The sequence below is a fragment of the Streptomyces sp. NPDC101237 genome (genome assembly GCF_044767465.1).
Classification (GTDB): Bacteria; Actinomycetota; Actinomycetes; order Streptomycetales; family Streptomycetaceae; genus Streptomyces; species Streptomyces gramineus.
The window spans coordinates 1-111101 of record NZ_JBIWNY010000007.1; the positions used below are offsets into that span (position 1 = coordinate 1).

General features: G+C 73.4%; 104 protein-coding genes, 2 pseudogenes and 1 riboswitch. Of the genes and pseudogenes, 56 read left to right on the forward strand and 50 right to left on the reverse strand.

Annotated elements, in window-relative coordinates; all coding sequences use genetic code 11:
• Positions 1-125 precede the first annotated feature (125 nt).
• Both ACIRQ9_RS13020 and ACIRQ9_RS13025 read right to left on the reverse strand, forming a co-directional pair.
• Positions 126-1367, reverse strand: a complete 1242-nt coding sequence (locus tag ACIRQ9_RS13020; protein ID WP_404170954.1) for an RICIN domain-containing protein — start codon at positions 1365-1367, stop codon at positions 126-128.
• 125 nt (positions 1368-1492) lie between these two features.
• Positions 1493-2107 (reverse strand): VanZ family protein, encoded by a 615-nt coding sequence (locus ACIRQ9_RS13025; protein WP_404171732.1) that lies wholly within the window; start codon positions 2105-2107, stop codon positions 1493-1495.
• 323 nt (positions 2108-2430) lie between these two features.
• Between ACIRQ9_RS13025 and ACIRQ9_RS13030 the strand changes: the two genes are divergently transcribed.
• Genes ACIRQ9_RS13030 through ACIRQ9_RS13055 form a run of 6 tightly spaced genes read left to right on the forward strand, consistent with a single transcriptional unit; the run spans position 2431 to position 6155 of the window.
• Positions 2431-2613, forward strand: coding sequence for a hypothetical protein (locus ACIRQ9_RS13030; protein ID WP_404170957.1), 183 nt, complete (start codon positions 2431-2433; stop codon positions 2611-2613).
• Positions 2610-3062, forward strand: a complete 453-nt coding sequence (locus tag ACIRQ9_RS13035; protein WP_404170960.1) for a monovalent cation/H+ antiporter complex subunit F — start codon at positions 2610-2612, stop codon at positions 3060-3062. Before ACIRQ9_RS13030 ends, ACIRQ9_RS13035 begins: the two co-directional genes overlap by 4 nt.
• Positions 3055-3309, forward strand: a complete 255-nt coding sequence (locus tag ACIRQ9_RS13040) for a hydrogenase subunit MbhD domain-containing protein (RefSeq protein WP_404170963.1) — start codon at positions 3055-3057, stop codon at positions 3307-3309. The genes ACIRQ9_RS13035 and ACIRQ9_RS13040 overlap by 8 nt, the downstream gene beginning before the upstream one ends.
• Positions 3306-4046, forward strand: coding sequence for a hydrogen gas-evolving membrane-bound hydrogenase subunit E (gene mbhE / locus ACIRQ9_RS13045; protein ID WP_404170966.1), 741 nt, complete (start codon positions 3306-3308; stop codon positions 4044-4046). The genes ACIRQ9_RS13040 and mbhE overlap by 4 nt, the downstream gene beginning before the upstream one ends.
• A gap of 10 nt (positions 4047-4056) precedes the next feature.
• On the forward strand, positions 4057-4404 hold the full coding sequence (locus tag ACIRQ9_RS13050) for a sodium:proton antiporter (protein WP_404171735.1): 348 nt from the start codon (positions 4057-4059) through the stop codon (positions 4402-4404).
• A complete protein-coding gene (locus ACIRQ9_RS13055) occupies positions 4404-6155 on the forward strand; it encodes a complex I subunit 5 family protein (protein ID WP_404170969.1) in 1752 nt (583 codons plus the stop codon). The genes ACIRQ9_RS13050 and ACIRQ9_RS13055 overlap by 1 nt, the downstream gene beginning before the upstream one ends.
• A 14-nt stretch (positions 6156-6169) precedes the next feature.
• On the opposite strand, the gene ACIRQ9_RS13060 is transcribed toward ACIRQ9_RS13055, so the two are convergent.
• Positions 6170-6802, reverse strand: a complete 633-nt coding sequence (locus ACIRQ9_RS13060) for a DUF4230 domain-containing protein (RefSeq protein ID WP_351327699.1) — start codon at positions 6800-6802, stop codon at positions 6170-6172.
• A gap of 214 nt (positions 6803-7016) precedes the next feature.
• Between ACIRQ9_RS13060 and ACIRQ9_RS13065 the strand changes: the two genes are divergently transcribed.
• Positions 7017-8207, forward strand: coding sequence for a cytochrome P450 (locus tag ACIRQ9_RS13065; protein ID WP_404170972.1), 1191 nt, complete (start codon positions 7017-7019; stop codon positions 8205-8207).
• On the opposite strand, the gene ACIRQ9_RS13070 is transcribed toward ACIRQ9_RS13065, so the two are convergent.
• Positions 8134-9036 carry a helix-turn-helix transcriptional regulator gene (locus ACIRQ9_RS13070; protein ID WP_404170975.1) on the reverse strand — a complete coding sequence of 301 codons (903 nt, stop codon included), beginning with the start codon at positions 9034-9036 and terminating at the stop codon, positions 8134-8136. The genes ACIRQ9_RS13065 and ACIRQ9_RS13070 overlap by 74 nt on opposite strands.
• A 74-nt stretch (positions 9037-9110) precedes the next feature.
• Here ACIRQ9_RS13070 and ACIRQ9_RS13075 point away from each other — a divergent pair, with 74 nt between their 5' ends.
• Both ACIRQ9_RS13075 and ACIRQ9_RS13080 read left to right on the forward strand, forming a co-directional pair.
• Positions 9111-9827, forward strand: coding sequence for an SDR family NAD(P)-dependent oxidoreductase (locus ACIRQ9_RS13075; RefSeq protein WP_404170978.1), 717 nt, complete (start codon positions 9111-9113; stop codon positions 9825-9827).
• Between the two features lie 59 nt (positions 9828-9886).
• Positions 9887-10843: a ribose-phosphate diphosphokinase gene (locus tag ACIRQ9_RS13080; protein ID WP_404170981.1), complete on the forward strand. Its 957-nt coding sequence runs from the start codon at positions 9887-9889 to the stop codon at positions 10841-10843.
• 21 nt (positions 10844-10864) lie between these two features.
• Here ACIRQ9_RS13080 and ACIRQ9_RS13085 read toward each other — a convergent pair whose 3' ends face one another.
• The 4 genes from ACIRQ9_RS13085 to ACIRQ9_RS13100 form a co-directional block, all read right to left on the reverse strand.
• Positions 10865-11257, reverse strand: coding sequence for an anti-sigma factor antagonist (locus ACIRQ9_RS13085; protein ID WP_404170984.1), 393 nt, complete (start codon positions 11255-11257; stop codon positions 10865-10867).
• 263 nt (positions 11258-11520) lie between these two features.
• Entirely contained in the window at positions 11521-12471 is a 951-nt protein-coding gene (locus ACIRQ9_RS13090; protein WP_404170987.1) for an NADP-dependent oxidoreductase, read from the reverse strand.
• Between the two features lie 134 nt (positions 12472-12605).
• The gene (locus ACIRQ9_RS13095; RefSeq protein ID WP_404170990.1) at positions 12606-13181 is read right to left on the reverse strand and encodes a TetR/AcrR family transcriptional regulator; all 576 of its coding nucleotides are present in this window, start codon (positions 13179-13181) and stop codon (positions 12606-12608) included.
• Positions 13178-13540 carry a DUF1304 domain-containing protein gene (locus tag ACIRQ9_RS13100; RefSeq protein ID WP_404170993.1) on the reverse strand — a complete coding sequence of 121 codons (363 nt, stop codon included), beginning with the start codon at positions 13538-13540 and terminating at the stop codon, positions 13178-13180. The genes ACIRQ9_RS13095 and ACIRQ9_RS13100 overlap by 4 nt, the downstream gene beginning before the upstream one ends.
• Before the next feature lie 350 nt (positions 13541-13890).
• Here ACIRQ9_RS13100 and ACIRQ9_RS13105 point away from each other — a divergent pair, with 350 nt between their 5' ends.
• From ACIRQ9_RS13105 to ACIRQ9_RS13125, 5 genes are read left to right on the forward strand one after another with little or no spacing between them, the layout of a single operon-like run.
• Positions 13891-15705 carry an ATP-binding protein gene (locus ACIRQ9_RS13105; protein WP_404170996.1) on the forward strand — a complete coding sequence of 605 codons (1815 nt, stop codon included), beginning with the start codon at positions 13891-13893 and terminating at the stop codon, positions 15703-15705.
• 5 nt (positions 15706-15710) lie between these two features.
• Complete coding sequence (locus ACIRQ9_RS13110; RefSeq protein ID WP_404170999.1) at positions 15711-16121, forward strand: roadblock/LC7 domain-containing protein; 411 nt, start codon at positions 15711-15713, stop codon at positions 16119-16121.
• Positions 16118-16516 (forward strand): DUF742 domain-containing protein, encoded by a 399-nt coding sequence (locus tag ACIRQ9_RS13115; RefSeq protein WP_404171001.1) that lies wholly within the window; start codon positions 16118-16120, stop codon positions 16514-16516. The genes ACIRQ9_RS13110 and ACIRQ9_RS13115 overlap by 4 nt, the downstream gene beginning before the upstream one ends.
• Complete coding sequence (locus tag ACIRQ9_RS13120) at positions 16497-17102, forward strand: GTP-binding protein (protein ID WP_404171004.1); 606 nt, start codon at positions 16497-16499, stop codon at positions 17100-17102. The genes ACIRQ9_RS13115 and ACIRQ9_RS13120 overlap by 20 nt, the downstream gene beginning before the upstream one ends.
• On the forward strand, positions 17099-18340 hold the full coding sequence (locus ACIRQ9_RS13125) for a cytochrome P450 (RefSeq protein WP_404171007.1): 1242 nt from the start codon (positions 17099-17101) through the stop codon (positions 18338-18340). The genes ACIRQ9_RS13120 and ACIRQ9_RS13125 overlap by 4 nt, the downstream gene beginning before the upstream one ends.
• Positions 18341-18350: 10 nt before the next feature.
• Here the strand turns inward: ACIRQ9_RS13125 and ACIRQ9_RS13130 are convergent, their stop codons facing one another.
• A complete protein-coding gene (locus tag ACIRQ9_RS13130; RefSeq protein WP_404171010.1) occupies positions 18351-19985 on the reverse strand; it encodes an amidohydrolase in 1635 nt (544 codons plus the stop codon).
• Positions 19986-19997: 12 nt separating this feature from the next.
• On the reverse strand, positions 19998-21488 hold the full coding sequence (locus ACIRQ9_RS13135; protein WP_404171013.1) for an APC family permease: 1491 nt from the start codon (positions 21486-21488) through the stop codon (positions 19998-20000).
• Between the two features lie 125 nt (positions 21489-21613).
• On the opposite strand from ACIRQ9_RS13135, the gene ACIRQ9_RS13140 reads away from it, so the two are divergent.
• Positions 21614-22327, forward strand: coding sequence for a TetR/AcrR family transcriptional regulator (locus ACIRQ9_RS13140; protein WP_404171016.1), 714 nt, complete (start codon positions 21614-21616; stop codon positions 22325-22327).
• 51 nt (positions 22328-22378) lie between these two features.
• Positions 22379-22771 (forward strand): VOC family protein, encoded by a 393-nt coding sequence (locus ACIRQ9_RS13145; protein ID WP_404171019.1) that lies wholly within the window; start codon positions 22379-22381, stop codon positions 22769-22771.
• Positions 22772-22777: 6 nt separating this feature from the next.
• Here ACIRQ9_RS13145 and ACIRQ9_RS13150 read toward each other — a convergent pair whose 3' ends face one another.
• Entirely contained in the window at positions 22778-23083 is a 306-nt protein-coding gene (locus tag ACIRQ9_RS13150) for a DUF4235 domain-containing protein (protein WP_404171022.1), read from the reverse strand.
• Positions 23084-23099: 16 nt separating this feature from the next.
• Positions 23100-24116, reverse strand: a complete 1017-nt coding sequence (locus tag ACIRQ9_RS13155; RefSeq protein ID WP_404171025.1) for a glutathione S-transferase family protein — start codon at positions 24114-24116, stop codon at positions 23100-23102.
• A 100-nt stretch (positions 24117-24216) separates the two neighbouring features.
• On the opposite strand from ACIRQ9_RS13155, the gene ACIRQ9_RS13160 reads away from it, so the two are divergent.
• The gene (locus ACIRQ9_RS13160) at positions 24217-25230 is read left to right on the forward strand and encodes a cation diffusion facilitator family transporter (RefSeq protein ID WP_404171028.1); all 1014 of its coding nucleotides are present in this window, start codon (positions 24217-24219) and stop codon (positions 25228-25230) included.
• Positions 25231-25325: 95 nt separating this feature from the next.
• Here ACIRQ9_RS13160 and ACIRQ9_RS13165 read toward each other — a convergent pair whose 3' ends face one another.
• Positions 25326-25775: a nitroreductase family deazaflavin-dependent oxidoreductase gene (locus ACIRQ9_RS13165; RefSeq protein WP_404171031.1), complete on the reverse strand. Its 450-nt coding sequence runs from the start codon at positions 25773-25775 to the stop codon at positions 25326-25328.
• A 385-nt stretch (positions 25776-26160) separates the two neighbouring features.
• Positions 26161-26793 (reverse strand): LysE family transporter, encoded by a 633-nt coding sequence (locus ACIRQ9_RS13170; RefSeq protein WP_404171034.1) that lies wholly within the window; start codon positions 26791-26793, stop codon positions 26161-26163.
• 293 nt (positions 26794-27086) lie between these two features.
• Between ACIRQ9_RS13170 and ACIRQ9_RS13175 the strand changes: the two genes are divergently transcribed.
• Positions 27087-28328 carry a cytochrome P450 gene (locus tag ACIRQ9_RS13175; protein WP_404171037.1) on the forward strand — a complete coding sequence of 414 codons (1242 nt, stop codon included), beginning with the start codon at positions 27087-27089 and terminating at the stop codon, positions 28326-28328.
• A 12-nt stretch (positions 28329-28340) separates the two neighbouring features.
• A complete protein-coding gene (locus tag ACIRQ9_RS13180; protein WP_404171040.1) occupies positions 28341-28541 on the forward strand; it encodes a ferredoxin in 201 nt (66 codons plus the stop codon).
• Positions 28542-28859: 318 nt separating this feature from the next.
• Here ACIRQ9_RS13180 and ACIRQ9_RS13185 read toward each other — a convergent pair whose 3' ends face one another.
• Complete coding sequence (locus ACIRQ9_RS13185) at positions 28860-29411, reverse strand: TetR/AcrR family transcriptional regulator (RefSeq protein ID WP_404171043.1); 552 nt, start codon at positions 29409-29411, stop codon at positions 28860-28862.
• A gap of 94 nt (positions 29412-29505) precedes the next feature.
• Here ACIRQ9_RS13185 and ACIRQ9_RS13190 point away from each other — a divergent pair, with 94 nt between their 5' ends.
• From ACIRQ9_RS13190 to ACIRQ9_RS13205, 4 genes are all read left to right on the forward strand, one after another.
• Complete coding sequence (locus ACIRQ9_RS13190; RefSeq protein ID WP_404171046.1) at positions 29506-29964, forward strand: nuclear transport factor 2 family protein; 459 nt, start codon at positions 29506-29508, stop codon at positions 29962-29964.
• 20 nt (positions 29965-29984) lie between these two features.
• The gene (locus ACIRQ9_RS13195) at positions 29985-30518 is read left to right on the forward strand and encodes a flavoprotein (RefSeq protein WP_404171049.1); all 534 of its coding nucleotides are present in this window, start codon (positions 29985-29987) and stop codon (positions 30516-30518) included.
• 89 nt (positions 30519-30607) lie between these two features.
• Complete coding sequence (locus tag ACIRQ9_RS13200; RefSeq protein ID WP_404171052.1) at positions 30608-31576, forward strand: aldo/keto reductase; 969 nt, start codon at positions 30608-30610, stop codon at positions 31574-31576.
• Positions 31577-32235: 659 nt separating this feature from the next.
• Positions 32236-34086, forward strand: coding sequence for an RICIN domain-containing protein (locus ACIRQ9_RS13205; RefSeq protein ID WP_404171055.1), 1851 nt, complete (start codon positions 32236-32238; stop codon positions 34084-34086).
• 12 nt (positions 34087-34098) lie between these two features.
• Here ACIRQ9_RS13205 and ACIRQ9_RS13210 read toward each other — a convergent pair whose 3' ends face one another.
• From ACIRQ9_RS13210 to ACIRQ9_RS13230, 5 genes are all read right to left on the reverse strand, one after another.
• On the reverse strand, positions 34099-34590 hold the full coding sequence (locus tag ACIRQ9_RS13210) for a universal stress protein (RefSeq protein ID WP_404171058.1): 492 nt from the start codon (positions 34588-34590) through the stop codon (positions 34099-34101).
• 16 nt (positions 34591-34606) lie between these two features.
• Positions 34607-35866 (reverse strand): arsenic transporter, encoded by a 1260-nt coding sequence (locus ACIRQ9_RS13215; RefSeq protein WP_404171738.1) that lies wholly within the window; start codon positions 35864-35866, stop codon positions 34607-34609.
• 58 nt (positions 35867-35924) lie between these two features.
• A complete protein-coding gene (locus ACIRQ9_RS13220) occupies positions 35925-37181 on the reverse strand; it encodes a hypothetical protein (protein ID WP_404171061.1) in 1257 nt (418 codons plus the stop codon).
• 223 nt (positions 37182-37404) lie between these two features.
• Positions 37405-38121, reverse strand: coding sequence for a DUF4232 domain-containing protein (locus tag ACIRQ9_RS13225; protein ID WP_404171064.1), 717 nt, complete (start codon positions 38119-38121; stop codon positions 37405-37407).
• A 127-nt stretch (positions 38122-38248) separates the two neighbouring features.
• Complete coding sequence (locus tag ACIRQ9_RS13230) at positions 38249-39646, reverse strand: serine/threonine-protein kinase (RefSeq protein ID WP_404171067.1); 1398 nt, start codon at positions 39644-39646, stop codon at positions 38249-38251.
• Positions 39647-39692: 46 nt separating this feature from the next.
• On the opposite strand from ACIRQ9_RS13230, the gene ACIRQ9_RS13235 reads away from it, so the two are divergent.
• From ACIRQ9_RS13235 to helR, 3 genes are all read left to right on the forward strand, one after another.
• Complete coding sequence (locus ACIRQ9_RS13235; RefSeq protein ID WP_351327500.1) at positions 39693-40241, forward strand: sigma-70 family RNA polymerase sigma factor; 549 nt, start codon at positions 39693-39695, stop codon at positions 40239-40241.
• 202 nt (positions 40242-40443) lie between these two features.
• Positions 40444-41670 carry a glycosyltransferase gene (locus ACIRQ9_RS13240; RefSeq protein WP_404171071.1) on the forward strand — a complete coding sequence of 409 codons (1227 nt, stop codon included), beginning with the start codon at positions 40444-40446 and terminating at the stop codon, positions 41668-41670.
• A gap of 272 nt (positions 41671-41942) precedes the next feature.
• Complete coding sequence (gene helR / locus ACIRQ9_RS13245) at positions 41943-44114, forward strand: RNA polymerase recycling motor ATPase HelR (protein WP_404171074.1); 2172 nt, start codon at positions 41943-41945, stop codon at positions 44112-44114.
• On the opposite strand, the gene ACIRQ9_RS13250 is transcribed toward helR, so the two are convergent.
• Positions 44111-46492 (reverse strand): SpoIIE family protein phosphatase, encoded by a 2382-nt coding sequence (locus ACIRQ9_RS13250; RefSeq protein ID WP_404171077.1) that lies wholly within the window; start codon positions 46490-46492, stop codon positions 44111-44113. The genes helR and ACIRQ9_RS13250 overlap by 4 nt on opposite strands.
• 271 nt (positions 46493-46763) lie before the next feature.
• Between ACIRQ9_RS13250 and ACIRQ9_RS13255 the strand changes: the two are divergent.
• From ACIRQ9_RS13255 to ACIRQ9_RS13275, 5 genes and pseudogenes are all read left to right on the forward strand, one after another.
• Positions 46764-47643: pseudogene (locus ACIRQ9_RS13255) on the forward strand (glycoside hydrolase family 2 TIM barrel-domain containing protein); the annotation flags it as partial.
• A gap of 114 nt (positions 47644-47757) precedes the next feature.
• Positions 47758-47904, forward strand: a complete 147-nt coding sequence (locus ACIRQ9_RS13260; protein WP_404171080.1) for a hypothetical protein — start codon at positions 47758-47760, stop codon at positions 47902-47904.
• Positions 47905-48020: 116 nt separating this feature from the next.
• The gene (locus ACIRQ9_RS13265; protein ID WP_089103774.1) at positions 48021-48260 is read left to right on the forward strand and encodes a hypothetical protein; all 240 of its coding nucleotides are present in this window, start codon (positions 48021-48023) and stop codon (positions 48258-48260) included.
• 3 nt (positions 48261-48263) lie between these two features.
• A complete protein-coding gene (locus tag ACIRQ9_RS13270) occupies positions 48264-48641 on the forward strand; it encodes a toxin Doc (protein ID WP_351327488.1) in 378 nt (125 codons plus the stop codon).
• Between the two features lie 467 nt (positions 48642-49108).
• Entirely contained in the window at positions 49109-50740 is a 1632-nt protein-coding gene (locus ACIRQ9_RS13275) for an RICIN domain-containing protein (RefSeq protein WP_404171084.1), read from the forward strand.
• 148 nt (positions 50741-50888) lie between these two features.
• On the opposite strand, the gene ACIRQ9_RS13280 is transcribed toward ACIRQ9_RS13275, so the two are convergent.
• Positions 50889-51419: a hypothetical protein gene (locus tag ACIRQ9_RS13280; protein ID WP_404171087.1), complete on the reverse strand. Its 531-nt coding sequence runs from the start codon at positions 51417-51419 to the stop codon at positions 50889-50891.
• 323 nt (positions 51420-51742) lie between these two features.
• Between ACIRQ9_RS13280 and ACIRQ9_RS13285 the strand changes: the two genes are divergently transcribed.
• Positions 51743-52165 carry a subtilase-type protease inhibitor gene (locus tag ACIRQ9_RS13285; protein WP_404171090.1) on the forward strand — a complete coding sequence of 141 codons (423 nt, stop codon included), beginning with the start codon at positions 51743-51745 and terminating at the stop codon, positions 52163-52165.
• A 134-nt stretch (positions 52166-52299) separates the two neighbouring features.
• Here the strand turns inward: ACIRQ9_RS13285 and ACIRQ9_RS13290 are convergent, their stop codons facing one another.
• Both ACIRQ9_RS13290 and ACIRQ9_RS13295 read right to left on the reverse strand, forming a co-directional pair.
• Positions 52300-52683 (reverse strand): STAS domain-containing protein, encoded by a 384-nt coding sequence (locus ACIRQ9_RS13290; protein WP_404171093.1) that lies wholly within the window; start codon positions 52681-52683, stop codon positions 52300-52302.
• A gap of 214 nt (positions 52684-52897) precedes the next feature.
• Positions 52898-54403, reverse strand: coding sequence for an MFS transporter (locus ACIRQ9_RS13295; RefSeq protein ID WP_404171096.1), 1506 nt, complete (start codon positions 54401-54403; stop codon positions 52898-52900).
• Between the two features lie 272 nt (positions 54404-54675).
• Between ACIRQ9_RS13295 and ACIRQ9_RS13300 the strand changes: the two genes are divergently transcribed.
• Positions 54676-55206: an SRPBCC family protein gene (locus ACIRQ9_RS13300; protein WP_404171099.1), complete on the forward strand. Its 531-nt coding sequence runs from the start codon at positions 54676-54678 to the stop codon at positions 55204-55206.
• 4 nt (positions 55207-55210) lie between these two features.
• Here the strand turns inward: ACIRQ9_RS13300 and ACIRQ9_RS13305 are convergent, their stop codons facing one another.
• The 4 genes from ACIRQ9_RS13305 to ACIRQ9_RS13320 all read right to left on the reverse strand — a co-directional run bounded on the left by ACIRQ9_RS13305 (position 55211) and on the right by ACIRQ9_RS13320 (position 61400).
• Positions 55211-58027: an NHLP bacteriocin export ABC transporter permease/ATPase subunit gene (locus tag ACIRQ9_RS13305; protein ID WP_404171102.1), complete on the reverse strand. Its 2817-nt coding sequence runs from the start codon at positions 58025-58027 to the stop codon at positions 55211-55213.
• Between the two features lies 1 nt (position 58028).
• Positions 58029-60260 carry an NHLP family bacteriocin export ABC transporter peptidase/permease/ATPase subunit gene (locus ACIRQ9_RS13310; RefSeq protein ID WP_404171105.1) on the reverse strand — a complete coding sequence of 744 codons (2232 nt, stop codon included), beginning with the start codon at positions 60258-60260 and terminating at the stop codon, positions 58029-58031.
• A complete protein-coding gene (locus ACIRQ9_RS13315) occupies positions 60257-61063 on the reverse strand; it encodes an HlyD family efflux transporter periplasmic adaptor subunit (protein ID WP_404171108.1) in 807 nt (268 codons plus the stop codon). The genes ACIRQ9_RS13310 and ACIRQ9_RS13315 overlap by 4 nt, the downstream gene beginning before the upstream one ends.
• A 121-nt stretch (positions 61064-61184) precedes the next feature.
• Positions 61185-61400, reverse strand: a complete 216-nt coding sequence (locus ACIRQ9_RS13320) for a type A2 lantipeptide (protein WP_351327472.1) — start codon at positions 61398-61400, stop codon at positions 61185-61187.
• 870 nt (positions 61401-62270) lie between these two features.
• Between ACIRQ9_RS13320 and ACIRQ9_RS13325 the strand changes: the two genes are divergently transcribed.
• The gene (locus tag ACIRQ9_RS13325) at positions 62271-63650 is read left to right on the forward strand and encodes a S1 family peptidase (RefSeq protein ID WP_404171111.1); all 1380 of its coding nucleotides are present in this window, start codon (positions 62271-62273) and stop codon (positions 63648-63650) included.
• A 97-nt stretch (positions 63651-63747) separates the two neighbouring features.
• Here ACIRQ9_RS13325 and ACIRQ9_RS13330 read toward each other — a convergent pair whose 3' ends face one another.
• Entirely contained in the window at positions 63748-65919 is a 2172-nt protein-coding gene (locus ACIRQ9_RS13330) for a SpoIIE family protein phosphatase (protein WP_404171114.1), read from the reverse strand.
• 302 nt (positions 65920-66221) lie between these two features.
• Here ACIRQ9_RS13330 and ACIRQ9_RS13335 point away from each other — a divergent pair, with 302 nt between their 5' ends.
• Positions 66222-66830, forward strand: coding sequence for a LuxR C-terminal-related transcriptional regulator (locus tag ACIRQ9_RS13335; RefSeq protein WP_404171117.1), 609 nt, complete (start codon positions 66222-66224; stop codon positions 66828-66830).
• A 7-nt stretch (positions 66831-66837) separates the two neighbouring features.
• Here the strand turns inward: ACIRQ9_RS13335 and ACIRQ9_RS13340 are convergent, their stop codons facing one another.
• The 4 genes from ACIRQ9_RS13340 to lanKC form a co-directional block, all read right to left on the reverse strand.
• Positions 66838-68778 (reverse strand): ATP-binding cassette domain-containing protein, encoded by a 1941-nt coding sequence (locus tag ACIRQ9_RS13340; RefSeq protein WP_404171120.1) that lies wholly within the window; start codon positions 68776-68778, stop codon positions 66838-66840.
• Entirely contained in the window at positions 68775-70478 is a 1704-nt protein-coding gene (locus tag ACIRQ9_RS13345; protein WP_404171123.1) for an ATP-binding cassette domain-containing protein, read from the reverse strand. Before ACIRQ9_RS13345 ends, ACIRQ9_RS13340 begins: the two co-directional genes overlap by 4 nt.
• A gap of 101 nt (positions 70479-70579) precedes the next feature.
• The gene (locus ACIRQ9_RS13350) at positions 70580-70699 is read right to left on the reverse strand and encodes a SapB/AmfS family lanthipeptide (protein WP_404171126.1); all 120 of its coding nucleotides are present in this window, start codon (positions 70697-70699) and stop codon (positions 70580-70582) included.
• A 67-nt stretch (positions 70700-70766) separates the two neighbouring features.
• A complete protein-coding gene (gene lanKC / locus ACIRQ9_RS13355; RefSeq protein WP_404171129.1) occupies positions 70767-73346 on the reverse strand; it encodes a class III lanthionine synthetase LanKC in 2580 nt (859 codons plus the stop codon).
• A 196-nt stretch (positions 73347-73542) separates the two neighbouring features.
• On the opposite strand from lanKC, the gene ACIRQ9_RS13360 reads away from it, so the two are divergent.
• The 6 genes from ACIRQ9_RS13360 to ACIRQ9_RS13385 all read left to right on the forward strand — a co-directional run bounded on the left by ACIRQ9_RS13360 (position 73543) and on the right by ACIRQ9_RS13385 (position 80249).
• Entirely contained in the window at positions 73543-76002 is a 2460-nt protein-coding gene (locus ACIRQ9_RS13360; RefSeq protein WP_404171131.1) for a SpoIIE family protein phosphatase, read from the forward strand.
• Between the two features lie 70 nt (positions 76003-76072).
• Complete coding sequence (locus ACIRQ9_RS13365; protein WP_404171134.1) at positions 76073-76348, forward strand: hypothetical protein; 276 nt, start codon at positions 76073-76075, stop codon at positions 76346-76348.
• Positions 76349-76508: 160 nt separating this feature from the next.
• A complete protein-coding gene (locus ACIRQ9_RS13370) occupies positions 76509-77576 on the forward strand; it encodes a glucose-1-phosphate thymidylyltransferase (protein ID WP_404171137.1) in 1068 nt (355 codons plus the stop codon).
• Positions 77573-78574, forward strand: a complete 1002-nt coding sequence (gene rfbB / locus ACIRQ9_RS13375; RefSeq protein WP_404171141.1) for a dTDP-glucose 4,6-dehydratase — start codon at positions 77573-77575, stop codon at positions 78572-78574. The genes ACIRQ9_RS13370 and rfbB overlap by 4 nt, the downstream gene beginning before the upstream one ends.
• Entirely contained in the window at positions 78571-79452 is an 882-nt protein-coding gene (gene rfbD, locus ACIRQ9_RS13380; RefSeq protein WP_404171144.1) for a dTDP-4-dehydrorhamnose reductase, read from the forward strand. The genes rfbB and rfbD overlap by 4 nt, the downstream gene beginning before the upstream one ends.
• Positions 79449-80249 (forward strand): class I SAM-dependent methyltransferase, encoded by an 801-nt coding sequence (locus ACIRQ9_RS13385; RefSeq protein ID WP_404171147.1) that lies wholly within the window; start codon positions 79449-79451, stop codon positions 80247-80249. Before rfbD ends, ACIRQ9_RS13385 begins: the two co-directional genes overlap by 4 nt.
• A 51-nt stretch (positions 80250-80300) precedes the next feature.
• On the opposite strand, the gene rfbC is transcribed toward ACIRQ9_RS13385, so the two are convergent.
• From rfbC to ACIRQ9_RS13410, 5 genes are all read right to left on the reverse strand, one after another.
• Positions 80301-80900: a dTDP-4-dehydrorhamnose 3,5-epimerase gene (gene rfbC, locus ACIRQ9_RS13390; protein WP_404171150.1), complete on the reverse strand. Its 600-nt coding sequence runs from the start codon at positions 80898-80900 to the stop codon at positions 80301-80303.
• Between the two features lie 4 nt (positions 80901-80904).
• On the reverse strand, positions 80905-82920 hold the full coding sequence (locus ACIRQ9_RS13395) for a glycosyltransferase family 2 protein (RefSeq protein ID WP_404171153.1): 2016 nt from the start codon (positions 82918-82920) through the stop codon (positions 80905-80907).
• A 148-nt stretch (positions 82921-83068) separates the two neighbouring features.
• Positions 83069-83653 (reverse strand): isochorismatase family protein, encoded by a 585-nt coding sequence (locus tag ACIRQ9_RS13400; RefSeq protein WP_404171156.1) that lies wholly within the window; start codon positions 83651-83653, stop codon positions 83069-83071.
• 8 nt (positions 83654-83661) lie between these two features.
• Positions 83662-85074, reverse strand: coding sequence for an MFS transporter (locus ACIRQ9_RS13405; protein WP_404171159.1), 1413 nt, complete (start codon positions 85072-85074; stop codon positions 83662-83664).
• On the reverse strand, positions 85071-85508 hold the full coding sequence (locus ACIRQ9_RS13410; protein ID WP_351323938.1) for a MarR family transcriptional regulator: 438 nt from the start codon (positions 85506-85508) through the stop codon (positions 85071-85073). Before ACIRQ9_RS13410 ends, ACIRQ9_RS13405 begins: the two co-directional genes overlap by 4 nt.
• Before the next feature lie 91 nt (positions 85509-85599).
• On the opposite strand from ACIRQ9_RS13410, the gene ACIRQ9_RS13415 reads away from it, so the two are divergent.
• Entirely contained in the window at positions 85600-86100 is a 501-nt protein-coding gene (locus ACIRQ9_RS13415) for a metallophosphoesterase family protein (protein WP_404171162.1), read from the forward strand.
• A 31-nt stretch (positions 86101-86131) separates the two neighbouring features.
• Here ACIRQ9_RS13415 and ACIRQ9_RS13420 read toward each other — a convergent pair whose 3' ends face one another.
• Positions 86132-87586 carry a hypothetical protein gene (locus ACIRQ9_RS13420; RefSeq protein WP_404171165.1) on the reverse strand — a complete coding sequence of 485 codons (1455 nt, stop codon included), beginning with the start codon at positions 87584-87586 and terminating at the stop codon, positions 86132-86134.
• A 209-nt stretch (positions 87587-87795) separates the two neighbouring features.
• Positions 87796-88902 (reverse strand): XdhC family protein, encoded by a 1107-nt coding sequence (locus tag ACIRQ9_RS13425; protein WP_404171168.1) that lies wholly within the window; start codon positions 88900-88902, stop codon positions 87796-87798.
• 162 nt (positions 88903-89064) lie between these two features.
• On the opposite strand from ACIRQ9_RS13425, the pseudogene ACIRQ9_RS13430 reads away from it, so the two are divergent.
• From ACIRQ9_RS13430 to ACIRQ9_RS13440, 3 genes and pseudogenes are all read left to right on the forward strand, one after another.
• Positions 89065-89265 (forward strand): annotated as a pseudogene (locus tag ACIRQ9_RS13430) (GTP-binding protein); the annotation flags it as partial.
• Between the two features lie 84 nt (positions 89266-89349).
• Positions 89350-91206, forward strand: coding sequence for a cellulase family glycosylhydrolase (locus ACIRQ9_RS13435; protein WP_404171171.1), 1857 nt, complete (start codon positions 89350-89352; stop codon positions 91204-91206).
• Between the two features lie 160 nt (positions 91207-91366).
• Complete coding sequence (locus ACIRQ9_RS13440; protein ID WP_404171174.1) at positions 91367-92032, forward strand: TetR/AcrR family transcriptional regulator; 666 nt, start codon at positions 91367-91369, stop codon at positions 92030-92032.
• A 66-nt stretch (positions 92033-92098) separates the two neighbouring features.
• On the opposite strand, the gene ACIRQ9_RS13445 is transcribed toward ACIRQ9_RS13440, so the two are convergent.
• A complete protein-coding gene (locus tag ACIRQ9_RS13445; protein WP_404171177.1) occupies positions 92099-92434 on the reverse strand; it encodes a hypothetical protein in 336 nt (111 codons plus the stop codon).
• Positions 92431-94029, reverse strand: a complete 1599-nt coding sequence (gene ctaD / locus ACIRQ9_RS13450; protein ID WP_404171179.1) for a cytochrome c oxidase subunit I — start codon at positions 94027-94029, stop codon at positions 92431-92433. The genes ACIRQ9_RS13445 and ctaD overlap by 4 nt, the downstream gene beginning before the upstream one ends.
• A gap of 105 nt (positions 94030-94134) precedes the next feature.
• Here ctaD and ACIRQ9_RS13455 point away from each other — a divergent pair, with 105 nt between their 5' ends.
• Both ACIRQ9_RS13455 and ACIRQ9_RS13460 read left to right on the forward strand, forming a co-directional pair.
• Positions 94135-94677 carry an RNA polymerase sigma factor gene (locus ACIRQ9_RS13455; protein ID WP_404171182.1) on the forward strand — a complete coding sequence of 181 codons (543 nt, stop codon included), beginning with the start codon at positions 94135-94137 and terminating at the stop codon, positions 94675-94677.
• Positions 94670-95650, forward strand: a complete 981-nt coding sequence (locus ACIRQ9_RS13460; protein WP_404171185.1) for a CU044_5270 family protein — start codon at positions 94670-94672, stop codon at positions 95648-95650. Before ACIRQ9_RS13455 ends, ACIRQ9_RS13460 begins: the two co-directional genes overlap by 8 nt.
• On the opposite strand, the gene ACIRQ9_RS13465 is transcribed toward ACIRQ9_RS13460, so the two are convergent.
• The 3 genes from ACIRQ9_RS13465 to ACIRQ9_RS13475 form a co-directional block, all read right to left on the reverse strand.
• Positions 95651-96499, reverse strand: coding sequence for a bifunctional 5,10-methylenetetrahydrofolate dehydrogenase/5,10-methenyltetrahydrofolate cyclohydrolase (locus tag ACIRQ9_RS13465; protein ID WP_404171188.1), 849 nt, complete (start codon positions 96497-96499; stop codon positions 95651-95653).
• A gap of 26 nt (positions 96500-96525) precedes the next feature.
• Positions 96526-96608: riboswitch (ZMP/ZTP riboswitch) on the reverse strand.
• Positions 96609-96625: 17 nt separating this feature from the next.
• Entirely contained in the window at positions 96626-96793 is a 168-nt protein-coding gene (locus ACIRQ9_RS13470) for a hypothetical protein (RefSeq protein WP_404171191.1), read from the reverse strand.
• Positions 96781-97146 (reverse strand): nuclear transport factor 2 family protein, encoded by a 366-nt coding sequence (locus ACIRQ9_RS13475; protein ID WP_404171194.1) that lies wholly within the window; start codon positions 97144-97146, stop codon positions 96781-96783. The genes ACIRQ9_RS13470 and ACIRQ9_RS13475 overlap by 13 nt, the downstream gene beginning before the upstream one ends.
• Positions 97147-97316: 170 nt before the next feature.
• Here ACIRQ9_RS13475 and ACIRQ9_RS13480 point away from each other — a divergent pair, with 170 nt between their 5' ends.
• Positions 97317-97613 (forward strand): hypothetical protein, encoded by a 297-nt coding sequence (locus tag ACIRQ9_RS13480; RefSeq protein ID WP_404171197.1) that lies wholly within the window; start codon positions 97317-97319, stop codon positions 97611-97613.
• Between the two features lie 53 nt (positions 97614-97666).
• Here the strand turns inward: ACIRQ9_RS13480 and ACIRQ9_RS13485 are convergent, their stop codons facing one another.
• Entirely contained in the window at positions 97667-99445 is a 1779-nt protein-coding gene (locus ACIRQ9_RS13485; protein WP_404171199.1) for an ABC transporter ATP-binding protein, read from the reverse strand.
• Positions 99446-99636: 191 nt separating this feature from the next.
• Between ACIRQ9_RS13485 and ACIRQ9_RS13490 the strand changes: the two genes are divergently transcribed.
• Positions 99637-100725 (forward strand): S-(hydroxymethyl)mycothiol dehydrogenase, encoded by a 1089-nt coding sequence (locus ACIRQ9_RS13490; protein WP_404171202.1) that lies wholly within the window; start codon positions 99637-99639, stop codon positions 100723-100725.
• The gene (locus tag ACIRQ9_RS13495; RefSeq protein WP_404171205.1) at positions 100725-101354 is read left to right on the forward strand and encodes an MBL fold metallo-hydrolase; all 630 of its coding nucleotides are present in this window, start codon (positions 100725-100727) and stop codon (positions 101352-101354) included. Before ACIRQ9_RS13490 ends, ACIRQ9_RS13495 begins: the two co-directional genes overlap by 1 nt.
• A 24-nt stretch (positions 101355-101378) precedes the next feature.
• Here the strand turns inward: ACIRQ9_RS13495 and ACIRQ9_RS13500 are convergent, their stop codons facing one another.
• A complete protein-coding gene (locus ACIRQ9_RS13500; protein ID WP_404171208.1) occupies positions 101379-101906 on the reverse strand; it encodes a hypothetical protein in 528 nt (175 codons plus the stop codon).
• 50 nt (positions 101907-101956) lie between these two features.
• Between ACIRQ9_RS13500 and ACIRQ9_RS13505 the strand changes: the two genes are divergently transcribed.
• Positions 101957-102775 (forward strand): SDR family NAD(P)-dependent oxidoreductase, encoded by an 819-nt coding sequence (locus tag ACIRQ9_RS13505; RefSeq protein WP_404171211.1) that lies wholly within the window; start codon positions 101957-101959, stop codon positions 102773-102775.
• Here ACIRQ9_RS13505 and ACIRQ9_RS13510 read toward each other — a convergent pair.
• Positions 102761-104152, reverse strand: coding sequence for a pyridoxal phosphate-dependent decarboxylase family protein (locus ACIRQ9_RS13510; RefSeq protein WP_404171214.1), 1392 nt, complete (start codon positions 104150-104152; stop codon positions 102761-102763). The two genes, ACIRQ9_RS13505 and ACIRQ9_RS13510, sit on opposite strands and share 15 nt — an antisense overlap.
• Before the next feature lie 141 nt (positions 104153-104293).
• Here ACIRQ9_RS13510 and ACIRQ9_RS13515 point away from each other — a divergent pair, with 141 nt between their 5' ends.
• On the forward strand, positions 104294-104989 hold the full coding sequence (locus tag ACIRQ9_RS13515) for a L,D-transpeptidase family protein (protein WP_404171217.1): 696 nt from the start codon (positions 104294-104296) through the stop codon (positions 104987-104989).
• 29 nt (positions 104990-105018) lie between these two features.
• Here ACIRQ9_RS13515 and ACIRQ9_RS13520 read toward each other — a convergent pair whose 3' ends face one another.
• Positions 105019-106221 carry a Gfo/Idh/MocA family protein gene (locus ACIRQ9_RS13520; RefSeq protein WP_404171220.1) on the reverse strand — a complete coding sequence of 401 codons (1203 nt, stop codon included), beginning with the start codon at positions 106219-106221 and terminating at the stop codon, positions 105019-105021.
• A gap of 142 nt (positions 106222-106363) precedes the next feature.
• On the opposite strand from ACIRQ9_RS13520, the gene ACIRQ9_RS13525 reads away from it, so the two are divergent.
• Positions 106364-107518, forward strand: coding sequence for an ROK family protein (locus tag ACIRQ9_RS13525; RefSeq protein ID WP_404171223.1), 1155 nt, complete (start codon positions 106364-106366; stop codon positions 107516-107518).
• A 141-nt stretch (positions 107519-107659) separates the two neighbouring features.
• A complete protein-coding gene (locus ACIRQ9_RS13530; protein ID WP_352219089.1) occupies positions 107660-107848 on the forward strand; it encodes a hypothetical protein in 189 nt (62 codons plus the stop codon).
• Positions 107849-107929: 81 nt separating this feature from the next.
• On the opposite strand, the gene ACIRQ9_RS13535 is transcribed toward ACIRQ9_RS13530, so the two are convergent.
• The gene (locus tag ACIRQ9_RS13535; protein WP_404171226.1) at positions 107930-109303 is read right to left on the reverse strand and encodes an alpha-lytic protease prodomain-containing protein; all 1374 of its coding nucleotides are present in this window, start codon (positions 109301-109303) and stop codon (positions 107930-107932) included.
• A gap of 191 nt (positions 109304-109494) precedes the next feature.
• On the opposite strand from ACIRQ9_RS13535, the gene ACIRQ9_RS13540 reads away from it, so the two are divergent.
• Together ACIRQ9_RS13540 and ACIRQ9_RS13545 are read left to right on the forward strand one after the other, a co-directional pair.
• On the forward strand, positions 109495-110667 hold the full coding sequence (locus tag ACIRQ9_RS13540) for a MalY/PatB family protein (protein ID WP_404171229.1): 1173 nt from the start codon (positions 109495-109497) through the stop codon (positions 110665-110667).
• Positions 110668-110703: 36 nt separating this feature from the next.
• Entirely contained in the window at positions 110704-111099 is a 396-nt protein-coding gene (locus ACIRQ9_RS13545; protein ID WP_404171232.1) for a PPOX class F420-dependent oxidoreductase, read from the forward strand.
• Positions 111100-111101 lie beyond the last annotated feature (2 nt).

The following is a 111101-nucleotide window of genomic DNA, read 5'->3' on the forward strand; positions in this document are numbered from 1 at the left end:
GGTTGGGGGGGGGGGGGGGGGCAAATGTGCCCCGGGGCGCCCCGCGCTGGGGGGGGGGGCGGCGGGGGCGGGGGGGGGGGGCCCGGGCGGGCCCCCCCCCCCGCCCCGGGGGACGGACCGGGTGCTCAGCCCACGGTCCACTTCTGGTTGGCGCCGCCCGTGCAGGTCCAGATCTGCAGCCGGGTGCCGTTGGCCGAGTTGTTGCCCGTGACGTCCAGGCACTTGTTCGCCTGCGGGTTCACGATGTCGTGCGCCGCGGAGACGGCCCACTTCTGCGCGGCGCTGCCGTTGCAGTCGTAGAGCTGGACCGGCGTGCCGTCCGCGGTGCCGGCGCTGGTGACGTCCAGGCACTTGCCCAGCGCGCGGACGGTGCCGTCGCTGCCCACCGTCCACTTCTGGGCGGCGCTGCCGTTGCAGTCGTAGAGCTGGACGGGCGTGCCGTTGGCGGAGTTCGCCCCGGCCACGTCCACGCACTTGCCGGCCAGGCCCTTGATCGCGGCGCCGGTCGCGGTGTCACTCGTCGTCACCGACACGGAGTCCACGACCAGCTGCGCCGGGAAGGCGGTGGAGCTGTTGGGGTCGCCCGGCCAGTAGCCGCCGACCGCGAGGTTCAGGATCAGGAAGAACGGCTTGTTGAACGCCCAGGTGTTGCCGCCCACGTCGGCGGGGGTGCGGGTCTCGTAGGCGACCCCGTCGACCGACCAGGTGATCGAGTTGGGCGCCCAGTCGACCGCGAAGGTGTGGAAGCCGTCCGCGAAGGCCTGCCCGTTCGGCAGTGTGTAGCCGGCGCCTATCCCTGCCGAGCCGGAGTAGCCGGGGCCGTGGATGGTGCCGTGCACGGTGGAGGGTTCAAAGCCGACGTTCTCCATCACGTCGATCTCACCGGAGTTCGGCCAGCCGACCTGTCCGATGTCGGTGCCCAGCATCCAGAACGCGGGCCACATGCCCTGCCCGCGCGGGATCTTCATCCGGGCCTCGACGTGTCCGTACTGGGCGCTGAACTTGCCCGAGGTGTTCAGCCGGGCCGAGGTGTACTGGCAGGTGCCGTACCAGCACTGGTAGTTGGCGGGGTTCTCCTTCTTGGCGGTGATGACCAGGTGGCCCTGGCCGTCGAGGGCCGCGTTGTTGGTGCCGGAGGTGTAGTACTCCCGCTCATGGTTGTTGACGTTGTCGCCGGTCTCCTGGGTCCACTTCGAGGAGTCGACCGCCGAACCGGCGGGACCGTCGAAGGTGTCGGAGAAGGTCGCGGCGGCCGCGCCGGCGCCGGCGGCCTCGGCCCGGTGCGCGGGTCCGACCGCGACGGAGCCGAGGAGCACGGCGGACAGGGCGGCGAGCAGACATCTGCGGAGCGTGCGTGGGGAGGCCACGGCTCATCCTTCCGTACGGCGGCCGGACGCGGGGAGGCGTCCGGCCGAGGTGGGGGGTGAAGGCGTCGCCTCTTGATTTAAGAGATGAGATAAGGGGGGCGTCAATACTTTGGTACGGACCAGTCTCACGCCCGCTGCTTCTTGGGCTTGCGCGCGTGCACCGCGCGGCCGAGCCGCCGGCCCACCAGCAGCCAGCCGATCAGGGCCCCCGAGGTGTTGAGGATGACGTCGTCCACGTCGAAGGCGCGACCCTCGACCAGCAGACCCTGCGCCGTCTCGACCATCAGCATCACGAACGCGGTGAGCAGCAGCACCCCGAAGAAGCCCCGGGCGCGCGGCACCAGGACCGGCACGATGATCCCGAACGGCACGCCGAGCACGATGTTCCCGCCGATCTGCTTGACGGCGTCGCGCAGGGCCGGCTGGTCCAGGTAGATCTTGAGGGACTCGCCCGGATGCAGATTGGTGTGGGCGATCGACACGGACGCCGGGGACGGATCCAGCGTGAGCCGGGCCAGCACGACGGCGAACGCCACCATCGCCGCGAACGCGAACAGCATCGCCAGGATCCGCAACGGCAGCGGGAGCGGACGGCGTTCGGTCCCGCTGGGCCTGGCGGTGCGGGCCGCCCTGCCGGTCCTGCCCGTCCCGCCGGTGCGGCCCTTCTTCCCGGGCGCGGCCTTCGCGGCGGGAGCGGGCCCGGCGCGGCGCACGCCGACGGCGCGGGCGACCCTGCCCAGTGCGCCGGGCCTGCCGGTCTCCTTGTCCCCGTTCGTCCCGTCGTTCTTCTCGGCCCTGGTCGCGCGCAGGCGCGAGACAGCACTGGCCATCGGATCCTCCATTGTCAACAGTCCGGCGTGCTAGCCCAGTTACCCCGGAACCGTCCGGAGATTCCCGCCCGTCGGCAGTGGCCGCCGATATCTGCCCGAGGTTTCCGGCCGCTTTCCCCGGGCACTGGGGACCCGTTCCCGCGTGCCGCCGCTCTCCGTAGCGGAGGCGGTGCTTGGATGCCGAAAGCGGCGAAACGGTCACCACGTCGCAAGGCGACCCGAGGAGGCGGCGCATGACCGGACGTACGGCACTCGTCGCCACGGCCGAACTGATCAGCTGGTGGGCCGGACTGAGCCTGTTCTGGCTGGTGCTCATCGGCGCCGTCGACACCCTGGAGCGCGTCGTCGGCGCGAGCGCGGCGGCCGTCGGCGCCCTCGCGGCCAGGGTCGGCCGGCAGGCGGTGAGTCATCGGTGAACGGCTGGATCCTGGCCGCGACCGTCCTGCTGGCGGGCGGTGCGGGCACCGCCCTGTGGGCGGTCGCCACCGGCCCGCTCGGGCGCCGGGTGACCGGTCAGAACCTCGCCACCTCCGCGGTCTGCCCCGGCCTGCTGCTGCTCGCCCAGGGCTATGGCCGTCCGTCCTACGTCGATCTCGCCCTGCTGACGGCACTGCTCGGCCCGGTCGGCACGCTGGTCTTCGCCCGGCTGCTCGCGGACGAGCTGGCGGACGAGCGGCCCGCCGCCCGGCGCCTGACCTGGGCGGCGGCCGGGATCGGCGCACTGGTCGTGGTGGTGCTGTGCGCGGTCGCGGGACCGGGGCGGGCCGCGGTGAAACTGCTGGTCGTCGGGGCGCTGCTGATCGGCGGGAACCTGATCGCCTCCCGCGCGCTGTCCGGCGGGTTCCGGGAGGTGCGCGGTGGCTGACGCGGTGATCGTCGTCGCGCTGCTCCTGACGGCCGCCTCGGCGACCGTGGCCGTGGCGACCCGCGACCCGGCCCGCCAGGCCCTGGTGCTGTCCCTGCTCGGTCTGGTCCTCGGCGTCCTGTTCACCGTGGTCCAGGCGCCCGACGTCGGCCTCTCCCAGCTCGCCGTCGGCTCCGCGCTCACCCCGCTGCTGATCATGCTGGCGGTCCGCAAGGTGCGGCGGCGCGGCCGGACGGACGACACGTGACCCGGCGCCTGCGGCTGTGGCTGCTGGCCGTCGGCGGCGCGGGCCTCGCCGCCCTGCTGGTCGCCGCCTGCCTCGACCTGCCGTCCTTCGGCGGCCGCAGCCACCCCTACGGCGACCGCGCGGTCCGGGCCGCCCTGGCCCGGCACACCGCCAACGTCATCTCCTCGGTCAACTTCGACCAGCGCGCCTACGACACCCTCGGCGAGATGAGCATCCTGTTCGCCGCCGTCCTCGGCTGCGCGGTCCTGCTGCGCCAGACCCGCGACGAACACCGGGCCGCCCCGGCTCCCGCCGAGGTGGCCCGGCCCGTCCGCCGGTACGCCCTGCTCGTGCTCCCGGTCGCCGTGGTCACCGGCCTCTACGTCATCGCGCACGGCCAGCTCAGCCCCGGCGGCGGATTCCAGGGCGGAGTGGTCGCCGCCACCGCCCTGCACCTGCTCTACCTCGGTGCCGACTACCACGCCCTGGAACGCGTCCGCCCGATCGCCGTCTTCGAGGTCGCCGACGCCCTGGCCGCCTGCGCCTACCTCGTGCTGGGCCTCTCCGCACTGCTGGCCGGCGCGTCCTTCCTCGCCAACACGCTCCTGCCGTACGGGACGTTCAACACGCTGTCCTCCGGCGGCCAGGTGCCCCTGCTCAACGCGGCCATCGGCATGGAGGTGGCGAGCGGGGTCGTCGTCCTGCTGGCCGGCTTCCTCGACCAGGCCGTCGAGATCGTGGACGAGAACGGGAGTTGAGCCGCCGGTGATGCACGTCCTCCCCTACCTGGTCGCCGTCTGGATCTTCCTGACCGGCTGTTACGGACTGGCCACCAGCCGGAACCTGATCCACGCGGTCGGCTGCCTGGCCGTGGTGCAGTCCTCGACGTACGTCCTGCTGCTCGCCGTCGGCTACCGCGACGGCGGCACCGCGCCCGTCTTCTCGGACCTCAGGCCCGGTACCCGGCCGCTGGTCGACCCGGTGGTGCAGGCCCTCGCCCTGACCGACGTCGTCGTCGGCGCGGCCGTCACCGCGCTGCTGCTCGCACTGGTCCTGCAGATCGCCAAACGGCACGGCACGGTCGACCCCGACGAACTGACGGAGCTGCGCGGCTGATGTCCCCCCTGCTGCCGCTGCTCGTGGCCGTCCCGCTGCTCGGCGCCACCCTGCTGGTGGCCGGCGGCCGCCGCCTGCACCGGTTCCTCGCCGAGAGCTTCGCCTGCGCGGTGTCCGCGGGCACCTGCGTCCTCGCGCTGGTCCTGCTCCTCCACTCCTCGCCGCCGCTCACCGAGTGGGTCGGCGGCTGGCGCCCGGTCGGCGCCGAGAGCGTCGGGATCGTCCTGACCGGAGACGGCCCGGCGCTCGGCATGGCCGCCCTCGCCTCGCTGCTGACCCTGGCCGCCCTGGTGTACTCCTGGCGCTACTTCGCCGAGCCGCCGCACCGGCACGCGGGCTCCTTTCCGGCGCTCATGCTGGCCTTCCAGGCCGGGATGTGCGGCTTCGCCCTGGCCGGCGACCTGTTCAACGCGTTCGTCTTCTTCGAGCTGATGGGCGTCGTCGCCTACGCGCTGACCGGCTACCGCATCGACGACGCCAAGGCGGTGCAGGGGGCGCTGACCTTCGGCGTGGTCAACTCGCTCGGCGCGTACTCCATGCTGACCGGCATCGCCCTGCTGTACGCCCGCACCGGTCAGCTGAACATGGTGAAGATCGGACAGGGCCTGGACGCGCGCCACCGGCCCGACGCCCTGGTGCTGGCCGCGTTCGTCCTCGTGCTCACCGCCCTGCTGGTCAAGGCGGCCGCCGTCCCCTTCCACTTCTGGCTCCCCGACGCCCACGCGGTCGCCCCCACCCCGGTCTGCATACTGCTGTCCGGAGTCATGGTCGAGTTCGGCGCGTACGGCGTGTGGCGGGTGTACGGCACGGTCTTCGCCGGACCCGGCGGCATCCCGGCGGCCGACCTGGAACGCGCCCTGGTGGTCCTCGGCACGCTCACGGCCGCGCTCGGCGCGTTCATGTGCTGGCACCAGCGGCACATCAAACGGCTGCTGGCCAACTCCACGATCGCGCACACCGGGCTGTTCCTTGTGGGCCTAGGCGTCCTGACCCCGGCGGGCGACTCCGGGACCGCCCTGTACCTGCTCGGGCACGCAGGGGTGAAGGCCGCGCTGTTCGCCTGCGCCGGGATCCTCCTGGACCGGTACGGCAACGTCGACGAACGCGCGCTGCACGGCCGGGGCCGCGACCTGCGCACGGTGGGCGTCCTGTTCACCGTCGGGGCGCTGGCCCTCGCGGGGCTGCCGCCGTTCGGCACGGGGCTCGGCAAGTCGGTCGCCGAGGAGTCCGTGGGCGCGCCGCTGACCGTGCTCTACGTCGTCGTGTCGGCGGTGACGGCGGGAGCGGTGCTGCGGGTCGCCGCCCGGGTCTTCCTCGGCCTGGGGGAGAGGCCTCCGAAGGGCGACGGGTACGAGACCACCGGGGCCGACGAGGAGCCGGAGACCGAGAGCCGGCTCGGGCGGATCCCGGCCACGATGACCGCCGTCCCCGCCGCGCTGCTGGTCGGCGCCCTCGCCGTGGGCGTCGCCCCGGGCCTCCCGGAGGCGGTGGCCCGTGCCGTGGACGACGGCAGGACCCCGGCCGGCGTCCACTGGACGTCCACCGGGGTCCTGCTGGGCTGCCTGTCCACCCTCCTGGCCGTCGCTCTGGCCGCCCTCGCGGTCGGCCGCCCCGGGCTGCTGGTGGCCCGGGGACGGGCTCTGCCGCTGCGCCGCCTGCAGTCCGGGCACCTCGGGGACTACGTGGCCTGGCTGCTGGTCGGCGCCGCGGCGCTCGGGGCGCTGGCCCTTCCGGCCGTGCTGGGCGGCTGATCACACGGCGCCGGTCAGACCGTGCCGTAGGACACGTGCACCTCCGTGAAGCCGAGCGAGTGCAGCAGGCCCTCCAGCATGTCGGTGGTGTTGGTCTCGGCGCGCGTGGTCAGACCACTGGACTTGGCCGCGTCCGAGATGTGCTTCACCGCCAGCTTCTGCACCGCCTGCTCGCTGTTCGGGTTGTCCGAGAACAGGTCGCCCAGCCGGTCCAGCAGACCGCGCTGCTTGGAGACGGCGTACGAGTGGTCGGCGTCGAGGGTGGCCTTGCCGAGCTGCGCGTGCGGCAGCCGGATGGTGGCCTCGGTGCGGTCGTCGTTGACCGTCACGTCCTTCGTGCCGATCTTCCCGAGGTCGACGTAGGAGTCGACGTTGCCCGCGCCGACGTACAGGGTGCGGGTGCCGCGGATCGCGCTCGGCAGGTACTTGGCGTCCTTCTCCAGGTCCACGACGACCTGGAAGTTGCCCGAGGCCGCGTCGTAACGGCTCATGTCCTGGATGGACTTGAGCAGTGCCGGACCGGTGTTGTCACGGGTCTCCGTGCCGAACAGGTCCTTGATGCCCGGTAGCACCGCCAGCTTGATCCCGGCGAACAGCACCACGAGCACCAGCAGGAACGCGGTGAGCAGTTTCGCCCAACCGGGCATGCGCCGGGGCCGGGCCTTGACAGGAGTCTCCTGCGCGGAGGTCTCCTTGGTCTCCTTGGTGGAACTCGCCATGTGACGGTCCTCCTTTCCCACGACACGAATGCCCGCCGAACGCCGTGCCAGACCGTGTTGTTGGCTGATTGAGACAGCTGACGCCGGACTGATACACGCTTTAGCGTGGTGTGACCTCCCGTCGGCGCGCGAGGAGTCCCGGATGACCGCAGACAGCACCTCCCGGCCCCTTTGTCCGATGCACCGCACGACGTTTCCCGAGTCCGGCCCGCCCCGGCTCGGCACCCTGGCGACCGGTACCCCGGTGTGGCTGGTGACCCGGTACCACGACGTCCGCCAGGTGCTCATGGACCAGCGCTTCGACCGCCGCTCCCTGCACACCGGGGACGCTCCGCCGCTGCTCGCCGTACCGAACCTGCTGAGCGATCCCGACGGGCTGGTCAACCAGGACGGTCCGGCCCACCAGCGGCTGCGCGGCACGGTGCAGCGGGCCTTCACCCCGCGGTCCGTGGCCCGCTGGCGGCCGTGGGTGGCCTCGGTGGTCGAATCGCTCCTCGGCGAGCTGGCCGCGGCGCCGCGCCCCGCCGACATCGTCGAGGGGTTCACCCGGCGGCTGCCGGTGGCGGTGATCTCCCGGCTGATGGGACTCGACCACATCGACGGCGAGCGCATCCGGCACTGGGCCGACCACGCGCTGTCCGGCGGCGCGCACAGCGCCGGCGAAGTCGCGGCCGCCATGGACGAGTTCCGGACCTTCGGCGCCGAACTGGTCGCGCGGCGCCGGGCCCGGCCCGGCGACGACCTGGTCAGCGGGCTGGTGGCGGCGGGGGACTCGCTCGGCATCGAGGACCGCCGGCTCGTGCGCCTGGTCTGCGGACTGGTGGTCGCCGGGCACGAGACCACGATGTCCGCGCTCGGCAACATCGTCGTCTACCTCCTCACCGACGGGCACGCCGACTGGCCGTCGCTCGCGGTGGACGAGGAGGCCGCCGCGACGGCCGCGGAGCAGCTGCTGCGGACCGTGCCGCTCAGCGAGGGCCGGGTGCTGCCCGGGCTGCTGCGCAGGGCCGTCGAGGACGCGGTGGTCGGCGGCGTCCGCATCCCGGCGGGCAGCGTCGTCGCCGTGCAGACCGCCTCGGCGGGCCGTGACCCGGGTGTTCATCCGCCGGGTCCGCCCGACCTGACGGCGCCGCTGCCGGTGCCGAGCGTGGTCTTCGGAGCGGGGCCCCACCACTGCCTGGGCGCCTGGCTGGCCCGCCTGGAGATCACCCTCGCGCTGCACCGGCTCGCCGTCCGCTTCCCGGGCCTGCGCGCCGAGTTCACGCCCGCGACGATCGAGTGGCGCGAGGGCCAGATGACCCGCAGCCCGAGGCACCTGCTCGTCTCCTGGTGACCCGCGGGCCGGCCTGGAGCCGCGCCGCCAGTTCCGCGAGCCGGTGGGCCGACGGCGTGCCCGGGTCGGCCGTGACGAGGACGACCTCCTGGTCGTCCTCGGGGACCAGCAGGACGTCGCAGTTCAGCCGCAGCCGTCCGAGCTCCGGATGGTCGATGACCTTGGTCCGGTGGCCCGGGGCGTACACCGGGTGGGCCGCCCAGATCTGCCGGAACTCCGCGCTGTCCGCGTGCAACTCGTCGAGCAGCGAGGCGAGTTGTTCGTCGTGCGGATACCGTTCCGCGGCCCGCCGCAGCCGCGCCACCACGACCTGGCCGAACTCCCCGGCGGTGGAGCCGGCGTACATCGCGCCCTGGCCAAGGAAGCGCCGCCGCGCCAGGTTGGTGGTACCGCGGCCGAGGTCACCGCCGAACAGCAGCGCGGCCAGCGGGTTCCAGGCCACCAGGCCGTAGCAGGCGTCCGTGACGATCGCCGCGGTGCCGGGCAGCCGCTCCAGCATCCCGGCCACGTGCGGGCGCACCCGCCTGACCGCGGCGGGTGCGGCCGGCGGCGCGGGCCAGTCCGCCAGCCGGAAGAGATGGCCGCGCTCGGCGGGAGCCAGCCGCAGCGCTTCCGCCAGGGCCTCCAGGACGCGTGCGGAGGGCCGCGGACCGCGGGCCTGCTCCAGCCGGACGTAGTAGTCCACGGACATGTGGGCCAGCTCCGCGACCTCCTCGCGCCGCAGGCCGGGCGTCCGGCGCGCGGTGGCGCCCGGTGTCAGCCCGACCGTCCCCGGAGCCAGCGCGGCGCGGCGCTCCCGCAGGAAGCGCGCCAGTTCCCGCCTCGCCATCCCGCCGCCTCCCGGTTCTGCCTGGTACAGACGGTCCCTGGCAGGACGGACCCGGCCGGGGAACCGTGGCTGTCATGAACGATCGCACAGCACTCGTCACCGGTGCCAACAAGGGCATCGGCTTCCACGTCGCCCGGCTCCTCGCCGAACGGGGCTTCCGCGTCCACGTCGGGTCCAGGTCCGCCGAGCGCGGTGAGCGGGCCGTGGCCGAGATCGGCGGCGGCGCGCGGCTCCTGGAGCTGGACGTCACCGATCCCCGCGGCGTCGAGCGGGCCGCCGCGTCCGTCGACCGCCTCGACGTCCTGGTCAACAACGCCGGCGTCCAGCCGGTCACCGGCCCGCCCACGGCGACCGGCGTCGAGGACCTCCGCCGGACCTACGAGGCGAACGTCTTCGGCGTCCTCGCCGTCACCAACGCCTTCCTGCCCGCACTGCGCCGCGGGGCGCACCCGCGCGTGGTGAACGTCTCCAGCGGCACCGCGTCCCTCACCTGGAGCACCCACCCCAATCCGCAGTTCGCCCACGGCAGCCCCAGGTCGGCCGCCTACCGCTCCTCCAAGGCGGCGCTCAACGCGCTCACCGTGTTCTACGCCCAGGAGCTGGCCGAGGACGGCATCAAGGTGAACGCCCTCGCGCCGGGGCGGCGGGCCACCGACCTGGTCCCGGGTGCGGCCGCGGGCGGCGGCGATCCGGCGGAGGCGGCCGAGGCGGCCGTGGGGCTGGCGCTGCTGCCCGACGACGGGCCGACCGGCGGGTTCTTCTCCTTCGACGGCACACTCGTCCCGTGGTGACAGCACGACGGTCCGTAGCATGAACGCATAACCCGTATTGATCATGCGAGGAGCGGATCGTGCGAGACATCGCCGTCTTCAGCGGCAGCGCCCACCCCGAGCTGGCCGAGGAGGTCTGCGCGCACCTCGGGGTGCCGCTCAGTCCGACGCGGGTCAGCCGGTTCGCCAACGACTGCCTGGAGGTACAGCTCCAGGCGAACTGCCGGGAGCGGGACGTCTTCCTGATCCAGCCCCTGGTCCGGCCGGTGCAGGAGCATCTGGTGGAGCTGCTGCTGATGTGCGACGCGGCGCGCGGCGCCTCGGCCGGCCGGATCACCGTCGTGATGCCGCACTACTCCTACGCCCGCTCGGACAAGAAGGACGCCCCGCGCATCTCGCTCGGCGGCCGTCTCGTCGCCGACCTGCTGGTGGCCGCCGGCGCGGGCCGCGTCCTCGCCATGGCCCTGCACGCCCCGCAGGTGCACGGCTTCTTCTCGGTGCCGGTGGACCACCTGCACGCCCTGCGGGAGCTGGCCGCGCACTTTCGGCGGTACGACCTGTCGCGCACCACCGTCGTCTCGCCGGACCTCGGCAACGCCAAGGAGGCGGCCGCCTTCGCCCGGCTGATCGGCGCCCAGGTGGCGGCGGGCGCCAAGCAGCGGTTCGCCGACGACCGGGTGATCATCAGCTCCGTGATCGGAGAGGTGGCCGACCGGGACGTCATCGTGCTCGACGACGAGATCGCCAAGGGCAGCACGGTTCTCGAACTCCTGGAGCGGCTGCGCGAGCTGGGACCCCCGCGGTCCATCCGGATCGCCTGTACGCACGGGCTGTTCGCGGCCGGTGCGCTCAAGCGGCTGAGCGAGCAGCCGGACGTGCTGGAGATCGTCTGCACCAACACGGTGCCGGTGCCCGTGGAGGAGTACACCGACAAGCTGCGGATCCTGTCGATCGCCCCGGCGCTGGCCGAGGCCGTACGCCGGATCCACAACGGTGAGTCCGTGAGCGCCCTCTTCGACGAGCCGCGCGACGTCTAGCCGGGCCGGCCCGACGGGACGTCACAGCGAGCCGGACGTGGCCTCCGGCCGGCCGAGGGCCGCGTCCAGGGTCGCCAGCGGCGGCAGCAGCTGCGACAGCCCGGTCACCCGCAGCATCCGCAGGGTCAGCGGGTGCGCGCACACCAGCTGGAGCTGGCCGCCGCGCTCCAGCACCCGGCCGCGGGCCCGGTACAGCAGCCGCAGTCCCGAGCAGTCGAAGAAGTCGACGGGGAGCAGGTCGATCACCACCCGGGTGCTCTCCCGCGCGGTCACCCGGTCCAGGTGGGGCGCCATCTCGGTCGCCGCCGCGATGTCGATCTCACCCCGGAACTCCAGCACCGTGCATCCGCGGTCCTGGCGGATGCGCAGATGCCGGGTGTGCGGTCCGGAGTCCCGTCGGGGTTCCTGGCGCACGACGGCATCACCTCCCACCCCAGCGGCCCAATTCCGTTACCCGCCCAGCAAGTTACCCTCGATGGAGGGAATTTGAGCATGTTCGATTGACATATGTCTGCTGGTTTGGTGCGCCAATTTCTGTGGCGTGCGCGACAGTCGGAGAACGGGCACGTGGGAGCGGTCCCACCGCGCGGACGACGGAAGCGCGGGCGACGGAACATGAGCACGGGCGCGACCCGCACGCCCGTGCTCATGATCTTCTACGGCGGATTCCCGCCGGGTCAGTCCACCACCAGGACCAGCTTCCCCGTGGTCCGCCCGGTGCCGCCCACCTCGTGCGCCTTGGCGGCGTCGGTCAGCGGGAAGGTCCCCGCGACGGTGGCGCGCAGCTTCCCCTCCTCCACCAGCCCGGCGACCGCGCGCATCCCGGCCCGGTCGGCGTCCACCAGCATCCGCACCGCCCGCACACCGAGGCGCGCGGCCTCGTCGTAGAGTTCCGCGGAGCCCAGCGGCACGATCGACACCAGGATCCCGCCCGGCCGCAGGGTGCGCAGCGAGGCGACCGAGGTGTCGCCGCCGATCGTGTCGAGCACGACGTCGGCGTCCCGCACCGTCTCCGTGACGTCCACCGACCGGTAGTCCACCGGCTCGTCCACGCCGATCTCGCGCAGGAAGTCGTGCTTGGCGGCGCTCGCCGTGCCGATCACGTAAGCGCCGCGCGCCTTGGCGATCTGCACCGCCACGTGGCCGACTCCGCCGGCCGCCGCGTGGATCAGCACCCGCTGCCCTGGCTGGACGTCGGCGTTCTCCACCAGGGCCTGCCAGGCGGTGAGCGACACCAGCGGGAGCGCGCCCGCCTGGACGTGGTCAATCCCGGCCGGCTTCGGCACCAGGGCGCGGGCGGGGACGATCACGTACTCGGCGTGGGTGCCGTGGCCGAACGGGTAGGGCGCCATCCCGAAGACCTCGTCGCCGGGCCGGAAGGCCGCGACGCCGATCCCGATCTCCTCGACGGTGCCCGAGACGTCCCAGCCGAGGACGAACGGCGGCTTGCCGAGGAAGCCGCCGCTCTCCCGGTGCTTCCAGTCGGTGGGGTTGAGCCCGGCGGCCCGTACCCGGACCAGTACCTCGTTGGGGCGCGGCGCCGGCCGTGCCATCTCGATCACCTTGAGGACCTCGGGTCCGCCGAGGACGTCCTGGCTGATCGCGCGCATCGTGTTCACATCGTTCATGGTCACCCAGCCTGCCCGGACGCGCGAGTTCAGGAAATGGCACGATGGCCAACCTTCGATGGAATCGTGCCAGCGCGGGTATCGCCGCCCGAACCGGTGCCGACGGGCCTCCGCCCGCGCCGGCGGCGGCCGTCTCAGCGGCTCATGTGCAGGGCGACCAGCAGCTGCCAGACCTGGTCCGCCACCTCGCCGGGGCCGGCGTCCAGCAGGCCGTGCAGCCAGTCCGCCAGCACCCCGGCGAACGTGGCGGCCACCGCCGAGGCCACCAGCGGGGCGTCCCCGGCGCCGGCCAGCTCACGTTCGGCCAGGCTGCGGGCCCGCAGGTCCCGGTGCAGCACCCGGCCCAGCGGACCGCCGCCACCGGGTGCGAGCAGCTCCCGGTACAGCTCCCTGTGCGCGGCCAGCCCCGCGAAGAAGTCCCGCAGGGCCGGTGGCGCGTGCACCGGATCGGGTCGGCCCCGCCAGGCGTGCAGGGCGTCCACGGCGTCCCGTACGACGTCCGCGCAGGCGTCCACCGCCAGCGCCTCCAGGTCGTCGTAGTGCACGTAGAAGGTGGCCCGGCCCACCCCGGCCCGGCGCGCCAGCGCGGCCACGCCCAGCTCGGCGAGCGGCCGCTCGGCGCACTCCGCCAGCAGGGCCGCGCGCAGCCGGGCCCGGGTGCGCGCGGCCCGCGGGTCCTCGGCGGCGGGGCGGGGCGGCGGGGCGGTCACCGGGCGGCGAGGACGGCGGCCAGGGCGAGGGCGCCGGGCAGCGCCTGCGCGAACAGGATCCGCCGGTTGGCGGTGACCGCGCCGTACACCCCCGCGACCACCACGCACGACAGGAAGAACACCTGGGCTCGGAAGCCCGTCGGGTCGGCCGCCGCCAGTCCCCACACCAGGCCGGCGGCCAGGAACCCGTTGTAGAGACCCTGGTTGGCGGCCAACGGCGCGGTCCGCCGGGCCAGTTCGGCGTCGAAGCCGTGGAAGCGCATGCCCGGCCCCTTCTGCCACAGGAACATCTCCATCACCAGGATGTACACGTGCAGCGCGGCTATCAGCCCGACCAGCACATCCGCCACGATTCCCATGATCGCGAGCCCTCCCTCGGTCCTGAACAGGTGTCCACTATAGCTGGACAGGTGTCCAGGAGCGCACGGGGCCGCCGAGGGTCCCGCCGTGCGGCGCGAACCGGCAAGTGCCGTGCCGGTGGCGGGACTTGTCGATGTGCCGCCATCCGGCGGGGCGCGACGGAACCTTCACGTCCGCTGCTCGTCGAGGTTGATCCTTTCGGGTTCAAACCCGATAGGCTCCATTCGTCACGGCGAGTTGACGCACCCCGGCGCGGGGGGCCGTCCCGTCGTGCGCACTCGTGACCGCGACTGTCGCACCACGGTGCCCTGTTCGCCGTTGTCCGATCGTGTTGCCCAGAAGGATGCTGATGGAACTCGCCTCTTCGCGGCCGGCGACACGGGTGCCCGTCGCCTGGCACGGCTGGTGGCTGATGCCGCTGGCCCTGGGAGGAGGGACGGCCGCCGCCACGTTCATGAGCCCCGGGCGCCCGGCCGTGGCCGCCGCCGGCGCCGCGGCCACCGCGGCGTGCGCCGTCTGCGTACGGCTGCTGATCCGCTCGCGGCGCCGACTGCGCCTGGCCGACGAGGCGTTCCGCACCTCCCGGACCGAGCAGACCCAGCAGTGGCAGCAGCATGTCGCGGGCCTGGAGCGGAAGTTCTCCGTCGAGCGCGCCCTGTTCGAGGACCGGCTGGCCGAGGAGACGGCCGCCTTCGACGCGCGGCTGGCCGAGGAGACGGCCGCCTTCGACGCGCGGCTGGCCGAGGAGACGGCCGCCTTCGACGCGCGGCTGGCCGGGCAGAGCGCCCACTACGAGACCCGGCTCGCCGAGCAGGCGAGGGCGTACGAGGAACGGCTGGGCGCCCAGACCGAGTCCGCCGCGGCCCAGCTCGCCGACCAGGCCGAGGTCTGGCAGGAACAGCTCTCGCACGAGCGGGCCGCGATCGCCCGGCTCGCCGGGGAGCAGCTGCCCGAGGCGCTGCGCCGGCTGCGCGCCGGTGCCGCCGTCGACGACCTGCTGCCGGAGACCGAGCAGTGCGCCAGGGTCGACAAGGAACTCCAGGCCGACCTGCGCCGCATCCTGCGTACCTCGCTGATCGGCGTGGAGGAGGAGTTCAACCGCTCCACCGCCGCCGAACAGGCCGTCGTCAGCATCGGCAACCGCATCCACGTCCTGACCGGCAAACTGCGCGGCCGGCTGCACGAGATGCAGGGCGAGCACGGGCGGCTGCCCGCCGTGGCCCGCGGACTCATGGAACTCGACCAGGAACTGGGTCCCGCCGACTCGCTCGCCGCGAGCATCGCCGTGCTCGGCGGCTCGGACCGTCCGGGCCGCCAGTGGCAGGAGCCGCAGCGGCTGCTGAGCGTGGTGCGCGGCGGCATCGGCCGGATCAAGGACTTCCACCGCGTCGAGGTCCGGCACCTGCCCGAACTCGGCGTCGACGGCGGCCTGGTGGACCACCTCACGCTGATCCTCGCCCACCTGCTGGACAACGCGGCCCGCTACTCGCCGCTCACCGAGCTGGTCGTCGTCTCCGGCAAGGCGGTGACCAACGGCGTCGGCATCGAGATCCAGGACTCCGGGAAGGGCCTGAGCGAGGAGAAGAAGCGCGAGGCCGAGCTGATCCTGGCGGGCACCGGGGCGGGACCCGGCATCGGCGGCATCTCCGAGGACGCCACCGTCGGACTGCGCGTCGTCGGCATCCTCGCCCGCCGCTACGGCATCCGGGTCACCTTCGCCGACTCGCCCTGGCTCGGCACCTCGGTGGTCGTCGTCGTCCCGCACAAGTACTTCGGTCCGCTGCCCGTCACCCGGCCTCCCGCGAGGCCGGCCGCCGCGGACGCGCCCGGAGCGCAGGCCCACGGCACGGCCGCCCCGCCGGAGCCCGGCGAGGCGGCCGACACCACCCCGGGCGGACTGCCCCGGCGGCGTCCCAGCCGCCGCGCGGGGGAGGAGCGGACCGAGGCGCGCCCCGCGCGCACGGAGGCCGTCGCGTTCACCGCCGTCCCGTCGGAGGAGTCCTTCGCCGGGCTGGCCGCCTTCGCCGCCGCGGCCGAGGCCGCCGGCGACCGCGGACCGGCCGCAGACCAGGACGACCCAGCGGGGGCAGCCGCGCCCCGGACCGGCGCCGACGACGCCGCCGGACCCGGGTTCGCCGAGCACCGCACTGAAGAGAGCGACTAGTTCACATGACGCAACAGGGAACCGACGTGAGCTGGGCGCTCCGCGACCTGGTGGAGAGCATCCCGGAGATCCGCTTCGCGCTCGTGGCCTCCAGCGACGGCAAGGCCATCACCTCCTTCGGCGCCGACGACCCCGACGACGTGGACCGCTTCGCCGCCGTGGTGGCCGGACTGCAGGCCCTCGCCCTGCCGGTGGCCGAGCAGTTCCCCCGGTACGCCGGGCAGTTGCGGCTGGCGATGATCGAGGTCGACGGCGGTCACCTCTTCGTCGTACGGGCCGGTGTGGAGACGTATCTCGGGGTCCTCGCCCGCGAAGGCCTCGACCAGGGGCTGCTCGGGCACCAGATGCGGGACGTCTCCCGGCGGATGGGCGAACTGCTCGGCACCTCTCGGCGCCTGGATGAGCGCTCTGGATGAGCGCTCCCGGCCGGCCGGCGGACCCCGGGCCCCGCTCGGGCAGCAGGGACCCGCACGGGCTCGAACGCTATTACGTCCTCACGGGCGGACGCAGCGGGCCGGGCGCAGCGGCGGCGAGCCTCGACGTGGCGACCCTCGTCGTCTCCCGCACGGCCCCCGCGCCGGGGATGCAGTACGAGCACGAGGAGATACTCCGGCGCTGCCGTGAACCGCTGTCGGTGGCCGAACTCGGCGCCCATCTCGGACTGCCCTTCAACATCGTCGCGGTGCTGCTGTCCGACCTGCTCGACGCGGACCGGATCGAGGTCCGCGACCCGATCCCGGCACACCGCGCCGGACGCGGCCCGGACCTCGCGCTGCTCCAGGAGGTACTCAGTGGACTGGAAGGGATTTGAGCGGCCCGGTGACGCCGACACCGGCGGGACCCGCTCGGTCAAGGTGATGATCGCCGGCGGGTTCGGCACGGGGAAGACCACCATGGTCGGCTCCGTCAGCGACATCCGGCCGCTGACCACCGAGGAGACCCTCACCCGGGCCGGCGCCGCCGTCGACCACCTCGTCGGTGTCGCGGACAAGGCCGAGACCACCGTCAGCCTCGACTTCGGCAAGATCGGCCTCAACGACAGCCTGGTGCTCTACCTGTTCGGCACCCCGGGACAGGAGCGGTTCTGGTTCCTGTGGAACGGCCTGTTCAAGGGCGCGCTCGGCGCGGTCGTCCTGGTGGACACCCGGCGGCTGTCCTCCAGCTTCCGGGCGATCGAGGAGATGGAGCGGCAGGACGTGCCCTTCGTCGTCGCCCTGAACATGTTCCCCGACGCCAGGGAGCATCCCGTCGAAGAGATCCGGGACGCCCTCGACATCGCCGCGCACATCCCGGTCGTGGCCTTCGACGCCCGCGACCGCGCCTCCAGCCGTGACGTGCTCGTCGCGCTCGTCGAACACCTCCGGGACCGCCCGCGCGCAGCCCTGGAGCCCCGATGACCACACCGCCGTACGGTCCGCGGGCCGCCGGCGGCTGCCCGGTCGCCCACGGCACGGACGTCACCCGCCTCCACGGACCCGACGCGACCGGCGACCCGCACGCCGTCCACGCCCGGCTGCGCGAACGGTACGGTGCCGTCGCCCCGGTCCTGGTGGACGGCGACGTCCCCGCCTGGCTGGTGCTCGGCTACCGGGAGATCCGGCGGGTGCTGGAGAACCCGCTCCAGTTCGGCCGGGACCCCCGCATCTGGCGGGAGCGGCGGGAGGGCCGGATCGCGGAGGACTCGCCGCTGGCGCGACGGGTGGGCCGCCCCGACGGCGTCCGCCAGGACGGCGAACCGCACCGCAGGCTGCGCGCCGCGGTCACCGACAACCTGCTGGCGGCGGCGGGGCGCGGGATCCGACGCCATGTCACGCACTTCGCCGGCCGGCGGATCGACGCCTTCGCGGACGCCGGCCGGGCCGACCTGGTGGCGGACTTCGCCGCGGACCTGCCGATGCTGGTGCTCACCCGCGTCCTCGGGCTCACCGGGAACGAGGGACGCGTCCTCGCCGAGTCCTGCGCACAGGCCGGCGAGGGCGGTCCGGACGCCGTCGCGCACGACGAGCGGATCGAGGGCGTCCTCGCCGGGCTCGTCGCCCGCAAGCGGGCGGAGCCCGGCGCCGACTTCGCCACCGGGCTCATCGCCCATCCCGCGGACCTGGACGAGGACGAGACCGTCCAGCTCCTGCGGTCGGTGCTGGTCACGGCCCACACCGCCACCGGCGACCTGCTGGCCCGCGTGCTGGAGGCGGTCCTCACCGACCCCGGGGTGCACTCCGGGCTGGTCGGCGGGGAGCTGGACATCACCTCGGTGGTGGAGGAGGTGATGTGGGACTCCCCGCCGCTCGCCGTCCTGCCCGGCCGGTTCGCCACCGGCGACCTGGAACTCGGCGAGCAGCGGATCCAGGAGGGCGACCTGCTGCTGCTCGGCCTGGCGGCCGGCAACCGGGACCCCTCGATACGCCCGGACTCCGGGGTCTCCCTGGCCGGCAACCACGCGCACCTGGCGTTCGGCGCCGGACCGCACGAGTGCCCGGGACAGAACATCGCCCTGGGCATCGTCGAGACGGCCGTGCACGTCCTGCTGCACCGGCTGCCGGGACTGCGCCTCGCGGTCCCGGCCGGCGACCTCACCTCGACGGCCTCCGCCTGGGAGTCCCGACTGGACGGCCTGCCCGTCGAGTTCGACGTCTGAGCGGCCGCGCTCAGCCCTCCCGGGCCGTGTACACCGCGGTGCCTCCCACGTAGGTGTGCGTCACGCGAGCGTCCGCGATCTCCTCAGGAGCGCCGGCGAACGGATCGCGGTCCAGCACCACCAGGTCCGCGAGCGCCCCGACGGCCACCCGGCCGGTGTCGTCGAGGTGGTTCACGTACGCCGATCCCGCCGTGTAGGCGGTGAACGCGTCCCGGAGCCCGATCCGCTCCCCGGCCAGGAACACCGGCGCGCTGCCGCCCGGTTCGACGCGGTTCACCGCGACATGGATGCCCTGGAGCGGGTCGGGGCTGCTGACCGGCCAGTCGCTGCCGGCCGCGAGCCGTGCCCCGGAGCGCAGCAGCGAGCCGAACGGGTACTGCCAGGTGGCCCGTTCGGATCCCAGGAAGGGGATCGTCAGCTCGTCCATCTGCGGTTCGTGCGCGGCCCACAGCGCCTGGATGTTCGCGGTGGCACCGAGCCCGGCGAACCGCGGCACGTCCGCGGGGTGCACCACCTGGAGGTGCGCCAGGTGGGGCCGGGTGTCGCTGGGCCCGTTGGCGGCGCGCGCCGCCGCCACGGCGTCCAGCGCGTCCCGTACGGCACGGTCGCCCAGCGCGTGGAAGTGGCACTGGAAGCCCAGCGCGTCCAGCTCGGTGACGTAGGCGGGCAGGCGCGCCGGGTCGATGAAGCTCTTGCCGCGGTTGGCCGTGGCGCAGCCGCACGTGTCGAGGTAGGGGTCCAGGAGCGCGGCCGTGCCGTTCTCGGCGACCCCGTCGAGCATGAGCTTCACCGAGCCCGCCCGGAACCGGCCGTGGCTCGACGCGGCCCGCCGCTCGACGAGTTCGGGTATCTGCTCGGCGCCGCGCTCCCGGTCCCACCACAGCGCGCCGACGACCCGCGCGGTCAGCGAACCGTCCCGGGCCGCCGTCAGGTAGGCCTGCGCGGGGTCGTCCATGCCGAGGAAGTCACCGACCAGCGCGTCCTGCCAGGCCGTGATGCCCAGCGCGTGCAGGTACCGCTGGGCGTGCAGCAGGGCCGCCAGCCGGTCCGCCGGTGTGGCGGGCGGCGCGAGACGGCCGACCAGCTGCATCGCGCCCTCCTGGAGCGTGCCGCTCGGCGCGCCGGACGCGTCCCGCTCGATCCGCCCGTCGGCCGGATCCGGCGTGTCCCGGTCGATCCCGGCCAGCTCCAGGGCGCGGCTGTTGACCCAGGCCCCGTGATGGTCCCGGTTCGGCAGGTACACCGGGCGGTCCGGTACGGCGGCGTCCAGCAGCTCACGGGTCGGGGTGCCGCCCTCGAACGCCTCCATGGACCAGCCGCCGCCCAGGATCCACGCCCGCTCCGGATGCGCCTCGGCGTAGGCGCGGACGGCGGCCACGGACTCCTCGGCGGTCCGCAGCCCGGTCAGGTCGCACTGGCTCAGCTCCAGGCCCGCCGGCAGCGGATGGACGTGCGCGTCCTGGAAACCGGGCAGCAGCAGCCGTCCGGCGAGATCGACCACCTCGGTGCGCGGCCCGGCCAGCTCGCGCAGTTCCCCGGCGGGTCCGACGGCGGTGATGTACTCACCGGTGACGGCGACGGCACGGTCCGCGGGGCCCTCGGGGGTGAGGACGGGACCGCCGGTGAAGAGCAGATCTGCGTACATCGTTCCTTTTCCTCAGTTGGTGGTGAGCAGCTGGGGTGCGTCGGCGTCCGTGCCCGCTCCGGTGCGGAAGTACGGGGAGCGGCGCACGTACTTCGCCCACCCGGCCGCGACGAACCCGGACGCGATCATCGCCAGCGGGGTGGTCAGCAGGAACCAGCCGTTGTCCGCGCTGACCTCGAAGTGGTCGGCGGAGGTGTAGAAGGACCAGCCGAGGTAGCCGCCCAGGCCCAGCAGCGCGCAGGCGCTCAGCGTCGGCAGCACCACCGCCCGGACGCCCTGGCGCCAGTCCTCGCGCAGCAGCGCCCGGAAGCGCACGGCGGCGGCCAGCGCGGTGAGCGCGTACGACAGGGCGACGACGATGCCGACCGCGTTCACCGTCGCCATGATCATGTCGGCGAGCCTCGGGATCACCAGGGCCAGCACGGCGACCGCCGTGGCCGCGGCGCCGATGAGCAGGGTGCCGGCCGCCGGAGTGCCGTAGCGCGGACTGACCCGGGCCCAGACCGGCCCGAGGGTCCGGTCCCGGCTCATCGCGAACATGCCGCGCGCCGTCGGGATCACCCCGGCCTGGAGCGAGGCCATCGCCGAGAACATCAGCGCCACCAGCGGCAGCGCCGCCCACGGCTGGGCGGCGAGCCGGTCGCCGAAGAACGCCAGCCCCTCGGCCCCGTGCCCGGCCAGCTCCCGCTCCGAGAGGACGCGCTGGAACGCCACCGAGCCCAGCAGGAACAGGCCCAGCATGGTCACCAGAGTGATCAGCCCGGCCCGGGAGGCGTCCCGCGGCTCACGGACCTCCTCGTTGACGCTGAACGCGGCCTCGAAGCCCCAGTAGCAGAACACCGAGAGGAGCAGCCCCTGCGCCAGCGCCGTCGCGGAGGGGATCGCGAACGGGTCGAACCAGCTCAGGCTGAAGGGATGCGGTCCGGTGATGATGCCGTAGCCGCAGAAGCCGAGCAGCACCACGTACTCGAAGACCAGCAGCCCGGTCTGGAGCCGGGCCGCGGTGCGGATGCCGGTCACCGCGGTGAGGGTGACCGCGACCAGCACGACGATGCCGACGGCCGTGGTCTGCGCCGTCGAACCGGGGTCCAGGACGAGGCCGCCGACGCGGTGCATCCCGGCCTCGCCCGCCAGCTGGAGCATCGCCGAGCCGGTCACCGCCGTGGTGTACGCGAGGAAGGCCACCGTGGCCACGATGTTCACCCAGCCGACCATGAAGCCGAGCCACGGATTGAGCGAACGGCCCACCCACACGTAGCCGTTGCCCGCGTTCGGCTCCACCCGGTTCAGGCGGGAGTAGGCCCCCGCGATGCCGAGCACCGGCAGGAACGCCAGCAGCATGATGGCCGGCAGGTGCAGCCCGACCACCCCGGCCGTCACCCCGAGGCCGATGCCGATGCTGGTGGTCGCGGCCGTGCTGGACGCGGCGACCGCGACGCCGTCCAGGACGCCGAGGGACTTGCGCAACTCAGGGGGGTCGACTGTGTAGGGCTTGTCGGGCATGGCCGGAACTCCGCTCGCACCTGGGGGCCGGACCTGGTCGGCCCCGGTGACCGGACATGAAACTGCCGGTGCACTTCACAGGTCAACGGTGTTGTCATAAGGTCGCCGCCAGGAAGGGAGCCCGCATGAGCGAACGAGTCGTCCCGGCCGCCGACCGGCGGCGCAGACGCCCCACCAGACAGGGCGTGGTCCTCTCCGAGGAACTGATCGTCGAGACCGCGCTGCGGTTGATCGAGGAGCACGGCGCCGAGGCCCTGTCGGTGCGCCGCCTCGGCCGCGCCCTGGGCGCCGACCCCAGTTCGCTCTACCGCTACTTCCGGCACACCGACGACCTGATGCTGGCCGTCGCCGACGAGCTGATCGGCCGTACGCTGCACGCCTGGCGGCCCACCGGCGACTGGCGCGCCGACCTGCGCGACCTGGGCCTGCGCATGCACGCGGGAGCGCTCGCCCATCCCCGGGCGGCGGTGCTCAGCGCGCACCGGGTGACCGGGCGGAGGTACGAGATCCAGGCCGTCGAGACCATCCTCGGGGTGCTGCGCGACGCCGGTTTCCCGGACGCGGAAGCGGTCCGCGTCTACCACGCCTTCGTCGACCAGGCCCTGGCCTACAGCGCCCTCGACTCGGCCAACACGGCGCTGCCCGCGGCCGCCCGCGAGGCCGAGGCGGACGTGTGGAAGGCGACCTACGCCCGGCTGCCCGCCGACACCCACCCGCACATCGCGGCCACCGCCCGCCATCTCGTGGCCTCGATGCGGGACAGCTCCTACCCGGCCGCCCTGGAACTGCTCCTCACGGCGGCCGAGGCCCGCCTCGCCCGCACGCGCGTCCGGGACTGAATCCGGCGGCCGGGGACATCCGCACTCCAAGGATCCGTCCAGGGAGGAAAAATGGCACTGGTGAATGCGGCCGTCGTGGTGCTCGACTGCGCCGAACCCGAGAAACTCGCGGTCTTCTACCGGGAGTTGCTGGATGGCCAGGACGGCGAGGCGTCGGCCAACCTGGTCGAGATCCGCACCGCCGGCGGCTTCCGGATCGCCTTCCGGCGCGACGTCAACGCGACCCCGCCGAGCTGGCCGCGGCCCGAGAACTCGCTCCAGGCGCACCTCGACTTCCTGGTCGAGGACCTCGACGAGGCCGAGCTGCGGGTGGTCGGCCTCGGCGGCCGGCCGATCGAGACGAAGGACGCGGCCGGGCCGTACGAGGAGCGGGGGTACGCCGACCCGGCCGGACACTCCTTCACCCTGCGCCTGGTACCGTCCACGGCACCCAAGCAGGGCTGAACCCCTTCAGTCCCGGCCGCCCTTGCGGGTCGCCGGCCACGTCCCGGTGGACCGCTCGATGGCGGTGGCGCCGGTGCGGTCCACGGCACTGCGCACCACCGCGAAGACGGCGCCCTGGAGCGCCGCGGCCAGCAGCACCTCGCCCCAGCCGCGGTCACGGTCCAGGGCGTCCGGCGCGTCCTCCTCGCCGCGCAGCGCCATCCAGGTCCGGCGGAAGGCCAGAGCGCCCAGCGCTCCGCCGGCCCAGCTCAGCACGAAGCCGACCGGTGCGTAGACGAGAGGGAGCTTCTGCTTCTTCCTGCGTTTGGCCATGCCTGCCTCCGCGTTGTCAGGGCCGCCCCGCGACCGGGATCCGCTCGGCCGCCGGCACCGGGCCGGGCGGCGTGCCGTCCCCGAAGGGCCGACCGCCCAGCTGCTCCCGGTGATGGGGCGTCAGCCACCCGGCGGGATCCGGGCCGAGAGGTACGATACGGGTGGGGTTGATGCCGGTGTGCACCTGGTAGTAGTGCCGCTTGATGTGGTCGAAGTCGACGGTGTCACCGAATCCCGGCGTCTGGTAGAGATCCCTCGCGTACGCCCACAGCACCGGGTTCTCCGTCACCTTCCAGAGATTGCACTTGAAGTGGCCGTGGTACACGGCGTCGAACCGCACCAGCGTGGTGAACAGCCGGATGTCCGCCTCCGTGATCGTGTCGCCGACCAGGTAGCGGCGCCCGGCCAGCCGTTCGGCGAGCAGGCCGAGCCGCCGGAACACCGCCGTGCAGGCCTCCTCGTACACCTTCTGCTCGTGCGCGAACCCGGCCCGGTAGACACCGTTGTTGACGTCCTCGTAGATCTCGTCCGTCACCGCGTCGATCTCGTCCCGGTGCCGGGCCGGATACAGGTCCGGTGCCCCGTCCCGGTGCAGCGACGTCCACTCGGTGGCCAGGTCCAGGGTCAGCTGCTGGTAGTCGTTGGTGACCAGCCGCCCGCTCGGCACGTCCACGATCGCGGGCACGCTCACACCGCCCGGGTAGCCGGTCTCCCTGCGGTCGTAGGCCTCGCTGAGGAAGCGGATGCCGAGCACCGGGTCACGGTCGTCGGGATCGAGGGTGAAGCGCCAGCTGCGGTCGTCCTGGACCGGATCGGTGACGGCCAGCGACAGGGCGCTTTCCAGGCCGAGCAGCCGCCGGGAGACCAGCGCCCGGCTCGCCCACGGACAGGCACGGCTGACCACCAGCCGGTAACGCCCGGCCTCGACCGGCCAGCCGTCCCGGCCGTCCGCCGTGATCCGGTCCGCGAAGTGACTGCGGGACCGCGAGAACGCCCTGCGTCCCAGCGAGGTGTTGCCGCCTTCGTCGCTCATGCCGACTCCTCTGCGTGCCCGATACGCTGTGTTTGCCGATGTTCCCCGATTCGCGCCGCGCGCACGGTGTGATCGGGCCGGGCCGGGGCAGTCGGCCGACGTGAGTGGGACTACGTCGAAAGAACAGCGGCAGGAACACGCGGGCGACCGGGCGCAGGGGTCCGCGGGGCGGTCGAACGCCGACCGCAGCACCCGGCTGACCGTCTTCGTGGCGCTCGCCGCCAACCTGGTGATCGCCGCGGCCAAGGCCGTCGGGGGAGTGGTGGCGGGGTCGCCCGCGCTGCTGTCCGAGGCGGCGCACTCCGTCGCCGACAGCCTCAACGAGGTGTTCCTGCTGGCGGCCCTGCGCCGCAGCCGCCGCCCGCCGGACGAGAGGCACCCCTTCGGCTACGGCAAGGAGCGTTTCTTCTGGTCCCTGCTGGCGGCCGTCGGGATCTTCGTCATGGGCGGCTGCTTCTCCGTCTTCCAGGGCGTGGAGGCGCTGCGCAACGGCGCGGACGAGACGCACAGCGGGTACGTGGCGGGCCTTATCGTGCTGGCCGTCGCCCTGGTGGCCGAGGGCGCCTCGCTGTTCAGGGCGCTGCACCAGGCCCGCGGTGAGGACCGGGGGCTGAAGGACCCGGCGCTGCGCACGGTCGTCGCCGAGGACGGCACCGCGGTGCTCGGCGTGCTGTTCGCGATGGCCGGCATGGCCCTGCACATGGTCACCGGGCAGGTCGTCTGGGAGGCCTCGGCCTCCCTGGCCATCGGCGTCCTGCTGGTCTTCGTGGCCTACCGGCTGGGCGCCGACGCCCGCGCCCAGCTGATCGGGGAGGCGGCGGACCCGGAGCTGAGCGGCAGAATCCGCGAGCGGCTGGCCGAGGAGCCCGAGATCGACAGCGTGGAGGCGCTGTACACGATGAAGCTCGGCCTCGACGCGACCCTGGTCGCGGCCCGCGTCGACCTGGTGCCCGGTCTGGACAGCGAGGAGGTCGAGGACGTGCTGGTGCGCATCAAGCGGTCCCTGGACGAGGAGTTCGGCGAGACCGACCAGATCTTCCTCGACGTGACCGACCGCATGGCGCGGGAGGCGACGGAAAGCCCCGCCGCGACGGGGGAACGCGGCGGGGCCTGACATTCCGCTGCCCGGCACGACGCCGGTCCATGCCTCCGGGAAACAGATTTTTCTAGATTCCGACGTTCCCCGGCCGGAAAGGATTCCCGGAACCGTCAGTTCCCCCCGTGCGGCTCCAGCACGAACACCGGGATCTCCCGGTCGGTCTTCTTCTGGTACTCGGCGTAGGGCGGATAGGCGGCGACCGCCCGGTCCCACCACTCGTCCTTCTCCGCCCCGGTGATCTCACGGGCGGTCATGTCCTGCCGGACCGGCCCGTCCTGGAGCTCCACCAGCGGCTGCGACTTCACGTTGTAGTACCAGACCGGGTTCTTCGCCGCTCCGCCCTGCGAGGCGACCACCGCGTACTTCCCGTCGTGCTCCACCCGCATCAGCGGCGTCTTGCGGATCTTCCCGCTCTTCACCCCCAGGGTGGTCAGCACGATGACGGGCAATCCGGTGTCCATCAGGGTCGTGCCCTGCGTCCCGCCGGAGCTCTCGTACAGCTCGACCTGCTCGCGTACCCAGGCCGTCGGGCTGGGCTCGTACTCGCCCTCAAGAGGCATGAGGTCCGTCCCCTCGTCGCTTCCAAGACTGACGGCACGATTCAACACCGCGAGCGCTCCGGATCATCCACACGACACCGAGCCCTCCTCACTTCCTTGGTCATCGCACGTACCGCACGGCACGCGCACAGTCGTGGACACACCGTCAGGACCGGCACCGGAGACAGTCCCACCCCCAGGGCCGTCCGCGGGTGCCGGTCGAAGGCGACCCCGCGGGGGCGCCCGGCGAGAACCGGCGAACCGCGCGACCCACCGGACGCTCGTATCACGCCAGGCTGCGCCCCGCCCCGCACCGCAGGGGACGGCCTCGTCCTACGGCGTCGCGTGCCCGCGGACGGCCCGGCCGTCGACGGCGCCTCCGCGCCCCGACCGGGACCCGGCGGCCTCAGCCGGGCGACAGCACCGTACGGACCGCGAGTCCCAGCATCACGCAGCTCGACAGCAACGCGGTGACCAGGCGTCCCCGGTGGCCGGTCAGGCTCCGGCCGAGCAGCGCGCCGCCGCCCGCGAGCAGCAGCTGCCAGCTCGCGGACGCGACGAAGGCGGCCAGGACGAAGGTGCCCTGCTCCGCCGGCCGCACCGGCCCCGCGGAGCGCGAGCCGACCACCAACGCCGCGAAGTAGACCATCGTCGTCGGGTTGAGCAGCGTGATCCCGAGCAGGCCGAGATACGCCCGTCCGGGACCGGGTACCGGCCGCTCGGTCCGCGTCGGCAGCCACCGCTTCCGGTACTGGCTCAGAGCCGTCGCCGCGCCGCGCACCGCGAGCCCCGCAAGGACCGCCGCCGAGGCCAGGCGCAGCGGCCCGAGCACGGGCAGCAGCGCCGCCGCCAGCGCGGCGCCGCCGACCGCGGCGAGCAGGGCGTAGAGGCCGTCGGCGCTCGCGACGCCGAGTGCGGCGCAGGCGCCGGTCCGCAGGGACGTGCGGGCCGTGAGGGACACTAGATATGTGCCGACCGCGCCGACCGGGACGGCGATCCCGTACCCGGCGAGCAGGCCGGCGACGAGCGCGGCCGTCACGGGCGCGCGGGTCCGGGCCTCCGGGGACGCCTCGGCTGCTGCCGGACCCGGCCCCGACCGACGGTCGCGAAGGTCAGCGGCACCACGGCGTCAGGAGTGTTCATGCGCAGATCCTGTGGTCCGCCTCGTCCTGCCGGCAAGCCGTTTTCGGCGCGGAATCGTCCCCCGACCGGGTGCGGTTCGGCCAGATCGTCCGCATCACCGATCTGGCCGAACTTGCGGTCGTCCCATAGATGCCCCGGGCATCTAATGAAGATCGGCACGACGTACGACATTCGTCTGCGAGGTCTTCCATGAACGAACTGACGGACCTGACGGAACCCACTACCGCGGCCCGCCCGGCCGATCCTGTGGCCTGGCCGCAGGATCGCACGTGCCCCTACCACCCCCCGGCCGGCTACGACCCGCTGCGCGACGGGACCCCGCTGTCCCGGGTCACCCTCTACGACGGCCGCACCGCCTGGGCGGTCACCGGCCACGGGGCGGCCCGCGCGCTGCTCTCCGACCCGCGGCTCTCCAGCGACCGCCGCCGGGACGACTTCCCGATGCCGAACGCCCGGTTCGCCGCGGCCCGGGAGCGCCGCCAGGTCGCGCTGCTCGGCCTCGACGACCCCGAGCACCAGATCCAGCGCCGCATGCTGATTCCGGACTTCACCCTGAAACGGGCGACCGGGATGCGGCCCGCCATCCAGCGGATCGTCGACGGACTGCTCGACCGGATGATCGCCCAGGGGCCCCCGGCCGACCTGGTGAGCGCCTTCGCGCTGCCGGTGCCGTCCATGGTCATCTGCGATCTCCTCGGCGTGCCCTACGCCGATCACGAGTTCTTCGAGGCGCAGTCCCGGCGGCTGCTGCGCGGCCCCGAGGCCGCCGACTCGCTGGACGCGCGCGACCGGCTGGAGGCCTACCTGGGCGACCTGGCGGACCGCAAGAGCCGGGACGAGGTGCCCGGCGACGGCGTCCTGGACGACCTCGTCCACGAGCGGCTGCGCGAGGGCGACCTGAACCGCTCCGAGGTCGTCGCGCTCGCCCTCATCCTGCTGGTCGCCGGCCACGAGACCACCGCCAACATGATCTCGCTCGGCACCTTCACCCTGCTCCAGCAGCCCGAGCGGCTCGCGGAACTGCGCGCCGATCCCGCGCTGGTGCCCGCCGCCGTCGAGGAACTGATGCGGATGCTGTCCATCGCCGACGGGCTGCTGCGCGTCGCCCTGGAGGACATCGAGGTGGCCGGCACCACCATCCGCAAGGGCGACGGCGTGCTCTTCGCGACCTCCGTCATCAACCGCGACGAGTCCGTGTACGACGAGCCGGACACCATCGACTGGCACCGTCCGACCCGCCACCACGTGGCCTTCGGCTTCGGCATCCACCAGTGCCTGGGCCAGAACCTGGCCCGCACCGAGCTGGAGATCGCCCTGCGCACCCTGTGGGAGCGCCTTCCCGACCTGCGGCTGGCCGCGCCGCCGGAGAAGATTCCCTTCAAACCCGGCGACACGATCCAGGGGATGCTGGAACTCCCCGTGACCTGGTAAGAGGCTTTTGCCATGCACATCGAGATCGACACGAACGTCTGCATCGGAGCCGGGCAGTGCGCCATGACGGCCCCGAACGTCTTCACCCAGGACGACGACGGCTTCAGCACCCTGATCCCCGGCAAGGAGGACGGCGGCGGCGACCCGCTGGTCAAGGAGGCGGCCCGGGCCTGCCCGGTGCACGCCATCACCGTCAAGGAACCGACCGGCTAGGCCGCCGGCCGGCGGCGGTGCGGCGGACCGGGCCCGCCCGCGCGGCGGCACCGTGCCCTCGGCGGCCGCGCGGGCGCCCCGCGGCTCGGCCGACGTGCCGGGCGGCGGGGTCGCGGGGCCGACGTGCCGGACCGCGTCCGGTGCCGGCAGGCCGAGCGGCGGGCCCAGGTCAACGCCCCCGGGCGCGGCCGGGAACGCCTCCACGACCCCGCGGTGCCGCTCCCGCCCGGCGGCCGGCGGTGCGCGTGCGAGTGTGCCGCCCTCCGGTGCCGGGCGCGGCCGGCCGGCCTTCGCGCGGCCGGCGGCGGACGTCCGGCCTCAGCGGTCGCGCAGCAGGGCCCGGGCGGCCTCGCGGGCCTCGGTCGCGGGCTCCGCGCTCCCGGTGATGCCCGCGGTCACCATCGCCCCCTCGGCCAGCAGGAACAGCGGCCCGGTGAGCGCGGCGTCCAGTCCGGCGTCGGCCACCAGCCGGGCGAGGAAGTCCCGGAAGGCCTGCTTGTGGCCCCGCACCAGCGCCGTAACCCGTTCGGAGGTGGCGCCCAGCTCGCCGTACGCGTTGATCCACGCGCACCCCCGGAAGTCCGTCTCGCCGAACCACACCGCCAGCCAGTCGAAGACCGCGAGCAGCCGCTCCCGGGGGTCCGGCTGCCGCTCGACGTGCGCGGCGAGCCGCTGCCGCCAGCGCACGTCCCGGCGCTCCAGATAGGCCACCACGAGCTGCTCCTTGGCGGGGAAGAGCTGGTAGAGGCGTTTGAGGGAGACTCCCGAGGCGCCGCGTATGTCGTCCATGCCGACGGACTGCACCCCGCGCCCGTAGAACAGCCGCTCGGCGGCGTCCAGGGCCTGCTCCCGCGCGACCGCGCTGTCCATGACCACTTCTGATGGCTCCTTGACGTGAGAACGTGCGTTCTCCTAGGTTAGCAGCGACCAGGAGAACGCACGTTCTCCGCTTGAGGAGGAGACCATGGCCGACCGCCCGCCCCTGCCGCCCTTCACCCACGAGACCGCCCTCCAGAAGGTCCAGGCCGCCGAGGACGCCTGGAACACCCGCGATCCGCAGCGCGTGGCGCTCGCGTACTCCGAGGACTCGGTCTGGCGCAACCGGGACACCTTCGTCACCGGCCGCGCCGAGATCGTCGAGTTCCTCACCGCCAAGTGGGAGCGGGAACTCGACTACGCGCTCCGCAAGGACCTGTGGGCCTTCGACGGCGACCGCATCGCCGTCCGCTTCCAGTACGAGTGCCGCGACGCGTCCGGCCAGTGGTGGCGGTCCTACGGCAACGAACTCTGGGAGTTCGACGGCCACGGCCTGATGACCCGGCGCGAGGCCAGCATCAACGACGTCCGGATCGAGGAGGGCGAACGCCGGGTCCACGGTCCGCGCCCGGAGTCCGAGCGAGGCCGGTCGTTCCCGCTCCGGTAGCGCCCGCGTAGGGTTTCCGGATGACCGACGCGTCCCCGAAGCCCTTCCTGTACCTCGTCGTGTGCGGGGCCGGCGTCGCCGCGGGCGTCGGCAGAGTGATCGCCGCGGCCCAGGAGCGCGGCTGGGAGGTCGGGGTCATCGCCACCCCGGTGGCGGTGAACGGCTTCTTCGACGCCGACGACGTGCGGGCGCGCACCGGCCGCCCCGTCCGGTCGGCGTGGCGCCGGCCCTCCGACCCGCGCCCCTTTCCGGCGCCGGACGCGGTGGCCGTCGCGCCCGCGACCTTCAACACCGTCAACAAGTGGGCCGCCGGACTCGCCGACACCCTCGCCGTCGGCACCCTCTGCGAGGCCCTGGGTCTCGGCGTCCCGATAGCGGTCCTGCCCTGCGTCGCCGACGCGCTGGCCGCCCACCCCGCCTACCGGGAGAGCGTGGCCCGGCTGCGCGGGCTGGGCGTCCGCTTCGGCGACCCGCACACCGGCACGAGCGAAGTGGACGGCGGGCGGCCCGAGTTCGCCTGGGAACGGGTGCTGGATCTGCTGGAGCGCGGCTGACCCGCCCCACGGCCGCCGGCTCCGCGCGGGCCGGCCGGCCGACGTACGCTCGGCTCTGTACGACGTGATCTCGGCGGCGGGAGACAACGATGGAGTACGTGAAGCTCGGCCGGACCGGTCTGGACGTGTCCCGGATCTGCCTCGGCTGCATGACCTACGGTGTGCCCGACCGCGGCATCCACGAGTGGACCCTCGACGAGGAGGCCTCCCGCCCGCTGATCCGGCAGGCCCTGGAGGCGGGCGTCAACTTCTTCGACACCGCGAACGTCTACTCGGACGGCACCAGCGAGGAGATCGTCGGCAGGGCGCTGCGCGAGTTCGCCCGCCGCGACGAGATCGTCCTCGCCACCAAGGTGCACGGCCGGATGCGGCCGGGCCCCAACGGCGGCGGTCTGTCCCGCAAGGCGATCCTGACCGAGATCGACCACAGCCTCGGTCGCCTCGGCACCGACTACGTCGACCTCTACCAGATCCACCGCTTCGACCACGAGACCCCGGTCGAGGAGACGATGGAGGCCCTGCACGACGTCGTCAAGGCGGGCAAGGCCCGTTACATCGGGGCGAGTTCGATGTACGCCTGGGAGTTCTCCAAGGCCCAGTACACGGCCGAGCGGAACGGCTGGACCACGTTCGTCTCCATGCAGGACCACTACAACCTCCTCTACCGCGAGGAGGAGCGCGAGATGCTGCCGCTCTGCGCCGACCAGGGCGTGGGCGTCCTGCCGTGGAGCCCGCTCGCCCGCGGCCGCCTCACCCGCGACTGGGGCGCGGTCACCGAGCGCAGCGCCGCCGACACCTTCGGCAGCCGCCTCTACCACGAGGCCGACCGGGCGATCGTCGAGGCGGTCACCCGGATCGCCGAGGACCGGGGGGTCACCCGGGCCCAGGTGGCGCTGGCCTGGCTGCTCCACCAGAGCACCGTGACGGCTCCGATCGTCGGCGCGTCCAAGCCGCACCACATCGACGAGGCGGTGGCGGCCGTGGAGTTGGCGCTCAGCGACAAGGAACTCGAAGAACTCCGGCAGCCTTACGGTCCCCACCCCGTCTCCGGCCACTGAGACGCGGCACCGCCGCCGGCCCCTCGGGCGGTGCCACGTACTCCCGCGTGCGGCCGCGCCGCGCCGCGCGGCTGCCGGAGAGCGCCGGCCTGACCGTCGGGCGCGTCGCGGCCGCGTCCGGATTTCCCGGCCCCTTCCGCTTCAGCCGGGCTTTCCGCGCACGATACGGTGTCCGGCCCGGCGCCCACCGCTCCGGTGAACGCGCCTGAGGAACACGGTCATTGGTTTCCGGCCGGGGTCGGACGCGGCGTGCGCGCAGGTCGGCCCGGGACGCAATGGTTGGCAGCAAGGGCGCGGCGGTCGTCCCGCATTCCGCGCGCCAATTGCGATGTCGATACGACGACATGACCCCGACTCGCTCATTGACGCCGGGTCAAATTAACCCGGGTCCGGGTCAATGCGCAAAACCAAGAGATCCCTTGTTCTGCTCCGCGGGCCTGTGCAAAAGTGTGCCGTGCCGGCATGCGGACAATTGATTCCCCGCGTGCGCGAGGTCGCTTCCGTACGCCCCCCACGCTTCAAAAGAGCAGCCGACGGCGGACGTTCTAGCGCCGAACCCCCGAATGCCCGTCCGGCCATGGTGCCGGCCGGGCCGCATACCGGTCACCTGCCAATTGGTATGGACCGCATCACGCGTAGCGCCTGGAAGGAATGCCGCCGTGAATGACGCAGGCCTGGGGAATTCCCCGACCCCCGCCCGGCCGTTCGACGTCACCGACGAGCAGCTCAGCGCCGAGCTCAAACAATGGACGGGCGCCACACCCGCCCTGCACCCCGTCGGTGAACTCCTCGACCGGCACTGGGAAGCGGCCTTCGCCTACGCCCGCCTGTGCACCGAGGGACCCCGCGGCGCGGGAATGCTCACCACCGCCGCATTCACCCGGCTTTTCGGCGAATCCCTCCGCCAGGCGGGCCCCACCGCCGCCTGGCGCCCTCAACTCCTCGTCACCGTCCGCAGGATCGCCGCCGAATGGGACAACGACGGCCGCGGTGAACTCCTGCACCCCGAACTGCGCGCCGCCGAGGGCGAGCGGGCCGCCGCCCGGCTGCTCCCGCCCGCGAACCGCCGCCTGCTCTCCCGCGCCTTCCAGCGCCTGACCCAGTCCTCGCGCGCCGTGCTGTGGCACGCCGACGTCGAGTCGGAGCCGCTGTCCGCGCCCGCCGCGCTGCTCGGCCTCGACGAGCAGGACACGGAGGTCGAACTGCGCAGGTCCCGCGAGCGGCTGCGCGAGGAGTGCCTCCAGGTGCACCGGGAACTCGCCCACGAGGACGAGTGCCAGCGGTACGTCCGGATGATCGACGTGACCTTCCGGCGCGGCGGTGTCGACATCGATCCTGACCTCCAGCAGCACCTGGGCGGCTGCATCCACTGCCGGTACACCGCCGACCAACTCGATCAGTTCAACCGCGGCCTCGGCCTCGCGCTGGCCGAGGCCGTGCTCGGCTGGGGCGCCCGCGCCTATCTGGAGTCACGGGGCCGCCGCACCGGCCAGCACGCCGGACAGGAGGCCGCGGACGACGGCCGTCCCGAGGGCGGGGAGCCCTTCGGCGCGGCGGCGGACGCGCCGGGCAGGGACCTGGTGGCGCATCCCGCCCCGTCCCGCCGTGCCGAGAAGCGGGCCGCCCGCCGGGTGCGCCGCCGCAACCTCGCCGTGGCGGTCGGCGCGGCGAGCGGGCTGGTCGTACTGCCGCTGGTGCTGTGGGCGGTGCTCGGCTCGGACGACCCGGGCGCGACCTCCGCGGGCAGGCCCTCCGCCACGCCCGGCTCCGGCACCGCGGGCCCGGGCTCTTCGTGGATCGGCACCGGCCGGACCTCCCAGGGCACCCTGCACGGACGCCTGCACAACATCGCCTCCGGCCTGTGCATCGGCGTGGTGGGCGGCGACCCCGCCCGGGGCGCCGAGACCGAACTGACCGCGTGCTCCGCGGCCGCGGGACAGCAGTGGACGTACGAGAACGACGGGCTGCTGCGCAACGGCGCCGATCCCGGCCTGTGCCTCGACTCGCACCTCGGCTACTCCGTCCGGCTGGCCCCCTGCGCCGCCTCCGGGACCGGCGGCCGGAGCATCCGCTACGACTTCACCCTCCAGGGCGCCCTGATCCCCCGCTGGAACCAGGACCTCGCGCTCGCCCCGGCCGCCACCGACGGCGGCGGCGCCCTCGTCGTCAAGACCCGGGCGAACGTGGCCTCCCAGCGCTGGGTGATGGACACCTCGCAGCCCGACCTGCAGATGCAGGTCGTCAACTGGGACGCCGAGGCCACCACGAAGCCGACGCCCGGCCCCTCGTCGGCCCCGGCCGCGCCCGCGACGACCGGGGCCGCGCCGAGTCCCACGCCGAAGCCCACCCCGTCCGCTCCCCGGACGACCGCGCCGCCCGCGCCGTCGAGCGGCGCCACCGGCTACGACCCCTGCGAGCAGTATCCGGGCTACTGCTACGGCGGTGGATGGGGCGGTGGGGGCGGCTACGGCGGTGGCGGCTACGGCGATGGCGGACACCACCACCGCTGAGCCGCCACGGGCTCAGGGACGACGGGGTGGCGGGGGCGGCATCGTCTCCAGGTCCGGCGCGCCCTCCGGCCACACCAGCAGCACCGGGCACGGCGCGTGGTCGACGGCGAACCGCACCGCCTTGCCCAGGCTGTGCGGTCCCAGCCGGGACCGGTCGCCGTCCCGTGCCACGATCAGCAGGCCGGCGCCCTCGGCGGCCGCCACCACCTCACGTTCGACGCGCCCGGCCCGCTCCATCCGGGTGCACGGCCGGCCCAGCCGGGTCTCCGCCGCGTCCAGCAGGTCCGCGGCCGACGTGCCGCCGAGGTCCGTGAGCCGCTGCTCCGGATCGGGTTCCGAACCCGCCCGGCCCAGCAGCCCGGCGAACGCGCCGTGCGCGAGCCCCGCCACCCCCGGCTCGGTCACGTGCAGCAGCACCACCTCGTCCGCCTCCCGCGCGCTGTCGCGCGCCGCGTCCACACAGGCCGGCCAGGTCCCCTCGACCAGCCAGACGATCACCCGCATGCCCATGGCCTCCCGTCTAGATCCCGACCACCTGGAGTGCCCCCCACAGTGCCACCACCGCACCGGCCAGCGCGGTCGGCACGGCGAACAGCCCCAGCCGGGTGAACTCGCCGAGGTCCACCCCGTGATCGTGCTGGTGCACGATCCTGCGCCACAACAGCGTCGCCAGGGAACCGGCGTAGGTGAGGTTCGGGCCGATGTTCACCCCGAGCAGCACCGCGAGCACCGCCGCCGGTCCGGTCTGCGCCGCCAGCGGCAGCAGCACCAGCACCGCGGGCAGGTTGTTGACGATGTTCGCCAGCACGGCGGCCAGCGCGGCGATGCCGAGCAGCGCCGGCAGCCCCGTCCCGCCGGGCAGCACCCGCCCGAGCGCGTCGGACAGCCCGTTGTCGACGACCGCCCGCACCACGATCCCGAGCGCGAGCACGAACGCCAGGAACGCGGGAGCCGCCGCCTTCACGACCGACCGCGCGGTCGCCCGCCGCCGCACCAGCGCCCGCCCGGCCAGCACCAGCGCGCCGGCGAACGCGGCCCACGCGGGGTCCACCCCGAACGCGGAGGTGACCACGAACCCGGCCAGCGTGCACGCCACCGTGATCACCGCGAACAACGGCAGCCGGGGCGGCTCCCCGGTGTCCTTCGCCCCAGGGGCCGCCGAGGACAGGTCCCGGGCGAAGAACCGCCGGAACACCACGTACTCGGCGCCGATCGCCACCAGCCAGGGCAGCACCATCAGCGCGGCGAACCGGGTGAAGCTCAGCCCGCTCGCCGCGAACGCCAGCAGGTTCGTCAGATTCGACACCGGCAGCAGCAGCGACGCCGTGTTCGACAGGTGCGTGCACGCGTAGACGTGCGGCTTGGCCCGCACCCCGGAACGAGCCGCCGTCGCGAACACCACCGGCGTCAGCAGCACCACCGTCGCGTCCAGGCTCAGTACGGCGGTGATCACCGAGGCCAGCGCGAACACCGCGGTCAGCAGCCGCACCGGCCGCCCCTCGGACCAGCGGGCCATCCACGCCCCGCAGGCCTGGAACAGGCCCTCCACGTCACAGAAGTGGGCGAGCACCAGGACGGCGGCGAGGAAACCGACGACCGGCCCGAGCCGTTCGGCCTCCTCGCGGGCGTGGTCGAGCGAGATCGCGCCGGTGGCGATCACCACTCCCGCCGCGGGCACGGCGAGCACCGCCTCCGGCAGGCCACGGGGCCGGATCACGGCCCAGGCCAGGACGGCGGCGAGCAGCAGGACGGACAGGGTCTCGGCGAGCGGGGTGTTCAGGGCGGCTTCCTCGGGGCGTGATCAAGTGCGGCCCGACCATGAAAGCAGACGGAACCGGCTACGCGGACGGGGTACCCGCCGGACCCAGGAACTCGGCCCATCCTCCGGTCGGCTCCTGACCCGGGTTCAGCATGCGCAGGGTCCGCAGCACGGCCGGGTCCTGCGCCTCCAGCCAGGCCACCAGCTGCTTGAAGGAGACGAAGCGCACGTCGTCGTGCTCGGCCATCTTCCCGATCGCCTCCTCGACGGCGTCCATGTAGATGCCGCCGTTCCAGCGCTCGAAGTGGTTGCCGATGAAGAACGGCGCCCGGTTGGTGGTGTACGCGCGCTGGAACCCCGCGAGGTAGGTGTCGCGGGCCTGGGTGCGCCAGGCGTCGTACCGCGACTTGTCGCCCAGCGGGTTCCCGGCGGACTGGTTGAACATCATGTTGTAGTCCATCGACAGGACCTGGAAGGAGTGCCCGGAGAAGGGTATGGACTGCAGCGGGAAGTCCCAGATCCGGTTGCCCTGCACCTTGCCCGGCCAGATCTGCAGGCCGCCGGGCGAGCTGGCGTCGTACTTCCAGCCCAGCGCCGCCGCCGTGGGCAGCAGGTTGGTCTGGCCCTCCAGGCACGGGGTGCGGCCGCCGATCAGCTCCTTGCGGTAGTCGAAGGGCAGCGGGTCCAGGTCGGTGAAGCCGGTGTTGGTCTTCCACCGGGTGACGAAGCCGATCGCCTGGTCGATCTCGCTGCGCCACTCGGCGGGGGACCAGTTGCGCACGCCGTCGCTGCCGCAGAAGTGCCCGTTGAAGTGGGTGCCGATCTCGTGGCCCTCCAGCCAGGCCGAGCGCACCTGCTGGAGCGTGTTGTGGATGTGCCGGTCGGAGAGGTAGCCGATCGCGGAGGCGCCGACCTCGTGCTGCGGCGGCCGGTACAGGTCCTTCCTGGCCTCGGGCAGGGTGTAGATGCCGGACAGGAAGAAGGTCATCTTCGCGCCGTGGTCGGCGGCCACCTTGCGGAACCGGGAGAACAGCTTGTTGCTGAGTTCGCCGGCGCCGTCCCAGGAGAACACCACGAACTGCGGCGGCTTGGCCCCGGGCGCCAGGCGCGTCGCCTTCGGCTGGTGCGGCTGGGCTCCGGTGTCCGCGGTGGAACCGTCCCCGATGAGCTTGAGCGGCTTCGCCGACGCGGCGCCGTCCTTGCCGCCGGCCCCGGCGGAACCGCCGCCCCCGACCGTCAGCGCACCGTTCGAGCACCCCGACACCGCACCCAGTGCACCCAGGGCGCCCGCCGTCGCGCCCGCCGTCAGGATCCGCCTGCGGGAGATGCCGCTCATGTCCGTCCCCGATTCCGTCGTCCCGGGCCCCTGCGGCGCCCGCTTCCTGTGTGGTCGACGGGTTCGATGGGCGGTCGGGCGAAAAAGATCGGAACCGGCGGCGCGTGTTGCACGCCTGTGACAGTCGTGGTCCGGACATGACGAACCCCGCCGCCCAGGGGGGAGTGGGCGACGGGGTCCGGGTACGGCCGGTCAGGCCCCGCGCGGGCGGGGTCCTGCCGGGTCAGGCACCGGTGCCGGCGCTGAGCACGGTCAGCCGCACCGAGGAGGAGTTCCCGGACACCGGGACCGTGCCGCCCTTCCAGGTGACCTTCAGAGCGTCCCGCTCGTCCGGCGGGGTGACCTCCAGCGCGGCCGGGGTCGCCGTCTTGGCGCCACTGATCTCCGGGTTGGAGAAGGTCAGCCCCGCCCACGCGCTCTGCCCGGGCTTGAGGGTGACCGTCGAGGGGGTGCTGCCGGACTCCCGCTGCGGGTCGGCGCCGAGCCGGCCGCCGGAGGCGTTCACGAAGGCCGCGCCCGGGAAGCCGCGGACCGTGCAGGTGCGGCCCGACGTGTTGGTGAACACGATCGGGAAGTTCTCCTGACCGGCACCCGGGTCGTTGCCGCCCACCGAGGCGGACAGCTCGGAGGTGTGGCAGCGGCTGCCGGACGCGGTGCCGGCGGTCTTCGTGCCGCCGCCGGTCGCCGAGCCGCCGTCCGTCGAGGCTCCGCCGGACGCCGTCGATCCGGTGCTCCGGGACGCCGTACCGGACGGTGCGGTGCCGGAGTCCGACGCGCTGGAACCCGCGGAATCGCCGGTCGCGGGAGCGGCGGTGCCCGACACCGACTCCGGTGACTTGCCCGAGGTGTCGTTGCCGCAGGCGGTCAGGAGGCCCAGGGCGGCGACCGTGCCGGCGAGCAGGGCCGCCCCGCGCCGCAGGGACTGAGAGGTGTGCGCCATGTCTCTCCACACTCCTGTGTTCGTCGGCACGCCGCCGGGGCGTGCCCGAGGCGCTCCGTGCGCCCGTCACTCCCATCCGATGCGATGAACGGCGGAAAAGTTCGGGGGCACGCCGTGGTTCGTCGGGTCAGGTGACCCGGATCGAGCGAAGTATGCCGTCCGTGGCCGTGTCGTCGGGCGTTCCCTTCTGCCGTACCTGCACGTACACCTGCGGCCGGGCGGCGCCGCCGGCCGGGACGAGCGCCGCCTCCTGGACGGAGCCGCCCGCGCCGGAGCAGCCGCTCCAGGTCCGTACCAGGCCCTTCCAGGCGCCGCCCGTGAAGGCACGGCTGCCGTCGTAGTGGCACTGCCCGTGCGACAGGCCCTTCACCTCGGAGGTGACGTCGCCGTGCTCGCTCACGCCGATGAACACCCCGTTCACCGCCGTCCTCAGGTCCTGCCACTCGGACACGTCGTCGGCCACCTCCAGGCCCGGCTCGTGCCCGGGGGTCAGCCCGAGCGTCTCGGGGTTCCAACCGGAGTCGCGCAGCTCGCCCGCCCACCCGGACGGCACCCGTGCCACCACCCGCCCGGTGGCGTCGGCGACCCTCGTCCCGTCGCCCGCCGAGCCGTCCTGGTCGACCAGCGTCACCGCGAGAGCCGTCCCGCCGGCGGCGAGGACCGCGGCGGCCGTCAGCGTGACGACGTTGAGGCGGCGGCGGACGCCGTCCAGCCGCCGGGGCCGGCGCGCCGCCGCCGCGGCCGACAGCCGGTCCAGCTCGTCCGCGAAGGCCTGCGCCGACGGCCAGCGCCGTTCCCGGTCCGGCTCCAGGGCCCGCATCAGCGCGCGCTGCACGTCGTCACCGAGGTCCGGCCGCAGCCGCTCCGGCCGCACCACCTTCCCGGGCGCCCCGGGGACCGTCCCGGTGACCAGCTCGTAGCCCACCGCGCCCAGCGCGTACACGTCGGCCCGCGCGTCGATGCCCTCGCCGGGTTCGGCCTGCTCCGGCGGCTGATAGCCCGCGGACCCGGCGGCGAGCGTCAGCCCCGACGCCTGGGCGAGGCTCTTCGCCAGCCCCAGGTCGGCCAGCAGCACCCGCCGGGTGCCGTCCTGCGCCGTGCGCAGCAGCACGTTGGTCGGCTTGATGTCCCGGTGCACGATCCCGGCCCCGTGCAGGTCCGCGGCCCCGCGCGCCGCCAGCGCGGTCAGCAGCAGCGCGTCCGGGACCGGCAGCGGGCCCGGCCCGAGCAGATCGGCGAGGGTGCCCGCGTCGGCGTACTCCATCACGAAGTACGGCCGCCCGTCGGGGAGTTCACCGATGTCGTAGACCTGCACCACCCGCTTGGAGTCGGCCCGGCGCAGCAGCCGCGCCTCGGACAGGAAGCGGTCGTGGATGTCGAGACGGTGGGACCAGTTGTCGGCGAGCACCTTCACCGCCACCGACGCGTCCAGCTGATCGTCGTGGGCGAGCCAGACCGTCCCGAAGGCACCGGTGCCCAGGCGCCGTTCGAGGCGATAGCGGCCGATCCGCTCCAGGGGTTGCATACGACTATCATGCCTGGCCTGAGATCGACTTCGAGGGGGACCTCCCGTGCCGGACGCCGCGCTGACCGAAGACCTCGCCCGGCGGGCCGCCGCCGGCGACCAGGCGGCCCTGAACCAGTTGCTGTCCGAGGTCTGGCCGGACGTCGTGCGGCGCTGCGGGCGGTTCCTGCCGTGCCGCGAGGACGCCGAGGAGGCGGCCCAGGACGTGCTGCTGCAGATCTCCCGGAAGATCTCCACCTTCGAGGGCCGCAGCCGCTTCAGCACCTGGCTGTACACGGTCGTCGCCAACTGCTCCCGGCAGAAGTACCGGGACCTGAAGCGGCGGTCGGCGGAGCAGCCCGCCACCATCGAGCCCGCCGAGCACGTCGACCCGCGCACCACCAGCGTGATCGCCGGTTCCCGGATCGACCTGCTGGAGGCGCTGGACCGGCTGGAGCGGGAACACCCCCAGCTGGTCGCGCCGCTGGTCTACCGGGACATCTGCCAGCTGGACTACGCCGAGGTCGCCGAACGGGTGGGGATTCCGCTGGGGACCCTGAAGTCACGGCTGCACGAGGCGCGCAAGCAGGTCCGGCCCTGGCTGAGCGCGCCGTGACCGCAGTGGTGGGCGCCCCGAGGAGCGTGTCCTGACCGGACGCGCTCCGTGACCGGCGCGGCAAAAAAAATAGGGCAAGGAGTTCACTCTCTCCTCGCCACTCTTAACTTATAGCGCACAGGGGGGCTTGCGGCAAGGCCCCCCTCGTCCCGCAAAATCGCAGGCCGAAGCCAGAACCAGCGGTTTGTGGGGGATTCACCAGGTGCGTGTGTTGCTGATGGGATACGGGTCGCGCGGGGACGTCGAGCCGCTGGCGGCGCTCGGGCTGGCGCTGCGCCGGCTGGGCGCCGAGGTACGGGTGTGCGCCCCGCCGGACGCCGAGTTCGCGGGGTTGCTGGCGCGGGCGGGCGTCCCCCATGTGCCGTTCGGGCCGTCGGTGCGCTCGGTGGTGACCAGGCCCGATCCGCAGCCCTCGGACGCCTTCCGCCTCGCGGCCGAGCTGGTCGCCGCCCACTTCGGCCCGGTCGCCGCGGCGGCCGAGGGGTGCGACGCGGTGGTGGCGACCGGCCTGATGCCGGCCGGCGTACGGTCCGTGACCGAGCGACTCGGCATCCGGTACGTCTTCGCGTGCCCGCATCCGTTCGGGATGCCGTCCTCGCACTTCCCGCCCGCCGGCCGGCCGGGCCGACCGGCCCCGCCCGGCGCCGGCCTGCGGACGCTGTGGAAGGTGGACGCCGAGCGGGTGGACGCGCTGTACGGCGAGCCCCTGAACAGCCACCGGGCCGCCGTCGGACTGCCCCCGGTGGACGACGTCCGCGCCCACGTCCTCACCGGCCGGGCATGGCTTGCGGCCGACCCGGTCCTCGGACCGTGGCATGACCTGACCGACCTCGACCTGGTGCAGACCGGGGCATGGCTGCTGCCGGACGAACGCCCGCTGCCGGACGACCTGACGGCCTTCCTGGCGGCCGGCGAGCCCCCGGTGTACGTCGGCTTCGGCAGCATGGCGATGCGCGGCGCGCCGGACGCCGCCCGCGCGGCCGTCGAGGCGGTCCGCGCCCAGGGCCGCCGGGTCCTCATCGGGCGCGGCTGGGCCTCTCTCGCACCGGTCGACGGCCAGGCCGACTGTCTCGCGATCGGCGAGGTCAACCACCAGGCGCTGTTCCGCCGCGTGGCCGCCGTCGTCCACCACGGCGGCGCGGGCACCACGACGGCCGCCGCGGTGGCCGGCGCGCCCCAGGTGATCGTCCCGCAGATCGTGGACCAGCCGTACTGGGCCGCCAGGGTCGCGGAGCTGGGCATCGGCGCGGCCCACGACGGCCCGGTCCCGACCACCGAGTCCCTCTCCGCCGCGCTGGCCCTCGCTCTCACCCCCTCGGTCCGCACCCGTGCGGCCGCCGTCGCCGGTGACGTCCGCACCGACGGCGCGACGGTCGCGGCCCGCCTCCTGCTGGACGGGACCGGCGGGCAGCCGCCCCTGTCCACGTGACCCCGCGGATCCGGCGCGGCCGGAGACGTCCCCGCGGCACCGCCCGGTGCCGCGCGGTCACCGGCTCGCGCCACGACCAACGGCGACGGAGCCGCGCGAGCCCGCGCCGGCCCGGGACACCGCCGAGCCGCCCGCCCGGGTAGCCGCGCCGGCACCCGCCGGGGGAGCGGCGCACCGTCCCACGGCCGTGCCCCCCCGCACACCCGACCAGAGCCGCCCCCGCCCGGCGCCGTTCCCGGCGCCGGGTCCGGCACCCCCACGGAGCTGATGCAGTGAACCCCCTGACCACCCGCGCCTTCGACCTCCCCGAACACCTCTCCGCCAAGGCCGGACCAGCCCTGATCGCCGACGACGAGCGGCACTTCGCGGCCGTCGCGCGCTGCCTGGAGGAGACGGTCGCCGACCTCTCCGACCGGCTCGACGCCGCCCTCAGGGCCCCGGGCGGCACCGGCCGGGCCGCGATGGAGCGCGACAACGAGGTCCACCGCCTCACCGGCCGGCTGCGCACCCTGCGCCGCTTCGGCCTCGACCTGTGCCTCGGCCGCATCGTGGCCGCGGACGACTCCGCGCCCCTGTACATCGGACGGCTCGGGCTCACCGACAGCGAGGGCCGCCGGCTGCTGCTCGACTGGCGGTCACCCGCGGCCGAGCCGTTCTTCGCGGCGACCCACGCCGACCCGTCGGGGCTGCGCAGCCGCCGCCGGTACCGCTGGACCGACGGCCGGATCAGCGACTACTGGGACGAGGTGTTCACCGCCGACGGGCTGGAGGGCCACGCCGCTCTCGACGACCAGTCGGCCTTCATCGCGAGCCTCGGCGCCGACCGGTCCGAGCGGATGCGGGACGTGCTCGCCACCATCCAGGCCGACCAGGACGCCATCATCCGCGCCGGCTCCCGGGGCGCCCTCGTCGTCGACGGCGGTCCGGGCACCGGCAAGACCGTCGTCGCCCTGCACCGCACCGCCCACCTGCTGTACTCCGACCCGCGCCTCGGGCACCGGCGCGGGGGTGTGCTGTTCGTCGGCCCGCACCGGCCCTACCTGAGCTACGTCTCCGACGTGCTGCCGAGCCTCGGCGAGGAGGGCGTACAGACCTGTGTCCTGGCCGACCTGGTCGACGAGGGCGCCACCGCGACACCCGAGACCGACCCGGAGGTGGCCCGCCTGAAGTCGTCCGCGGACCTGGTGCGGGCCGTCGAGACGGCCGTGCGCTTCTACGAGGAGCCGCCCGCCGAGGGCATGACGGTCGCCACCGACTGGGGCGACCTGTGGCTCAGCGCCGCCGACTGGGCCGACGCGTTCCGGGCGCCGGGCCCGGGCACCCCGCACAACGAGGGCCGCGACCACATCTGGGAGGAACTGGCCACCGTCCTGCTGGACAAGCACACCGGCGACGACATCCCGCCCGAGCGGTTCCTCGGCTCCCTCCAGCAGGACCGGGAGCTGACCGAGACCCTGAACGCCGCCTGGCCGCTGCTGGAGGCCACCGACCTGGTGGGCGACCTGTGGTCGGTCCCCGCCTACCTGCGGATGTGCGCCCCCTGGCTCGACCGCGACGAGGTACGGCTGCTCCAGCGCGCCGACGCCCAGGCCTGGACCGTGTCCGACCTGCCGCTCCTGGACGCGGCCCGGCAACGGCTCGGCGACCCCGCGGCGGCCCGGCGCAGGCAGCGGCGGGAGGCCGCGCTCGCCGCCCAGCGCGAGCGGATGGCCCAGGTCGTGGACAACCTGATCGGGGCCGCCGTCGACTCCGGCGCCGACGGGGACGACGGGGAGGGCCTGGTGCGGATGCTGCGCGGCGAGGACGCCGAGGTCAGCCTGGTGGACGAGTCCGGACTGCCGGCCACGGCCCCGGACCTGCTGGCCGGTCCGTTCGCGCACATCGTCGTGGACGAGGCCCAGGAACTGACCGACGCCGAGTGGCAGATGCTGCTGCTGCGCTGCCCCTCCCGGAGCTTCACCATCGTCGGGGACCGCGCCCAGGCCAGGCACGGGTTCGCCGAGTCGTGGCGGGAGCGGCTGGCGCGGGTCGGGATCGACCGGATCGCCCTCGCCTCCCTCGGCATCAACTACCGCACCCCCGAGGAGATCATGACGGAGGCCGAGCCGGTCATCAGGGCCGCGCTCCCGGACGCCAACGTGCCGACCTCGATCCGCCGCAGCGGCCTGCCCGTCGTCCACGGGTCCGCCGACGGGCTGGCCTCGGTCCTGGACGACTGGCTGGCCGCGCACGCCGAGGGCATCGCCTGCGTGATCGGCGATCCGGGCTTCGAGGCGACGCCCCGGGTCAGGTCGCTCACCCCGGAGCTGTCCAAGGGGCTCGAATTCGACCTGGTCGTCCTCGTCGACCCGGAGGACTTCGGCTCGGGTGTCGGGGGCGCCGTCGACCGCTACGTGGCCATGACCCGGGCGACCCGGCAACTGGTGGTCCTGACCAGCCGCTAGGCCGCGTCCTCCGGGAAGAGGGACAGCTCGGCCCAGATCGTCTTGCCCTCGCCGGTGTGCCGGGTGCCCCAGCGCTGGGTCAGCTGGGCCACGAGCAGCAGCCCCCGGCCGCCCTCGTCCCAGGTCTTGGCCCGGCGCAGGTGCGGGGCGGTGTGGCTGGTGTCGGAGACCTCGCAGATCAGCCGGGTCGTGTCGTGGATCAGGCGGAGCCGGATCGGGTGGGAGCCGTACCGGATGGCGTTGGTGACCAGTTCGCTGACGACCAGCTCCGCCGTGAAGGCGGCCATGGTCAGGTCCCACACCTCCAGCCGTTCCACGACCTGCTTGCGGACGGCCGCGACCAGGGCGGGGTCGGCGGGGATGTCCCAGGTCGCCACGCGGGACGGCGGCAGCCCCTGGGTGCGGGCCAGCAGCAGGGCCACGTCGTCGGCCGCGCCGCCGGACGGCAGCAGGGCGTGCAGGATCCGGTCGCAGGTCTCGTCCAGCGAGTCGCCGTAGGCGGCCAGCGCCTCGTGGAGGAGGCGCAGTCCGGCGTCCGGGTCACGGTGCGGGGAGGTGATCAGGCCGTCCGTGAACAGGGCCAGCACGGTGCCCTCGGGCAGTTCGATCTCGGTGGACTCGAACGGCAGGCCGCCCAGGCCCAGCGGGGGACCGGCGGGCAGGTCCACCTCGTGCAGGCGGTGGCCGGGCCGCAGCACGACGGGGGCCGGATGACCGGCGCGGGCCAGGGTGCAGTGCCGGGACACCGGATCGTAGACGGCGTACAGGCAGGTCGCGCCGAGTTCCCCGGGGCTGCCCTCGCCGCCCAGCTCCTCGGAGAGCCGGACCACCAGGTCGTCGAGGTGGGTGAGCAGCTCGTCCGGGGCCAGGTCGATGTCGGCCAGGGTGCGAACCGCGGTCCGCAGCCTGCCCATGGTGGCCGAGGCCTGCACGCCGTGGCCGACGACGTCCCCGACGACCATGGCGACCCGCAGCCCGGACAGCGGGATCACGTCGAACCAGTCGCCGCCCACCCCGGCGCGGGCGGCCGGCAGATAGCGGGAGGCGGCCTGCAGGGCGGCGGTGTGCGGCAGCGTCCGGGGCAGCAGGCTGCGCTGCAGGGCCAGGGCGGTCTCGCGCTCGCGGGAGTAGCGGCGGGCGTTGTCGACGCAGACGGCGGCCCGCGCCGTGATCTCCTCGGCCAGCAGCACGTCGTCGGGGCCGAACGGGTCGGGCCGCCGGTGCCGGGTCAGCACGGCGACCCCGAGGGTCGTGCCGCGCGCCTGGATCGGCACGGCCATCGAGGAGTGGACGCCGAACTCGCGCACCCGCTCCGCGCGCAGCCCGTGCCAGTCCAGCCACTGCGTCATCTCGCCGGACGCCACCGAGGCGACGATGGTGTGCCCCGCGATCAGCGAATCGGCCTGCGGGGACGACGCCGGGTAGGCCTCGGTGTGTCCGGGCTTGAGCACCGCCTCCGGGACGCCGGGCAGGACGGACTGGTGGGCGATGCGGCGCAGGGTGACCGGCGCGCTGAACCGGGTCGGCAGGTCGCCGCCGTTCTCCGGCGGGTCCAGCAGGTCGACGGTGACGAAGTCGGCGAGGGCCGGCACGCAGACGTCCGCCAGCTCCTGGGCCGTCCGGGTGACGTCCAGGGTGCTGCCGATGCGCACGCTCGCCTCGTTGACCAGCTGCAGCCGCTCCCTGGCCAGGTAGTTCTCGGTGATGTCGTGCGCGGCCAGGCTGACCCCGAGGACGTGCCCGGCCGCGTCGGTGACCGGTGCCATGCGGGCCAGCCAGGCGTGCGCCCGGTACTCGTCGCCGGTGCGCATGTAGGTCTGCACGTCCAGCGGCCGGCCCGTGGCCAGCACCTGGAGCATCTTGCGCTCCAGTTCCTCGCTCTGCGGCTCGCCGCCGATCTCGGTGATCCGCAGTCCCCGGATCCGGTCCGAGGGCAGTCCGATGACCTCGGCCATCGCGTCGTTCACCTGGCGCAGCCGCAGCCCTTCGTCGTAGACCGCGATCGCGCACGGCGACTGGACCAGCGCGGCCTTGGCCAGCGGCGAGTCCGGGTCGGCGGGGCCGCCCGCGGTCACCGGGGCGAAGACGAGCCAGCACGCGGGGCTCCCGTCGGCGGCCTCGCGGTGGTGGGCGACGAGCCAGACCGGGACCGCACGGCCGTCCCGGTGCCGGAGCGGGAGGGTGCCGTACCAGCGGGTGCCGGCGGGTGCCGGTGGCGGGTCCCCGGCCAGCAGCAGCGCCGCGGGCCGGCCAACGACCTCGTCGGCCGGGTGGCCGAGGAGCCGTCGCGCGCCCTCGTTCCACTCGACCAGCGTGCCGTTCTCGTCGATGACAGCCCGGGCCGTCGCCGCATCGTCGAACGGATAGACCCGGCTCATCTCGCCACTCCCAAGCGCACACTCACCGTCAACAGGTGCACCACAGGTGTTCAGCCTAGTGCGTCGGACCCGCCGGTGACCGGCAGGCGCGGACGTCCGGCCGGGCGGGACCGGCTTCGTCCGGGGGGCCGAACGCGGGCCGGTGGAGAGGACGAAATCCGGGTCCGGTCACCTCCGGACCCTGGACGCCTCCACATGGCACACCGTCAGAATCTGTGTGTTCACGATCAGTTGTGAGTAGTTCTGGGCCCCGATGAGGGAGAGCCGCACCATGACGGTCACCCGCAGATCGGTTCTGGCAGCCGCCACGGCGGCCCGCGCGGCCGGCGTCCTCCCGGCCGCCCCGGCCGACCTCGCGGTCCCGGAGGCGGATACGGCCACGCAGGTCACCGGCCGTCGCACGGTGGCCCTGCGGGACGGCCGGCGGTTCGCGCTCGCCGACCCGGACGGCGCCACCGACCCGGACGGCACCGCCGAGCGCGCCGTGGTGCGGGTGCGGACCACCGTGGCCGACGCGTCCGGGCGGGCGCGGACGTCACGGTCGTCTCCCGGATCACCGACCCGGACGGCCGTACCGTCGCCCGGACGCGTCGGCCACGGTCTCCGTCACCGGCCCCGGCTCGGGCGGGACCGACGAGGACCATGAACTGACCCTCGCGAGACCGAGGTTGTGGTCTATCGAGGCCCCGCACCGCTACGTCCTGCACACCGAACTCCGGGTCGGCGCCACCGTCACCGACACCTACCGCACGGTGTTCGGCATCCGCACGCACCGCTTCGACCCGGACCGGGGCTTCTCCCTCGACGGCGTACCCACCAGGATCAAGGGCGTCGACCTCCACCACGACCAGGGCGCCCTCGGCGCGGCGGTCAGCGCCGACGCGGTGCGCCGGCAGATGACCATCATGAAGTCGATGGGCGGCGACGCCTTCCGGACCTCCCGCAACCCGCCCTCGCCGGAGATGGCCGAGGTCTGCGAGGAGTTGGGGATCGTGATGATGGTGGAGGCATTCGACCGCTGGCGGACCGGCAGGACCAGGTACCGCAGCGTGCCCAGGAAGGGTTCCGCCGCCGACCTGATGCTCGCCAACCTCGACGGACTCGGGCTCAACGACGACACCGTCCGGTCCGTGGACGCGTTGCACGCCGCCTAACCGCGCCTCTTCCTGTTTCGAGCCGGACGCCGCCGTGGACGCGGTCCACGCGCTGCCCGCCTCGGTGGAGGTGGCGGTCGGGGACGGCGGCGGGTACCGCGTGGTGGAGGGGTGGACGGTGGATGGGGCGCCGCCTCGGACGCCCCGACCGTCATCACCTTCCCCCGGACCCGCGGCTCCCGGCTCCGGCTGACCCTGACCGGCGCCAGTCCGGGACAAGCCCTGGGAGCCGTGCGGATCAGCGGGCTCGACTTCTGAGGCCGCCTGGCGCGGTCCGGCCGCCCGCGCGGCGGACCGCGCCCGGCGGTACCGCACGATCCCGCGGTGACCTGCGCTTATTTACGGCCGAGTACCCGCGCGGTACCGTGAGGAGCATGCCAGCTCTCAACGTGGAGTTCAGCGACCGCGAGCTAGAGGACCTGCGGCAGATCGCCAAGGAGCGCGGTACGTCCATGAAGGCCCTCGTCCGTGACGCCGCCGCCGCCGACATCGCCCGGCACCGCGCGCTGCAGGAGGGGGCGGAGGAGTTCCGCCGGTTCTTCGCCGCGCACGCCGCCGAGTTCGCGGCCGCGTTCCCCGACGACGAACCGCCCGCGAAGGGCGAGGCCGCCTGAGCCATGCCGCCGGTCATCCATATCGACGTGCCCTGGCTCCTGCAGCGCCACGAGGAAGTGCTGCCCGACCAGCCCACCGTCGACGACTTCTCCGCACTGGTCGCCGCCGTCGCCCGGCACCGGGTGGACCCGCCCCGGCTCGGTGTGGACTCCGACCCGGCCTGGCGGGCCGCCGCCCTGCTGCACACCCTCGCCCTGCTCAAGCCGCTGCCCTCGGCCAACGCCCGGTTCGCCTGCGCGACCGCCGTGGCCTACATGTTCGTCAGCGGCGTGGGCATCGACCCGCCGTACGGCGCCCTCGTCGACCTGGCCCGCGACCTGATCGACGGCAAGGCCGACGTCTACGCCGCGGCGGACCGGCTCCGTTCCTGGCAGCTCTGACCCGCCCGGACGTGCGGGCGAAGCCGCCTCCGGCGTCTCGGGGCCGCCGGCCGCGGGCGGGAGGAACGGGGCCGGCGACCTGTTCCGCGCGCGAGAGCCGCCGTCGCGGCGCGGGGCCGGTGGAGAAAGGGCCGGACACCAGTGGACCGCTCGCGCCCGCGGTACGGGAGCGTGCGCGCGGGACGGGAGCGCGCGAACCGTTCACACGGGGTGTGCGTAAAAGTGAATACGGCCGTGACAGGACAATGGCCTGGGGTCTCTTTCTGACATTCTGTCAATGCTGTCGATGTCGTACGGGCGCCTTGTTGCGTGTGTGAGACTTGTGCGAAGGTGAATCATCACCGCGGGGGTAATGGCCAGGAACTATTCCGCAGTTGGGGGCAGGACCGGCCCCCGTGCGGGTCAATTCCCGCTCCCCGCACGCGCGCCGAAAAGGTACGCACCATCGCACCAAAGGAATCCGCTCAGTGCCCACCCCCCAGCCGCCTCGCCCCCCTTATCCGCCGCCGGGAGGTGGTGCCGGGGAGTCCGACGAGTCGCTCGCCGGCCCACTGCGCGCCGGATCCGACATCGAGGCCTCCCGGTCCGCCGCGCTGATCATGGCCCGGCACTGGCGGCCGGTGCAGGAGTACGCGGTCATCTGCCTGGCCGCCTCCGGGCCCGTCGCGCACATGGTCGCGGCCGCCGCGTTCCACCAGGTCCTGGACCGGGTGGCGCTGGGGGAGACCGCCGACGCGCTGCGGCCCCGGCTGCTGGTCTCCGTCCGCGACACGGTCGCCCACTGGTCGGCCGAGGACCGAATAGCGGAGGTTCTCCCGGACCTCGGGAAACCGGCCGGCGGCCGCGGTATGCGTGCCGCGAAGTCGATGACACCGGAAAACCGCACCCTTGCCGAGCGGTCATTCCTCGGGCTTCCGATGCTCGGCCAGAGCTTGCTGTGGCACGTCGAGGTCGAGGCGGAACCCATAACCGTACCGGCCGGTCTGCTAGGCATGGACACGGCGACGGCGGAGGCGGCTCTGGAGGACGCCCGGGAGAAATTCCGGGAAGGCTGTGTCCGCGCCCACCGCGAACTCGCGCCCTCCCAGGAGTGCCGCTACTACAACCGGCTGTTGGACGTTCCCCTGCGCCGCGGCAACGGTCTGCTGCCGGACGTCCGCGAGCATCTCGCCCAGTGCCCGTACTGCCGGGCCGCCGCCGAACAACTCGGCCAGGTCGACGGCGGACTGGGAGCCCTGCTCGTCGAGGCGGTGCTCGGCTGGGGCGCCCGCCGCTACCTCGACTCGCGGCCCGGACGCAAGCAGGGCGACGGCGAGCCCCGCCCCCGGTCCGCCGCCCGCCGTGCCGGAGGCGGCCGGCGCCGCGCGACGGCACGGACCCGCATCCTGGCCCGCATCACCGAGCCGGTGCGCCGCCCGCCGGGCTCCTGGTCCTCCCGGACACTGCTGACCGGCGTCGGCGTCGCCGGGGCCGGCCTGCTCGCCTCGGTCCTCGCCGTCAGCGCGCTCTCGGGCGGCGGCGACGGCAGCGAGGCGGTGGCCTCCGCCGGCCTGGTGCCCGGCGGCACCGACCCCGACGCGACGCCCACCCCCGGTACGGCCGCCAAGCTCCCCGCCGGCGACCACGCGACCCGGCTGCGCAACGCCGCCGCCCAGCTGTGCCTCGACATCAACGGCGCGCCCCAGACCGGGGCAGGCGTCGTCCTGGCGACGTGTTCCTCGTCCTCCACCCAGGAGTGGGCCTACGAGAGCGACGGCGCGCTGCGCAGCGTGGCCGACCGCGGACTGTGCCTGGACTCGCACGCGGACGGCGGGGTCGTCATCCTCGGCACCTGCGCGGAGACCGGCGACGAACGCGGCGCGGACGTGCGCTACGACCTCACGGCGCAGGGCGAGTTCCTGCCCCGCTGGGACCCGACCCTCGCGCTCGGCACGGCCGGCGAGGACGTGGGCGCCGACGTCGTCGTGAAGGCCCGTGACCGGTCCACCGGCCAGCACTGGCTGACCGACCCGCCGGGCCCGTCGCAGAGTTCGGGCTCCCTCTCCACCGCCGGCGCCGGCGGTGCCGCGGCCCGACCCGCGGGACTCGCGGGCACCTGACCCGCCCGACGCGCGGTTGCCTCGCCGCCGTTCGCCCCGGGACGCGCCGTCGCGCCCGCCCGGGGTGCCGCGGCGGCGGGCGACCGGTGCCTCTCCGCGCCGCCGTGTCCGGGTCCGTGACGGATGCCCCGGCCGTCGGCGGCGGGGCTCAGTCCTGACCGGTGTCCGGTCCCTGGGCACGGACCCGTTCCACGTGCTCCAGCGAGTCGCGGAGTTCGGACAGCCAGTCGTCGGTGTGCTTGTGGACCAGCCGTACGCACCACGCCAGCGCCTCACTGCGGCTGCGGGCCACCCCGCCGGCGATCAGCGTGTCCAGCACCTGGCGTTCGGGCTGCCGCAGCCGGGTCATCACCGGCGCCGCCACGTGCGTGAACAGGGCCCGCCGCCCGGCGCACTCCACGCCCCAGGACACCTTGCGGCGGTACTGGTGCTCCGCCTCCTGGGCCACCTCGATCCGCGTCTGGCGGGTGCGCTCCCGGAACTCCTGGATCCGGCCCTCCACGGCGGCCTCCCGCTCGGCGTCCGAGACGCCCTCGGCCTGGCGGGGCCCCGGTATCCGTCCCACGACGGTGATCTCCTCGCGGTCCACCGTCACCTCGACCAGTTCCTCGAACAGGTCGTCGGGCAGCCGCCCGGCGAACCAGCCGCGCAGCTTCTCTCGTTGCTCCTGAGTAATCATGTAATGACGATTACTCCGGCCCGACTCGAAGGCAAGGGCTTGCCGGGAAGTCCGCCGACAGCGGAAGCGGAATGTTTCAGGACGATTAACGAAGCGGCGGGAACCGGCCATTCGGCTGTTTCGAGCGATCAAGAACCGCTCCGTTGGGCGGTCGACGCCTGACAACTCTGTGACTTCACGCCACTGATTCAATACGCAATGTTACTGAAACCTGTGGGTTCGATGTGTGTTTCGACCGCGGACTCGGCAGAGTGGCGCCCGCCGCCCCGGCACCTACCGGGCCGTGGACGGCACCCGACGAATCAAGCGGAAGGATGCACACAATGCGAACCACCGCGCGCTGGGCAGCGACCCTCGGTCTCACCGCCGCCGCCGTCTGCGGACCCCTGACCGGGGCCTCCGTCGCCGCCCCGAGCTCGCTCTACGCGCCCTCGGCCCTGGTGCTCACCACCGGCCACGGAACGTCGGCGGTGACCGCCACGCCCGAACGCGCCGTCACGCTGAACTGCGCCCCCGGCGCCTCCGGCACCCATCCGGCGGCCGCCCAGGCCTGCGCGGAACTCCGCGGCGTGGCCGGTGACTTCGACGCCCTCGCGCCGAGAACCGATGTGTGGTGCACCAAGCTCTACGACCCCGTCGTGGTCACGGTCGAGGGTGTCTGGCAGGGCAAGCGCGTCTCCTACGAGCGCACCTTCGGCAACCAGTGCATGAGGGACGCCTACGGAGTCAGCGTCTTCTCCTTCTGAGCCCGGGATCGCACGGTCCTCGTGACTGCCGGAACAGGTCCGCAACTGGGGAGTGCGGCCCCTGGAACGGGGAACCTGCGATCTCGCCCCCGGGGGTCGGCGGACAGTGTGGGGCTGCCCGCCGACCCCCGGCATCACCGCCGCTCCCCGGCGCTCCCGTCCCGGGGCAGCCCGGGGAGCGGCGGGAACCTCCCCAGCAGACCCGAGGCCCTCAGCAGCCGCGGCACGCGGGGGCCTTCGCACACCAGCCGCAGCCGCCCGCCCCGTTCGCGGGCCCTGGCCTCGGCCCGGCACAGCACCCGCAGGCCCGAACAGTCGAGGAAGTCCAGCCGCCGCAGATCCACGAGCACGTCCGGCTCGGCACCTGCGGTGGCCGCGAGCAGATGCTCGGCGAGCAGATCCGCGGTGGCGATGTCGATCTCGCCGAAGACCTCGACGACGAGACACCTCCCGCGACGGCGGCTCCGCGCGCAGGAGTTGGCGGCGGGCAGCCCGGGCTCTTCCGCTTCCGGCGTCATCTCTGCTCCCCCTGGCACAGGGCGCGTACGGGACCGGTTGGTACCCGCCGGGAGCCCCTGCCATCCCTGATGCGGGCGGCGCAAGATCAGTTTCACTCGACTCGGTGAACTTCCTTGAAGTGGCTTGACTGAAGACGGTTCGGGAAAGGCGAAAGGCCGCCGTCTCCCTGCTGACGGCGACCCTTCGGTCTGTAGCGGCTCCGCGGATCTCGGATCACATGTGGACGACCGGTGCCGCGTCCGCGTCCTGCTGCGGCACCCCCTTGCGGAACAGCAGGAAGGCGATGACCGCGCCCGCCGCGAACATGCCCGCCGACCACCAGAACGCGGTGGTGTAGCTCTCGATCGTCGCCCGCGCACGCACCAGCTCGCTGGTGGCGTCCCGGCCGGTCAGGTAGTCCGTGGCCGCGCTCGCCGCGAGCGTGTTGAGCAGCGCCGTACCGATCGAACCGCCGACCTGCTGCATGGCGTTGACCGTCGCGGAGGCGACGCCCGCCTCGTCGGCCGTCACTCCGCCGGTGGCCAGCTGCATGGCCGCGGGCATGACCAGGCCGAGACCGAGACCGGTCACGATCAGCTGCGGCAGCACCGCGCTGACGTAGCTGGAGCCGACGCCGATGTCGGTCAGCCAGGCCATGCCGGCCGCGGAGACCGCGAAGCCGAGCGGGACGACCGCCTTCGGGCCGATACGCGGCACCAGCACCTGGGTGCCGACCTGGGCGGTGACCATCAGGGCGCCGATCATCGGCAGGAACGCCAGACCGGTCTTGGTCGGGCTGAACCCGAGGTTCAGCTGCAGGTAGTAGGTGAGGAAGAGGAAGACGCCGAACATGCCGCCCGCGGAGATCAGCACGGCGAGGAACGAGGCGCCCCGGTTGCGGTCCAGCAGGATGCCCAGCGGCAGCAGCGGGAACCTGGCCTTGGTCTGCCACCAGGCGAAGGTCACCAGGAGCACGACGCCGGCGAACAGGAAGCCCCAGGTCAGCGGCGAGCCCCAGTCGTGCGTCTCGGCGTTGGAGAAGCCGTAGACCAGCGAGAACAGACCGGCGGCGACCAGGACCGTGCCGGGCACGTCGAGCTTGGCGTTGCCGGCGTCGCGGTGGTTGTGCAGCAGTGCCATGCCGCCCGCGAAGGCGACGACCGCGATGGCGACGTTCACGTACAGCGTGGAGCGCCAGTCGAAGGTGTCGGTCAGGACGCCGCCGAGCAGCAGGCCCACCGCACCGCCGGCGCCGGCGATGGCGCCGTAGACGCTGAACGCCCGGGCCCGTTCACGGGCGTCGGTGAACGTGGTGTTGAGCAGCGAGAGCGCGGTCGGCGCGAGCAGTGCGCCGAAGGCACCCTGCAGGGCGCGCGCGGTGACCAGCATGCCGAAGCCGTTCGCGGCACCGCCCAGCGCCGAGACGGCGGCGAAGCCGACGACGCCGACGAGGAAGGCGGTCTTGCGGCCGAAGAGGTCGGCTATCCGGCCGCCGAGCAGCAGCAGGGAGGCGAAGCTCAGGGCGTACGCGGTGACGATCCACTGCCGGTTGCCGTCGGAGAAGCCGAGGTCGGCCTGGGCGGACGGCAGGGCGATGTTCACGATCGTGGCGTCGAGCACCACCATCAGCTGGGCGACGGCGATGACCGCGAGGATCCACCACCGCTTGGGGGAGGCGTCGGCCGGCGGTGCCTGCGTGGCACCGACGCGGACGTCGTCGGTCAAGGTCTTTTCGGACATGGGGGAACCACTCCAGGGAAGTCGTTCGGGATTGTTCGGGAAACCGTGCCGGGGCGGCGGCCGGGCCAGCCGCGAACGAAACGGTTTCGTACACATCGAGAGGGTAGACCACTTTCAGCGAAACGGCAACGTTTCGCAGGAGGCGGGACCGGCAGGCGTCGGCGGCACCCGGACGGCGCGCACCGCAGCCTCCTCGCGAGGGTGCGGACGGGATGAAAGAGTCGCCGCGGGAACACGGAAGCGACAGGACATTCTCCGGAGGACTGGTGCCCATGCCCGTCGAACTCACCGGCAGTCATCTCACCCTCGACGACGGCCGCCCCGCCGTCCGGTTCACCCGCACCTACGACCGGCCCGCCGAACGCGTCTGGCGGTTCGTCACCGACCCGGACGAGTCGGCCCGCTGGTTCCCCGCGCGTCTGGACGTCGATGCGCGTGACGGCGGCACCGTCCGGTTCAGCGGCGATCCCCGCCAGGCCGACGACACCGGCACGGTGCTCGCCGCCGACGCACCGCGGCACCTCTCCTTCACCTGGGGCGGCGACGAACTGCGCTTCGACCTCGACGCCGTGGGCCCGCGGCGCACCCGCTTCACCCTGACCCAGGTGCTGGCCGAGCCGGACACGGCCGCCCGCAACGGCGCCGGCTGGGAGGTGTGCCTGCTCGCCCTCGACGCCCTGGCCCGCGGCGAGGACCACGCCGGTCCGCACTCCGGGGACGCCGCCGACTGGCGGGAGTTCTACGACGCCTACCTGGACGCCGGCATCCCCTCCGGCGCCCCCGTGCCCGGCCTCGACGCCTGACAGGTCAGGCCAGCTGCCGCCGCACCAGCTCGTGCAGCCGCCCCCCGGTGTCGGCGAGCAGTTCGGCGGGCGGCCCCTGCTGGGCGACCTTGCCGTCCTCCATGACCACCACCCGGTCGGCGTCCATCACCGTCGAGAGCCGGTGGGCGATCACGATCCGGGTGGCGTTCAGCTTGCGGGTGCTCTCGATGACCGTGCGCTGGGTGTCGTTGTCCAGCGCACTGGTCGCCTCGTCGAAGAAGAGGATGCGCGGCCGCCGGATCAGGGCCTGGGCGATCATCAGCCGCTGCCGCTGGCCGCCGGAGACCGCGCCGCTCCCGGCGACGATCGTGTGCAGGCCCATCGGCATCCGCCTGATGTCCTCGGCGAGGCCCGCCATCTCGGCCGCCGCCATCGCCTCCTCGGCCGTGTACGGCTCGGTGCCGCAGATCACGTCCAGGATCGAACCGGTGAACGGCTGCGCGTGCTGGAGCACCACCCCGCACTGCCGGCGCACGGCGGACTGGTCGAGCGCGCCCAGGTCCTGACCGTCGTACAGCACGCTCCCCGAGACCGGTTTGTCGAAGCCGATCAGCAGCCGCAGCAGCGTCGACTTGCCGCAGCCGCTCGGGCCGACGACCGCCACGAACTCGCCCGGCCGCACGTCGAAGGAGACGTCGTCGAGGACGAGCGGACCGTCGTCGGAGTACCGGAAGGAGAGCCTGCGGGCCTCGATGCCGCCCGACAGCGGGCCGGGCCGGGTGCTCGCGGTGCGCACCTCAGGCGCCGCGTCCAGGACCGGCCTGATCTCCTCGAACAGCGGCAGCGCGGCGACCGCCGACACGAAGGAGCCGGTCAGCTGGGTGACGGAGGTGAGCAGCATCGTCACCGAGGTGTTGAAGGTGAGGAAGGCCGCCGCGTCCATGGCGCCCCGCGCCGGGCCCGCCAGCAGCATGAACATCAGCAGGGTGCAGACCGGCAGGTACACCGAACCCAGCACGGTGGTGAGGTTCTTGATCCGGCCCACCTTCTGCTGGAGTTCACGGCTGCGCGCGAACTCGCCCGCCCAGGCCGCGTACGCGTAGTTCTCGGCCGCCGCGACCCGCAGCTTGGGCAGGCCCCGCAGGGTCTGGAAGGCCTGGTTGTTCAGCTTGTTGCCGAGCACCACCAGCCGCCGCTGCCAGCGCACCTGCCACAGCCCGAGCCCGAGGAACAGGGCGCCGATCACCACCAGCATGCCGAGGGCGGCCAGCGCCATCGGGACGCTGAACCAGAACAGCAGACCCAGGTTCATCGCCCCGACGGTCACCGACTGGGCGACCACCGGGCCGGCCCCCGCCAGCAGCCGGCGGATCGCGCTGATCCCCAGGGCCGCGCTCGCCAGTTCACCGGTCGAGCGCTGCGTGAAGAACCGCGTCGGCAGCCGCAGCAGCCGGTCCCAGACGGCCGGCTGCAGGGTCGCCTCGATCCGGCCCTCCAGGCGGAGGATGGTCAGGTTCTCCAGGAGCGTGAACGCGGCCGACACCACCGCGCTGATCATCACCGCCAGACAGACCTGCACGATCAGGTTCGTCTGGGCCTTCGGCACGTAGTCGCCCAGCACCCGGCCGGTGGCGATCGGCACCAGGGAGCCGATCGCCACCGTCACCAGACCGGCCAGGAGCAGGCTGCCGAGATCGCCGCGGGTGCCCCGCAGACTGAACCGGAGCAGGCCGAACGGGGTGAGCGCCTTGTCGGGCAGCGGGCGGTAGAACATCACCGCGCGCGGCTCGAACTCCGCCGCGTTCGCCTTCTCGATCGGCGTCTCCCGGCCGGTCGCCGGATGCACGGCGACATAGCCGCCGCGCCGCCACAGCAGCGCGACCGGAGCACCGGACAGGGCGCGGTGACCGACCAGCGGTCCCACGTTCTCCCGCCACCAGCGGCCGTCCAGCCGCACCGCCCGGATCCGCACCCGGGACGCCAGGGCCACTCGCTCGACCGGGTCGATCCGGTCGCTCTCGGTGCCGCTCCGCGCGGGCTCGGCGAGCGTGATGCCGGCCGCCTGCGCGACCAGCCGGCACGCCGCGTAGGAGGCGTCGGCGTCCGCGGCGGTGGTCCGCTTGGCCGCCTTGCCGATGGAGGCCAGCAGCGTCCGGTCGGCCTGGGCGCGAACCGCCTCACCGGCCTTGATACCGGCCGCGGTACGGGTCTCATGGGTGTGTTCGAGCTGCTCGATCCACCGGTCCAGCGTGGTCAGCAGCCGGTACTGCTGGTCGACCATGCTCTGCCACAGGGCGGGGTCCATCAGCAGGTCGGCGGCGGCCTCCGCGCCGTACAGCGAGCCGTACTGCACGCTGCCCGGCGGCACCTGCATCCAGAAGACGTCGTCGTCGGCGGGGGCCGCGGCACGCTCGCCGGCGGCCATCGGGGCCTGGAAGAGGATCGACAGGCCGCGGCCGACGCCCAGCGCCAGCGCGTACTCCAGCGGGCTGGTCGTCGGCGGCACGTACTGCGGGTTGCCGTACGCGTCGTAGGACCAGGTCTGGGTGGCGGCCGGCTGGTAGAGCTCGCGCAGCCCCACGCGGTGCACCACGCAGTCCCGCAGCGGGCGGGCCACCAGGGTGTGCTGCGGGCCGGCGACCGGTCCGAGCAGCAGCGCGCCCGCCTCCAGCCGGCCCAGATGATGCCACTGGCCCTGCTCCGCCGCGTCCACCGCGAACAGGTCGAGGGCGCCGGCGACCACCAGCCAGAGCACCTGCGGGCCTTCGAGGTCGAGCCGGTTGTGGCCGGCGCAGTCGATGCGGGCGCCCAGTGAACCGAGCGCGCCGAGCACCAGGTCGCCGTCGTCTGCGGTCGTCATCTCATCGCTCCCTGACCAGCGCGGCGTACGCCCCGCCGTGTGCCACCAGCGCGTCGTGCCGCCCGCGCTCCACGACCGTGCCGTGCCGCAGCACGACGATCTCGTCGCTGTCGCGGACCGTGCTCAGCCGGTGCGCGATCACCACGCAGGCACAGCCGCGCCGGCGCAGGTTGTCCATGACCGTCAGCTCGGTCTCGGCGTCCAGCGCGCTGGTCACCTCGTCGAGCACCAGGATGCTCGGGCCGCGCACCAGTGCCCTGGCGATCTCCAGTCGTTGGCGCTGGCCGCCCGAGAAGTTGCGGCCGTCCTGCTCGACCCTGCTGTGGATCCCGCCCGGCCGGCGCGCCACCACGTCGTACAGCGCGGCGTCCCGCAGCGCCTCCACCACGGCCTCGTCCGGGATCGACGGGTCCCACAGCGCCACGTTGTCGCGCACCGACCCCTCGAAGAGGAACACGTCCTGGTCGACGAAGGACACGGAGGCCGCCAGCGCGCCGCGCGGGATGTCCTCCAGGCGTTGCCCGTCGATGCGGATCACGCCCTCCCAGGGGGCGTACAGGCCCGAGATCAGCCGGGAGACCGTCGACTTGCCGCTGCCCGAGCCGCCCACCAGGGCCACCTGGCGGCCGGGTCCCACGGTCAGGTCGAAGCCGGTCAGCAGCGGCTTGTCCAGCGGGCTGTAGCCGAAGGTGATGTTCTCCAGCTCGACATGGCCGTGCAGCCGCCGGGTGGAGTCACCGGCGCCGGGGCGGGCGTAGACCGGGTCGGCCTGGAAGTTCTCCACGTCCTTCAGCCGGGCCACGTCGGCCGCGAAGTCCTGGATCCGGCCCGCGACGCCGTTCAGGCGGGTCAGCGGGGCGGTGAAGCGGGTGACCAGGGACTGGAAGGCGACCAGGAGGCCGACCGAGATGCCGCCCTCGACCGCCCGCATCCCGCCGATCCACAGGATCAGCGCGCTGTTGACGGTGGCGAGCGTCGGCGCCACCACCCCGAGCCAGGCGCTCGGCACCCCGAGGCGCTGCTGCTCCTCCAGCGTGCTCGCGTGCTGCCCGGCCCACTTGCGGAAGTAGCCGTCTTCGCCGCCGGTCGCCTTCATCGTCTCGATCAACTGGAGGCCGGTGTACGAGGTGTTGGTGAGCCGCGCGGTGTCCGCCCGCAGCTTGGCCGTCCGGGTCGCGCGCAGCCGTACGACGAACCGCATCGCCACGATGTTCAGCAGCGCCACGCCGACGCCGAGGAAGGTGAGCTGTGCGTCGTAGGTGTACAGGAGCACCGCGTACAGGACCACGACCACGGCGTCCACGCCGGCCGCGGCCAGGTCGCGGGCCAGGGTCTCGGCCACCTGGTCGTTGGACTGCAGGCGCTGCACCAGGTCGGCCGGGCTGCGCTGGGCGAAGAAGGTCACCGGCAGCCGCAGCAGATGGCGCAGGAAGCGTGCGCTGGACAGCGTGGAGGAGACGATCCGGCCGTGCAGCAGATTGGCCTGCTGCAGCCAGGTCAGGGCCAGGGTGAGCAGCACGCAGGTGCCCATCGCGGCGAACAGCACGGTGAGCAGGGAGGTCTGGCCGCCGATGAGGAACATGTCGATGTACTGGCGGCTGAGCGCGGGCACCGCCGCGCCCACGACCACCAGCAGCAGACTGGCCAGCACCGCCGCCGGCATGGTGCCCGCGGTGCCGCGCAGCCGGGCCGGCATCGCGCCGAGGATCCCGGGCCTGCGGCCGCCCCGCTCGAAGCCGTCGCCCGGCTCCAGGACCAGGACGACGCCGGTGAAGCTGCCGTCGAACTCCTCCAGGGGCACGAACCGGCGGCCCTTGGCGGGGTCGTTGACGAACACGCCCCGGCGGCCGAAGCGGCGGCCCATCCCGTCGTAGACGACGTAGTGGTTGAACTCCCAGAACAGAATGGCCGGGGCCTGCACGTCGGCGAGGGCCGCCAGGTCCATCTGCATGCCCTTGGCCGTCAGGCCGTAACTGCGCGCCGCCTTCAGCAGGTTGCTGGCGCGCGAGCCGTCGCGGGAGACACCGCAGGCGATCCGCAGCTCCTCCAGCGGGACATGGCGGCCGTAGTGGCCGAGGACCATGGCGAGGGAGGCCGCGCCGCACTCGACGGCCTCCATCTGGAGCACGCTCGGGGTGCGGACCGCGCGGCCGCGGCCCTTGGGCACCGGCCGCTTGGGCGGGGCGGCGCGTCTGCGGCCGCGAGTCTCCTGGGTCTCCTGGGCGGTGGTCACGGGAGCAGCCAATCGACGGGGTGCTGGTCGGCCAGCCGGATCGCGCCCGAGGCCGGGGTCATGGAGTCGAGCGGGAACGGCGGCCCGTCCGCCGAGGACCACACGTAGCCGCTCTTCGTCCTCGGCGACGGATCCAGCCGGACCAGGACCGCCACCGGCCGGCCTTTCCTGGTGAACTGCTGGCCGAGCTGGTCGTCCCCGAGGAACGCGGAGATCGACTGGGCCGACTGGGCGGCCCGGTCCACCGACGTCACATGGCCGCGCAGCACCCCGTACTCCTGGGCCGACACCGAGGAGACGGTCAGGTCGACGGGCGCGTCCGCGGGAATCGCGGAGGCGTTCTCGGCCGGGACGTAGACCGTCGCGTACAGCGGGTCCGAGGCGTGCGCGATCTTCTCCACGGCGGCGACGTTCGCGCCGGTCCGGATGATCTGCCCGATGGTGGCGGCGAGCGCGCTGATCCGGCCCGCGGCGACCGTGCGCACGATCGCGTCGCCCTGCCGGGTGTGCACCTTCAGGACGGGTGCGCCGGCCGCCAGCCGTTCGCCCTGCCTGGCGAGGACGGCCGTGACCTGCCCGGCGACCGGGCTCTGCAGGATGTAACTGCCCTGCCCGTGGGTGAGGATGGCCTCCGCGTTCACCGTGGAGGCGACCGAACCGGTCACCGCCCACACCGAGGCCGCCGCCATCACGACGACGGAGACGGACAGCGCGAGCCAGCCCTGCGGACGGGCGAAGCGCACCGGGAGGTCGAGCTCCTCCGGTGACTGGAGCTTGGCGAGGGCCTGTTGGCGGAACTGCACGGAACTTCCCTCACCTGTGGGAGAGACGCTGGTGAAAAGGGTGTCCGAGGAGGTGCCTCAAGACACCCGTGAGCCCCGGGGCCGCGGTACGGCCCCGGGACTCAGCGGCAACATGGTGCGCTCAGATACCGGCGACCAGGTTGGTGACCGGCTGGGTGTTCAGGCCGGTGACACCCTCGACGGTGCCGACGACCGTGTTGACCAGGCCGGAAACCGGGGCGACGCCGTCCACCAGGCCGGTGACGGTGCCGAGCGCGTTCACGGACAGGCCGCCGGAGACGTTGTCGAGCTCGGCGTCGGAGATCTCGACGGTCTCAACCTGGGGGGTGGAGTTCATGATGGAACTTCCCTTCATATGGATATTCACAAGGGGGAGAGCGGCCCCGGACGGCCCGGAGGGGACAGTACGGATGGCCGCGACCGCAGGCACCGGGCGCCCGTCTCCGGGAGACCCGGACGGCCTTGCGGTGCGATGGATCAAAGCACGCGCCCGCTCCGCACATCCAATCAATCAGGCTCCCGACCTGGGCACTTGAGCGCCCAAGCGACTTATCCGTGCAGGCGTGGGCACGTCTTGCGGGCGACTCCTTCACACAGCGCACGACATCGTCGCGATCCCCCCGCTTGCCTTCCCCGAGGAGAATCCGGCACTCCGCGCCAAAGGCGCGGCAGGGGCGTGCGGTTGTGCAGATCCGTCGCCGCCCGTGACTCGCTTGAGCAGTGGATGTGCAGATTCCCTGAAGCAAGGATTCCGGTACGCGATCGCCACGGACCGTGAGTGCGCGTGTGCCGACCGTGTCGAACCGGAACGCCGTCGACACCCGGTGGGTCCGCGGGCCGAGCCCGCCGGGCCGCGCCGACGCCCGGCCCTTCGTCGCACATCGTGATGCCGGCGCCCACCGGCCGGCCCGCCGCGCCCGCCGGGCACCGAAGCGATCAGGACATCCGAACCGGTCACCGCACCGGAACGCCGTCGGCCGCCGTACCCCCGTCGTCGCTGCACAGCGGTTCCGGGCCGCCGCTGCCGCGGTCACCGCCACCGGGCCCGCCCCTCGGGCCGCGTGGCCGATTCGCCCTCGGTGAGAGGACGTCAGGAAACGGAACTGAACGCACCGTGTGACCCGCCCGTACCTATGGCCATCCAGGCGCCGCTCACGAACAACTGCCCCCACATGGCAGGCACTCCGTCCCTTGGAGGTCGAGAAGTTTGAGTCACAAGCGAATTCCGAAGCGCAAGGCCGCTGTCGCGGTGGGCGGAGTCGCGGCGCTCGGAGCCGCGGCCTTTCTGCTGCCGATGGCCAACGCGTCCCAGGACGACGCCGCCGGCGCCACCGCCCCCAGGACACTGAAGTCGGCGAGCGACGCCTCGGGTCTCGCCGCCCAGCTCCAAGGCCTGCTCGGCCAGGCCTTCGCGGGTTCCTACTACGACAGCGGCAGGCAGCAGCTCGTCGTCAACGTCATCAACGGTGACAGCAACACGGTCGTCCAAGCGGAGAAGGCCGGCGCGGTCGTCCGCCAGGTGCGCAACAGCAACTCCGCGCTGGCCGCCGTCGCCGGCACCCTCAGGAGCAAGGCGACCATGCCGGGCACCGCCTGGGCCGTCGACCCGAAGACCAACAAGGTCGTCGTCACCGCCGACTCCACGGTCACCGGCTCCCGGTGGGACTCGCTGCAGTCGACGGTGAAGGGCCTCGGCTCCGACATGGCGACCCTCAAGAAGTCGTCGGGCACCTTCAAGCCGCTGGTCTCCGGCGGCGACGCGATCTTCTCCCAGGTCGCCGACGGCACCGTCCGCTGCTCCCTCGGCTTCAACGTGACCGCCTCGGACGGCAGCCCCGCCTTCCTGACGGCCGGTCACTGCGGCGTCGCGGCCAAGGACTGGTCCGACTCCGAGACCGGCCGGCCGATCGCCACGGTCGACCAGGCCCAGTTCCCCGGCAACGGCGACTTCTCGCTCGTCAAGTACGACGACGCCACCACCCAGGCGCCGAGCGAGGTCAACATAGGCAACGGCCAGACCGTCGCCATCAACCAGGCCGTCGACGCCACCGTCGGCGAGACCGTGTTCCGGATGGGTTCCACCACCGGTCTGCACGACGGCCAGGTCACCGGCCTCGACGCCACCGTCAACTTCCAGAGCGAGACCGACCCGAACGGCGTCGACACCGTCACCGGTCTCATCCAGACCGACGTCTGCGCCGAGGCCGGCGACAGCGGCGGCTCGCTGTTCACCCAGGACGGCGGCGCGGTCGGCATGACCTCCGGCGGCAGCGGCGACTGCACCTCCGGCGGCGAGACCTTCTTCCAGCCGGTGACCACCGCCCTCCAGGCGACCGGCGCCACCCTCGGCGACGCGGGCGCGGCCGCGGGGGCCGGTGACGCCGGTGCCACGGCCGACCCGTCCGCCACCGCGGGCGACCAGAACGGCGCCGGTGACCAGGGCGGCGGCGACCAGATCGGCGGCGCCGACCCGTCCGCGACGGCCGGCGACCAGAACGGCACCGGCGACGGGACCGGCACCGGCGACGGGACCGGCACCGGCGACCCTTCGGGGACCGGGACGAACGACGGCTCGTCGTCCCACTGACCCGCCGCACACCCCACCGCCGGCCGCGGACGGCCGCGGACGGCGGACGGTCCGGCCCTCCGGCGGGAGGGCCGGACCGCGTCGCCCACCGCGTCCGTCAGCCGTCGGGGCATGCTCTGAGCAGGAGCACCGCGACATCGTCGACACGCTCCTGCGCCGCCGCACTGTGCCGCACGAGCGTGTCGGCGAGCTTGTCCAACGGCTGGCCGCCGTTCTCCGCCAGCAGCTCGCCCAGATCGACCAGCGCGTCCTCGATGTCCACACCCGGCGACTCGACCAGCCCGTCCGTGTAGAGGGCGAGCACCGAACCGGGCGCCAGGGACACCTCGGTGGTCGGGTACGTCGCCTCCGCGTCGATGCCGAGCAGCGGCCCGCCGGCCAGGTCGAGCACCCGCACCCGCCCGTCCGGGCGTCTCAGCAACGGCGGCGGATGCCCGGCCCGGGCCATGACCGCCCGCCCCCGTTCCGGATCCAGCCGCAGATACAGGCAGCTCGCGAACAGATCCGCCCCGGAGTCGATGAGGAGCCGGTTGGTGCTCCGCATCACCTCCTCCGGCGCCTGCCCGACGGTCGTGAAGGCCCGGACACCGGTACGGATCTGTCCCATCAGACCGGCCGCCGTCACGTTGTGCCCCTGCACGTCCCCGATCACCGCCGCCGCCAGCGGCCGGGTCGGCACCAGGTCGTAGAAGTCGCCGCCGATCTCCATGCCGTGCATGGCCGGCAGATAGCGCGCGGCCGCCTCGATGCCGGGCGGCGGAGTCAGCGAGTGCGGCAGCAGGGCCGCCTGCAGCCCGTGCGCCAGCTGGTTCTTCGCGTCGTAGAGCAGGGCCCGTTCGAGCGCCTGCGCGATGAGACCGCCGAGACTGGTCAGCACGGCGCGCTCGTCCGCGGGGAAGACGTGCGGCTCGGCGTAGGCGAGGACGCAGGTGCCCACCGGCCGGCCGGACGCGATCAGCGGCAGGTACGCCCAGGCGGCGAAGCCGTCCGGGGTGTCGTTCCGGCCCGGATACAGCCGCTCCAGCTGCTGCCTCGACTCGAAGAACGCGGGCACGCCGGTGTTCAGGACATGGGTGCCGGGAGTCCGTTCGGCCAGCGGCAGGCCGTCGAAACGCTCCACGGTCCGCGGGTCGTCGTAGCCGCGCTGCCCGAGGACGTGCAGCCGCCCGCCCCGTGGCCCGAGGACCACCAGCGCCTGGCTGCCGACGGCCGGGGCCACCTCGTCGGCCACCAGCTGCACGACGTCCTGCACCCCGACGGCCTCCGTCAGCGCCCCGGCCAGGCTCAGCAGCTGCGAGATGGTGACGAGCCGGGAGCCGGGCACCGCGTCGGCACGCGGCAGCGCGCCCACCATCTCCGCGACCGCCCGTGCCCGGCTGATCCGGGTGGTCAGACCGGTGGTGCTCGGATACATCCGGAACGACAGCCAGTCGCCCGGCGGCTTCAGCGCCACGAACGACGTCACGTGCTGGCTGATCAGCGCCGCCCGGTACCGGTCCTCGTACATCGGGTCGTTCAGCCAGGGCACCGACACCCACGGCTGGGTGCCCAGGAGGTCCGCGATCCGCGCGCCGAGCAGGTCGGCGGCCGCCGAGTTGGCGAACGCGACCCGCCCGTGCAGGTCGAGCGAGATCAGTCCGTACGGCAGCCGTCCCACCATCCGGGCCGCTTCCACCGTGCCCAGCGTGCCCGCCACCCCGGACGGCGGCGCGGCCGGCAGGTCCGGTTCGGCCCGCAGCGGCCGCTGCTGCCGGGCGGACCTGGCCAGCCGCTTCGCCAGCCGGCCGGCCGCCGCGGTCAGCTCCGTCCGCTCCCGGTCGGAGAGCACCGTCGGGTGCGCACCGGGCCAGGTCACGTACAGCGCCCCGAACACGGTGTCCGCCGTCGCCACCGGTACCGCGGCGAGCGCGAACGGATAGGGGAGCACCACGGCGATCCGCGGATACCGGCGCGCCATCTCCTCCTCGCCGCCCACCCACACCAGGCGCCGCTCGCGCACAGCCTCGGCGACCGGGATCGGCGTGCTCAGCCCGACCCGCTCCCAGGGCGCGACGAACGCCCGCGGCAGCCCCGCCGTCACCGCGATCTCCAGGACCGGCTCGCCGGCCGCGAGGAGATAGATCGCGCCGGAGTGCGCCTGGACCTCCTCCATCAGGGAGGCCAGCGCGAACGACAGCAGCGGCGGTCTGCCGGGCCGGACGGCGGCGCCCGCACCCGCCTTCGGGCCCGGTGCCGTCGGCGCGGGAGGGGCCCCCGTCGTGTCCGACACGCCCGACCACCTCCTCGTCCGGCCGCGCGTCGCGTCCTCGGGGTCAAGACTCCCTCGCGGCGGCGACCGGCGCACGGCGAGAGCGGCGGGGGAGGCCGCGCCAGGACGCCTGCGCGTACCCCGTTCGCCCGGGCACATTCCCCCGCATCCGAAGCGCGCGGCGACTCATGGGCGCCGGGCGTGCGCCCCCGCGCGCCTGGATGGCCGGATCTTCGCGCCCATGAGCCGTAGGGGACGCCAAGAATGGGGCACGCGTTCAACACCATGAACCGAAGAGCCGAAGGACGGCTGAGGGGGCGGCGGTGATCCGGGTACTTCTGGTGCACGACGCGTGTCTGGTGAGGTCGGTCCTGGCGGAGTGGTTACGCCGGGAACCCGACCTCCGGGTGGACGACACGCCGTGGCACAACGCCCGCGGGCGCGTCAGGGCGGACCGGCCCGACGTGTGCGCGGCGGACCTCGACAGCTCCGGCACCCACGGTGTGCCCCCGCTGGCCGACCTGCGTCCGGTGGACACCGGGTGCGCGCCGCCGCGGCTGGTCGTGCTTGCCGGTGCGAACAGGCCTGGACTGCTCAAGCGGGCCGCGGAGGCGGGGGCGCTCGGGTACGTCGACAAGGAGGGCGCGCCGGAGCGGCTGGTGGAGGCGATCCGGCGCGCCGCCGAGGGGGAACGTTTCGTCGACGACTCGCTGGGCTTCGGATTCCTCCGCGCCGCCGAGATCCCGCTCACCAGACGGGAGCTGAGCGTGCTGGAGCTGGCGGCGGGCGGGGCGTCCATCGCGGAGATAGCCGGGAGCCTGCACCTGTCGAACGGGACGGTCCGCAACTACATGGCGGCGATCACCCGCAAGACCGGGGCCCGCAACCGGGTCGACGCCATCCGGATCTCCCAGGGCGAGGGATGGCTGTGAGCGCCGCTCAGCGAGGGGCCGGCTGCCCCGCCGGGGCCGCCAGGTCCTGGTAGAGGGCGCAGCCGCGCAGCAGCTCCGCGTGGCTGCCGTACGTGGTGCGCGGGCCGTCCATCACCAGGATCCGCTCGGCGCGGGCGGCGGAGGAGATCCGGTGCGCGACCACCACCAGCGCGGACCCGGGCCGGGCGGCGAAGGCGCGTTCGGCGCGGGCCTCGGCCGCCGGGTCGAGATGACAGGTGGCCTCGTCGAGCAGGGCGAGCGGCGCGCGGGAGAGGTAGGCGCGGGTGAGCGCGATCAGCTGCCGCTCGCCCGCCGACAGCTCCGCCGGGCGCACCGGCGCGCTCGGGCCGCCGCACCGCTCCAGCAGCGCGGTCAGCCCGACCGCCGCCGCGGCGGCCAGCAGCTCCGGCTCCGGGACCGGGTCCGGACGCAGCATCCCGAGGTTCTCGGCGAACGTGCCCGAGTGGACGTACGCCTCCTGCGGGATCAGCAGCCGCAGCGCGGACGCGCGTGCCCCGGGCACCGGGTGCCCGTAGACCCTGACCTCGCCGCGGGACGGGACGAGCAGGCCGGCGGCCACCGACGCGAGCGTCGACTTGCCGATCCCGCTCGGCCCGACCACCGCGAGGTGACCGCCCTCCGCGACGCACAGGTCGAGTCCGTCGAGCACGGGTGTGCTCGCGGGGCCGTAGGCGAAGGTGACCCCGGCGAGGGCGAGAGCGGGCGCCGCGACACGGGCCGGGCCACCCGGTCCGGCCCCGGCGGCCGGGCGGTCCTCGGACGCGGCCCGTACTCCTGCGAGTGCCCCCGCTCCGGGCCCGGGCGCCGTGGCGTCGACGGCCTCGCGGGGCTCGCCGGGGGTCCGGGGGCGGGGGAGGGCGTGCGGCGCGGTGGGGTCGGCGGGGTGTCCGGGGGGCGCGGAGGCGGTGGGTCGGTGGGGCTCGGCGGTCCGACGTGGGTCCGGGAGGGCGTGGTGAGCGTGGCCGCGCGTCGGGTCGGCGGGTGTGCCGGGCGCCGCGGGGGCGGTGGCCTCGCCGGACGGGACGGTGTCCGGGCGGAGCCTGCGCAGGACGACCGTGAGGCGGGCGCCGCCGGTGCCCAGGCCGTGCACGAGGTTCTGCAGGGCGGGCAGCAGGGACTGGCTGACGTAGGCGAGCGCGCCGACCAGGGCGCCCGTGGTCACCCCGTGGGCGAGCAGCCAGGGGGCGGTGGCGAGGAGCAGGACCAGGGGCAGCTGCCCGCCGACCGCCAGGGCGGCCACCCGCAGCACGCTCCACCGGGCCAGGGACCGGGCCGCCCGGAACTCGGCGTCGACCCGGTCGCCGACGCGCTCGGCCACGCGGCTCTCGGCGCCCGCCGCCGTGACGTCCCGCAGCCCCGGGCACACCTCGCCCAGTTCTGCCGCCAACGCCTCGTCGGCGACAAGGAACGCCTCCTGCCGCCGGGCCAGCGGACGCAGCGTCGCCGCGAACAGGCCGAGACCGGTGAGGAGCGGAGCGAGGACGACCGGCAGCAGCGGCGGCGCCAGGGCGCACAGCCCGGCGAGGGCGCCGGCGGCCGTGAAGACGAACGACCGGGACACCATGACCAGCCCCGCGAGCGTGTCCCGGGCGAGTTCCACCTGCTGGGTCAGTCCCGACAGCGCTGCCCGGTCGCCCTCCCGCACCCCGCGCGCCACCACTCCCGCCACCAGCCGGTCCCGCACCGGTTCCACGAGGTCGGCGACGACCCCGTACACCCGGCGCGTCCCGACCGCCCCGGCGCCCACCCCGAGCGCGCCCGCCGCGAGCCAGCGCAGTCCGGTCCCGGCGTCCCCGGCCAGGAATCCGGCGTCCAGCGCGCGGGCCAGGGCGTACCCGAGGAGGAACGTCTGCCCCGCCTCCAGCAGCGACCAGAGCGCGAGGCGGGCCAGGGCGGTCCCGCGCACCCGGAGCAGCCGCCCGGTCACCGTGTCGCCTCCTCGGCTTCAGGCGCCGCGAACACGGCCCGGTACTCCGGGTCCCGCCACAGCCTGGCGTGCGTCCCCACCGCGCGCACCCGGCCCCCGTCCAGCCAGGCCACCGTGTGCGCGCGGGCCGCCGTGTCCGCGCGGTGGGCGACGATCAGCCGGGTCGGGCCGGGGCCCGGGGCCAGCAGGGACTCGGTGATGCGGTGCTCGGTGACCGTGTCGAGGCTGGAGAGGGCGTCGTCGAGGATCAGCAGCCGCCCGGGGTGCGCGAACGCCCGGGCCAGGCCCAGGCGCTGGGCCTCGCCGCCGGAGCGCGGCGCGTCGCGCAGCCGGGTCGCGCCGCCGTCGGGCAGCCGGCCGATGTAGGCGTCGGCGTGGGCCCGGCGCGCGGCGGCGGCGATCTCGGCGGGGGAGGGCGCGGTGAGGCCGAAGGCGATGGTGTCCGCGACGGTCGTACCGAGGAGCGCCGGGCGGGCGAAGGCGTAGGTGACGGCGCGGCGCAGTTCGTGGTGGGGGAGCGCGGGCAGCGGGACGCCGTCGAGGAGGACCTCTCCCGCGTCCGGGTCGGTGAGCCGGCCCGCGAGGGCGGCCAGCAGGGACTTGCCGGTGCCGGAGCGGCCGACCACCGCGAGGACGCTGCCGCCGGGGACGGTCAGGTCGATGCCGTCCAGGACGGCCCGGCCGCCGGGACGCGCCACCACCCCGACCAGGTCCAGGCGGCCGGGGCCCGGCGGGAGCGGGCAGGTGCCGTGCACGGGCGCGGGGCACGCCGTCAGCTCGGCCAGGCGCCGGGCGGACGCGCGGGCCCGGGCGAGCGCGGCGAGCCGGCCGACCAGCACGCCGACACCGGTCGCGAGGACCGCGTAGCGGGAGGCGGCGAGGACGTCGCCGACCGAGATCCGGTGCCGGCAGAGCAGCCAGCCCGCCACCGCCACGACGGCGAGCTGGAGCAGCGGGCCCACGGTGACCGCCCGCGCGGCCGCCCGGCCCTGCACCCGCCACATGCGGTGCCCGGCGCGGCCGAGCGCGGGCAGCGGGCGCAGCACGCGGGCCGTCTCGCGGTCCTGGAGGCCGCCCGCGGCGATGGTCCGCCGGCCGTCGACCGCCTCCGCCAGCCCCTCCGCGATCCGGCCCTGCTCCCGCTGGTACTCGGCCACGCAGGCCGAGGTGTCACGGGTGAACGCCCGCAGCAGCAGGGCGAGTACGGGGGCTCCGGCCAGGAACACGGCGGCCAGCCACGGGTCGACGACGCCGAGCGCGACCACGCCTCCGACCGGGCCGGCGAACGCGGCCAGCAGGGCGGCGAGGGCGGCGGGTCCGGTGCCGGCCTGCGCGGCGTTGCCGACCAGCCGGGCGACCAGGTCCCCGGCGCCGAACCGGGTCGGCGCGCGCGGCCCGAGGGCCAGCACGTGCGCGGTCAGCCGGCCGCGCAGCCCGGCCGTGGCCCGGGCGTCGACGGTCCCGGCGAGCACGCTCGCGGCCGCGTCCAGGACCGCGAGCAGCAGGACCAGGGCGGCGGACCTGCCCACCCACCCGGCCGCCGGGCCGTGCGCCAGCAGCAGGTCGAGGGTCCGGCCCAGGACGGCGGGCAGCAGCAGGCCGGCGGCCGTGGCGGCGGTGCCCACCAGGCACAGGGCGGCGCAGCGCACACCGGCGTGGCGCAGGGCGGTGCGTGAGAGGTCGTGAGCGGGTTCTGTCATCGGCCGTGGGCCTCGCCTCGGGTGACGGCTTTCGGCGAAGGCCCCGGACGGGCCCCCTCCCGCGGGAGAGGGCCCGTCCGGAGCCGTGTTCGTGGTGTCGCTCAGAGACAGAGCAGGATGCTCGCCGCCGAGACGCACGACAGGAGGCTCACCGTGCTCGCGCCGCCGCCGCCGTCGTGACGCTCGTCGGACTCCAGGGTCTGCAGGTCGAGAAGGGCCATCGGGTGTCCTTTCCTGGGACCGGGCGGTCCCTTGGTGTTGTGGGAACGGGGTGGTGTCACGGCTCCGTCAGTGCGCGGAACCGCGTGCGGGGGCCGCCGGTGGCGGCGGGAGGAACGGCAGGTGGGCGGCGCGGTCGCCGTCGAGGGCGGCGGTCAGCGCCAGCAGGCACCCGGCGGTTCCGGTGGCGAGGTCCATGGAGAGCCGCATCATCTGGTGCCCGGGGAAGGCGAGCTGGCCCTGGTAGGCCATCGCGAACCAGCCGAGCCCGTCGACCTGGGCGGCGAGCCGGGCCGGGTCGGCGCCGGTACGGGCGAGGTGCAGGATCATTCCGGCGCGACCCTGGAAGAGGCCGGGCTGGGCGTAGAACCGCGAGGTGGCGGCGGTCAGCACCGCGGTCCTGGCCCGTTCGAAGACCCCGGTCGGGTCCGCGCCGAGGGCGAGCCGGTCGTCGAGGACCAGCCCGATGCCCGCGCTGCCGTCACCGAGGTAGGGGAGCGTGCGCCAGCCCTCGTCGACCTCCAGGCCGCCGCCCTTCTGCACGACGCAGCGGTCCAGGTCCCAACGCAGTGCCGCGTCGGCCGCGGCCAGCAGGTCCGGCTCGCCGGTCCGTTCGTACCGCCGCAGCAGGAACAGCGCCGTCCCGGTCGCACCGCGCAGCAGTCCGGCGCGCCGCCGTGGCCCGTCCGGGAGCGGTTCGGCGAGCCGTCGTACGAGGATGCCTGCGGCCTCCTCGGCCCGTGCGCGCAGCTCCGGCTCGCCGGCCGAGTCGGCGAGGGCGTCCAGCACCAGGCCCAGGCCGGCCAGGCCGCCGTGAAGGTCGGAGGAGAGGTTGCGCCAGTTCTCCCGCAGGATCCCGGTCATGAGGTCCAAGGCGCGCTGCCGGTGGCCGAGTCCGTCCAGCACGTGGGCGACGCCGGCGAGACCGTCGTACAGGCCGAGCGGGGTGCCGGGCGGCGGCGGTGCGGTGTGGTCGAGCAGCCAGCGCTCGCCCTCGTCGTAGCGTTCGGCACCGGCCCGGTCCAGGGCGTACAGCACGCCCGCCGCGCCGTGCGCGAGACCGAGTCCGCCGCCGTCGCCGAACTGGGCGATGTCCCCGGGGAAGAGCCGGTCCTCGCGTTCCGGGGTGGCGGAGGCGAGGATCGCCTTGACCATCGAGTCCCTGCTGTGCGGCCAGTCCGCCGGGACGACGGGACGCGCGGCCGGCGCACCCCGGCTGATCTCCGCGACCGCCTCGTCGAGGAAGGCCCGCGGCACGTCGGGGAACTGGTCCGCGACGACGTCCGCGAGATGGGCCGCCTTGCCCCGGTCGACGACGAACAAGGTGGTGACCGGCAGGAACAGGGCGATCCGCAGACAGGCGAGCGCGTACCGGTCGACGTCGAGACCCCTGCGGTCGGGCGGTGCGAAGAAACCCGGGTGGGCCACGACCTGACGGCCGTTCTCCGCGACGGGCGCGGCGGCCTCGAAGTCGACGAGGAACACCGACTCCTCGTCGGGTGCGACCATGATGTTGAAGACGTGCAGGTCGTTGAAGACGATCCCGCGCGCGTGCACCGCCTCGACGGCCTCCGTCACCTGCCGGTGGACGCGCAGCGCCCACCGCGTGTAGGCGCGCACGGCGGCCGGATCGGGGTCCGGGACGAGCAGCGGATGCCGTTCGGCGAAGAAGGCGTTGAGCGGGCGGCCCTCCAGGAAGTCCATCACCAGGAACCGGTGGTCGCCCAGCGTGAACCAGTCCCGTACCTCCGGCACCACCCCGGTGCCGGCCACCGCCTCCAGAGCGGCCTTCTCCCTGCCCAGCCGGGCGACGGCGTCGGCGCCGTCGGCCGCGAGTCCCGCGTGCGGCCGCGCCTCCTTGAGCACCACCCGCCGTCCGTCCCGGGTGTCGGTGCCCGTGTAGACCCCGCCGCCGTTGGAGAAGTGCAGCGCCTTCTCGATCCGGTACGGCAGCTCGCCCACCGTCGTGGCGTCCCGCGCCGCCAGCTGCGGCCGCAGGAACTCCGGGAGTGTCACCCACTCGGGCACCTGGAAGGACGGCGCCCGCCGGTCCGGCACCAGTCTGCCGTCGCCGTCGCGTACCGCCATGACCAGCGAACCGCGTTCGTCGACGACGTACCTGCGGGCGAACGCGCCGTAGCGCACGTACAGCGGCCCCTCGTGCCAGCGCAGGTCGGTCAGGATGTACGGGCCCTCGAAACCCTCCAGCAGCGCGCCGAGTTCGTGCAGGATCACGCGCAGCCGGTCGTCGTCGGACGGGTAGACGGTCACGAACTTGCCGCTGGTGTCCCGGCCCGCGTACTTGGCGTTGCGCAGGTGCAGCAGATGCGGTCCCGGAACGAACTTGAACGGGATGCGGCGCGGCACGCAGTAGTCCCACACGATCGCGGCGATCCGCTCCGCGTCGGCCCGGGTGGCCGAGGAATGGATCTTCCAGCCCTGCTCGGGCGACGGCAGCGGCGCGCCGTCCGGCCCGACCGGCGTCATGGTCAGCCAGTCCCCGGACCGCGCCGCCCGCCAGCCCTCCGGCACCGCGCGACGCGCCGTCGTGAACAGCGGTTCCTGCTGCGCGCCGCCGGTCCCGAGCCGGTCGGGCGTGTCGTAGAAATGCCCGTCGGCGAGCGCGTACACCTCGTACCGTCCGTCCATCCGCCGCCTCCTCCGTGGCCCGGCACCGACACTCGCAGGCGCCGCACGGTCGCGGACAGTCATGTCTGTCACGAGGTCGCCGTGCGGAACGCACGGGTCAAGTCATGTTCGGTGCCTTTCGAGCGGAACGGGCCGGTCTCTCCACGGAACGGTCACAGGGGCTGCGCAGACGGCTCATAAGCGCTGTAATGGCGGCGTGGTCAGTGAGGGCGCTGCGGTTCGCGGAATCGGAACGGAGCGCGCCGAAATCGCCCTCGAAACGCTCACGGGCGATCCCGGCGCACCCGACCGGCTCCGCCGCGTCCTCGAACTGGCCCTGGTGTTCGCCGGTGCCGCGTTCGCCGGGGTGTACGCACCGGGCGACGACGGGACGGTCCTGCGGCTGGCCGAGTCGGCCGGACTGCCCCGCACCTTCTTCGGACTGCGCGACGCCTACCCGGCCGTGGGACAGTCCCCGGCCGCCGAGGCGCACGGCACCGGGCGGATCCGCTGGCTGGGACCCGAGGAACTGGCCGACTGCCCGGAGGCGCGGCGCACCCCGTCCCAGGAGTTCTCGCTGGGGGTCGTGCCACTGCCCGGCCGTGCCGGACTCCTGACCGTGGTGAGCGAGCGGGACGGCGGCTTCGACCCCGAGGAGCGCGCCTGCCTGGAACTGATCGCCGGCGCGATCGCCCTGCCCGCCCCGTTCCCCGGCGTCCCGGAGACCGGCGACCTGCCCGCCGACGCGTTCAGCCTCGCCATGGACACCGGCCGCATCGAGGTCGGAGACGGCATCCTCGGCCTGTTCGGCATGGACCGGGACGAGTTCGACGGCAAGGTCGAGACGCTGCTGGGCCGTACCGTGCCCGAGGACGTGCCCGCCCTGATGTCCGTCGTCGAGGCCGACCACATGTCCATCGGCGACCGGGAGCTGGAGTTCCGGATCCTCGACCCCACCGGCTCGCCCAAGTGGCTGCGGCTGCGCGGCCGCATGGTGCCGGCCGCCGAGGGCGGCCCCGCCCGGCTGGCCGGCACCGTCGCCGACGCCTCCACGCTCCGCTCCGACGTCACCGACGTGGCCCGGGTGCAGCGGCTCGCCGCCGCCCTGGCCACCGCCGGCACGGTCAAGGACGTCGGCCAGGCCGTCGTCACCGCCCTGCGCGGCCCGCTCAAGGCCGACCGCATCGCCCTGGCCGAACTGGAGAACGAACGCCTCGTCGTCACCGTCCTGGACCCGCCGGAAGCGGAGTCCTGGCCGGAGCTGTGGCGCAGCGAGTGGCGCACCGAATGGCCGGACGCCCCGGTGCGCGCCATGCCCACGCTGGCCGCCGTCCTGCGCGAGGGCCGTCCCCGGATCTGGCCCGCGCCCACCACCCTGGAACCCGCCCTCGCCGAGGTCGGGCCCGGCGGACTCGCCGTCCTGCCGCTGCCGGCCGGCGGCCGCATGGCCGGCGCCTGTCTGATCGGCTGGGACAGCCCGCACGACTTCGGCCCCGACGAACGCGCCCTGCTCACCGCCTCGGCCGGTCTCGCCGGAGAGGCCCTGATGCGCGCGCACGCCTTCGACGCCGAACACGAACTCGTCGGCATGCTCCAGCGCGCCCTGCTGCCCCGCCGGCTGCCCCTGCTGCCCGGCGGGGTCGCCGTCGCCCGCTACCTGCCCACCACCGCCGGCGGGCTGGAGGTGGGCGGCGACTGGTACGACGTGATCCCGCTGATCGACAACCACGTCGCCCTCGTCATCGGCGACGTCCAGGGCCACAGCGCCGCGGCCGCCACCCTGATGGGGCAGATGCGCACCGCGCTGCGCGCCTACGCGACCGAGGGGCACACGCCCGACGTGGTCCTCTCGCACGCCAACCGGCTCCTCGTGGACATGGAGAGCGACCTCTTCGCCACCTGCTGCTACGTCGAGGTCGACATGGAGGCCGGTACCGCCTGGTGCGTGCGCGCCGGGCACCTGCCACCGGTCCTGCGCCACCCGGACGGCAGCACCGAGGTCTGCCGGACCGACGGCGGCCCGCCGCTCGGCGTGCTGGACCGGGCCGACTTTCCCATGACCCAGCTCAGCCTGCGCCCCGGCACCCTGCTGGCGCTCACCACGGACGGCCTGGTCGAGTCGCCCGACACGGACATCGACGAGGGCATGCGGCGCTTCGCCCGCGACCTCGGCGCCTGCGACCCCTCCCACCTCGGCCTGGTCGCCGACAGCCTGCTCGGCAACGCCCACCGCACCGACGACGTCGCCCTGCTGCTGATGCGCTACGACGGCATGTCCCTGCGCCCGCTGCGGGAGAGCTGGACGGTGTGGCGGGTGCCGGAGGCGGCCCGGCACGCCCGCCGCTTCAGCCGCCGCACGCTGCGCTCCTGGGGCGTCACCGACGACGCCATGGACGCGGGCCTGCTGGTCGTCTCCGAACTCGTCACCAACGCCCTGATCCACACCGACGGCCCGGTCCGGCTGGATCTGACCCAGGTCGACCACCGGCTGCGGATCGCCGTCGCGGACGCCTCGCCGCGCAGCCCGGTCAAGCCCGCGAACATCGGCTGGGAGGCCACGGGCGGCCGCGGCATCCTGCTCGTGGAGGCCATGTCGTCGGCCTGGGGGACCGTGCCGGTGAGCGGCGGCAAACAGGTGTGGGCGGAAATGCTCCTGCCGGAGCGAGCGCCGGACTGAGGACCGCGGGGGGCGGGCGTCCGGCCGTCTCGGGAGGCGCGGCGCGGCGGCCGTCCTTAGTGTCCTTTATGTGGCACACACCTTCGACGAACTCGTGGCGAAGCACCGTGCGGCCGACGCGGCCCACGGGAAGGTCCTGGAACTGCGGGACGCCTACGGACCACCGGCCCTTCAGCAGCCGGGCGGCGCCCAGTCAGAGACCTACGAGACCGCGCTGCGCGCCTGGCGCGACCTGGCCCGCGACGAACTGACCGCGGTCAGCGAGTACGCCCGCGCCGAGGGCCGGCGGCGCTCCGAGGTCGAGGCGGAGGTGGAGCGCGCCGCGGCCCGGCCGGAGGAGGCCTGAGCCGCTCCGGTGACGGCCGGGACGATGGCAAGAATCCGGTGAGATGTCCGCCTGAGTCACCGCGTGGCCGCATGACGTCCGTGCCGAGGCCATAGTGTCGTAACCCGTCAGGAAATCAGAAGAACGTCTCAATCGGATGTTCACCTATAAGGTGTAGCGAATGAAGGCTCTGGTGCTCTCCGGCGGTGCCGGTACACGGCTTCGGCCGATCACCCACACATCGGCCAAACAGCTCGTGCCGGTGGCGAACAAGCCGGTGCTGTTCTACGGCCTCGAATCCCTCGCGGCGGCGGGCGTCACCGAGGTCGGCATGATCGTCGGCGACACCGCCGCCGAGATCGAGGAAGCGGTCGGCGACGGCTCGAAGTTCGGCCTCGACGTCACCTACATCCCGCAGGAACGGCCGCTGGGCCTGGCCCACGCGGTGGTGATCGCGCGGGACTTCCTCGGTGACGACGACTTCGTCATGTACCTCGGCGACAACTTCATCGTCGGCGGCATCAGCGGACTGGTCGACGAGTTCCGCGAGACCCGCCCCGACGCGCAGATCCTCCTCACCCACGTGCCCAACCCGCGGGCCTTCGGCGTCGCCGAACTCGACGCCGACGGACAGGTGGTCGGCCTGGAGGAGAAGCCGCAGGAGCCCAAGAGCGACCTCGCCCTGGTCGGCGTCTACCTGTTCACGCCCGCCATCCACGACGCGGTGCGGGCCATCCGGCCGTCCTGGCGCGGCGAGTTGGAGATCACCCACGCCATCCAGCACCTCATCGACCGGCGCGCCGACGTGCGCTCCACGGTGATCAAGGGCTACTGGAAGGACACCGGCAACGTCGTCGACATGCTGGAGGTCAACCGGACCGTCCTGGAGGGCCAGGAGCCGCGCATCGACGGCGAGGTGGACGAGGCCAGCCAGATCGTCGGCCGGGTGGTCGTCGAGGCGGGCGCCCGCGTCACCAACTCGCGGATCGTCGGCCCGGCCGTGATCGGCGCCGGGACCGTGGTGGGCGACTCCTACGTGGGCCCCTTCACGTCGATCGCCGAGAACTGCCGGATCACCGAGAGCGAGTTGGAGTTCTCCATAGTGCTGCGGGACTCCTCCATCGACGGGGTGGGCAGGATCGAGTCCTCGCTGATCGGCCGGCACGTCGAGGTGACCCCCGCCGCCGGCACCCCCAGCGCCCACCGCCTCGTCCTCGGAGACCACAGCAAGGTGCAGATCCGTTCATGAACCTCCTCGTCACCGGCGCCGCCGGCTTCATCGGCTCCACCTACGTCCGCGGCCTGCTCGCCGCCGACGGCCCCGACGCGCCGCACATCACCGTGCTGGACAAGCTCACCTACGCGGGCACCCTCACCAACCTGCCGGGCTCGCATCCCCGCCTGACCTTCGTGCAGGGCGACATCTGCGACGCCGAACTGGTCGACCGGCTCATGGCCGAGGCCGACCAGGTGGTGCACTTCGCCGCCGAGTCGCACGTGGACCGCTCCATCGACGGAGCCGGCGCGTTCGTCCGCACCAACGTGGTCGGCACCCAGACCCTGCTGGACGCCGCCCTGCGGCACGGCGTCGGCCCGTTCGTGCACGTCTCCACCGACGAGGTCTACGGCTCCATCGAGACCGGCTCCTGGCCCGAGACGCACCCGCTCCAGCCGAACTCGCCGTACTCCGCCTCCAAGGCCTCCTCGGACCTGCTCGCGCTGGCCTTCCACCGCACGCACGGCCTGGACGTGCGCGTCACCCGCTGCTCCAACAACTACGGGCCGCACCAGTTCCCCGAGAAGGTCGTCCCGCTCTTCGTCAGCAACCTCCTCGACGGCAGGAACGTGCCGCTGTACGGCGACGGCAGCAACGTCCGCGACTGGCTGCACGTCGAGGACCACTGCCAGGGCATCGACCTGGTCCGCACCGGCGGCCGTCCCGGCGAGGTCTACAACATCGGCGGCGGCACCGAGTTGAGCAACAGGGAACTCACCGGCCTGCTCCTGGAGGCCTGCGGCGCCGGCTGGGACCGCGTCGACCGCGTCGCCGACCGCAAGGGCCACGACCAGCGCTACTCCGTCGACTGGAGCAAGATCCACGACGAGCTGGGCTACACGCCCAAGCACGACTTCACCTCCGGGCTCGCCGACACCGTCGCCTGGTACCGCGACCACCGGGACTGGTGGGAGCCGCTCAAGGAACGCGCCGCCCTGGAGTCCCGCGCGGAGCAGGAGAAGCACGGATGAAGTGGCTGGTCGCCGGTGCGGACGGAATGCTCGGCCACGACATGGTCGGGGAACTCGCCCGCCGTGGCGCCGAGGCGGTCGCCCTCGGCCGCGCCGGCCTCGACCTCACGGACGCCGGCTCGGTGGAGTCGGCGTTCGCCGCGCACCGGCCCGACCTGGTGGTGAACTGCGCCGCCTACACGGCCGTCGACGACGCCGAGACCGACGAGGAGCGGGCCCTGCTGATCAACGGCGAGGGCCCGCGCCTGCTGGCCCGCGCCGCCGCCCGGCACGGCGCCCGCCTGATCCACGTCTCCACCGACTACGTCTTCGACGGCGAGGCCCGCGCCACGCCGTACCCCGAGGACCACCCCACCGCCCCGCGCACCGCCTACGGCCGCACCAAGCTCGCCGGCGAACAGGCGGTCCTCCAGGAGCTGCCCGGCGCCTCCGCCGTGGTGCGCACCGCCTGGCTGTACGGCGTCCACGGCCGCAGTTTCGTGCGCACGATGCTCGAACTCGAACAGCGCCTGGACACCGTCGACGTCGTGGACGACCAGCGCGGGCAGCCCACCTGGACCGCGGACCTCGCGGTGCGGATCGCACAGCTCGGTCCCAGGCTCTCCCAAGATCCCGCCGCACACGGTATCTTCCACGGAACCAGTTCCGGCGAGGCCAGCTGGTACGAACTGGCCCGTGAGGTCTTCCGGCTGGCCGGGGCAGACCCCGGCCGGGTGCGCCCCACCGACAGCCGGGCCTTCGTCCGGCCCGCGCCCCGTCCGGCGTACAGCGCCCTGGGGCACGCCAGATGGCGCGAGATCGGTCTGGAGCCGTCCCGGGACTGGAAGTCGGCACTGCACGAAGCACTGCCCCATATCCGCAAGGAGATGTCCCAGTGAAACGGCACGAGTTCCTGCGGGAACTCCACAAGGTCAGCGCGAACCGCAACTACCTGGAGATCGGTGTCAACGACGGTCGCAGCCTGACTCTCTCCCGGGTGCCCAGCATCGCGGTCGACCCCGCCTTCAAGGTGGTCTCGGAGATCCGCTGCGACGTGCACCTCGCCAGGGCGACCAGCGACGACTTCTTCGCCCGCGAGAACCCGCTGGCCCATCTGCGCGGCGGCCGCCACCCGTTGCGCAACATCGCGCGCAACCGCAGCCCGTTCGGCTACTGGCAGCGGACCACGCTCGACCTGTCGTTCATCGACGGCATGCACCTCTTCGAGTACGCGCTGCGGGACTTCATCAACATCGAGAAGCACTCGGACTGGGCGAGTGTGATCGTGTTCGACGACATGCTGCCGCGCAACGTCGACGAGGCGGCCCGCGACCGCCACACCGACGCCTGGACCGGTGACGTCTACAAGCTGGTCGAGATCCTCCACCGCCACCGGCCCGACCTGGTGACCGTCCTCGTCGACACGGCCCCCACCGGCCAGCTCGTGGTCTTCGGCGCGGACCCGGAGAGCACCGTCCTCGAGGACAGGTACGACGAGATCATCGCCGAGTTCGACGTCCCGGACCCGCAGAAGGTCCCCGAGGCGATCCTGGGCCGCACCACGGCGGTCACCCCGGAGCAGTTCGTCGGCGCCGGCTTCTGGAAGCCCCTGGTGGCCTCCCGCAACCGGGGCACCAAGCGGGCCCGCGGCTGGGAGCAGCTGCGCGTCGCGCTGGACCAGCTGAAAGCGTCCTGAACCGCCCCGCGGCGCGCGGTGTCCGCGCGCCGCGGGAACCCCGGCGGACGCTCAGCCGCCGGAGCGCAGGCTCTCGTAGTACGCCACGCAGTCCGCGTAGGCCGGCAGCAGCCCCGAGGCGGCCGCCTCCGCCAGGGACGGCGCCTCGGCGTCCTTCTCCGACAGCACCGGCTCCAGGCCCTCGGGCCACTCGATGCCCAGCTCCGGGTCGAGCGGGTCGATCCCGTGCTCACGGCCCGGCGCGTACCCGGCCGAGCACAGGTACACCACCGTAGCGTCGTCGGTCAGCGCCATGAACGCGTGCCCGAGGCCCTCCGAGAGGAACACGGCGTGCCGGTTCTCCTCGTCCAGCCGGACCGCCTCCCAGCGGCCGAAGGTCGGCGACCCGACCCGGATGTCCACGACCACGTCCAGCACGGCCCCGCGCACGCACTTGACGTACTTGGACTGGCTCGGCGGCACGTCGGCGAAGTGGACGCCGCGCAGCACGCCCCGCCGTGAGACCGAGCAGTTGGCCTGGGCGAGGTCGAGGTCGTAACCGAGGGCCTCACGGAACTCCCCGGCCCTGAACCACTCGTGGAAGCTGCCCCGGTCGTCGGGGAAGACCTTCGGCTCCTGCACCCAGGCGCCTTCGATGTCCAGCGGTCGCACGTTCCTATTCGCCTTCCTGTCGTGCGGACTTGCCCCTGCCGAGGGCCCTGAGCAGGGCGCGCCGCACCGGCAGCGGCAGCGTGCGGGCGAGGCGGCGGACCGCGCCCGGCGCGGCCCCGGGGCCGTGCTCGTCCGCGGCGGGCCTCCTCGAGGCCGGCTTGACCACCTTCAGGCCCGTGGGGGAGTGGCGGACGGCGAGCGGCAGCGTGAAGAAGCGCGGCTCGGGCGCGTCCGCGACCAGGCAGAGCGCGAGCTGCCAGCGGCCGTCGCGCACCGAGCGCACCGGCAGCGGCGCGTCCAGCACCGCCTGTCCCTCCCCGTCGGGCGACAGCGTGGCCGGCACCTCCAGCACCTCGGCGGCCGGCTTCGGGCCGGTCAGCCGGAGCGAGGCCTTGACGTCACCGGCGACGTGGAAGGGCAGCACCGCCCGCAGCCGGTCGCCCGCCACGGTGAAGTCCTCGGGCCGCAGTTCGCCGAAGCCCAGCCGCCTGCTCGCCTTGTCGACGTCGAGCGCGAAGGTGTCCTTGACCGTCCAGTACGGCAGCACCCGGCGGCCGCCGGTCACACCCGGGAGCGGCATCGCGGGCAACGGGTCCCTGGTCGCGGGGAACAGCCGGTACTCGCGGTTCCAGCCGCCGATGGTCAGCCTCACGTACGCGTCCCACAGCCCGGCCGGGAGCGGGACGCCCGCGGCGGCGGTGGCCGGGTCCACGGTGGCCGTGGCCCTGACCACGAGCCGGACGCGGCCCGGCTCGTCCTCGACCGGCACCGTCTCGCGGGTGAACTCGACCGGCTGGAAGTACTGCGCGTGGGTCTCGCGCTCCCGCATCATCAGGTCGACCTTGGCCTTCGGGAAGCGGGCGGCGGTGCCGGCCTCCAGTCGGGCGACGGCGTCGGCGACGGTCCGCGGCGGCCCGTCGAGCGGGGCCACGGTGGTGTCGGCCGGATAGGTCTTGGGCGCGCCGTGCGCGCTGTACTCGGCGCTGAAGGCGACCTTCAGCGCGCCGCCGTTCCAGGCGATGCTCTCCAGGGCCGTGGAGGGGCTGATGGCGGCCTCCCACTCGGCGAGCGCGAGCACGTCCTCGTACCGTCCGGCGCCGGCCAGCTCGGCGACCACCCGGTGGGCCGGCTCCAGCAGCGCGAACACGGAGGGGCCCATGCGCTCGGCGATCACCTTGTGGATCTCGTCGAAGAGTTCCCTGCGGTAGTCGTCGGGCAGCTTGAGGAACCGGTTGCCGCGCAGCCGCTCGCTCATCTCGCTGCGCAGCCAGCGGCGGAACATCCTGTCCCGCTTGGGTCCGGGCTCGGTGTGGCGCTCGACGACGTCGAGGGCCTCCCGCAGGTTGGCGAAGTAGCCGACCGGGTCGAAGCGCTGGAAGCCGGCGTTGGAGGCGTCCTCGCGCTTGAGGTGGTAGTAGCAGACGTAGTCGCTCAGCACCGAGATGTTGGAGGCCCGCAGGTAGGCCTCGGCGACGAAGACGTGGTCCTCCAGCCGCCTGCGGCCCTCGGGGAAACGCAGCCCGGTGCGGTCGAGGAAGGACCGGCGCAGCATCTTGTGCGGGGTGAGGGAGTCCATCAGCGGGGCGTTCTCGACGGTGGCCCGCGGACGGTTGCGGCGGAACAACTCCACCGGCACCGGCCGGCCCTTGCCCGCCATCTTGCCGATGATCAGGTCGGCCTCGTTCGCGACGCCGTAGTCGTACATCCGCTCCAGGGCCTCGTCGCCGAGGAAGTCGTCGTTGTCGACGAACATCACGAACTCGCCCTTGGAGGCCTCGATGCCGACGTTGCGCGGCTTGCCCGACCAGCCGGAGGGCTCCTGGTGGATGACGTGGACGTGCGGGTGCTCGGCGGCGACCGCGTCGAGCCGGGCCGGTGTCCCGTCGCTGGAGCCGTCGTCCACGAAGATCACTTCGTACTCGTCGCTCGGCAGTGACTGCCGCAGCACCGAGGCGATGCAGTCCTCGATGTAGGGCCCGGGGTTGTAGACGGGAACGACGACACTGACCTTGACCGGCATCCGGTTTCCTAGCCCCCTGGATAGGCCGTCCGTTCGGCTGGACGGCACGTACTCGTTGCCGCATGCTAACCCGGCCGTGGCCTGGGGATTTCTTACCTTTGGTCCAGGGCCGGGTCGTCACAGGTCAGGCGGATGTCAAAGCGCCGGCTCAGTCGTGGGTCTTGGCGAGCAGCTCCAGGACCTCGGCCGTGCTGCCGGACTCGCCGAGCCGCGGGAAGACGCGCTCCACGCTGCCCCGGTGGGCCTCCGGGTCGGCGTCGGCCATGGCGTCGGTGGCGAGCGTGACGTGGTAGCCGTGCGCGTAGGCGTCGCGGGCGGTGGACTCCACGCCGATGCTGGTGGCGATGCCGGTCAGGACGATCTGGGTGACGCCGCGGCGGCGCAGCTGGTCGTCCAGGCCGGTGCCGTGGAAGGCGCTCCAGTTGTGCTTGGTGACGAGGATGTCGCCGTCGTGGCCGGACAGCTCGTCGACGACGACGTCCCAGCCCTCGGGGAAGGCGAGGCCGCGCGCCTGGCGCTCGGTGCGGCCCGGGACGGCGTCGGCGCCGTCGGCGGCGAAGGACACCCGGACCAGGACCACGGGCAGGTGACGGGCGCGGAAGGCGTCGGCGAGCTCGACGCTGCGGGCCACCACCTCGGCACCGGTGTACGGCTGGGTGGGCATGCCCACGATGCCCTGCTGCAGGTCGATGACGACGAGGGCGGAACGCGGGTCGAGCGTGCTCAGAGACATGGGGTGGATCAGGCCTTTCGGGGGGCTTGACTGGGTCGGGGCGTGAGCCGGGCCAGGGAGCGGTCCGGCAGGGTGATCGCCAGCAGCACTGCGGAGCCGGCGAGCATGAACAGGGCCAGGCCGTGCAGGCCGCCCGTGTCGGCGCGGTGCGGGTAGAACGCCGCGGTGGCGGCGGAGGCACCCAGCGCGCCGAGGTACATGAAGGTGCGCAGCAGGCCGGCGGCGGAGCCGATCCGCTCCGGGTCGGCCTGCCGGTACAGCGCGGTCTGCGCGGCGAGTCCGAGCAGCCCCTGCGGGATGCCGAGCAGCGCGCCGGCCGCGAGCAGCAGCCAGAGCGGACTGCCGGCGCCGACCAGCAGCAGGGCCGCGCAGCCCGCGATCTGGAGGACGGAGCCGATCACCAGCTTGGCGCGGACGGCCTCCCGGCGGCCGGTGAGCGTGGCGGTGACGAGCGCGGCGGCCGACAGCGGCAGCAGCGCGAGCCCGGCCGTCGAGGCACTGAGCCCGCGGCCCTGCTCCAGCCACTGCGTGTAGCCGTAGAGGAAGGCGTAGGAGGTGGTGTACGCGAGGAACTGGCGTACGTAGGTGACGATGAGCGGGACGTTGCCGCCGAGGACCCGCAGGTCGACGAACGGGTCCGGCACCCGCAGCTCCCGTGCCGCGAAGGCGGCGGCCGCCGCCAGCGTCAGCACCGGCAGGTACCAGCGGTCGGCCCGCGGTGCCATCAGGAACAGCATCAGCGCGATCAGCAGGACGGCGAAGAGGGCCATGCCCGGGAGGTCCATGCTCTGGCGCCGTCCGCCGGCCACCGGCCGCGGCAGCCACTTGACGCCGAGGACCAGACAGGCGGCCGAGAGCGGCACGTTGACGGTGAACACCAGGTGCCAGCCGCCGGCGCCGATCAGCAGACCGCCCAGCGTCGGGCCGATCACCGCCACGGTCTGGGCGGACACCGCGAGCGCGGTCAGCACCCCGGCCGGACTGTCCTGCCCGGTCCGCTCGGCCTCGCTCCGGGTCAGCCGCATCGCCGCCGGGTAGGCCGCCGAGGTGCCGAAGCCGAGCAGCACCCGCGCCGCGATCAGCACGCCGAGCGAGGGCGCGAGCGCGCCCAGCAGACCGGCGACGCCGACCAGGCCGGTGCCGACGAGGTAGAGCCGCCGCGGTCCGTACATGTCCACGAGCCGGCCGATCACCGGCTGGCCCACGGCCGTCGCCAGGTACAGCGCGGTGACCAGCCACACCGTCTCGGCGGGCGGGGCCCCGAAAGCGATGCCGATCGGCACCAGGGCGACGGCGATCATCGAGGAGTTGATCGGGTTCAGGACCGAACCGAGGACCATCGGCGCGATCAGCCGCCGGTCGAAGCCGTCGGGGGCGGGGCGGGTGTCCTGCGGGGTGCGTCCGGTGAGCTTCGGTATCACGGGCGGGAGAGCCGTTCCAGCAGTTCGAACGCGGTGAGCATGGTCTGGCGCTCGTCCTCGGTGTAGCGCTCCTCGAAGGCGCGGGCCAGCCACTCGTCCCGCACCTGCCTGTTGCCTTCGACGCGGGCCTGGCCGGCCTCGGTGAGGGTGACCAGCTGGCGGCGGCCGTCGGTGGGGTCGGGACTGCGGCGGATCAGTCCCTGCTGGTCGAGGCCGGCCAGCGTGGTCGCCATCGACTGCGGCCGCACCCCTTCGGCGGAGGCGAGCGCGCTGGCGGTGGCGGCGCCGTGCTTGGCGACCAGCGTGAGCGCCGACTCCTGGGACGGGGTGAGGTCGGCGTCCTGCGCGACCTCCCGGATACGGCGGCGCAGTCTGCTGAACGCCACGCGCAGGTCGCGCGCCGTGCGGGTCGCGGAGTCCGAGATCTCAACCATGCCGACCACCCTAGGACCGTCAGCGCAAACTGTCCAGCTAGAACTGTTCAGTTCTGCCTGAAGATCTCATGAGGGTCATTAGGCTGATCCCGTGCGCCTGCTCCTCACCTCCGACACGCACCTCCCGGTGCGCGCCAAGCTGCTCCCGGACCGGCTCCTCGCCGAACTCCCGCGCGCCGACGTCGTGTTCCACGCCGGTGACTGGGTCGACGAGGCCACCCTCGACCTGTTCACCCGCCACAGCCGCCGGCTCGTCGCCGTGTACGGCAACAACGACGGCCCCGGCCTGCGCGCCCGGCTCCCCGAGGTGGCCCACGCCGACCTGGGCGGCCTGCGTTTCGGGGTGATCCACGAGACCGGCCCCGCCCAGGGCCGCGAGACCCGCTGCGGCGCCCGCTTCCCGGACCTGGACGTCCTCGTCTTCGGGCACAGCCACATCCCCTGGGACACCACCGCCTCGACGGGCCTGCGCCTCCTCAACCCCGGCTCGCCCACCGACCGCCGCCGCCAGCCGCACTGCACCTACCTCACCGCGGAGGTCGCCGACGGCACGCTCTCCGAGGTGACGCTGCACCGGCTGCCGCCGCGGTGACCGGATCCGCACCCGGACGTCCCTGCGTCGGTCAGGGAGCGATCCCGACCCCGTCGACCCTGCTCCAGCGCCGCTCCTGGGCCGCCGTCATGGCCGGCCAGCTCAGCCCGCCCGGCCGCGGGCGGACCCGGGAGGCGTAGGTGCCGGGCCGGAAGCCGGGGTCGTAGAAGCAGCCGGTGGCGTAGACCCGGTCGTAGGCGGCGCACGAGGCCGCGATCGAATGGGGCGTCGGCTTCCGGCCCGTGCGCACCCAGCCGTCCAGCGCCGCGATCGAGTCGGCGTACTCGGCGTCGCTCAGCGCGCTGTGCTCGGACTCGTGGCTGAACGTCTGCACCAGGTACCGGTCCCGGTGCGCGCCGCGCAGGGTGGCCCGGTAGGCCGACTCGTGCTCCACGAACGCGGTCGGGTCGTCGATCGCGTGCAGCGTGAGCACCGGGATCGACACCTTCCCGGTGAGGTCGCTGTCCCAGGAGAGGTCGCGTACCGCCGTCGGATCGGCGGAGAACCGCTCGACCCCGGCGTTCAGTGCCCTGTCGTCGTGCGACCCCGAGTACCGCACACCCCGGTTCGAGAACGGGTTCCGGCCGCCCAGCCGTTCGTGCACGATGTCCCGGAAGGTGAAGACCGCGAACCGCAGATGCGACTCCAGGGTGCGCTCGGGGACGCCGGTGACGCCGAGGATGTCGTCGAGGTTGCGCTGCTGGAGGGCGGTGCGCTCCCGCGGCGCCGAGGCGTAGCCCGTGCACTCCTGGAGCCGGGCGCGCAGTCCGGCCGTGGTCAGCGTCGAGTCCGCGCGCAGCCCCTGCCACAGCGGGTACTGCGGTTCGGTCGGCCGGGGCATGTTCCGGCAGTAGTACTGGTAGACCACGCGCAGGTCGACACGGTAGTCGTACCCCCGCGACGCGCCCCCGAGGACGCCGCTGGTGAGCAGCGCCCCGTCGTAGGGCCCGCCCCGGCCGCCGTACACCTCGGCCACCTTGGCGGCGACGTCCCCGCCCCAGGACTGGCCGTGCACGTACGTCCGCCGCGGCTTCCCGAAGTCCCGGACGAACAGCCGGCGCACGTTCTCGGTGTCCTCGGCGGCCATCCGGGTGCCGTAGCCGCCCCGGCGGTAGGACGAACCGGCCCAGGCGTAGCCCTCCTTCACCATCACCGACCAGCGGGCCAGGTCGTCGACGCTGCGGACGGGATCCGAGGCGGCGCCGAGGTCGGGCCCGCCGTGGGCGTGCACCACCAGGGAGCCGTTCCAGCGCGCGGGGACGGCGACGGCGTAGTAGGCGCCGTGGCCGTCCTGCCCGGTGTAGCAGGTGGCCCTGCCGTCGAGTTCCGCCGGACACGACACGGCGGACGGCGGTGGAGTCTGCGCCTGCGCGGCGGGGGCGACCGCGAACGCGGCGGTGAGGGCCGCCGCCAGCGAGGCGAGCAGTCCGGTGCGCCGGTGACGGCTGGTCCGGCGGGTCCGTGCGGGCGTTGTCGACCTGTCCAAGACGCGGCTCCCTGTCGTCGTCGGCGCTCCGTCGCGCCGTCCGCGGCGATGCTAGGGAGCGGGCCGGGACCGGAACCATGGCTCGCGCGTTGTGTTCATAGTGTTCGGCGGGCGGAACACGCGATCGGCGCCGCACCGGGGGCCGTTCGGCGGGGTGCGGCCCTGGCGGGCCGTGGCGGTGCGGTGCCGTGAGACGCGCCGCCCGGCGGTCAGCGCGCGGCGGCCGCGTGGATGGCGCCGCCGGTCGTCGTCAGCGGCGCGCCGCTGCCGCCCCAGCGCAGCGCGACGATCTCCGCGGCCACGGACACCGCGACCTCCTCCGGGGTGCGGGCGCCGAGGTCGAGGCCGAGCGGCGAGCGCAGCCGGGACAGTTCCGCCTCGGCGAGACCGGCCTCGGCCAGCCGCGCGCGCCGCTCGTCGTGGGTCCTGCGGCTGCCCATCGCCCCGACGTAGGCGGCCGGGCGCCGCAACGCCTCCTCCAGCAGCGGCACGTCGAACTTCGGGTCGTGGGTCAGGACGCAGATCACCGTGCGGTCGTCGGTCGCGGTGGCACGCAGATAGCGGTGCGGCCAGTCCACGACCACCTCGACGGCCGCCGGGAACCGCTCGGCCGTGGCGAAGACCGGGCGGGCGTCGCAGACGGTCACCCGGTAGCCGAGGAAGTCGCCGATCCGGGCCACCGCCGCCGCGTAGTCGATCGCGCCGAAGACCAGCATGCGGGGAGGCGGCGCGAACGACTGCAGGAACACCGTCACCGCGTCCTCGCGCCGTTCCCCGTGCGGCCCGTAGTGCCTCGACACCGAGGCGCCGAGGGCGAGTTCGCCGCGCGCGTCGGCGGTGACGGCGACGTCCAGGCCGGTCGCGCCGAGCGTGCCGGCCGCCCGCTCCTGCCACACGGCGAGGACCGCTCCGCGCGCCGCGGGGCCGTCCACCACCGTCGCCACGGTCACCGGTTCGCCCGCGGCGACCGAGGCGGCGACCGCGCCGAACGCCGGATCGGAACCGGCCGTCACGGGCCGCACCAGCAGGGTGATCTCGCCACCGCAGGTCAGCCCCACCGCGAACGCGTCCTCGTCGCTGTAGCCGAAGGTCCGCAGCCGCGGCTCGCCGCTCGCCACGACCTCCTGTGCCAGGTCGTACACCGCGCCCTCCACGCAGCCGCCGGAGACGCTGCCCACGACCTCGCCGTCCGGGCCCACGGCCATGGCCGCGCCGGGCCCGCGCGGCGCGCTGCGGCTGACCGCGACCACCGTGGCCAGCCCGAACGGAATCCCGGCCGCGTGCCATCCGGCCAGCGCCGGCAGGATCTCCCGCACGATCCGCTCCCTTCCCGTGGCGGCACCGGCCCGCGCCGCCGCGCGGGGACATGGCGATGCACGTGCGGCATGACGAAATGGTGCAGATCACTCTAAGACCGGCGCCGGAAGGTGGCGAGCGCTGCGGGAGGCCCCGGCGGGCGCCGGGGGAGGACCCCGGCGGGTGCGGTGGAGAGGGGCCGGGTGCACCGGCTGGAGCAGCTGCTGCCGGGGCTGACCCGGGGCGAGGGCGAGCTGGAGAGCGCGTTCGACCACTACGCGCCTGTCACGCGGGGCGCGGTCCCCGAACGCCCACGCACCGACCGCAACCCGCTCAACCGGAAGGAGTACCTGCTGAACGTGACGGGCCGTACGGGCGGCTGAGGCGTGCGTGTCTGACGGATGTTCAACTTACTCACGGGTCAGAAGCATTGACGGGTGGCCGGGGAGCGCCGGAATGTGGTGGACATGACTACTGTCCGGGCGCGTCTGATCGTTGTCCTGGTCGTCCTCTGCGGATTCCTCGCGGTGGCGGGCGCTCCGTCCGCCGCCGCGGCCACCCCCTCCGACTCCCTCTGGTTCGACGGCACCTCGCTCACCGTGCGGAACGGCCGTTTCGTCGACGGCCAGGGCCGCGAGGTGGTGCTGCGCGGCTACAACGTCTCCGGCGAGACCAAGCTGGAGGAGAACGGCGGCCTGCCGTTCGCCTCCGTCGCCGACGCCGGGAAGTCCGCCGCCGCGCTGCGCGCCCTCGGCGGCGGCGACGCGGTGCGCTTCCTGCTCTCCTGGGCGCACGCCGAACCCGTGCGGGGCCAGGTGGACACCGCCTACCTGGCCGCCGTCACCGCTCAGATGCGGGCGTTCCTGGACGCCGGCATCCGCGTCCTCCCCGACTTCCACCAGGACCTGTACTCCCGCTACCTGTTCGGCCAGGGCAGCTGGTACACCGGCGACGGCGCTCCCGCGTGGGCCGTGGCGCTGGGCGGCTACCCCGCCGAGTCGTGCGGGATCTGCCTGTTCTGGGGCCAGAACATCACCCAGAACGCGGCGGTGCAGAAGGGCCAGTACGACTTCTGGCACGACAGCCACGGCCTCCAGGACGCCTTCCTGGCCACCGCGCAGACCACCATGGCGTACCTGGCGGGGCACCTGACGGCCGACGAGTTCGCCGGCGTCGTCGGCTTCGACCCCTGCAACGAGCCGTACGCCGGCAGCTACGACTCCGGCCAGACCTCCCGGACCTGGGAGCGGGACCTGCTGTGGCCCTTCTACCAGCGGTTCCGGGACCGGATGGACGCGGCAGGGTGGAGCGCCAAGCCCGCCCTGGTCGAGCCCAACCTCTTCTGGAACGCCAACATCAGCACCCAGAAGCAGGAGGGCGGCCTGCTGGACGCCGGCACCCTCGGCTCCCGCTACGTCTTCAACACCCACTTCTACGACCAGAAGGCCATCTCCGGCATCCTGATGTGGGGCAACGCCTCCGACGGCCAGTACAGCGCCGACTTCGGCACCGTCCGCGACCGCGCCGCGGCCGCCGGAACCACGGGGATCGTCAGCGAGTTCGGGCATCCGCTGTCCGGAACGACCGCGGGCAAGGCCCCGACCGTCGACAAGGCCATGTACCAGGCCCTCGACTCCCGCCTCTCCGGGGCCGCCTGGTGGTCCGCGCCGGCGTCCTCGGGCCCGGTGCTCTCCGGCACCCAGTGGCAGTGGGACATCTACAGCGGCCGTCACCACGAGCTGATGAACGGCAACCCGGGCAAGGTCCGCACCTCCGGTGACGCCTGGAACGACGAGGATCTGTCGGCCGTCGCCATGGACGACTCCGGTACCGTGACCCTGCGCCAGGACGCCCGGCTCCTCGACCGGGTCTACCCGGCCGCCACCTCCGGCACCACCCTCGCCTTCACCTACGAGGACCGCTCCCGGGACGGCTCGACGACCCTGACCTGGAACCCGGTGCCCGGCTCGCTGCCGAACGTGGCCGCACTGGTGGGATCGGGCCAGTACGCCGTCCAGGTCTGGCGCTCGGGCGGTGCGGCCGCACCCACCGAACTCCACCTCCCGGCGTCCTTCCCGACCGCGTCCACCACGGTCGTCTCGGACCTGGGCACCGTCCACGCGCTGCCGTCGTACACGTCCTCGACGCCGGTCGGCGTGGCACCCGAACCGGGCGGCACGGGCAGCCGCCGACTGCTGCTCGGCGCCCCGGACGCCGGCGTGCTGCACTTCGCGCTGGTGACGAACGCGGCCGGCACGCCCGGCGCCGACCGGCTGAACGCGGCCAGGGCGGAACTGGCCGCCTGGGTGGCGGCGAGGTTCTGAGGTCGGCCGCGGGCCGCCGGGCCTTCGCGGCTCCGGCGGCCCGCGGCGCAATCCCGTTGAGGCGAAAGAGGACTTACCTGAAAGTAAGGTGGGGTAGGAGCACCGGAGGCGGAACGCGGGCGACGACATCGGTCATCGCGCGGATGACGTGGGGGCAATCGTGGCGGGCAGGCTCAAGGCACCGACGGGACGCTACGGCGGCCGGTCCGCCGAGGAACGCAAGGCCGAACGGCGCCGGCGCTTCCTCGACGCGGCACTCCAGCTCTTCGGCGACACGCCGGGGTACCGCGCCACGACCGTCGCCGCGCTCAGCCACGCGGCCGGCCTGTCCACCCGGCAGTTCTACGAGGAGTTCCACACCCTGCAGGACGTGCTCGCCGCGCTGCACCTGGAGGTCAACGGCTGGGCCGAGAAGGCGGTACGGGACGCGTTCGCGGAGGCGAGGCCGCTGTCGCTGGTGGACCGGGTGACGGTGCTCTTCCGGGCGTACGCCCGCGACGTCACCTCGGACCCGCGCCGCATCCGGGTCGCCTTCGTCGAGATCATCGGCGTCAGCCCGAGGCTGGAGGACCAGCGCCTGGCGCGGCGTGCCCGATGGGTGGAGCTGATCTGCGGCGAGGCCGACGCCGCGGTGGCGCGCGGGGACGCGGCGCCCCGCGACTACCGGCTGGCGGCGACGGCCTTCATCGGCAGCGTGAACGGGCTGCTGCACGACTGGAGCGCCGGCCGGGTGGACGCGACGCTGGACGACGTCGTGGAGGAACTGGTCCGGCTGCTGGTGGGGATGTTGCGCCCGGAGGGCTGGACGCCCGGCGGCGCCCCGTAGCCCCGCGGGCTCCGTGGCTTCATCCCTGCGGTGGAGCTGTCCGGTGCGGGCGTCCCGGCGGGCCACTCACGCGGACAGCGTCAGGGCGGCCGCCGCCGTCAGCAGGGCGCAGACCAGCAGGAAGCCGGCCAGCAGCCGCCGGCGCAGGAACCGGTACCGCGTCTCGTACTCACGCCTCAGCTGCTCGCCGCGCTCCGCGGTGCGGCGCCAGGACGACCGGGTGAGCTCCAGGTACTCGGTCTCGACCTGCCCTTCCAGATCGGCGCGTTGGGAGTCCGTGAGCCAGCCGATCCTCTCCGCGAGCCGCGCCGCAGCCCTGCGGCCCTCCGCCCTGGTCGCCGCCAGCAGCAGATGTCCCTCGACCTGCGCGACCAGCGCCCGTTCCTCCTTGCGGGCCGTCATCGGGTGCTCAACTCCCTCTCCACGTCCGGGTGGTGCAGGTCGAACGCCGGGGACTCGCTGCGGATCCGCGGCAGGGTGACGAAGTTGTGGCGCGGCGGCGGGCAGGACGTCGCCCACTCCAGCGAACGGCCGTAGCCCCACGGGTCGTCCACCTCGACACGCTCCCCGTATCTCGCCGTCTTCCAGACGTTGTAGAGGAAGGGGAGCAGCGACGATCCCAGCAGGAACGAGAAGATCGTCGAGACCGTGTTGAGCGTGGCGAGGCCCTCCGCGGCCAGGTAGTCCGGGATCCGGCGCTGCATGCCTTCCGCGCCCAGCCAGTGCTGGACCAGGAAGGTGCCGTGGAAGCCGATGAACAGCGTCCAGAAGGTGATCTTGCCGAGGCGTTCGTCGAGCATCTTGCCGGTGAACTTGGGCCACCAGAAGTGGAAGCCGGCGAACATCGCGAAGACGACCGTGCCGAAGACGACGTAGTGGAAGTGGGCCACCACGAAGTACGAGTCCGAGACGTGGAAGTCGATCGGCGGCGAGGCGAGCATGACGCCGGTCAGACCGCCGAAGACGAACGTGACCAGGAAGCCGAGGGTCCAGAGCATCGGTGTCTCGAAGGACAGCGAGCCCTGCCACATGGTGCCGATCCAGTTGAAGAACTTCACGCCGGTCGGGACCGCGATCAGGAACGTCATGAAGGAGAAGAACGGCAGCAGCACACCGCCGGTGACGTACATGTGGTGCGCCCACACCGTCACCGACAGACCCGCGATCGCTATCGTCGCGGCCACCAGGCCCATGTAGCCGAACATCGGCTTCCGGGCGAAGACGGGGATGACCTCGCTGATGATGCCGAAGAACGGCAGCGCGATGATGTACACCTCGGGATGGCCGAAGAACCAGAACAGGTGCTGCCACAGCAGCGCCCCGCCGTTGGCGGCGTCGAAGACGTGCGCCCCGAACTTCCGGTCCGCCTCCAGCGCGAACAGCGCGGCGGCGAGGACGGGGAAGGCGAGCAGGACCAGGACGGCGGTCAGCAGCACGTTCCATACGAAGATCGGCATGCGGAACATCGTCATGCCCGGTGCGCGCATGCAGATGATCGTGGTGATGAAGTTGACCGCGCCGAGGATGGTGCCGAACCCGGACAGGGCCAGACCCATGATCCACATGTCGGCGCCGATCCCCGGCGTGCGCACCGCGTCCGACAGCGGGGCGTAGGCGAACCAGCCGAAGTCGGCCGCGCCCTGCGGGGTGAGGAAGCTGCCCACCGCGATGGTCGAGCCGAGCAGGTACAGCCAGTAGGCCAGCATGTTCAGGCGCGGGAAGGCGACGTCCGGCGCGCCGATCTGCAGCGGCATGATCCAGTTCGCGAAGCCCGCGAACAGCGGCGTCGCGAACATCAGCAGCATGATCGTGCCGTGCATCGTGAACGCCTGGTTGAACTGCTCGTTCGACATGATCTGCAGACCCGGCCGGGCCAGCTCCGCGCGCATGAACAGGGCCATCACGCCGCCGACGCAGAAGAACGAGAACGCCGTGACCAGGTACAGCGTCCCGATCGTCTTGTGGTCGGTGGTCGTGAGCCACTTGAGGTTCCTCATACCCCGCCTGTGTCCGGGCCGCCCGCGCCGGTCACACTCGACGGGTGCGACGAGCGTCACCAGGAAGGGTGTGACGATCGGGAAGGTGCCGGACACGAACACGACATGAGCAACGACGAGACCTTCGCCGCTGCCTATCGCGAGCACTACTGGGCGGTCAGCCGTTATGTCGCGCGGCGACTGGACGGCCGGACCGGCGAGGTGGAGGAAGTGGTGGCAGAGGTGTTCACCGTGGCCTGGCGCCGCCGCGCCGACCTTCCGGCGACCCCGCTGCCCTGGCTGTACGGCGTGGCACGCAACTGCCTCGCCAACGCGGTACGCGGACACGGGCGCCGGCGCCGGCTGGTGGACCGGCTGGGCAACGACGAGACCGCCCACGGACGGCAGACCGTGGCCGGACCGGACACCGAACGGCCCGGCTCCTGGGTGCACGAGGCCTTGGGCCGGCTCTCCCCGGCCGACCAGGAGGTCCTGCGCCTGACCGCCTGGGAGGAACTGGGCGTCGACGAGGTCGCGGTCGCCCTGGGCTGCGGCGGCCGGGCCGCCGCGATGCGGCTGCACCGCGCCCGCCGCCGGCTCAGAGCCGAGATCGACCGACTGCGCCCCCCTGCCGCCGAGGCCCTTCCCGAGGAACACCGCCATGGCTGACGAACTCGACCTGCTGCGCGCCGCCGACCCGGTACCCGCCGACGGCCCCCACTACGGCGACGGCCCCCTGGCCCCCGCCGCCGAACGGCACCTCGCCCGGTTGCTGCACGACACCCCCCGCCCCCGGCCCCGGTCACGGCGGCTGGTGTGGTCGCTCGCCGCGGTCCTCGCGGCCGCCGTCACCGCGCTCGCCGTGCTCCAGGGCGGGCCCGCAGGCACCCCCGCGGTGGCCGCGCCCCGCCCGCTCGCCGTCCACGCGCACTCCACCCCCGTCCCCCTGGCCGACGTCGCGGAACTGGCCGCCGTGGCGGCCCGGGACGGGTCACCTGCCCTGCGCCAGGGCACACACGTGCAGTCCTGGAGCCTCGGCATGAGCGACGGCAGGCCCCCGGTCACCCTGCCCGAGGAACGGGTGGAGCGCTGGGCGCCGGACCGCACCCACACCGAGGTCGTCGTCGCCACCGACCCGACCCGGCCCGGCCGCCCGGTCCTCACCGACGACGGCGACCGGACGCGGCCGGTCGAGGACGGCCACGTGCTCAGCCGCCGCACCTTCCCGCCGATGTGGGGCGACGCCCCGCCGTACGGCACCCCGCCGCACGACCCGGCGGGCCTGCGCACCTACCTGACGGAGCTGGCCGGCGGCCGCACCCGCGCCCTCACCACGCCGGAACTCCTGGACGCCGTCCGGGAACTGCTCGACAACTGGACGCTCGGCGCGCGGGAGACGGCCGCCCTGGCCGCGCTCCTCGCCGACACCCAGGGACTGCGGCCGGCCGGCCGGGTCACCGACCGGCTGGGCCGCACCGGGCAGGCGTACGTCCTCGACAAGGCGGCGGGCGGCGGGCGGATGCTGATCCTGGACCCGGCCACCGGCGCCGTGCTCGGCCTGGAGACCACGTTCACCCGCGACGCCCCCGAGTACGGCGTGCGGGCCGGTGACGTCATGGACTACAGCGCCTGGATGCGCTGATCAGACCCCCAGCTGCCGGGCGGCCGCGGCGACGGTCTGCTCCAGCAGCACGGCGATGGTCATCGGACCGACCCCGCCGGGCACCGGAGTGATCAGCGAGGCCCGCTCGACGGCGGTGTCGAAGTCGACGTCGCCGACGTTGCCCTCGTTGTAGCCGGCGTCGAGCACCACCGCGCCCGGCTTGAGGTCCTGGCCCCGGATCAGCCGGGGCCGGCCGACCGCGGCGACCACGATGTCCGCCTCCCGCACGGCCGCCGGCAGATCACGGGTGCGGGAGTGGCAGAAGGTGACGGTGGCGTCGCGGGCGAGCAGCAGCATGCCGGCCGGCTTGCCCAGGATCGCGCTGCGGCCCACCACCACCGCGCGCTTGCCGGCCGGGTCGACGTCGTACGCGTCCAGGAGGCGCAGGATGCCGCCGGGCGTGCAGGAGACGAAGCCCGGCAGCCCGAAGCTCATCGACGCGAACGACGCGAAGGTGACGCCGTCCACGTCCTTCTCCGGCGCGATCGCCTCGAACGCGGCCCGCTCGTCGACGTGTTCGCCGACCGGGTGCTGGAGCAGGATGCCGTGCACCGCCGGATCGGCCGACAACTCCCGCAGAACGGCGACGAGTTCCTCGGTGGTCGTGGCGGCGGGCAGGGCCACGTGCCGGGAGGCGATACCGGCCTTGCGGCTGCGGTTCTGCTTCATCCGCACATAGGTGACGGACGCCGGGTCGTCGCCGACCAGCACGGTCGCCAGGCACGGCGTGATGCCGGTGCGTGCGGTGAACCCGGCGGCCCGCTCCGCGGTCCGTTCGACGATCCGGCGGGCGACGGCGGTTCCGTCCATGAGTCGGGCATGGGTCATGCGGCACACTCCTGAGCAGGTTCGACCTTGATCGCCCAGGCGCACGGCATCGACAGTGCGGGCCGCTCCACGGTGGTGCTCCACCTCAGCGCCAGTCACGGCCCGAGCCCAGAGTAACCGAGGCACTCAGCGTTTCCCACGGCGATGCGCCGCCCGCAGGAGCCCGTGGAGCAGCACCGCGCAGGCGCCCGGGCGGCCCCGGCGCCGCTGTCCCAGCCCGGCCCGCACCGAGAAGGTCCAGGTCAGCCGGGCGCCGACCTGGACCCTCGCGGTCCTGGCGGCTACTCGTCCCATGCCTGGACGATGATCTGTTCCGCGATCTTCCCGTCGCGCAGCGTGATCATCGACTCGGCGAGCACCCGGACGCCGTCCGCGTACTCGCAGGACTCGCTGTAGGCGGCCCGGTCCCCCTGGACGACGCACTGGTCCAGGGTGTGCGTCATGTCCCGGCTGTAGACGTCGTCCAGCAGCGCGGCGATGTCCCCGCGGCCGTGCAGGACCCTGGGGTGGCTGGGCTGGGCCGTGCGGTCGACGATGCGGATCTCGGCGTCGTCGGCGTAGAGCGCCAGCAGGCTGTTGCCCGTGTCGCCCTCGATGGCCCGGCGCAGCGTCTCGGTGTCGAACGTGGAGCCTGTCGCGGTGCCCATGGTGACCTCCGGCGGGAGCCCACGGCCGATGGGGAGCGGGCCGCGGCAGCCCCTCTTCGAGCCTCCTCCGCCCCGACCGGCTCGGCAAGCGCAGGCCGTACGCTCCGCCTGACGGGTGAGCGCGAGAGCCTGCCCGTGTCCGCCCGGCCCCCTCGGCCGTTGCTGGAGACATGATCTCAACACGACGTATCGTCGCCGCCGTCGGCCTTGCCGTCGGGGTCACCGGCCTCGCCGCGCCGCTGGCGAACGCGGCCGACGCGAGCGCACAGGACCCCGGGAAGCTCACCGCGCTCGGCGTGCTCGACTCGGTCTCGCGCATCGGCATGCCGGCGGAGCACCAGAACGAGATCCCCAAGGTCTCGGAGCAGGTGCAGGGACTGAACGGGCTCCAGAAGCTGGGCGAACTGCACCAGCTCACCGACCTGGCCGCGCCCGCCATGGGACTGCTGCCGGGCATCGAGGCCTGACCCCGGCCGCACCCGAGGGCCGTCCCCGCCGCGGGGACGGCCCTTCGCCGTGCTCAGTGCCCGGCGGCCAGGAACTGGGTCGCCGCCAGCTCCGCGTACAACGGGTCCGCGGCCACCAGTTCCCGGTGCGTGCCCACCGCGCGCACCCGGCCCGCGTCCATCACCACGATCCGGTCGGCCGTCGTCACCGTCGACAGCCGGTGCGCGACCACCAGTACCGTCGTCGACCGCGCCACGTCGGCGACGGTGTCCCGCAGGGCCGCCTCGTTCACCGCGTCCAGCTGCGAGGTGGCCTCGTCGAGGAGCAGCAGCCGGGGCCGGCGCAGCAGCGCCCGCGCGATGGCGACCCGCTGCCGCTCCCCGCCCGACAGCTTGGTCCCGCGGTGCCCGACCAGCGTCTCCAGCCCCATCGGCAGCCGCTCCACCAGGCCGTCCAGCCGGGTGGTCCTCAGCACCCGCGTCACCGTGCCCTCGTCCGCCTCCGGATTGCCGAGGAGCAGATTGTCCCGCAACGACCCCGACAGCACGGGCGCGTCCTGCTCGACGTACCCGATGGCCGAACGCAGCCGGGGCAGCTCCCAGTCGGCGAGCGGGCGGCCGTCGAGGGTGATCGTGCCGGACTCCGGGTCGTAGAACCGCTCGATCAGCGAGAAGACGGTGGTCTTGCCCGCGCCGGACGGGCCGACGAAGGCCGTCATGCCCCGGGCGGGTACCGCGAAACTGACCCCGTGGTGCACGTACGGCAGGTCGTCGGCGTACCGGAACCGTACGTCGGCGAAGGCGACGGACGCCGGTTCGGCGCCGGCCGCCGGCAACTCGACGGGAGTGAAGGGCGGTTCGGCGGGCAGCTCCAGCGCCTCCCGGATCCGGGCGAGCGCGCCGGCACCGCTCTGGTACTGGGTGACGGCGCCGACGACCTGCTGGATCGGCGACATCAGGTAGAAGACGTAGAGCAGGAACGCCACCAGCGTGCCGATGCCGATCGCACCCGTCGCCACCCGCGCCCCGCCCACCGCCAGCACCGTGATGAACGCCAGCTGCATCGCGAGTCCCGCCGTGTTGCCCGCCGCGGCCGACCACTTGGCGGCCCGCACGCTCTGCCGCCAGGACTCCTCGGCGGCCTCGTGCAGCGCACGCTCCTCGCGGGGCTCGGCGCCCGACGCCTTCACGGTCCGCAGCGCGCCCAGCACCCGCTCCAGCGACGCCCCCATCGCCCCGACCGCGTCCTGCGCCCGCCGGCTGGCCCGGTGGATGCGCGGCACGATCGTGCCCAGGACGGTGCCCGCCCCGGCGATCACCGCGAGTGTGACGCCCAGCAGCACCGGATCGACGACCCCCATCATCACCACGGTGGCGACCAGGGTCAGACCCCCGGTGCCGAGCGCGACCAGCGAATCCGTGGTGACCTCGCGCAGCAGCGTGGTGTCCGAGGTGATCCGCGCCATCAGGTCACCGGGTTCGGTGCGGTCCACGGCGGCGATCCGCAGCCGCAGCAGGTACGACGACAGGGTGCGCCGGGCCCCGAGCACCACCGACTCGGCGGTGCGCCGCAGGACGTAGGAACCCAGCGCGCCCACCACGGTGTTGGTGACCACCAGGCCCGCCATCGCGAGCAACTTCCCCGACACGGAGCGGTCGTGGGACAGGTCCTCGATCAGGCCCCGCGCCACCAGCGGCAGCAGCAGTGCGGTCACGCCCGTCAGCAGCGAGAGCGCCGCGCCCGCCAACAGGGCCCAGCGGTGGGGCCGTACGTAGCTCAGGAGCAGCCGGAACGCGGACGGACCGGTGCGGCCCGCGGTCCGTACCGGCGGAAGGGCGTCAGCGGTGGTCACGGTGCTCCTCGTGCGGACGGTGGGCGGCGCACCAAGGCTACGTCGGACCGCCCCGGCCCCGGGCGCGGGGCGGAAGGCGGTCAGCCGGGGGAAAGATCCGCGCCGACCGACGTGCTCCGTGCCGCCGGCGGCCGGTCACGCGTAGGGTCGGACGACAGGCACGGCAGCAGAACGACGAAAGGGTCAGGTCCATGGCGCAGGAAGTACGCGGCGTGATCGCACCGGGCAAGGACGAGCCGGTGCGGGTCGAGACGATCGTGGTGCCGGACCCGGGGCCGGGCGAAGCCGTCGTACAGGTGCAGGCCTGCGGGGTCTGTCACACCGATCTGCACTACAAGCAGGGCGGGATCAACGACGAGTTCCCCTTCCTGCTCGGCCACGAGGCCGCCGGAGTGGTGGAGTCGGTCGGCGAGGGCGTCACGGACGTGGCCCCCGGTGACTTCGTGATCCTCAACTGGCGTGCCGTGTGCGGCCAGTGCCGGGCCTGCCGGCGCGGCCGTCCCTGGTACTGCTTCAACACCCACAACGCGCGGCAGAAGATGACCCTCGCCTCGACCGGGCAGGAGCTGTCCCCGGCGCTCGGCATCGGCGCCTTCGCGGAGAAGACGCTGGTGGCCGCCGGCCAGTGCACCAAGGTCGACCCGGCCGTCTCCCCGGCGGTGGCCGGACTGCTCGGCTGCGGGGTGATGGCCGGCATCGGCGCCGCGATCAACACGGGCGGGGTCGGCCGCGGCGACTCGGTCGCCGTGATCGGCTGCGGCGGAGTCGGCGACGCGGCGATCACCGGGTCGAACCTGGCGGGCGCCGCGAAGATCATCGCCGTCGACATCGACGACCGGAAGCTGGCGACCGCCCGCACCCTGGGCGCCACCCACACGGTCAACTCGCGCGAGACCGATCCCGTCGAGGCGATCCGCGAACTGACCGGCGGCTTCGGCGCCGACGTCGTCATCGAGGCGGTCGGCCGCCCGGAGACCTACCGGCAGGCGTTCTACGCCCGCGACCTGGCCGGCACCGTCGTCCTCGTCGGCGTGCCCACGCCCGAGATGAAGCTCGAACTGCCGCTCCTGGACGTCTTCGGCCGCGGCGGCGCCCTCAAGTCCAGCTGGTACGGCGACTGCCTGCCCAGCCGGGACTTCCCGATGCTGATCGACCTGCACCTGCAGGGCCGGCTGCCGCTGGACGCCTTCGTCACCGAGACCATCCGGCTCGACGAGGTCGAGAAGGCCTTCGACCGGATGCACGGCGGCGACGTGCTGCGCTCGGTGGTGGTGCTCTGATGACCACGCGCATCGAACGTCTCGTCACCGCCGGGCAGTTCACCCTCGACGGCGGCACCTGGGACGTCGAGAACAACGTCTGGATCATCGGCGACGAACGCGAGGTGATCGTCATCGACGCCGCCCACGACGCCGAGGCCATCGCCGAGGCCGTCGAGGACCGGGTCCTGAAGGCGATCGTCTGCACCCACGCCCACAACGACCACATCGACGCCGCGCCCGCCCTGGCGGACCTGACCGGCGCCAAGATCTGGCTGCACCCGGACGACCTGCCGCTGTGGAGGCTCACCTACCCCGACCGCGACCCCGACAACCACCTCACCGACGGGATGGTCATCGAGGCGGCCGGCGCCGACCTGACCGTGCTGCACACACCGGGCCACGCGCCCGGCGCCGTGTGTCTGTACGAGCCGGGGCTCGCCACCGTCTTCACGGGTGACACCCTCTTCCAGGGCGGCCCCGGCGCGACCGGACGGTCCTACTCGCACTTCCCGACGATCATCGACTCCATCCGCGACCGGCTGCTCACGCTTCCGCCGGAGACGAAGGTCCTGACCGGACACGGCGAACCGACCACTATCGGCGCCGAGGCCCCGCACCTGGCGGAGTGGGTGGCCCGCGGCCACTGAGCCGGACACCGAGGGCGGAGGCCGTCAGGCCTCCGCCAGCGGCAGCCGCCCGGAACGGCCGGGCGGCAGCGCCAGATCCGCGCGCACGGCCGCGTAGAAGCCGTCCCGGCCGTCACGCTGCCGCTCCAGCAAGGTCCGCCACGCCTCGGGATCGTGCCGCTCCTCCCGCAGGAACCGCTCCATCGCCATCACCGCGAGCACCCATTCCTGGCCCTTGGCCACCACCGCGGGACTGCCCAGCATGATGAGCCGCTCGCCGTGCGGGTCACGGGCCGACTGGGCCTCGGCCAGCAGGGGTTCGGCCTCCCGCGGGGACAGCGGATGGGGGTGCGGGTCGTTGCCCAGGTGGGCGGCGACCCGGTAGTCGACGGAGACGGTCCTCTTGAGCGCCTGCGCCCAGTCGGCGTACACGGTCAGCCGGCGCTCGTCCCAGCGCGCCTCCTGCTCCCGCCGGAACCGCACCCGGTCACCGCGCACCACCGCGAGATACGAGCCGAGCGCGCCGATCACGACGCCGATGAGGGCCGGGAGTTGCTGAAAGAACGCGGTCATGTCCGCACGGTATCTGTCCTGTTGATCGTCGGGCCCGTACGGTCGTCGTCATGACCGGACTCGATCGCTTTGCGGAACACGGGGTTCTCGTCACGGGCGCGGCCCGCGGCATCGGCGCGGCCGTCGCCCGGCGGCTGGCCGAGGAGGGCGCCCGGGTGCTGGCGGCCGACCGGGACCTGCCCGAGGCGGAGCGGACGGCCGCCGCGCTGCGCGAACAGGGCCTGGCCGTCGAGGCGTTCGGCTGCGACGTGGCCGACCGGGAGTCGGTGACGGCGGCCGTCGAGCGTGCCGTCGCCGGCTTCGGCGGCCTCGACGTGCTGGTGAACTGCGCCGCGCACTGCACCCCGGACGTCCCGCTCTTCGAGGACCAGCCGGAGGACGGCTGGGACCTGGACCTCGACATCACCCTCACCGGCGTCTACCGCTGCTGCCGGGCCGCGCTGCCGCACCTGGCCGCCTCCGGCCGGGGCGCCGTCGTCAGCATCGGCTCCGTCAACGCCGAGGCCGACTTCGGCAACCACTCCTACAGCGCCGCCAAGGCCGGACTGTGTTCGCTGACCCGCACCCTGGCCGGACACGCGGCCGCGCGCGGGGTCCGGGTCAACCTGGTGGAGCCGGGCACGGTCCGCACCTCGGCGTGGGCGGGACGCGAGGACGAACTCGACGCCCTCCGGCCGCTCTACCCGCTGGGCCGGATCGGCGAGCCGGCCGACGTGGCCGCGGCGGTCGCCTTCCTCGCCTCCCGCGACGCCGCCTGGATCACCGGCACCACGCTCCGCGTCGACGGCGGCCTCACCGCCGTCCACAGCGGCTTCCACGCGGCGCTGCGCCCGCACCGGGAGGTGCGGCACGCCTCACAGGGCGGCTGACGCCGCGAGCGCGGCCAGCACCCTCCGGGTGTCCTCCTCGGTGGTCCGCCAGTTGCTGAACGCCGCCCGCAGCGCGGGCACCCCGCCGTACACCGTCGGCGTGAGGAACGTCTCCCCGGACGCGGCCACCGCGCGGGCGAGCGCGTCCACCCGGTCCCGCGCGGGGTTCTCGGCGAGGGTGAAGCAGACCACGTTGAGCCGGACCGGGGCCAGCAGGCGCAGGTCCGCGTGCGCGTCGATGCCGGAGCCCAGGCGCCGGGCCTCGGCGATGTTCCGCTCCACGATCTCGCGGTACCCGTCACGGCCGTACGCGGTCAGGGAGAACCAGGCCGGCAGCGCCCGCAGCCGGCGGGAGGTCTCCGGGGTCAGGTGCAGGAAGTCCGGGTCGTCGGCGGGCGGGCCGAGGTAGGGGGATTCGTTGTGGAAGACGGCCACCTGGAGGTCGCGGCGGCGGGTGAACTGCACCGCCGCGTCGTAGGGCACGTTGAGCCACTTGTGCAGGTCCACACAGACCGAGTCGGCCTCGTCCAGACCGGCGACGAGCGGGGCGTGGGCGGGGGAGAGGGCGGCGAACGCGCCGAACGCGGCGTCGACGTGCAGCCAGAAGTCGTACCGCTCCCGGAGCGCGGCGATCGCCCGCAGGTCGTCGAAGTCGACGGTGTTGACCGTGCCGGCGTTCGCGACGACGATCGCCGGACGCCCCTCCAGCGCCGCCAGCGCCGCGTCGAGCGCCGTGACGTCCACCGCCTCCCGGTTGCCCGGCAGCAGCGGCACCGGCCGCAGCCGGTCCCGGCCGAGGCCGAGCACCGACAGCGCCTTGCCGACGCTGGAGTGCGGGCTGCCGGAGAGCACGTCGACCGGGCCGAGCGCGGCCGCACCCGCCCGGGACACGTCCACGCCGAGCCGTTCGCCGAGCCACTCCCGGGCGATCGCCAGACCGACGGTGTTGGACATCGTGGCGCCGGTCACGAACGCGCCGCCGTGGGCCTCGCCGAGCCCGAACAGCTCGGCCAGCCAGGCCACCGTCTCGCGCTCCAGCGCGGTCCCCCGGGAGCCCGTGGCGGCGGCCGCGTTCTGGTCGTACGCCGAGGTCAGCCAGTCGCCGGTGAGGGAGGCGGGCGTCACACCACCCGTGACGAAACCGAGGTAGCGTGGTCCGGCCGAGGCGGACAGACCCGGCGCCCACCGCTCGGTGAACCGGGCCAGCGCGCCCTCCCCGCCCTCTCCCCGTTCGGGCAGTGCCGCCCGCGCGGGTACGGGACCGAGCGCGGCCACCGGACGCTCGTCGAGCCCGGCCAGCGCACGGACGGCCACGTCACGGGCCGACCGCAGGAGTTCGGGGAACCGGGCGAGATCGTCGGCAAGCATGCGGTGCATGGACGGCAGCCTAGGCCGCCCGTGCAGCCGACGCCGAAGTTAACCGTTTCGTCACAGCATGGCCGGTGCTACAACCAATGCCCTCGATCCGCCGGTCTAGGACCACGAGATCGCAGGACACAGGAAGGAGACATGCTTCCCATGGGGGACATACGCAGACGAGGTGTCGTCGTGCTCGGTGTCACCGCACTGGTGGCGCCGCTCACGCTCGCCCTCACCTCCGCTCCGGCGCAGGCCGCGAGCTGTACGACCCAGGCGGGGCCGTACCAGAAGCAGGTGGAGAAGTTCCTCGGCCGGCCGGTGGACGGCAAGCAGTCCGCCGCCGACTGCAAGGCGATCAAGGGCTTCCAGGACAAGCACGGCATCACGCCGGACATCGGCTACGCGGGCTCCGTCACGTGGGGCGTGATGGACCTGATGAACAAGCAGAAGGCCGTCGGCGACAAGCCGAACAAGGACGGCAAGTGCCCGACCGACAAGGGGCGCATCGCCTGCGTCAACCTGTCGCTCCAGCTCAGCTGGATCCAGGACGGCAACAAGCTGGTCTACGGCCCGGTCCCGGTCCGTACCGGCCGCAAGGGGTTCGTCACCCGCACCGGCCTGAAGAAGATCTACTGGCGTGACATCGACCACGTCTCCTCCCTCTACAACGTGTCGATGCCCTACAGCCAGTTCTTCGACGGCGGCCAGGCCTTCCACTCGGTGGGTCTCAGCATGTGGAACCCGCCGGGTTCGCACGGCTGCGTCAACATGACCACCGCGACGGCCAAGAAGTACTGGTCGCTCCTGAAGAACGGCGACGACGTCTACGTGTACGGCCGCAAGCCGGGCACCTGACGGCACCCGGCCCCGGCCGCCGTCCCGGCTCAGCTCTCCGGGGCGTCCCCGAAGTCCGGGATCCGCAGCCTGGCCCCACCCTGCCGCGCGGACTCGTGCGCGATGATGCCCGGCAGGGTGTAGCGGGCGGCGACCCAGGCGTTGACCGACGGCAGCGAGCGCGTGTTGACGGCCGTCACGAAGTCGTCCACCAGGAAGTGGTGGCTGCCCTCGTGCCCGTTGTGCAGCGTGTCGAACTCCCGTGGCAGCCGGGCCCGGTCGTGCACCGGCGCCGACCCGGAGGTGAAGGCGGCCCGCAGCTCCGGCGCGATGTGCTGGAGCGAGGGGTCGTCGGGCGACATGGTGGGCTTGGGCTCCAGCAGCTCGCTGATGTCCTGGACGCCCTTCTTGTCCTGCCACAGCGCCACCGTCGCCAGCTGCTCCATGCTGGCCTCGGTCCCGAAGAACCGGAAGCGGGACTCGCGGATGTGCGACGGGTAGCCCACCCGCCGGAACTCGTTCGTCCGGAACGAACCGCCGCCCGCGACCTCGAACAGCGCGGTGGCGTTCGACACGTCGTTGCCGAACTGGCTGACGTCCTTGTCGAAGACGCCGTCGCCCCGGTCGTCCGTCACGCCGATCGCCGAGACGCTGACCGCGTGCGTCTGCCAGGCGCCGAGCACGCCGCCCACCGCGTGGGTCGGGTAGAGGAGCGGGGGATAGCTGGCGGTCGCCTTCCAGTTCTCGCCGCCGCTGTAGCGGTAGGCGTCGTAGAAGCCCAGGTCCATGTCGTGGACGTAGTCGCCCTCGGCGTAGAACAGCCGCCCGAAGGCGCCCTCGGCGATCTGGTTGCGGGCGTGCACGGTCGCCGGGTTGTACTGGCTGGTCTCGCCCATCATGTACGTCAGCCCGGTGGCCCGGACCGCGTCGATGATCGCCGCGATCTCCTCGGTGGTGATCGCCATGGGCACCGCGGAGTACACGTGCTTGCCGGCGTTCAGGCCCTGCACGACCAGGGGGCCGTGCGTCCAGCGCTGGGTGAAGATCGCGACCGCGTCGACGTCGGCCGACTCCAGCATCGCCTCGTACGACGGGAAGGTCCCCGCCAGGTTCTGGGCGGCGGCGAGGCGCTCCGCCCGCTCGGGGAGGAGGTCGGTGACGTACACGTTCCCGACGCCTGGGTGGGCCTGGAACAGGGTGGCGAACTGGCCGGAGAACTGGCCGGCGCCGACGATGCCGAGTGAGAAAGTCATGACGGTTACTTTTGCTTCGGAAGAATCTCGCCGTCAAGGGGTGGAAGGAAGCAGGGCAGACATCAGGAGGGCGCTTCCTCGGCGCATGCGGCGCACAGTAGGGTGGTCGGGTTACTTCGGCTACGGAAGAAAAGGAAGTGCCGTGTCCGACTGGCTGCCGCTGAGCTCCGCGGAACGCTCCGTGGCGATCGAGGTGCTGGTGAACGGCCCGCTGTCGCGCACCGAGCTGGCCCGCCGGCTGAACCTCTCCCAGGGCAGCCTCACCCGCCTCACCAAGCCGCTCATCGAGTCCGGCCTGCTGGTCGAGGCCTCCTGGACCGGCGCCCCCGCCGAGGCCCGCCAGGGCCGTCCCTCGCAGCCGCTGGACGTGGTCGCCGAGTCCCGCTGCTTCCTCGGTTTCAAGGTCACCGACGAGACGGTGTACGGCGTCGTCACCACGTTGCGCAGCGACGTGGTCGCCCGTCTCGACCGCCCTCTCACCAGCCACGATCCCGAACAGGTCGCGGACCTGCTGGCGGCCATGGCCGCGGAGCTGGCGGCGCGGCACCCGGCCGTCGCGGGCATCGGCATCGGCGTCGGCGGGTTCGTGCGCGAGCACGCGGTGGTCGGCGAGTCGCCCTACCTGCGCTGGCGCGACGTCCCGCTGGCCGACCTGGTCCGGCGGCGCACCGGCCTGCCGGTCGTGGTGGAGAACGACGTGGCCGCCCTGGTCGAGGCCGAGACCTGGTTCGGGGCCGGCCGGGGACTGGACCGCTTCGTCGTCCTGACCATCGGCGCCGGCATCGGCTACGGGCTGGTGCTCGGCGCCCGGCGGGTGCCGTACGCCGAGGAGGACCGCGGCTTCGGCCGGCACTGGATCATCGACCCGCAGGGCCCGCTGACCCCGGACGGCGAGCGCGGCAGCGCCGTGTCGCTGCTCACCATCCCCAGCATCCGCTACCAGATCCGGGCCGCCACCGGCCGCGACGCGTCCTACGAGGAGATCCTCGCGGACGCCGCGAAGGGCGAGCCGATGGCCGCGCGGGTGATCGGCGAGGCCGGCCGCGCGCTGGGCACCCTGCTCGCGCACATCGCCAACTTCGCCATGCCGCAGAAGATCCTGCTCGCCGGTGAGGGCGTCGGGCTGATGGACGTGGCCGGGGACACGGTGCGGGACACCGTCCGCGGTCACCGGCATCCGCTGGCGGCCCCGGTCCACCTGGAGACCAAGGTCTCCGACTTCCACGACTGGGCCCGCGGCGCGGCCGTGCTGGCGATCCAGGTGCTGGTGCTCGGCGGTGGCGGCGCCGGAGCCTGAACCCCGGCCCCCGGCCCGGCGTCGACCGCGGCCGGGAATATAACTCCCTCTTACTCTTTGCTCATTGACGTGATGATGAACACGGTCCGATATGTCCCTATCGGTCGTACTTACTCACGGCGCCTTCACGTCGATCGGCATATGCTTCACACCATGTCCACCACTGTTGAAGCCGTCACCGAGCGATCGGCCGACGAGGTCAACGAGGAGATCCGGGCCCTGTGGCTCCGGTCGGGCGGGACACTGAGCACCGAGCAGCGCGAGGAGTACCGGCGGCTCGTCCTCGAATGGGCGGCCGCCTCCCCGCACCAGCCGGACCAGGCGGCCTGACCACCCGTCCCGGGCACCCGTCGAGGCGGGTGCCCCGCTCGTGGCCCGCGGATCCCTCCGGAACCTCCCGGTACCGCGCCGTCACCCCCAAGTCGCCGAGTAGTGGCGCTGGTAGGCCTTGCGGTCCTGCTCCGCGCGGAAGTAGCGCGCCGCGACCAGCGCCACCAGGCTGCCCCCGATCACCAGCAGACCCGGGCCGACGTTCCGGGTGTCCGTGAGCCGGGCGACCAGGCTCGTGTCGCCGGAGGAGCCGACCGGCGCCGACGAACCCGGCGAGGCGGCGTTCGGCGCGATCGCGCTGTGGGTGGCCGCCGCCGACGGCGCCGCCGAGGCGGCCCCTCCCGTGGCGCCGTTCTGAGCCGCCCCGACCAACTGCACGTTCAGCGCCGCCATCGCCCGCGTCACCGGCTGGAAGAACGTCACCCCGCCCGCGGTGCAGTCGCCGCTGCCGCCCGAGGTCACGCCCAGCGCGATCCCCTCGGAGAACAACGGCCCACCGCTGTCGCCCGGTTCGGCGCACACGTCGGTCTGGATGAGCCCGGTGACTGTGCCCTCCGGGTAGTTGACGGTCGCGTTGAGCGCGGTCACCGTGCCGTCGTGCAGCCCACTGGTGGAGCCGCTGCGGAACACCTTCTGGCCGACCGTCGGATCGGCCGCGCCGGTGATGCGCACGCCCTGCCCGTTGCCGATGGCGACGACGTCCGCGTTGTCACCGGCCTTCCCTGACGCGTACTGGATCAGCGAGAAGTCGTTGCCCGGGAACTGCGTGTTGATGGTGGTGCCCAGCTGCTGGTCGCCCTGGTTGTCGTTGAACCAGACGGTGTTGGCGGGACCGCAGTGACCGGCGGTCAGGATGAAGTCGGTCTGTCCGTTGGTGACGTTGAAACCCGCCGAACAGCGGCCGCCCGTGGACAGGATCGGCTGCGCGCCGTTGAGCCGGGGGCTGAACGTGCCCTGGGAGCGGTGCATCTGGACGAAGCCGCCGATCCGTGCGGCCACCCGGCTCAGGTCCGCCCAGTCGGCGGCCGACACCGTGCTGTCCGCCTCCACCGTCACCCGGTTGGTGCGGTAGTCCACCGCCCACGCGGTGCCGGCCACCCGCGGCGCGGCCCGGAGCGCGGCGGTCGCCGCCTTCAGCTCGTTCATGCTGTGCGACACCATTTTGGGCTCGGCGCCCGCCCGCTCGACCGCCGCGGCGGCCTGCCGGTCGGTCACCGCCACCACCGGCTTGCCGTCGGCGCCGATCCAGCTGCCCGCGGTGCGGGCCGAGCCGAGTCCGGCCACCAGGGCACTGCCGGTGTCACCGGCCTCGCTGGCCGAGCTGAACGGGACGGCGGCCGTACCGGGAGTCTCGCTCGCCATGGCCGTGGTGACCATCGCGCCTCCCAGAAGGAGTCCGCCGACCGCCGCCAGCTGTGTCCCGCGCCGGACGACCCGTCGTCGTGCGTGCCTCATCCATGGCTCCCGAAACCCCGAACGCGCGGTGCCGACACCGCGGGGCCCTCCGGTCGTCGAGCGCCCTGCTCTCCATACGCGGCCGGGCGCGGGGGTGTTCAGCGGCGGCGGTGATCTTTGCGATCCCATGGCACCGCGACATGGCCTCCGGGCGCGTTCCCGCTCGCCGCCGGGCCGCCTATCTTGACCCCATGACCAGCATCCACCAGGAGAACCCGGTCGAACCCAACCCGTTGCGCGCCCTCACCCTCGACCAGCTGCGACGCCGAACCAGCATGAAATGGCGCACCTACCCGCAGGACGTGCTCCCGGTCTGGGTGGCGGAGATGGACGTGCCGCTCGCCGCGCCGGTGGTCCGCGCGGTCACCGACGCGATGATGCTGGGCGACACCGGCTACCCGGCGGGCACCGGCTACGCCGACGCCCTGGCCGTGTTCGCCGCGAAGCGCTGGGGCTGGCACGGGCTGGACCCGGCCCGCACCGCGATCGTCCCCGACGTGATGCTCGGGGTCGTGGAGATGCTGAGACTGGTCACGGGACCCGGCGACCCGGTCGTCGTCAACTCGCCGGTCTATCCGCCGTTCTACCAGTTCATCGAGCACATGGACCGGCGGGTGGTGGAGGCTCCGCTCGGTCCCGGCGGACGGCTCGACCTCGACGTCCTCGCCGACGTGTTCCGGGGGCTCGGCGGCGGGCCCGCCGCCCACCTGCTGTGCAGCCCGCACAACCCGACCGGCACCGTGCACAGCGCCGGCGAACTCACCGCCCTGACACGGCTCGCCGAGCGGTACGGCGTCCGGATCGTCGCCGACGAGATCCACGCGCCGCTCACCGCGCCCGGCGCCGCCTTCGTGCCCTACCTGAGCGTGCCGGGCGCCGAACGCGGCCTGTCCCTCATGTCGGCCTCCAAGGCGTGGAACCTGGCGGGCCTCAAGGCCGCGCTCGCCGTCGCGGGGCCCGGGGCCGCCGCCGACCTGGCCCGGCTCCCCGAGGAGGTGAGCCACGGCCCCAGCCATGTCGGCGTCCTCGCGCACACGGCCGCCCTGACCGACGGCACCGCCTGGCTGGACGCCCTGCTGGCGGGCCTCGACGAGAACCGGCGGGTGCTCGCCGAACTCCTGGACCGGCACCTGCCCGCGGTCCGGTACCGGCCCGCCGAGGCCACCTACCTCGCCTGGCTGGACTGCCGTGCCCTCAAACTGGGCGACGACCCGGCCGAGGTCTTCCTGGCCCGGGGCCGGGTCGCCGTCAACTCGGGGCTCCCGTTCGGCACGGGCGGCGCCGGGCACGTACGGCTCAACCTGGCCACGTCGCCCGAGGTCCTCACCGAGGCGGTGCGGCGGATGGCGGCGGCCGGGGGGTGAGGCGCGGCCCGGCCGGGACGGCCCTACACTTCCGGCATGGACGACACCACCGGCACCGACCTCGACCGGCTCGGCGCCGGCAAGTACCTGCTCGTCACCAGCTTCCGCAAGGACGGCAGTCCCGTTCCCACGCCGGTCTGGGTGGTGCGGGACGGGGAGACGCTCGGCGTCTGGACCACCGCCGACTCCTGGAAGGTCAAGCGGATCCGCCGCCGTGCCGATGTCCGGGTCGGCCCCTGCGACCTGCGCGGCCGCCCGACCGGTGACCCGGTGGCGGCCACCGCCGAGATCACCGACGAGGCCACCACCGCCCGTTACCGCGGTCTCATCGCCCGCAAGTACGGCATCACCGGCCGGCTCACCCTGCTCGGCAGCAGGCTGCGGCGCGGCCGTGAGGGCACCGTGGGCATCCGGGTGACCCTCACGCCCTGAGA

What these genes read in the sequence shown, in the direction of transcription:
- ACIRQ9_RS13030 (WP_404170957.1), top strand. Translation starts at nt 2,431, where the DNA reads ATGACCGGACGTACGGCACTCGTCGCCACGGCCGAACTGATCAGCTGG.
- ACIRQ9_RS13050 (WP_404171735.1), top strand. Translation starts at nt 4,057, where the DNA reads ATGCACGTCCTCCCCTACCTGGTCGCCGTCTGGATCTTCCTGACCGGC.
- ACIRQ9_RS13055 (WP_404170969.1), top strand. Translation starts at nt 4,404, where the DNA reads ATGTCCCCCCTGCTGCCGCTGCTCGTGGCCGTCCCGCTGCTCGGCGCC.
- ACIRQ9_RS13060 (WP_351327699.1), bottom strand. Translation starts at nt 6,802, where the DNA reads ATGCCCGGTTGGGCGAAACTGCTCACCGCGTTCCTGCTGGTGCTCGTG.
- ACIRQ9_RS13065 (WP_404170972.1), top strand. Translation starts at nt 7,017, where the DNA reads ATGACCGCAGACAGCACCTCCCGGCCCCTTTGTCCGATGCACCGCACG.
- ACIRQ9_RS13070 (WP_404170975.1), bottom strand. Translation starts at nt 9,036, where the DNA reads ATGGCGAGGCGGGAACTGGCGCGCTTCCTGCGGGAGCGCCGCGCCGCG.
- ACIRQ9_RS13075 (WP_404170978.1), top strand. Translation starts at nt 9,111, where the DNA reads ATGAACGATCGCACAGCACTCGTCACCGGTGCCAACAAGGGCATCGGC.
- ACIRQ9_RS13090 (WP_404170987.1), bottom strand. Translation starts at nt 12,471, where the DNA reads ATGAACGATGTGAACACGATGCGCGCGATCAGCCAGGACGTCCTCGGC.
- ACIRQ9_RS13100 (WP_404170993.1), bottom strand. Translation starts at nt 13,540, where the DNA reads ATGGGAATCGTGGCGGATGTGCTGGTCGGGCTGATAGCCGCGCTGCAC.
- ACIRQ9_RS13105 (WP_404170996.1), top strand. Translation starts at nt 13,891, where the DNA reads ATGGAACTCGCCTCTTCGCGGCCGGCGACACGGGTGCCCGTCGCCTGG.
- ACIRQ9_RS13110 (WP_404170999.1), top strand. Translation starts at nt 15,711, where the DNA reads ATGACGCAACAGGGAACCGACGTGAGCTGGGCGCTCCGCGACCTGGTG.
- ACIRQ9_RS13115 (WP_404171001.1), top strand. Translation starts at nt 16,118, where the DNA reads ATGAGCGCTCCCGGCCGGCCGGCGGACCCCGGGCCCCGCTCGGGCAGC.
- ACIRQ9_RS13125 (WP_404171007.1), top strand. Translation starts at nt 17,099, where the DNA reads ATGACCACACCGCCGTACGGTCCGCGGGCCGCCGGCGGCTGCCCGGTC.
- ACIRQ9_RS13130 (WP_404171010.1), bottom strand. Translation starts at nt 19,985, where the DNA reads ATGTACGCAGATCTGCTCTTCACCGGCGGTCCCGTCCTCACCCCCGAG.
- ACIRQ9_RS13135 (WP_404171013.1), bottom strand. Translation starts at nt 21,488, where the DNA reads ATGCCCGACAAGCCCTACACAGTCGACCCCCCTGAGTTGCGCAAGTCC.
- ACIRQ9_RS13140 (WP_404171016.1), top strand. Translation starts at nt 21,614, where the DNA reads ATGAGCGAACGAGTCGTCCCGGCCGCCGACCGGCGGCGCAGACGCCCC.
- ACIRQ9_RS13145 (WP_404171019.1), top strand. Translation starts at nt 22,379, where the DNA reads ATGGCACTGGTGAATGCGGCCGTCGTGGTGCTCGACTGCGCCGAACCC.
- ACIRQ9_RS13150 (WP_404171022.1), bottom strand. Translation starts at nt 23,083, where the DNA reads ATGGCCAAACGCAGGAAGAAGCAGAAGCTCCCTCTCGTCTACGCACCG.
- ACIRQ9_RS13155 (WP_404171025.1), bottom strand. Translation starts at nt 24,116, where the DNA reads ATGAGCGACGAAGGCGGCAACACCTCGCTGGGACGCAGGGCGTTCTCG.
- ACIRQ9_RS13165 (WP_404171031.1), bottom strand. Translation starts at nt 25,775, where the DNA reads ATGCCTCTTGAGGGCGAGTACGAGCCCAGCCCGACGGCCTGGGTACGC.
- ACIRQ9_RS13175 (WP_404171037.1), top strand. Translation starts at nt 27,087, where the DNA reads ATGAACGAACTGACGGACCTGACGGAACCCACTACCGCGGCCCGCCCG.
- ACIRQ9_RS13180 (WP_404171040.1), top strand. Translation starts at nt 28,341, where the DNA reads ATGCACATCGAGATCGACACGAACGTCTGCATCGGAGCCGGGCAGTGC.
- ACIRQ9_RS13185 (WP_404171043.1), bottom strand. Translation starts at nt 29,411, where the DNA reads ATGGACAGCGCGGTCGCGCGGGAGCAGGCCCTGGACGCCGCCGAGCGG.
- ACIRQ9_RS13190 (WP_404171046.1), top strand. Translation starts at nt 29,506, where the DNA reads ATGGCCGACCGCCCGCCCCTGCCGCCCTTCACCCACGAGACCGCCCTC.
- ACIRQ9_RS13195 (WP_404171049.1), top strand. Translation starts at nt 29,985, where the DNA reads ATGACCGACGCGTCCCCGAAGCCCTTCCTGTACCTCGTCGTGTGCGGG.
- ACIRQ9_RS13200 (WP_404171052.1), top strand. Translation starts at nt 30,608, where the DNA reads ATGGAGTACGTGAAGCTCGGCCGGACCGGTCTGGACGTGTCCCGGATC.
- ACIRQ9_RS13210 (WP_404171058.1), bottom strand. Translation starts at nt 34,590, where the DNA reads ATGCGGGTGATCGTCTGGCTGGTCGAGGGGACCTGGCCGGCCTGTGTG.
- ACIRQ9_RS13220 (WP_404171061.1), bottom strand. Translation starts at nt 37,181, where the DNA reads ATGAGCGGCATCTCCCGCAGGCGGATCCTGACGGCGGGCGCGACGGCG.
- ACIRQ9_RS13225 (WP_404171064.1), bottom strand. Translation starts at nt 38,121, where the DNA reads ATGGCGCACACCTCTCAGTCCCTGCGGCGCGGGGCGGCCCTGCTCGCC.
- ACIRQ9_RS13230 (WP_404171067.1), bottom strand. Translation starts at nt 39,646, where the DNA reads ATGCAACCCCTGGAGCGGATCGGCCGCTATCGCCTCGAACGGCGCCTG.
- ACIRQ9_RS13250 (WP_404171077.1), bottom strand. Translation starts at nt 46,492, where the DNA reads ATGAGCCGGGTCTATCCGTTCGACGATGCGGCGACGGCCCGGGCTGTC.
- ACIRQ9_RS13265 (WP_089103774.1), top strand. Translation starts at nt 48,021, where the DNA reads ATGCCAGCTCTCAACGTGGAGTTCAGCGACCGCGAGCTAGAGGACCTG.
- ACIRQ9_RS13270 (WP_351327488.1), top strand. Translation starts at nt 48,264, where the DNA reads ATGCCGCCGGTCATCCATATCGACGTGCCCTGGCTCCTGCAGCGCCAC.
- ACIRQ9_RS13280 (WP_404171087.1), bottom strand. Translation starts at nt 51,419, where the DNA reads ATGATTACTCAGGAGCAACGAGAGAAGCTGCGCGGCTGGTTCGCCGGG.
- ACIRQ9_RS13285 (WP_404171090.1), top strand. Translation starts at nt 51,743, where the DNA reads ATGCGAACCACCGCGCGCTGGGCAGCGACCCTCGGTCTCACCGCCGCC.
- ACIRQ9_RS13290 (WP_404171093.1), bottom strand. Translation starts at nt 52,683, where the DNA reads ATGACGCCGGAAGCGGAAGAGCCCGGGCTGCCCGCCGCCAACTCCTGC.
- ACIRQ9_RS13295 (WP_404171096.1), bottom strand. Translation starts at nt 54,403, where the DNA reads ATGTCCGAAAAGACCTTGACCGACGACGTCCGCGTCGGTGCCACGCAG.
- ACIRQ9_RS13300 (WP_404171099.1), top strand. Translation starts at nt 54,676, where the DNA reads ATGCCCGTCGAACTCACCGGCAGTCATCTCACCCTCGACGACGGCCGC.
- ACIRQ9_RS13305 (WP_404171102.1), bottom strand. Translation starts at nt 58,027, where the DNA reads ATGACGACCGCAGACGACGGCGACCTGGTGCTCGGCGCGCTCGGTTCA.
- ACIRQ9_RS13320 (WP_351327472.1), bottom strand. Translation starts at nt 61,400, where the DNA reads ATGAACTCCACCCCCCAGGTTGAGACCGTCGAGATCTCCGACGCCGAG.
- ACIRQ9_RS13345 (WP_404171123.1), bottom strand. Translation starts at nt 70,478, where the DNA reads ATGACAGAACCCGCTCACGACCTCTCACGCACCGCCCTGCGCCACGCC.
- ACIRQ9_RS13350 (WP_404171126.1), bottom strand. Translation starts at nt 70,699, where the DNA reads ATGGCCCTTCTCGACCTGCAGACCCTGGAGTCCGACGAGCGTCACGAC.
- lanKC (WP_404171129.1), bottom strand. Translation starts at nt 73,346, where the DNA reads ATGGACGGACGGTACGAGGTGTACGCGCTCGCCGACGGGCATTTCTAC.
- ACIRQ9_RS13370 (WP_404171137.1), top strand. Translation starts at nt 76,509, where the DNA reads ATGAAGGCTCTGGTGCTCTCCGGCGGTGCCGGTACACGGCTTCGGCCG.
- rfbB (WP_404171141.1), top strand. Translation starts at nt 77,573, where the DNA reads ATGAACCTCCTCGTCACCGGCGCCGCCGGCTTCATCGGCTCCACCTAC.
- rfbD (WP_404171144.1), top strand. Translation starts at nt 78,571, where the DNA reads ATGAAGTGGCTGGTCGCCGGTGCGGACGGAATGCTCGGCCACGACATG.
- ACIRQ9_RS13395 (WP_404171153.1), bottom strand. Translation starts at nt 82,920, where the DNA reads ATGCCGGTCAAGGTCAGTGTCGTCGTTCCCGTCTACAACCCCGGGCCC.
- ACIRQ9_RS13400 (WP_404171156.1), bottom strand. Translation starts at nt 83,653, where the DNA reads ATGTCTCTGAGCACGCTCGACCCGCGTTCCGCCCTCGTCGTCATCGAC.
- ACIRQ9_RS13410 (WP_351323938.1), bottom strand. Translation starts at nt 85,508, where the DNA reads ATGGTTGAGATCTCGGACTCCGCGACCCGCACGGCGCGCGACCTGCGC.
- ACIRQ9_RS13435 (WP_404171171.1), top strand. Translation starts at nt 89,350, where the DNA reads ATGACTACTGTCCGGGCGCGTCTGATCGTTGTCCTGGTCGTCCTCTGC.
- ACIRQ9_RS13445 (WP_404171177.1), bottom strand. Translation starts at nt 92,434, where the DNA reads ATGACGGCCCGCAAGGAGGAACGGGCGCTGGTCGCGCAGGTCGAGGGA.
- ctaD (WP_404171179.1), bottom strand. Translation starts at nt 94,029, where the DNA reads ATGAGGAACCTCAAGTGGCTCACGACCACCGACCACAAGACGATCGGG.
- ACIRQ9_RS13455 (WP_404171182.1), top strand. Translation starts at nt 94,135, where the DNA reads ATGAGCAACGACGAGACCTTCGCCGCTGCCTATCGCGAGCACTACTGG.
- ACIRQ9_RS13460 (WP_404171185.1), top strand. Translation starts at nt 94,670, where the DNA reads ATGGCTGACGAACTCGACCTGCTGCGCGCCGCCGACCCGGTACCCGCC.
- ACIRQ9_RS13465 (WP_404171188.1), bottom strand. Translation starts at nt 96,499, where the DNA reads ATGACCCATGCCCGACTCATGGACGGAACCGCCGTCGCCCGCCGGATC.
- ACIRQ9_RS13470 (WP_404171191.1), bottom strand. Translation starts at nt 96,793, where the DNA reads ATGGGACGAGTAGCCGCCAGGACCGCGAGGGTCCAGGTCGGCGCCCGG.
- ACIRQ9_RS13475 (WP_404171194.1), bottom strand. Translation starts at nt 97,146, where the DNA reads ATGGGCACCGCGACAGGCTCCACGTTCGACACCGAGACGCTGCGCCGG.
- ACIRQ9_RS13480 (WP_404171197.1), top strand. Translation starts at nt 97,317, where the DNA reads ATGATCTCAACACGACGTATCGTCGCCGCCGTCGGCCTTGCCGTCGGG.
- ACIRQ9_RS13490 (WP_404171202.1), top strand. Translation starts at nt 99,637, where the DNA reads ATGGCGCAGGAAGTACGCGGCGTGATCGCACCGGGCAAGGACGAGCCG.
- ACIRQ9_RS13495 (WP_404171205.1), top strand. Translation starts at nt 100,725, where the DNA reads ATGACCACGCGCATCGAACGTCTCGTCACCGCCGGGCAGTTCACCCTC.
- ACIRQ9_RS13500 (WP_404171208.1), bottom strand. Translation starts at nt 101,906, where the DNA reads ATGACCGCGTTCTTTCAGCAACTCCCGGCCCTCATCGGCGTCGTGATC.
- ACIRQ9_RS13505 (WP_404171211.1), top strand. Translation starts at nt 101,957, where the DNA reads ATGACCGGACTCGATCGCTTTGCGGAACACGGGGTTCTCGTCACGGGC.
- ACIRQ9_RS13510 (WP_404171214.1), bottom strand. Translation starts at nt 104,152, where the DNA reads ATGCACCGCATGCTTGCCGACGATCTCGCCCGGTTCCCCGAACTCCTG.
- ACIRQ9_RS13515 (WP_404171217.1), top strand. Translation starts at nt 104,294, where the DNA reads ATGGGGGACATACGCAGACGAGGTGTCGTCGTGCTCGGTGTCACCGCA.
- ACIRQ9_RS13520 (WP_404171220.1), bottom strand. Translation starts at nt 106,221, where the DNA reads ATGACTTTCTCACTCGGCATCGTCGGCGCCGGCCAGTTCTCCGGCCAG.
- ACIRQ9_RS13530 (WP_352219089.1), top strand. Translation starts at nt 107,660, where the DNA reads ATGCTTCACACCATGTCCACCACTGTTGAAGCCGTCACCGAGCGATCG.
- ACIRQ9_RS13535 (WP_404171226.1), bottom strand. Translation starts at nt 109,303, where the DNA reads ATGAGGCACGCACGACGACGGGTCGTCCGGCGCGGGACACAGCTGGCG.
- ACIRQ9_RS13540 (WP_404171229.1), top strand. Translation starts at nt 109,495, where the DNA reads ATGACCAGCATCCACCAGGAGAACCCGGTCGAACCCAACCCGTTGCGC.
- ACIRQ9_RS13545 (WP_404171232.1), top strand. Translation starts at nt 110,704, where the DNA reads ATGGACGACACCACCGGCACCGACCTCGACCGGCTCGGCGCCGGCAAG.